This window comes from Flavobacterium hydatis (assembly GCF_000737695.1).
Classification (GTDB): domain Bacteria; phylum Bacteroidota; class Bacteroidia; order Flavobacteriales; family Flavobacteriaceae; genus Flavobacterium; species Flavobacterium hydatis.
In genome coordinates this window covers 57,672-173,014 of the sequence record NZ_JPRM01000002.1, presented here as the reverse complement: position 1 = coordinate 173,014, position 115,343 = coordinate 57,672, and the positions used below count along the sequence as shown (strand labels likewise).

Sequence of the window (115,343 nt, the reverse complement as noted above, 5' to 3'; positions counted from 1 at the left end):
TTTCATCATATACCACCTTACTATCTTTAGAGAAATGAAACATTAAATTAAGCGGTATCTGGTCGTAGGTATTGTATAAATCACGAGTACCCACGATGCCCTGATATAATGTCATATTTTGAAGCGATTCGGGATTTGCTCTGGCCTTTAGGTTAAAATCGAGTTCTCGCAATTGTCCTGTTTTAAGCTGCTTATCCTTATACCAGCCCTCGTTAATCAATATTTTTTTAAATTTTTTAGATTCCTTCTCAGTATCGTACATCATATTATAATATGGCGCATCGTTTTTATAATACAATAACTAAATTTCTGTGGCATTGTTTGGATACGAACCGCCAATATCTGAGTGCACCCCAGGTAAGGTAAGCTCTAAACCACGCAAACCAGCACTGGTAATATCAGTAAGATCAAAATTCTCGCGATATTCATCGTCTGCTGATAATTGCAAGGCAAAACGCGCTTTCTTGATAGCAGTAAGATGTAAATCTTTTACATCATTACCATGATAAAACCCATGCGAAGACACGGTATCATACAACCCCACAAAATTGATTTGTATAGATTTTATATTAAACTCATTTTTTAATAAACAGGCTGCAAAATAACCATGTTTGCCCAGTAGTGGGCTTGAAGGAATCGAAAAATAAAAATCTGTCGATTTCATACCCTGATACGTTCCCGGAGCTTTTATTAAAACGGTATCGTCTTGAGTTGCTTCTATTATAGCAGCGCTATTGGCTACATACAGAAAATGTCTTGCAGCCGCTGCACCACGGCTAAAACCATATACGTTTACAAATAAAATATCAATCTCATCATCTTTGTATTTCTCCAGTCTTTCAGGCGCTTTCACACAGGCTTTTATTACTTTAGCAACTACACCACGATCACCCATACCTATTGCAATATCAGGAAAAACATCATCACTTTCCAAATCCTCAGTTCCTATGCCTTCTATGTATAAGGCTTTTTGAAAAGAAGATGTAGGGTCTATAGCATCATACCCACGAGCCACATTTGAGAAATCATTGGTAAAGCTATCGTCTTCGTGATTAGATTTTTTATGATCTTTTCCTTTCTCCGTATTAGTTTTATTGTTTTGTGTACCATCAAAAAAAATATTTAATGTAATCGTAATACTTTTTTTTAATGAATCTACAGGATGTAATGGCTCATAATCATGATGTATAATACCTCCCTCTTCGCCATGCCAGTTATTATGTTCTGCTGCAATAAAATTTACATCTCCTTTGGTTGCTCGTATATCTATATTTCCCTTAGCAGTTTTGGTTAATGTGCCGCCTATAATTCTTGTAATTCCCATAATTATGCGTTTCTAGAAGTTTCTCCACTGTGGTTATTTACATTTTTAGCTCCTCGTACATCTATACCTTTCTCGGTACTACTTAAAAATACTTCCTGAGCCGTTTCTTTAATATCATCGCTTTCGATTTCTTTTTTTCCTCCTACCCATTCGAACATATTTCCTATAACATTTAAGATATAATTGGTTCCTATAGATAGGTTATGATATAAACCAACCGTAGTTTCTTTATACCCTCCAGCACTTTCACTAATATTCATTCCTGCATTGGTAACAATATTTTGTCCTGCACTCATAATGATATCTTCCCCAGCTTCAATATCTATATTTTTTGGGGCGACAAGTTTAATACTTCCATTACCATCCATGAAATATTTATTTCCGCTTGGGTCTTCTATCAAAAGGCTTCTCTCGGCATCGTTATACATAATCATAATTCCAGAACGGGTACGCATTACTTTCATATCATTATTAGGCGTGGCATATCCGCTTTTTTCTTTTGTACTAGATATTGCTCCTGTAACAATTGGCATTTCGGGATTACCTCCTTGAAAATCGACAAAAACTTTTTCGCCTACCTCGGGAATCCAATATATACCTTTACCATCTCCGCCATGTTGTTGCAACATTGGGATAAACGGTGTGGTTTCGCCTTTGGCTTCTTGCCATGGCATTTGTACGGTTACACCTCCAAGTCCGTCGGGATCATCATTAGAAATTACTATTGCCGACTGACTCTCACAACGTGGGACTAAATCGGGATTTGTTTTTGGCGAAAATACTGCTCCGTTAAAGTTTACTGCCGTAAAATGGTTTTCGTATCCTCCGCCATCATCGCAAGTATGGGTTATCTTGGTTACTCTATAAGTACTTTCTAGTTGTATATCGACTCCAGTTATCCTTACTGTATTACCAAGAGTGACTCCTGGAACTTCGCTAGAAGCTTTTATTTGCATTAACTTGCTTGCTATTGCACGCATTTTATTCTTAGCATATTCTTCGGTCGCTGTTTTTCCGTTTCCTCCTATTGCATTCTGATTAAGTTGTATTACGGTTTCTCTATTAAATAAGGAATCCGATTTATTGATGAAATTTTGGTGAAATCCGTCGGCTTCTTTTTTATATTTTGCAGTATCATCCAGAAAATATTCTCCTTTTCGATTATCATTCTCTATCGTTTTAAATAAAGTTGGAGCTAATTTTATTTTATAACTAAAATCACGCATATTAATTCCATAAACAAGATTTGGGTCTGTTCCTGAACTTCCCGGACTTCCGAAAACCATCGCACGTCCTGTATCATAAAACCACTGTCCGTGGCGCATTGCCAAACGATTCAGAAAATTAAAATCGCTCTCGTTGTACTGTACGGTGTAAGCCAGATTATCTTTATAATAAGGAGTTACATTCATGTCGATTTCATAACCTGATTTAATTTTATTTACAATGTCACTTAACGGCATCATAGTAAATGAGTTTGAATCTGGACCATTATCAAGAATTATCGATGTACTATATCCTTTAATTAATATGGTTTCTTCCATACTATTGCTAATCGATTTTTGCAAGTTTACCTTGGTAATAATCCCATAAAACTGCATGATGTAATCTTTTGGGTTTGTAATAATCATAAGATCATCCAGATCCGGAATTGGTTTTATCTCAATGCTTATTTTTTCGCCCATTAGCTGCTGCGAAACTGGCATAACGCTTTTAAATTCGTCTACCAATGTGTCTTGTCTTATTTGCAGAGTGAAAGTATGATGGTCGTGAATTTTTTGGACAATTTTTAGCCCACTAAAATTCCTGATTAATTTTTCGCCTATTTTTATTGTAGTGTGGGTTTGTAATGCCATAATTGTAGTTGGTTAAATTATTTTGCAGGAAGCCTTGGTTGTTAAGAATTTTTCCAATTATTCTCGAATATGGTATTACCTATTTTTACTTCGTTGGAACTAATAAGGATTTCGGTTATCATGGGAACATTGCCTTCACTACGAAAACTTTTGCGAAATGAGATACAGAATGCTTTCTTGAAAGTCACATTTTTCATGGTACTCATTGCGTCTCTGCGATAAAAAATAATTTTTCCGTTTTTGGTACTTGTGTGCGATACCATCCAATCCGAAAACAAATCGGTTTGGGTGCTTTCTACAACCAATCTTATTTGTCCTCCTTTGGTTTTATTAGAAGGTTTACCATTGTTGTCGGTATTTTGATCTAGGTTTATATCAAATTCTAAAACATTAAATATCTCGTTATCTAATTCTAACTTTGCTAAAAAACTCATCTGCTTATTTTTTAATTGGTTTGTTGTATAATGACTTGTTCGCTTTTGAGTGATTTAATATTGTCTGAAAGCGATTATTTAAAAAAGGTTTTCACAAAAAAGGCTTTCGTAAAGTAAGTCTTGATTTTCTATTTGAACAGACTACATAAATCATATAAGCATCAGAATAAGACTTTATTTTCAGGGTAAAAGCGCAGACGAGCTCTTCTTATAAATCTTAAAAAACAAATACGGGGTTCTAGTTTTTTTTAGCCCTGATGGGAACGGCATCCTTTTATGGCAGCGTTTGCCATAAAAGATATAGTGTACAGCAGGAGATTGCTCCATAAAAAAAACGCTATAAAACCTAAGTCTTATAGCGTTTTTCCAAATAAATGGTATTAATATAAATCGATTACGATTTTTTCAATTCTAGCTTTTCAGCAAAATAATCACAGAAATCTTTCATTGTGTCCGACATTTTTTCATCGTCTGTTGCACGTTTAAAAGTATCTGCCATAGCTACTAAAGTTTGATGAAAGAAAATTTTCATTTCATCTACAGGCATATCTTTTGTCCATAAATCAATACGCATAGTTTCCTGTACTTTACTATCCCAGATAGAAAGCATAATTGCTTTTGCATCTTGAGCCTCGACTCCACCGTCTTTTGCCGACCATTTTAATTTTTCTGGCACGCGGTTTTCGTCTAATTCTATAAGGAAATTAATTTCCGAGGTTTGTTTATTATCTGACATTACTTCTTAGGTTTATATTTTGACTTTTCAAAAATTTCTTTTGCGTTGGTTTTTAATAATTGCTCTATCGACACCTCATTGTTCTTCATATAAGAACGTACAATTTGCCAACCAATCCAGGTTCCAACGCGCCCTGGAGATTCGTTATCTATTTCTAGGTAAAATTTAGAAAATGGTGCTGTATTTATAAATCGTGTTGTAAGTTTTGCATCATCGCTATACAACATTTCTTTTTCTATAAAATAACGCCACATATATCCTTCATTCTCTTCACACCATTTTATTTGTTCTGGTGTATATCCTATTTTGTCTGCATCGGTATAATCTGGCAAAAGCATATCTTTTAAATACAACTGCTTTCCATAATATACCATTTTGCTAATTAAGTTCTTATCGGTAACAGGCGAGATTTTCTTTTGCGAAAAACTAGAAACTACATCTGGCATAATTTGTTTCTCTTCAAAATTCTCTTTTATATAATTAGGAAATTGATAAAACTTATGCTCTTTTCCTAAATACAGTTCAAGCGCTACTACAACCAAACTATCGGCATAAATTGCTTTATTATTATAATCCATTTCAGAGATTATTGTAATAACCTTTGGCGTTTTAGTTTTAGGAAAATAATATTCTATATGCTGGAATAGTTTATTAAACTCTTCTCGAACTGGCTCAAAATTGCCATACTTTTTCTGAACTTCGGCATACAGTTCTCTCCAAAGCGGATTTTGCATTTTTTCTAACCAAACTGCATCATCATTTCCTGCTGGAAAAAAATATGGATATTCTTTTTTTACTTTACCCAGATCTTTTGGCTGGCTCTCAAAAAACACTTTATCAAAGCGTTCTACTTTAATATCAACAGGAATTTCTTCTACCGCTTTTTCAATTTTGCTTTTTTGGTCGCAAGACAAAAAAAAGACAGATAGAGCGATAGCAAACCGATATATTTTCATTTTATTTTAATTAAGTTTGTGTTGCAAAATTCTTTAAGTAAAGACTACTTAAATATAATTGTGCAAATATACATTCCTGTATTTTAAAACTTAAACTATTATGGCTAAAAAAAGCACTATTCAGACAGAAAAAGTAAATACCTACATTGTAGAGTGGTTAAAAGATTACGCTAACAATGCTAAAGTGAATGGTTTTATTATAGGAATTTCTGGTGGTGTCGATTCGGCTGTAACCTCAACATTATGTGCTCAAACCGGATTAAAGGTTTTATGTGTAGAAATGCCAATACACCAAGCTCCAAATCAAGTTTCTAGAGGACGAGAACACATCGAACAATTAAAAAAACGGTTCCCAAATGTCTCTAATATCGAAACTGACTTAACAAGTACTTTTGAAGCTTTTAAGGACTCAATTCCTAATGATGCTGATCTTGCAAAAGTAAATTTATCGCTTGCTAATACTCGTGCTCGTTTGCGCATGACAAGCTTATATTATCTGGCTGGAATTTACGGATTATTGGTTGCCGGAACAGGAAACAAAGTCGAAGATTTTGGCGTAGGTTTTTACACAAAATACGGAGATGGTGGCGTAGATTTGAGCCCAATAGCCGATTTAATGAAATCTGACGTGTACGCATTAGGCGTATTTCTTAAAATTCCTGACTCAATTTTAACAGCTGCACCAACTGATGGTTTGTTTGGAGATAACAGAACAGATGAGGATCAATTGGGGGCAAGTTACGACGAACTAGAAGAGGCAATGTTAGCCGATGAACTAGGAAAATCAGCTGCTGACTTTGTAGGAAGAGAAAAAATAGTTTTCGAAATATACAAGAAATTAAACACAGCCAATCAACACAAAATGAATCCTATACCTGTGTGTTCGATACCTAAAAAGTTAAAATAATCATTTTTATACTGATTTGCAATAAATTACAGAATTTATTTATTAATTTTACAGTTCCAAAAAAAATGAACAATTCTTAAAAAGGTAAAACTATGATTAAAGTATGTTTAGCAGACAACCACCCTGTGACGCACTTTGGCGTTAAGTCGTATTTTAAAGACCATGATGACATTTCAATTGTTGCAAATGTAGGCAACTTTACGATGGTAAAAGACATCCTTCAAACAAAAGACATCGACATTCTTATTTTAGATTTAGAATTAGAAGGTCTAGCTAGTATTTTTGAAGTTAAGTCTATTCTGAAAAACTTTCCAAAAACAAAAATCATCATCTTCAGTAATCTTTCTGAACAAATGTATGCTCCAAATGCCATAAAAGCTGGTGTTTCGGGATACATTCACAAAACAGAAAAACTAGAAACTCTGGGGATTTCGATTATCAAAGTTCACGAAGGTAAAATTATCATCAATGAAACTGTACGCAAGAACATGGCATTGATCGCAAAACAAAGCAAAAGCGAACGTTTGTATCGAAAACTTTCTAACAGAGAGATCGAAGTATTACGTTACTTAAGCGATGGTAAGAAAAACAACGAAATTTCTAAAATTCTAAATCTTAACGAAAAAACAATTAGTACTTACAAACTAAGATTACTAACAAAATTAAACGTTACTAATTTAGTAGATTTGGTTAATAAAGCCAAAACACTAGAAATTATTTAATTATGATAACGGGACATTACCCTCCCGAGTTTTCTCGAAAACGAATTAATTAATTTAGAGTAATCTACCACCATTAACAAGAGCTCCATATTATCTTCCTTAGGGTCTGATACTATGGAGCTTTTTAATTCCTCTATAAGCTTATCGACCAAAAACCAACGCATAGACAAAATTGTCTCTGTTACATATTGACTTATTGATTCTGATTTCCCTTTCGAAAAAATATTTTGACCTTCCCAATCATGTAGTGTAACTTTTTCATCTTCCATCAAAATATCTGTAACTTCCTGAGCAAAATCAGGCTGTAAGCGCATTAAATATTGCTCTAAACTAAATTTTTCATTCTGATGATAGAAAGCAATTAAATCTGTAAAAATATCTCGAAACAGATTATTAGAAAGCTCTACTTCATCTTCCTGCAAACTCAAATAAATTCGCTGAAAAACTTTGTATTCCTTCATTTCCGTTACAGTTTCTATTTCGCCTTCTCCATTACTTCTCAAGAAAACATCTTCAAACTCTTCTGTCTTATCTCCATAAAGCAATAAAATCTCAATTACTTTACGTTCTAAATAATATAAAATATCAACTTTTTCTGCCTGTTGCTCTACCGGATATCCTGGCTCTCCCGGATAATCATCTGGCGGCCCGTTTCTTGGATCTTCTGGATCACCTCCTGAATATCCTGTTTGTTTTGGCTTTTGGTTTCTATGAACCTCAAAAGGCTTTTGCTCCTGCTTTTGCTTTTTACCAACTTCTGCAATATCCTTTTGAATCAACTGCGCCAAAGTACTCACAAGTACCTGCTCTGAGATATCCATAATTCTGGCACATTCCTGAACATAAACTTCACGCTGAATCCTGTCTGGAATTTTAGAAATACTCGTAACCATATCCCGAATCAAATCGGCTTTCTTTATAGGATCATTTTTTGCTTCATTCATTAACAACGAAGCCTTAAACTGTATAAAGTCTTTAGCATTGTTCTCTAAGTATGCAACCAAATCATCATGCGAAGTTTTTCTGGCAAAACTATCTGGATCATCTCCATCAGGAAAAGTACAAACTCTTACATTCATACCTTCTTCCAGAATCAAATCGATTCCTCTAATAGACGCTCGTAATCCCGCAGCATCACCATCAAAAAGTACAGTAATATTTTTTGTTAATCTGTTTACCAGCCTAATCTGATCTGGTGTTAATGCAGTTCCCGAAGAAGCAACTACATTTTCTATCCCGGCTTGATTAAACTGAATTACATCTGTATAACCTTCAACTAAAAAACAATTATTTTGTTTAGCAATAGCTTGTTTGGCCTGAAAAATACCATACAATACTTTACTCTTATGGTAAATATCACTCTCTGGTGAATTTAAATATTTTGCAGCTTTTTTGTCATTGGTTAAAATACGTCCTCCAAATCCAAGAACACGCCCCGACATACTTTGTATCGGGAACATAACACGTCCTTTAAACCTATCAAATGGGCGATCTTCTTTACCAATTGTTAGCCCTGTACTTTCAAGAAATTCAAGTTTATATCCCTGACCAAGTGCTTCTTTAGTAAAAGCATCCCAAGTTTCTGGAGAATATCCCAGTTCGAATTTTTTAATTGTTTCATTGGTAAATCCTCTTTCTTTAAAATAAGAGTAACCAATTGCCTGACCTTCATCTGTTTTTAAAAGTACATTATGAAAATATTTTTTAGCAAACTCAGAAACTAGATACATACTTTCACGAACATCTGTAATGGCTCTTTCAGCATCCGTTTGTTCGGTTTCTTCAATTTCGATATTATATTTTCTTGCCAAATATCGAATGGCTTCCGGATACGTGAAATGTTCATGTTCTATTAAGAAAGCAACTGAGTTCCCCCCTTTTCCAGAACTAAAATCTTTCCAGATTCCTTTTGCAGGCGATACCATAAACGATGGTGAGCGCTCATCCGAGAATGGGCTCAATCCTTTAAAGTTACTTCCTGCGCGTTTTAAATGTACAAAATCGCCAATTACCTCCTCTACTCGAGCAGTTTCAAAAACGGTATTTATAGTATTTTGTGAAATCAAAACGTATTATTTTTTTAAAGTTTGAAGCTTGCAAAATTACACAAATCAAACTTGATATTCTGAATTATATGAAACAAAAAAAGCACTTCTCCCGAAGTGCTTCATTACTATAAAACTAACTTAACTTTTTTAATTTAAATCTAAACGTAATCCTAATGAAACATTGTTTTGTTTTATGTCATTATCAGCAAATAAAGGGTTAAGATCATATTTTACATACAAACTTATATCTCTGTATCCCATATAACCACTTAATCCGTAAATGAAATTATTTACATTATAATCGCCTTTAGACACTACTTTTTCTTTTATATCACCTTGATCATATTTCAGGATTTGTTTGGACTTAACATTGATTCCTGCATATCCTCCTAACCCGAAACGAAAACTTCTATGAGTTCTAAAATAAGTCTTTCCGTTACTATCGTGTTTACTTCCCGAAAAATCAAACTCTAAATGGGCTGGCAAAACTAAATAAACATTTCTAAAACGAGATTCATCCAGATTTACAGGATTAACTTCCAAAACGGTCTTATCGCCGTCTACAACAAAATTACGATTCTCTGTAGGTCGGATGTTATTATACATTAACGACAATCCGTATTTAGCGTGAAGCAAATTATGATTTTTTAAAATTCTAGAGTTAAATGTAAATCCCCATTCGTAAAAATGCGACCCCATAAATTCATAATCCGAATTTTTTAATCTTCCATCGGTTACTAAGTTATTTATTCCTCCTGCAAATACAAATTGCGAAGTAGTTCTTTTTTCTCTGTAAATAGAATCTTTTCCTTTTCCACATCTTATGCAGTCAATCCTAAGCGTATATTTTTTTACAGAATCACTTTCTTTTATCTTTCCATCTACTTTTTGCTGTACTAAATCATTTAATTCATTTTGTGCAACTGTAATTTTTTCTTCTATTATAATTGCTCTAGCTTCTGCCAATTGTTTTTTCTTTTTATCGGCTTCTTCTCTGGTTATTTTCCCCTCAGAAAGTTGAACATTCACAATTTCTACTTCTTCTTTTAGAGCATTTTTTTCTTCTCTGGTTATTTTTTCGATTTTGTCTCCAATAGCTTTTGCTCTGGATTCAAATGTTTCCTGTCCTATCATTTTACTAACAAATAAAAATAGGATGAGGACTAAATAAATGGTAAAATTTCTCATGATGATTTTTTTAAAAAAATTGATTGATGATTTGATTGATAATTTCTGTGTCAGACTAAGACCATTAGACTCCGCTGTTCAGGGAAACATTGTCTAAGCTTTTTTTTTGCAATAGCTATTCTTCGGCATTCCGGTTTGCCAAAGCAACTTTTACGGTTTGGTAATTTTTATTGACTTTATTGATTACTTTTTCTCTAAATGAAAGTTCTAACTCTCCATCGACTTGAGAAAGTAAATCGTTTGCATTTATTTTAACTTTAGCTTTTTGCTGATCAGGCTTTCCTATTACTAAAGTTTTTTCTGCCGAAGTCAATAATTGATCCACCGTTGCACTTTTTGAATTGTCTGCAATTACTGTTTGATTATTTTTTGTTTCTGTGTTTTGATTATTTTTCCAATTCTCGTTATTGGCTTCTTTGATGATTGAACGCTCCGCTACTTGATTTTGATTTATTTTATTTTGATTTATTTTTTCGTTTCTCTCTTCAGTATTTTTCTTTGCATCCTTTATTACAACTGCATCTGTACTTAAAGATTTTAAGATTATCTTATCTTCTACCTTATTTGGTTTAACAACTGTATCTTTTGCTTGTTCTTCTTTAACAACTACAGTGTCATTCAGGTTATTAATTGGTGTTTCTCTTTGACTAAAATAAATCGTGCTTATCAGCAAAAATCCTACGAAACCTGCCGCAACATACATCCAGGTATATTTTCTTTTTGGCTTAGTCTCTTCGGCAACATTTAGCATTGCATCTAATCTATCCCAAGCATCATTGCTAGGATTGATTTCTCTTTCATTTAGTTTTTCACGAAACTCTTTTTCAAATTTATTCGGTTCCATTTTCTTGTTTTTTTAATGTAGTAATTTGCTTTTGCAACATTTTGCGAGCATGTGATAATTGCGATTTTGATGTTCCTTCATTAATCCCCAACATTGTTGCAATTTCATTGTGCTTATATCCCTCGATTGCATAAAGGTTAAAAACCATCTTATAACCATCTGGTAAGCTATCTATTAAAAACTGAATTTGATCTGTTGATAATTGGCTTTCGATTCCATTAAAACTCTCTTCGGTATAATTCTCATCTTCAATAAACTTTACCTTTTTATGAACCCGGAGGTATGAGATGCATTCGTTTACCATTATCCTTCGAATCCATCCTTCAAAACTTCCTTTATTTTCAAATCTATTAAGGTTTACAAAGACTTTCATAAACGATGTTATCATTACATCTTCTGCTTGTTGAATGTCCTTAATATACTGTCGGCAAACACTTAACATTTTCGAAGAAAACTTACTGTATATCTGCTGCTGCGCCTGTCGATTATTATCGATAGCCAACTGAATGATTTCAGTTTCTTCTTGATGTAAATAGATTACTTTCATAAAACGTAATAGAAAATTTCAAAAAATTGATTCGGTAAAAATTAACTCAAATACTACTATTATTAATCGTCAGTTTAAAATCAAACAGACTTCTATTAGCATAGACGCTTTAAGATTTAAAAAGGTTGCATGGGAATAAAAAAATATTTTTTTTATTCACTTTACACCACAAACTTAAAGAGCCAAATAAAAGAACAAATCTCAATTAAAACTGATCTTACATTTGGATTTTTTTTCTCAATATAATAATTTTGAATAATCCGTTTGTATACGCTTCACATCGACAGCGAAAATTTAGTAAACAGATTATAACAAAACATTGCAATGGAAAAACATATTGAACTCTATCCTAGTATTGAAAAAGTATTCAAGGATAAAACATTAGGCTTTTATTTTAGACCACTTTTAACTGTAAAAACTTCAATTGCAAACAAAGCATATAATATTCATTTAGTTGCAACAGATGGACTCTATTGTAAAGAACAACATAAATATTCTGAAAATAATTTTTTTGGGTTTAAATATAATAATGGCCTATACGAATTTTTAGGAGACTTATCTGTTTTTGAAGAATATGACAAAATACCTGAATTATCTAATTTCTTACAAGAAGATTTTATTCAAAATAGAGATTCATATTTAAAAGAAAAAACGACTTTCGAAAAATATTTAGAAAAAAAATCTCCTGAATTAAAAAATATCGTAAAATCTGATTTTTTTTCAAATGCAGCATATTATGCTGAGGCTCTTTATAGTTACAATTTCACAAAATACTATTATGAAAAATATGGTATCCACAAACATATCTCTGTCATAACTGAAAATTATAGCAAAAATACAGACCCATTCCTTTTAGAAGAAGCAGATGCTTCATCAATTCTCGAAGATTTTTTTATCAATCTGAATTATAATTTAAATCATGACTACGAAATAAAGAAAGAAATGTTTGTTTCTGGAACAGAAAGATACCGATTTATGTCCATTATAGGAGGCGGCTGTGTATTGTCATTAGTAGATCCAACAAAGGATATTGTTTATATACTTGAATATTTTTCCTGAGAAAATTCAAGTAAATAATTTATCGTTTATATAGAAATAGTTTATTTTTTTCTTTCGATAACGTAGTTCACCATCAAAGTCAAGGCTGCTTTGAATTCTGAATCTGAATAATTGTTGAGTAGTGAGAGTGCTTCTTGCTGAAACTCGATCATTTTATTTTCGGCGTAAGCCAAACCATTATTATTTTTCACAAAAGCAATAACTTCTTTTACTCGCTTTTTGTCTTTGTTATGGTTTTTGATAGAATTTATAAGCCAGCTTTTTTCTTTAGAAGTACAATTGTTTAAAACATGAATTAAGGGCAAAGTCATTTTTTGCTCTTTAATATCTATTCCGGTAGGTTTACCAATAGCTTCTTCGCTATAATCGAATAAATCGTCCTTGATCTGAAAAGCCATTCCTATTAGCTCTCCAAATTTACGCATGTTTTCTACCTGAACATCATCTTCTATAACCGATTTTGCGCCAAGTGCACAACAAGCAGCAATAAGAGTAGCTGTCTTTTTTCGGATAATTTCATAATAAACATCCTCGGTAATATCTAATCTTCTTGCTTTTTCTATCTGAAGTAATTCGCCTTCGCTCATTTCGCGTACAGCGACAGAAATTATTTTAAGTAAATCAAAATCGCCATTATCTATAGATAGTAACAATCCTTTTGATAGTAAATAATCTCCAACTAAAACGGCTATTTTATTTTTCCAAAGTGCATTGATAGAGAAAAAACCACGACGGCGGTTACTATCATCTACAACATCATCATGAACTAAAGTTGCGGTATGAATTAGCTCGATAACCGAAGCTCCACGATAAGTACGTTCGTTTACAATTCCCTCTGAAACCATTTTAGCCGTCAAGAAAACAAACATAGGTCGCATTTGTTTTCCTTTACGATTTACGATGTAATAGGTAATTCTGTTAAGTAAAGCTACCTTGGAAGTCATCGATTCATGGAACTTTTTTTCAAAAAGTTCCATTTCGTTAAAAATGGGCTGTTTTATTTGAGAAGTAATATTCATTTAGATTCCAAATATACTACTTTGAAAATTGAATTCCATATATAAATTATTTTTTGAAACCTTAATGCTATTATTTTAAAGTTAGAATAACCTTTTATTTATTTTTAAGACACTTCTGCCTCTTTATTTGCCAATTGTCCACAAGCAGCATCTATGTCTTTTCCTCTGCTTCGGCGTACTTTTACAACAACTCCTATATTTTCGAGTGCTTTTATATACGCATTAATAGATTCTTCTGAAGCTTGCTGAAACTCTCCATCATCAATCGGGTTATACTCAATCAGGTTTACTTTACAAGGCACATATTTACAAAACTTCACCAAGGCATCAACCGATGCTTTATCATCGTTAATTCCTTTCCAAACTACATACTCGTAAGAAACTTTGCATTTGGTCTTTTTGTACCAATATTCTAAAGATTCTCGTAAATCTGCCAAAGGGAAGTTTTTACTAAAAGGCATAATTCGAGAACGAATTTCGTCGATCGCCGAGTGTAATGAAACTGCTAATTTGAATTTAACATCATCATCGGCCATTTTTTTAATCATCTTAGGGATTCCAGATGTCGATACCATAATACGCTTTGGTGACATTCCTAATCCTTCTGTAGAGGTAATCATATCAATCGCTTTCATAACATTGTTATAATTCATGAGCGGTTCTCCCATACCCATAAAAACAATATTCGATAGTGGATGATTATAATACAAACGACTTTCTTTATCTATAGCTATTACCTGATCATAAATTTCAGCAGGTTCTAGATTTCGCATTCTTTTTAATCTTGCTGTTGCGCAAAAATTACAATCTAAACTACAACCTACCTGGCTAGAAACACAAGCCGTAGTTCTTGTTTCGGTTGGTATTAAAACTGACTCTACAACCAATCCGTCATGCAATCGTACAGCGTTCTTTACTGTACCATCATTACTGCGTTGCATTGTATCGACCTTGATATGATTGATAACAAAATTATCTTCGAGCATAGCGCGTGTTGCCTTAGCAACATTTGTCATATCATCAAAACTATGTGCTCCCTTGCTCCATAACCATTCGTAAACTTGATTTCCGCGAAAAGCTTTATCGTTGTTAGCGACAAAAAAATTGCGCAATTCTTCTTTTGATAAGGCTCGTATATCTTTTTTCTCCATTTGCATGCTGCAAAGTTACTAAAGTATTTGCTGATTTTTATTCGACCATAAAATATAATATCAAAGCAATAATAGAATCCGGAATAGAGGCACTTTTCTCGATAAAAAAACGCCTGTTTTCTTACTAAAAAAAACACTCACTTTACTACATCGTTGTAGCTATATATAGGGCTTTAATAAAATTTTAACAATGATTTATGTCATGCGAATCAATATATATACAAGCTAGATTTGACCTAAGTAAATACCACGATTAGTTGTTGATAAACATAATTTAAAAGCTACTAATCAAACTTCATTAATAACTTTTAAATACACAGAAAATGAAATCTCCAAAATTCAAATTATTTCTTTCAACAGTATTTCTCTTCGGAATAGTATTTTCCTCAAACGCTCAAAAAAATTATACGCTAGACGCGAAAACTAATTTCTCGGTTTCAGGAACATCAACAATGCATGATTGGGAAATGAAATCAGATTCTAAAACTGGAACGGCAAATTTCACAATTGCAGATTCGAAATTAATAAGCATCAACAGCATAGACATTACTCTGCCTGCAGAGACTATTAAGAGCGAAAAAACAAGTATGGATAAAGTAGCATACAAAACTTTAAAAACGGACAAATTCAAAAACATTAAATATGTTTTAAAATCTGCCGAAAAAGTTAACGAAACGACATGGGAACTTACAGGAACTTATACCATAGCCGGAGTAAGTAAAGTATTAAAAACACAAGTAAAAGCTACAGTTACCAAAGATGCAGTATCACTACAAGGCTCTAACAAAATCACTTTTACAGATTTTGGAATGAAATCTCCAACTGCATTATTAGGAACAATTAAAACTGGAGAAAACTTAACAATCAAATTCAATTTAAACTTTAATTAAAACGACTATGAAATCAATATACATTTTAGCAATTACGATACTAAGTATTACCACTGCGACGGCACAAGTAAGTTTTGGTCATATCCAAAACCAAATTCCCAGGAATCAAAAAGGGATTAATCAATTTGATGTAAAAAAAGATACGGTTGCTTACAAAGGAATCAGCATTGATTTGGGAGCTGCTTTTGCTTTACAATTTCAAGGGTTAAATTCTTTTAATGATCAAAAAAATCTGGCTACTGCTCCAGACTACAGATTAAATAATCTGCAAAACAATTTTAATTTACCAAATGCAAATTTTACAATTGGAGCCCAATTATATGATGGGGTTCGCGTAAACTTAGATGTATATCTTGCTTCTAGACACCACAACGAAACTTGGGTAAAAGGTGGTTACTTACAAATAGACAAGTTAGACTTTGTAAAAAAAGATTTCTTGGCCGACGTAATGAAATATACGACCATCAAGATTGGACAAATGGAGAACAATTATGGTGATGCTCACTTTAGAAGATCAGACAACGGAAATGCGTTAATGAACCCTTTTGTTGGTAATAATATTATGGATGCTTTTATTACCGAAATGGGGGCTGAAATATACTATAATAGATCAGGATTTGTAAGTATGATTGGGGTTACAAACTCAAAATTAAACCAAAGTGTTGAAGAAATTAAACCCGGTGCTCCTACTACAACAAAACCAGATGTAAACACAACCGTAAGTCCGTCTATCATTGCCAAATTAGGATGGGACAAACAAATTGATCAGGATTTAAGAATCAGACTTACAGGGTCATTGTACCATACCTCAAACTCTAGTGGTAACTTATACTCATCAGACAGAGCTGGTAGCCGTTTTTATGGAGTTATGACTCACTCTGCTTATGATGTTCTTGATGCAAATGGAGTTCCAATTCCATCGCCTATAGCTGGTCAAAAAACTACTGTAGCTGATAATTTTGATCCTATGGCAAACAAAGATACTGGTCGATTTAATCCTGGGTACGGAAACTGGGCTACATCATACATGATAAACCCATTTATAAAGTATAAAGGTCTTGAGTTTTTTGGAACATTAGAGTTTACTTCTGGTGGTGATTATAAAGGAACTGATGCTACTCGTAAAGTAAATCAATATGTTGGGGATTTAGTATACCGTTTTGGAGAAGGAGAAAAATTTTATGTAGGTGGGAAATATAACCTGGTAGATGGAAAACTTGCCAATGCTAATGCCGAAGCAATTCAGATAAACAGATTTGAAGCCGCTGCTGGTTGGTTCATGACAAAAAACATCTTAGCAAAAATCGATTATGTAAATCAAAACTATAAAAACTATTCTCAATTTAATGGAGCAATACCTAACGATTTCTTTGGAGGAAAATTTGAAGGAATAATGTTTGAAGCAGTAATTACATTCTAAATGCGATGAAAATCACAATAACAATACCTATATTAGGTTTAGCACTTCTCTTTTTTTTGGGAAGTGCTAAACCTCCTTTTCCAAATGATGAAGGCATATTAAAAATCAATAAAATAGAAATACAAATTGATGGAATCTCTACTGTAGGCAAGTACAATTGTGCCAATCTATTCTCTAAAAAAGACACGGTTTTTTTACATCTAAATAAAAGAAACTGTGTAACGGTAGAAATCCCAATGTCTAACTTTGATTGTGGAAATAAAATCATGACCAAGGATTTACTAAAAACAGTAAAATCTAACGAATTCCCAAATAGCTTCGTCACTTTTTCTAACATTAAAGCATTTTCAAAAAATTACAAATGTGACCTTACATTTGTAATAGCAAATAAAACTTTAAAATTTAAAGATTTCGTGTTATTAAACAAAACAAGTAATAAAATCGAAGGAAATATTAATTTAACTTTTACAGACCTTGGCCTTAAACCTCCAGTAAAAATGGCGGGACTCATAAAGGTGAAAGACGAAATAAACATAAGCTTTAGTTTATACAAAAACTAAACAATCCAAAAGCACTCATTTTTTTAAAGCTATCTTTAATTAGGATTACTTTTTATTCTAAAAAAAACTTTATACGGAATATGTTAAAATCATAAAATTTGGCACGAGAATTGTTTTTCGTTCTAAAGAAAAATAATCTTACAAAGAGCTCAATCATTTAAATTTTGTAACTTTATTTTTTCAGCGTTTCAACCATTATATTTTTCCAACCTTAAAAAATTATTTTATTATGAAAAAACAAATCTTAAGTTTAGCCGTTATCGCCTTATTAGCATTCGCTGTACAATCTTGCGAAAAGAAAGAACCAAAACCTACAGAAGAGGAATTAACACTTGGTAACAAGGTAGACTCTCTAACAACTGATATTAAAGAAGTAAAAGATACTGCTGTAACTAAAGTTGAGGATGCTGCTAAAGATGTAAAAGACGCTACTAAAAAAGCTGCCGAAGATGTAAAAACTGCTACAGAAAAAGGTGCTAAAAAAGTAGAAGATGCTGCAAAAGCTGCAAAAGACGGAACGGTAAAAACAGCCAAAGAAGTTAATGATGCTTTAAAAAAATAATTTTCATTGTCATGAAAGTTTAAAACCATTCGTTACGACGAATGGTTTTTTTTATGCTAAAAAGTGTAGTAGATATTTTTGTATTTTTGTGTTTCAAAAATTTAGACTTTACTTACCATGCATTTTATATCTCAAGACTTAGAGGATTATATCGAACAACACTCAGAAAAAGAACCTGAATTACTAGCTCGTTTAAACAAAGAAACTTACCAAAAAATATTATTGCCACGCATGTTAAGTGGGCATTTTCAGGGTCGTGTTTTAAGTATGCTATCTAAGTTAATACGTCCTGTAAACATTCTTGAAATTGGTACTTATACTGGTTATGCAGCTTTATGCTTATGCGAAGGCATGCAAGAAAATGGACAATTGCACACTATCGATATTAAAGAAGAATTAATCGATTTTCAGCGAAAATATTTTGACCAATCGCCTTGGGGAAAACAAATTTTTCAGCATTTGGGCGAAGCAACATCTATTATTCCTAAGATTGATGTAAAATTTGATTTGGTTTTTATCGATGCCGATAAAGAAAACTATCTTAACTATTACGAAATGATAGTTCCTAAAATGAATAAAGGCGGAATTATTTTATCTGATAATGTTTTATGGAGTGGTAAAGTTTTAGAACCATTACAACCAAACGATATTAGCACAAAAATACTTTTAGAATACAATTTACTTTTAAAGAATGATCCAAGGGTAGAAACTGTTTTATTACCTATTCGTGATGGCTTAACGGTAAGTCGGGTGCTTTAACATTTCATTATCTGAATTCCCTCCAGCTTTACTCAATGACATCAAGTTAAGCTTTTTAGAAAGCAGCATTAATCTTATAAAGATATAAAAAAACACAAAGCTTAAACACAATCTTGTCATTTCGACGAAGGAGAAATCTTAGCGAGTAACTCTACAAAGCTAGGACTCTAGTTGCGGAGTTTCTTGTGGAGATTTCTCCTTCGTCGAAATGACAAACAGTGTGGATAATTGATGTTTATAAAAAAATTGCGTCTTTGTGAGAGATTTATTCAGCAAAGCATTGCAACTTTTCTCTTAATTAAATAACACAATGTTTTAGCTCGAGGTCAATATAAATACAAAAAGGCTTTAGCCGGAATAATTAAATTCTTTCGGCTAAAGCCTTTTCTCTATATCTAAATTGCATTCTTCCAGCCAAAGCAGGAGGTAAATCAAATTAATTATAAAGCTTTATTTTTTTTAAGCGCAATTCTAGCCCAGATGGAAACGGCATCCTTTTTCTGGCTCCTTTAGCCAGGAAAAGATAGAGTGTACAGCTGGAAAAAGCTCCTAAATTTTATACTGGAAAATACCTTGCTCTTACTTTTTGGTATATTTTGAAGATTAAGAATCCCATTGTTGCTCCTGCTAAATATCCGCAAAGAATATCTAACGGATAATGCAATCCTAAATAAATACGGCTGTAAGCAAAAACTAATGGCCATAGGAACAATAATCCAAAATATTTAAAGTGTTTATTAAGTAACAAATACAAAAAGGTAGCTACTGCCATTGTATTTGCAGCGTGTCCTGAGAAAAAACTGAATGATTGTCTCGATTGTACAATTCGAATAAACGAATTAATATCGGGGTTGTTACAAGGTCTTAAACGCTGTACGCTATACTTAACCGCATTGGTTAACTGATCTGTACAGGTTATTAAAATAGCTATAAAAAGTAGTAAAAACAGGGTTTGTCTTTTACCTATTTTTTTATAGATGAAATAAAATAATAACAAAAAAAGAGGAATCCAATTTACCTGATTTGTAATGATTAACCAAAGTTTGTCGTAAGTTTCCGAACCTAAGCCATTAAGATAAACAAATAAATTAGTATCTAGTTTTAGTATTTTTTCAAGCATTATATCTGACGTTTTATAGGACCTGTAATTGTATCAATATCTTCTTTTGTTTTTTCGAGTTGCGTTGTAGCATCTCCCAACAAATTAGTTTTGGCCTTTTCTATTTCAGAATTAATATTGCCTGTTATGTTGTCTAATGCTTTCGCATCAAAACCGTTAGCTTCTGCGCCTTTTTGGATTTCGCTTTTAATGTCATTGGTCGCATTTTTAAGTTGCGCCATTGCTTTTCCCATTGTACGAGCTATTTCTGGCACTTTGTCTGAACCAAAAAGCATAAGTACTACAAATAGTATAAAAACTAATTCTCCTCCTCCTATACCAAACATATCTTTTTTATTTTATGTGCCACAAAGATATTAAATTTTGTAGCTGAGTCTTTTAAAATTTACTTAAAAAAAGAGACTCTTGCGAGTCTCTTATCTTTTTATGCTTAATCAAATTTTGATTTCGCTTCTACTTTTGGCCATGCATTATTAGTTACATCAATATCTGCAGTAAGTAATTTTGGGTCAATTTGAATGCTTTTTATCGCTTTCTCTGTCGCATATACTTTTTTGGCTGTATCATTATTTTTTCTCCAGATTTGTGCTGGATATTTAAACTCTTCTTTTGTTCCATCCTCATAAGTAATCTCCACAAGAATAGGCATAATCATTCCTCCTGGTTTCTCGAACTCTACTTCGTAAAAATATTTAGGCGATTTTAAATTTGCTTTTTCTTCAGCTGTAAATGTTTGCGCAACATAATCTGATAATAATTTTACATCATCAACTTTTAATGCTTTTTTATCTGATCCTTTTAATTCTTTATTATCACTTGCAATTAGATACACAAAAGGTCCTTTTTCGAAACCAAAACGTCCTTTTCTAATCTTAGTATCTTTTAGCTCTGTAGTTGCTGTCTCGCTTACATAATATTGTTTTACATCTTTAATTCCGATGTCTACAAAATCTGTTGAGTAAAACCATCCTCTAAAAAACCAATCTAAATCGACTGCCGAAGCATCTTCCATCGTTCTAAAGAAATCCTCTGGCGTTGGGTGTTTAAATTTCCATCTGTTTGCGTATGTTTTAAAAGCATAATCAAACAATTCTCTTCCCATAACTACTTCTCTTAAAATATTAAGTCCTGTAGCTGGTTTTCCGTATGCATTATTACCAAATTGGTGAATAGTTTCTGAGTTTGACATAATTGGCTCTAAAAACTTTTGATCTCCACTCATGTAAGGAACAATATTTTTTGCAGGACCTCGTCTTGAAGGGAAATTAGGATCTAATTCCTGCTCTGCCAAATACTCTAAAAAGGAATTTAAACCTTCGTCCATCCAGCTCCATTGGCGCTCATCAGAGTTTACAATCATAGGAAAAAAGTTATGCCCTACTTCGTGTATTACTACACCAATCATTCCGTTTTTTATTTCTTTGCTCGTTACTCCGTTTTCATCAGGACGACCAAAATTCCAACAAATCATTGGATATTCCATTCCCTGATCTTCTGCCGAAACTGAAACTGCTTTTGGGTAAGGATAATCGAATGTGTGCGATGAATAACTTTTTAATGTGTGTGCAACTGTCATTGTAGACGTTTCTCCCCAAAGCGGGTTTGCTTCTTTTGGATATACTGAAGCCGCCATAACTGTTTTACCTCCTAGCTTTACAGCCATTGCATCATAAATGAATTTTCTAGATGTTGCAATCCCGAAATCACGTACGTTTTTAGCACTGAATTTCCATGTTTTTTTCTTTTCAGAAAATCCTTTTTCAGTTGCTTCCGCTTCTGCCTGAGTAACAATTACAACTGGTTTATCGTATGATTTTTGAGCTAGCTCATATCTTTTTACTTGTTCAGGAGTAAATACTTCACTTCTGTTTACTAATTCTCCTGTAGCTTCCATCACGTGATCTGCAGGAACAGTAATGTTTACATCAAAATTTCCGAAAGGCAAAGCAAATTCTCCACCTCCCCAAAACTGCATATTCTGCCATCCTTCTACATCATTATAAACTGCCATTCTTGGGTAGAATTGTGCAATTACATATAATCTGTTTCCGTCTTTTTCGAATAATTCATATCCTGAACGACCTCCGTCTTGTCTGTAATTATTGATATTATACCACCATTTAATCGAAAACGAAATTTTTTCGCCCGCTTTTAATGGTGTAGTCAGATTAATTCTCATCATGGTCTCATTAACGGTATAAGACATCGGATTTCCCTTTGCGTCTTTTACATACTCAATATTAAAACCACGATCTAGTCCGTCTTTTAAGTATTTTTTTGAAAACCCATCAACAGCCAGTACCTGACTAATTTTATCGCTCTCGGCTAATGTTGTTTGTGTATTTTTTTTAGCTTGATTCTGATCTAGTTGCAACCATAAGTACTCCAGATTATCCGGAGAATTATTAGAATAAGTAATGGTTTCTGATCCGCTTAATTTTGCATTTTTATCATCTAACTCAACATCAATTTTATAATCGGCTTGTTGCTGATAATAAGCTGGACCTGGCGCTCCAGATGCTGTACGAAACATATTAGGAGTCGCTAATAGGTCATACATTTGACTAAATTTATTAGTATCGTACTTCCCTTGCTGTCTTATTGGTGTGGTATTTTTTTCCTGAGCAAACATTATTGCAGGAAAAAACAATAAAAGTGATATTCTTCTCATAAACTGGTTTTTTTGGAGTTTTTGTCAGGGTGTGAAAATAGCAATTAAAAAAATATTCATCTCCATTTATTCATACTTTAACAATTCTTTCCTTGAAGATTCTGTAAAAAGCACACTCTTTTTACTTCCTAATACCGAAACATGTGTAATATTTTGTTGCTCTGTATTCCAGTCTACCAGAATTGTATTCGAGATTTCTAAGCTTTTAATTTTGTCAACATCTTTTATCCTGGAATAACAAACTAAAACATCATTTGATTCAACTTCTTTAGACAAAAATGTGATTGGTCGTAACTGACCGTTTACTTTAATAGTAAAGTTTTCAGCAAGGTATCTTTTTAAAAGAGCAACATCGGCTTCAGTTTCTTTTTCTGTGCCGATGTTTGATTTTATTTTATATTTTTTCTCCACTCCATTATTTAAGTCGTCGATAAAAATTCGAGACGTAATTTGAAGCATTTTCTTTTCGGGAGCATAGTTTATCTGATACACACCAACATAAAACTTATGAAATGCAAATGATGATAATGATAAGAACAACATCCCTATTAAGGAGTAAACTACAATTTTTCTCATTTCTTAATATCATTCACTTTTTTGAATTCCTTACTTTTATTAATTAAAAAATCCATTAACTGAAATCTATCTTCTGGTTTAAGATATTGTTTTGAAACAGGATCATTAGAAGTATACATTAAGAATAAATCAATCTCATCATCTTTTAATTCTAAAGTCTTAGTAAAGAAAGTCGGACTGAAATTAGCTCTTACATATTGAGTAAAAGCTACATCATCTACAGGAACTTCTTTTTCGCCTGATTTATTCAAGAGTTTTTTAACATCTTTAAATATTCTCACGAAATCTGTACCGTACTTTATTGTTTGATCTGAATAAGAAACACTGTTTTCTGGGGTAGACTGTTTGTCATCCTCAAATTGCATATCAACATATTTCTGAGTATTCTTATCCAGTGATTTTACTTTTAATCCTTTTGGAATAACCACTTCTTTTAACTGATTGTTTTTAAGCCCCAATCGCACTACTAAAAGACGCTCAGCAAATTCTTTTTCTGTCAGTACCATTTTTCTTGTTTGAAAGGTCAAACTCGAAAACAATAAAGTATCTTTTGGTTGCGCCAGTATATCAAACAATCCGTTTGAAGAAATAAAGGTTCTTGTTTTTGTATTAACATTCAAAACATAACCGCTTTCCAAGGCAACAGAGTCATTTACCACTCTTCCGTGTAAAGACATTCTTGTACCATTTTGTGCTATACACAACTGACAAAACAAACTCAAGATCAGTATTCCAATTTTATTTCTCATTTTCGATAATTGTTAAATATTTTTGCGCCAAACCTGTTATTAAAAACATACTCATTGTTTTGTTTTTGGCATTCAACGAAGTTACAAACTCTGGATCATCTATGCAATACAACTGGAAGCCTTTTATATGTTCTAACGGAATCTTTAATCTATCTGTATAATAATTCTCTTCAAAAAGGTATTCAATTTTCAAATACAACATCTCTTTTTTCTCTACAGCTACTTCTTTTTTCAACATAGCAGTTCGGCCAGATATCTTATTTAAAAGCGCATCTGTCATAGTAGACTTAGCCGTATATAATTTTCGTTCTGCGGGTGTGTATTTCTTTTGCCCATAAGGTATGATTCCTAAATTTTCGGCATTTATATTAGAAAATTCATTTATAACTACCTCTTTTAATTCTATGTTTTTAGGAACCATTTTCACCACCAACAAGTCTAATTTCAAATCATTAGCTGTAATTCTTTTTCGGAGTGGTTCTAAATTCACTGCCGAAAAAACTAGCACATCTCCTTCTTTGATAACGATAGAAAACTGTCCTTTATTATCTGAAATAGTAGTTTCCTGAGTTGCATTATTAACTATTGTTATAACTTCAACCGAACTTGAATCGGCGGTAATTCTCCCAGAAATTTCTTTTGAAACAATAGTTTGCCCAAAACTAATTTGAAAGAATAAAGATACAATAAATAAAAGTAGAGTATTAATTATTTTCACGTGCTATTATTTCTTTGTACTTCTCTGCTAGTTCTCCCAGCAAAAATTCGGTAGTTGTTTTGTTTTTAGAGCTCAAAATCTTTGTGAAACTTTCATTTTCTACGGCAAAATATTCAAATCCTTTTACATAATCTAAAGGAATACTAAGCTTTCGTACAAAGTGATCCGTATCAAACATCTTTTCCAAAAGTTGCATAAAAATTTCTTTTTTCTCTACAGCTAGTTCTTTTTTTAGCATTTTTGACCTACCTGAGAACATGTTTAATAAAGGATCCAAAGCAACTGAACCTCCTAATCCTACTGAAGCATCCAGGTCGGTTGCTCCTTTTAGTTTTCGCTCTGCAGCTGTATAAGAACGTTGCCCAGCAGGGATTATACCTAAGGCAACAGCATTAATATTATCGTATCTTTTTATAATGACTTCTCGCAATTGATTCATTAATGTTTCCATTTTCACCACAAACCTTTCCGATGCCAAATCTTCATCCGTCAAAACTATTCGACGTTCTTTAAGCTGTACTGACGAAAAAATAAGCGTATCGCCTATTTGCGCTGGTATCGAAAACGACCCTTCAGTATTTGTAACCACCGAAGCTTCTGTTCTTAAATTAACCACATAAATACCCTCCAAATCCATTGTATTAGCATCTATTTTTCCTTTTAAAATAGGAGAAACAGCAACTTGAGCCATTAGATTATTAGCTAGAAAAACAAAAAAAACACATACAACCTTGTTCATCAAAACATTATAAGGATAAGCTGTAAAAGTATCTTAATGTCATCTAAATTTAATATTAACGACTTGGTAAAAATATGTTAATTAAACCTTTATTTTACAGCTTTAAAACACACTATTTAATATCTTTAACTTAAACAAAAACATTACAAATCCCATGAAAAATATTATCATTGCCAGCACCTCTACTCTTCACGGAGGCAGCTATTTAGATTATTTATTACCTGAACTACAAGTACATTTTAAGAACTGTAAAACTCTTCTTTTTATTCCTTTTGCAAGACCTGGAGGAATCTCGCACGAACAATATACCAATACTGTTTCGCAAGCTTTTGAAAAAATAGATATTAAAGTAAAAGGAATTCACGAATTTGAAGATGCTACAGCTGCAATTAATAATGCTGAAGGAATTTTTACTGGTGGCGGAAACACCTTTTTGCTAGTAACACAACTTTACAAAAATAATATTATGACTGTTCTGGCAGAAGCTGTAAAAAACGGAACTCCATATTTAGGAACTAGTGCAGGAAGTAACATTTGTGGATTATCAATGCAAACTACTAATGATATGCCAATAATTTATCCGCCAAGTTTCCAGACTTTAGGATTAATTCCATTTAACTTAAACCCTCATTATTTAGATCCAGATTCTCAATCTAAACATATGGGCGAAACACGCGAAACAAGAATAAAAGAATTTCATGCTTTTAATACTCTTCCTGTTTTAGGATTACGTGAAGGAAGCTGGCTAGATGTAAAAGGAGACAAAATTGTTTTAAAAGGGAATTTATCTGCTCGTCTTTTTAGACAAAATCAAGAACCAGAAGAATTAGCTCCTCAAACAGATTTGAGTTATGTGCAATAAAAAAGCCGAAACTATTAAGTTTCGGCTTTTTAAAGAGCGAAAGACGAGGCTCGAACTCGCGACAACCAGCTTGGAAGGCTGGAGCTCTACCAACTGAGCTACTTTCGCATTAACAGGGTGCAAATGTAAAAAATTTAAATCAATTTAAAAAATAAAAATCAAAAAACTTTTTCTTTTTAAAAGAAACCGAAACATTTGCAATTTCGGTTTCTTAGAGCGAAAGACGAGGCTCGAACTCGCGACAACCAGCTTGGAAGGCTGGAGCTCTACCAACTGAGCTACTTTCGCATTACTGTGGTGCAAATATAGATAATAACTTCAGTTAAAAACAAGTTTTTTTTACAAAAATTTCGCAAAATCTTAAACAAATTCTTTAATATATTTAAAACTAAAAAGTTATAACTTTACTATTCTTTAAAAATTATGTCAAACATACAAGAAATATCTGCCCAAGAAACCTATTTAGTACGCAATCCTGTTCTACGAAAAGGAAAACCTATAGAAAGTTGCCACTTTGATGGTGATGATTTACCTACTACGCATCACTTTGGTTTATTTGATGATAAAAATTTAGTAGGAATTATTTCGCTATTCCAAAAATCTAATATTACCTTTGCGGAAAATTTCCAATCGCAGATTCGAGGAATGGCCGTTTTGGACGATTTCAGAAAGAAAGGATTCGGCGAAGCTTTAGTTAATTACTGTGAAAAATATTGTATTAGCAATAATTGTAAACTAATATGGTTTAACGCCAGAACCGAAGCTGTTGGATTTTATGAGAAAATGGGCTACCAAAAAACTGGTGCAATTTTTGAAATAAAAGATGTTGGGAAACACCTGTTAATGTTTAAAAAACTTTAAAATGAATAAACTTTACTTTTTAATATTATTATCAATCCTTGTAAGTTGCAAAAAAGAAGAAAAAATAGTTCCTGTAAAAAAAGCAGAACCTCTTCCTGCAATTGTTCAAACCGACGAACGAAAAATTCAGTTGGACACATCGGTAATAGGATCTTTTAAAAGTGAAGACCTTAAAAAGTTTTACATCGCATCTAATAACGAAACCGTTTGGGGAAATCTTGAAAAAAGAACTTTCATTATTGATGAATTAAAAAAATCTGAATCTCTTGGTTTAGAACCAAACGACTATAGTATAAAAAGAATAGAAAATTTTGAAAGTAAAATAAGTAAGTTAAACGACGGCGACTTGGCTCTTTATGACGTTTTGCTTACTTATAATTTTCAGAAATACTTAACGCATTTACATAAAGGAAAACTAAATCCAAAGAAACTATATAATGATTGGGATTTAAATGACAAACCTTTTAATGTAAATACCATTCTTATAAAAGCTTTTAATGATAATGAATTAACGCTTGCTATTGAAAATAGTCAGCCAAAAACATATACATATAAAAGGTTACTAAAAGCATTAGAATTACTAAATGAATTTCCAGACGATAACATTAAAACCATCTCGGTTGAAGATAAAGTAACCCTGCACGATACTAATAATGCAATGATTACAATTAAAAAACGTCTTTTGTACTGGAAAGATTTAACAGGTAGAGACAGCTTAACATCTACTTACGACGACAAAACTTTCGAAGCTATTAAGAAATTTCAAACCCGCCACGGTTTAGCCGCCGATGGTGTTATTGGTAGAGGAACGGTTAATGCTTTGAATTTTTCTAAAATCAGAAGAAAGCATCAAATCATTAGCAACATTGAACGCTGGAGATGGTTTGCAGATACGCTTGCCGAAAATTATTTTATAATAAACATTCCTGATTATAGCCTTCATGTTGTTGAGAACAAAGACACTACTATTGTTAGAAAAATTGTTGTAGGTACTAATAGTCGCAAAACCCCTATCCTAACCTCAACACTTAAAACTGTAGTTTTTAACCCTACTTGGACTGTTCCGCCAACTATATTAAAAGAAGATATTGTTCCTGCAATGAAACGAAATCGAAATTATTTAAAAAATAAAAATATTACTATTTACAGCAAAGACAACTCTGTTGTAGAACCAAGTAATTGGAATGAAAATTCTCCTGGTAGTTATCGCTATGTACAAAGTCCAGGAAGTAGTAACTCTTTGGGATTAATGAAAATTTTATTCCCAAATAATCATAGTGTTTATTTGCATGACACTAATCATCGTAACTTATTTGGGCGAAACAACCGCTCCTTGAGTTCTGGTTGTGTTCGTGTAGAAAACCCTCTGGAATTAGCACAACATATATTAGACTCTAATAACTGGTCTAAAGAAAAAATAGATTCTATTATTGTTACTAAAAAAACGACCAATGTAAAAATTGCCAAAAAATACGCTATGTATCAATGGTATTGGACTGCATGGAGCGAAGATAACTCTTTACAATTTAGAGATGATATCTACAATCTAGATACAGATTTATATACTAAACTAAGAAATTAACTTTTCTTCCATCATAAAAGTTCTTGATGGATGATAGATATATAAACACGATTTATCTTTTATAGCTTCGATAATTGCATTTGTTAATCCTACAGGAATAGCTGGACAACCTTGGCTACGTCCTAACCTTTTGTTGTTTCTAATAAATGATTCCGAAACATAATCGGCACCATGAATTACAACTGCTCTTTCGCGTGCATTATCATTAACTCCTTTTTCTAAACCATCTAAACGTAAAGAGATTCCGTGTTTTCCTTTATACACCTCACCTGTTGCATAAAAACCGAGGCTACTTTTATAAGAAGAATTTGTATTTGAAAAATCTGATGCAAATTCCTCACCTGTATTTCTTCCGTGAGCTACTAAAGATTGAAATAAAACTGTATTGGTAGAAAGGTCGATAACCCAAAGACGTTTAAGATTAGATGATAAACTAAAATCGACTAAGGTTAAAAGGTCTTTTTGAATAAGTCCTTTTTCTTTTAATAAATAAAAGCCTTTTAAAGCTTCTGTAAAACTCTTAAGTTCAGGTAAATCAAAATTATTTGCGTTAAGTGTGCTATAAACTGCCTTGATTCTTAAATCCAAGCTTGCAGTTACTGTACTAGCGATATTTTTCTTCTCAACTTTTTTAACTTCTGTAGTCGTTTTTGTATCCGTAGTAAATGACAAAAACATCAATAATAACATGGGGCAAATCTTATAAATCATTGAATGCGTTTAGGTTATAATTTGTTTCGTGGTTCGCAAATATATAAAAAATATGTAGCTCCCAAAATTTTACAGCAGAAACGAAGTACTTTTTAATCATTTTTTAACGAATTTAACCTAATACTTATTGTATTCTCTTAATGAAATTATAACAAAACTTATTGAAATACAGTAAATTATAAACCAAAACCTACATCTTACAAAAACAAATTATCTATTTCACCCGCATTATACTACTCTAATTGACTACATCATTTTTAACTAAATAACCCAATAATAATTTTAAAATATTCAAAATACATATCTAAAAAAAAGATACACATTTGAACATAATTAGTAATTCACTTATCGATCTTATTCTTAAACCTGCTTTACAATCTTAATTAACCATTTTATTGACTCTAATAGCATCAAAAATAAAATCTAATCTGCATTTATTTTAAAAAATTACACCTTCTACAATTAAATTATTATTTTTTCATACGGTTCACTTTATAAAGTATAATTGTATCTCAGTCATTCTTAAACAGTTTATAAATGGCTTATCTTTGTGCAAAATAAATTCTGATGAACAAGAAAGTAATCCTTATGATTTTAGATGGTTGGGGAAAATCTCCTGACCCTAAAGTATCTGCAATAGACAATGCAAATGTTCCATTTATAAATAGTCTTTACCAAAACTACCCAAGCGCACAACTTCGTACCGATGGTTTAAATGTAGGTTTACCAGAAGGGCAAATGGGAAATAGTGAAGTTGGACACATGAACCTTGGTGCGGGAAGAATCGTTTACCAAGATTTAGCAAAAATCAACCTTGCTGTAGCTCACAATACTTTAGCCAAAGAGCAAGTACTTGTAGACGCTTTTACTTACGCAAAAGAAAATAACAAAAAAGTGCATTTTTTAGGTCTTGTTTCTGATGGTGGTGTTCACTCACACACTTCTCACTTACGAGGATTAATTGATGCTACTCAAGAATATGGCTTAGACAAAGTATATGTTCATGCCTTTACTGATGGTCGTGATGTTGACCCTAAATCTGGAGCAAATTACATTCAGGATTTAGAAAATCATATCGCAAATACTCCTGTAAAAATTGCATCGATTATAGGTCGTTACTATGCAATGGATCGTGACAAACGCTGGGAAAGAATAAAACTAGCTTACGATTTAATTGTTAACGGACTAGGAACTCCTTCTAGAGATGCTGTAGCCTCTATTAAAGAAAGCTACGAAAATAATATTACCGATGAGTTTATTGCTCCAGTAATAATGGTTGATGAACACGGAAAACCATTGGCAACTATCGAAGAAGACGATGTTGTTATTTTCTTCAATTTTAGAACAGATAGAGGTCGCGAACTTACTGAAGCATTATCGCAACAGGATTTTCACGAAGAAAACATGCACAAACTAAACTTGTACTATGTTACCTTAACTAATTACGACGAAACTTACCAAAATGTAAAAGTTGTTTATAATAAAGATAATATAACCGAAACATTAGGCGAAGTTTTAGAAAAAGCTAACAAAACGCAAATTCGTATTGCCGAAACGGAGAAATACCCTCACGTAACTTTTTTCTTTTCTGGCGGGAGAGAAATTCCTTTTGTTGGAGAAACAAGAATTTTAAGAAATTCTCCAAAAGTAGCTACTTATGATTTACAACCAGAAATGAGTGCCTTTGAATTAAAAGATGCACTTGTTCCTGAATTAAATAAAGGCGAAGTAGATTTTGTATGTTTAAATTTTGCCAATGGAGATATGGTAGGACATACCGGAATTATGAGTGCCGCAATATTAGCTTGCGAAGCTGTTGATGCTTGCGTAAAAGAAGTTATCGAAGCTGCTCTTGCAAATGACTATACAACAATCGTAATTGCTGATCATGGAAATTGTGAAACTATGATTAATCCTGACGGAAGTCCAAATACTGCACATACAACCAATCCTGTGCCGATTATTTTGGTAGACAAAGACATTAAAACTATTCATGATGGAGTTTTAGGAGATATTGCACCAACTATCCTGGAGTTAATGGGAATTGAGCAACCTGCCGCCATGACTCGTCACTCTTTATTGTAAAATACAACTGTGAAATAAACATTTAAAAAGCTGTTCTTTATCGAGAACAGCTTTTTTTTTCGCACAAATAAAAGTTAAATACCCAAAGTTAAAAGTAATACTATTATATTTGCATTAAAAATAACTTTTATGGAAACTATACTATCAAATTTAAAAATCCAGGTTAACGAAAAGATCTATGTAAAAGATCCAGAAACATCAGCTTTAGGAAAAAAAATTATTGAGCAAAGTATCCTCCTTATTGATGCGATAGGTTTTGATAATTTTACATTTAAAAAACTAGGCGTAGAAATAGGATCAAACGAAAGTTCTATTTATCGTTATTTTGAAAACAAACACAAATTACTAGTCTATTTATCGTCTTGGTACTGGAGCTGGATGGAATATAAACTGGTTTTCTCTACTACCAACATCACTGATAAAAAAGAAAAACTTAATAAAGCCATTACCATTGTTACCGAAAAAGTAGCCGACGATGCCTCTACAGAACATATTAACGAAGCGATTTTAAACAAAATTATAATTGCCGAATTCACTAAAACATTCCATACTAAAGAAGTTGACCAAGAAAACAAAGAAGGTTTTTTCTTGATATACAAAAGAGTCATTAATCGAATTGTTTCTATTGTAAAAGAAGTTAATCCCGAATATCCGTATGCCAAATCTCTAGTATCGACCATTGTAGAAGGAAGTTTGCATCAACATTTCCTGACGGATCATCTAAAAACAATTACAGATTGCAATGAAACCGTTACAACAACACAATTTTACTTAAATCTTGCAGAAAACGTTTTACGCTAAAAATAACCAATATGACTCCACTAAAAAGATTTTACAATTTACTTGAACTAGACAGAAAAGATATTTATCAAATCTTTTTCTATGCTATTTTCGCAGGATTAATAAGTTTATCGCTCCCATTAGGTATCCAGGCAATTATTACTTTTATACAATCTGGTAGAGTAAGTGCGTCTTGGATTGTTCTTATTATATTAGTTGTTACCGGTGTTGCGCTTGTTGGTATTTTATCTTTTATGCAATTGCGAATTACAGAAAACTTACAGCAAAAAATATTTGTTCGTGCTTCGTTTGAATTTGCAGCTCGTTTGCCAAAAATAAAACAAGCAGAATTATATGGCACATATCCCCCAGAATTAACGAATCGTTTTTTTGACACCATGACCATTCAAAAAGGGACTTCAAAATTATTAACTGATTTTTCGGCAGCACTACTCCAAATCACCTTCGGAATCATTCTGTTATCCTTATATCATCCTTATTTTATCGTATTTGGTCTCTTATTGTTTTTACTTTTATACTTCATTTTTAAATTTTCATACAAATCAGGTATAGAAACCAGCTTAAAAGAATCAAAATTTAAATATAAAGTTGCGAGCTGGTTACAAGAAATGGCACGAAATAATTTTAGTTTTAGAAATGAACTTAATTATGATTTTGCACTTCAAAAAAACAACTCTATAGTTGCTGGCTATCTTACTTATCGTGAGAAACATTTTAGCATTATTAAAAGACAATTTACACAATTGATTCTTTTCAAAATTATCATAACAGCTAGTTTACTATCTATTGGAGGGTTTTTAGTTTTGAGCCAGGAAATGAATATTGGACAATTTGTAGCTGCAGAAATCATCATCTTATTAGTCATTAACTCCGTTGAAAAAATCATTCTTGGACTCGAAAGCTTTTATGATGTTTTAACTTCTGTTGAAAAAATAGGACAAGTAACTGATTTAGAATTAGAAGAAAACTCTGATTCACAAAACGCACTTTGCTATAACAATATCACTTTAGAAACAGAAAACTTATGCGTCAAGTTTCCAGACTCTCAAAAGAATGCCTTAGAATCTATAACACTTAAAATAAATCAGGGAGAAAAAATAGTAATTGACGGTCGAAATGGCTCAGGAAAAACTACACTTATTCGAGTGTTATCAGGTATACTTAAACAAAATTCTGGTGCTTTTTACATCAATGATGACACCTTTAAGAAAATAGATCTAAAGCAATATCGCTCGCAGATTGGCAGTATTATCCATAATGAAACACCGTTTGAAGGAACCATTTTAGAAAATATTACTTTTAATGATCCAACAATAAGTTCTGAAGATTTAAAATGGGCAATTGATGGCGTACAACTTAGCCCGTTTATAAAATTATTACCAAAAGGTTTAGATACACACATTTATCCTGAAGGAAGACAATTATCTTCATCTAATGCTCAAAAAATTCTGTTGGCAAGAAGTATTATTCATAAACCAAAAATTCTTTTTTATGAAGACCCAATGGATACAATGGATGATGATGTTGCCAATGAAATTATTGATTTTATAACTTCCGATAAGAATAAATGGACCATTATTGTTTCGTCTAAAAATCCTTATTGGAAAACAAAATCAACTCGAAAATTAACTATGCAAAACGGTCTCCTTATTCTTGATCAAAAAAACTAATATGTTATGCTAAACATTTCCGACAATAAAACAAAACTACAGTCTTTAGACAAGTATAAAACTATAAAAGACCTAAGCAACAGACCACATTATAAAATTTTGAATAAAATAATAATTGGTACAGCGATCTTAGGGATAATTGCACTTTTCTTGCCTTGGACTCAGAATATCTCAGGATCAGGATCTGTAACCACCTTAAAACCTAACCAAAGACCACAATCTATCCAGAGTATTATTTCTGGTCGAATAGAAAAATGGTACGTACAAGAAGGGGATTTTGTAAAAAAAGGCGATACTATCATGTTTATATCTGAGATAAAGGAAGATTACATGGATCCAAATTTAGTTGAGAATACTAAAAACCAAGTAGATGCCAAAAAGCATTCCCTTGAATCTTATGGAGAAAAAGTAAACACACTTTCTAAACAAATAGAATTTATAGAAAATGAGAAAAGATTAAAATTAGAGCAAGCTCGAAATAAAGTAAAACAATCTCTTTTAAAAATAAAAAGCGACAGTATTGATCTTGTAGCTGTAAGAACACAGCTAAAAATTGCTAATACACAATATAATCGTTCTTTACAATTAAACAAAGAAGGATTAAAACCAATGACTGATGTCGAAGAGAAACGCTTAAAACTACAAGATGTTGATGCTAAGATTGTAACTCAGGAAAACAAATACCTGACCAGTAAAAATGAATATATAAATGCTAAAGTTGAGATTAACAGAATCACTGCAGAGTATTCTGAAAAAGCAGCTAAAGCAAAAAGTGATCAATATACTACTTTGAGTAATAAATTTGATACTGAAGCTCAGGTTAATAAGCTAGAGAATCAATATGTAAATTATAGTGTTCGTAATGGCATGTATTACATCAAAGCGGCTCAAAGCGGTTATATAAACAGAGCATTACTGGCTGGTATTGGCGAAACTATAAAAGAAGGAACTCCAATAGTAACGATAATGCCATCTGAATATGATATTGCGGTTGAAACCTTTATAAACCCGATTGATTTGCCTTTGATTAAAAAAGGAGAAAAAGTACGCGTTTGGTTTGATGGTTGGCCTACGATTGTATTTTCGGGCTGGCCTGATATTTCTTATGGAACTTTTGGTGGTCAAGTTGTAGCGATAGAAAACTTTATTAGCGACAATGGTAAATACAGAATTCTAATTGCCCCCGACCCATCCGAAGCTAAATGGCCTAAACAACTAAGTATTGGTTCTGGTGCGCAAACAATTGCTTTGTTAGACACTGTACCTATTTGGTTTGAGATTTGGAGAACTCTTAACGGATTCCCTCCTAATTATTACAAGAGCGATACAAAAACTACAAAAGAAAAGAAATAATGAAACCGATACTTTTTGCCTTTCTCTTTATTGGTTTTACCGTTTTTGGGCAAGAACCAGTTTCTAAGGAATTCACTTATAATGAATTTCTTGGGTATGTAAAAAAATACCATCCATTGGTTAAAAATGCTAATTTGGAAGTAAGTAAAGCTCAAGCCAATTTAATGATGGCTCGAGGTGGTTTTGATCCAAAAATTGAAGTCGATTTTAGTCAAAAACAATTTAAAGACAAAGAATACTACTCCATTTTAAATAGCAGTTTTAAAATCCCAACTTGGTACGGAATCGAACTAAAAGCAGGATTCGACAATAACGAAGGTGTTTATCTTAATCCCGAAAATACAACTCCAAATCAAGGATTAACTTCTTTTGGAATTAGTGTGCCTATCGGGCAAGGGTTATTCATTAATCAAAGAATGGCAGATGTTCGAAAAGCTAAAATTCAGATAAAACTAAGTGAATCCGAAAGGAAACTCCAAGCCATTGCTGTATTGTACGATGCCTCGATTGCTTATTTTAGCTGGAAGAAGAATTTTGACGAAATGAAGCTTTATGAAACATACGATAATAATGCTGAAATACGCTTAGCAGGTATCAAAGCCCTAATAAGTCAAGGTGACAAACCTGCAATTGACAGTATTGAAGCTGGAATTAGTTTAAAAAATAGAGAATTAAGCCTTGAAGATTCTAAATTAAAACTAGCTAAAGCTAAACTAGAACTATCTAATTTTCTTTGGTTAGAAAATAATATTCCGCTAGAAATGTCGGATAGTCTTGTTCCTGAAACTGCATTAGAAAACACATTGCAAGAAACGCTAAAAACCAATGATTTATTACAAAACGACTTTAGCTTAGAATCTCACCCAAAAATAAATGCTTTACAGAACAAAATAGAAATTTTGAATGTAGAAAAAAAGCTAAAAGAGAATATGCTGTTGCCTAAAATAAATGTAGGTTACTCTTATTTATCGGAACCTAGTTACATTGATAATTATAACTTTAAAGATTATAAAGTTGGCTTAGAATTTTATTTCCCATTATTTTTAAGAAAAGAAAGAGGGAATTTAAAACTAGCAAAATTTAAAGTTCAAGAAAATGAATTTGCTTTGGCTTTAGAAAAAATACAATTGACCAATAAAATAAGTGCTCAAAAAATAGAAATTAATTCGCTCTTAAAACAAAAGAAACTAGCAAAAGATTTGGTCGAAAATAATGTTACGATGCTCAACTCCGAAGAGCGTTTGTTTTCGTTTGGAGAAAGTTCCTTATTCTTGATCAATACTCGAGAGAATAATTTAGTAAGTGCCAAACTTGCTGCTATTGCTTTAGAAAACAGATTTTATATTTCTAATTCGGAACTTTTTAAAATCATGGCAAATCCAGATTAAAACGGAATTTACAATATTATAAAAAGAGACAAATCTTACGGTTTGTCTTTTTTTTTTAGGTAATAATATGTTCTACAAAATAAATAAAAAGACCAACAAACCCTCCTACTACAGTTCCGTTAATTCGGATAAACTGTAGATCTTTCCCTATTTCTAATTCTAACTTATTCGAAATTTCTTTCTTGTCCCAGCTTTTAACCGAAGAAGCAATCAAGTCGCCAATCATTTGCTTATTCTTTAAAAGGATTCCCAGCAAATCTATTTTTATAAAATTATTTATTTTGCTCAACATAACTTCATCTCCTTTTATACTGATTCCAAAATTCTGAATCATGCTGATGATTTTATTTTTTATTTTAGAATCATCTTTCTTTTCTAAATCGGCAGAAATAGCCACTTTTATCTGACTCCAAATATCATTGATATATTCTCTAACTTCGCTTTTATGAGCAAACTCAATTACTAAATCATTTACTTTCTGCTGAAGTTCAGGCGAGTTATTTAACTCTGTAATAAAGTCAAGAACATAAGCATTTATTTTTCTCCTAATGCTGCTATTAGAATGTTTTGCTTCATCGATAAACTCATAAAGTCCGTTAAAAATACCATCTGCAATCTTTTTATCGGCTACTCCAAGCGTGTACCAAGGTGTAGATTTATTTACTTTTTCACGAATCACATCTCTGTTATTCTGTAATTCTTCGGTAAGTATTTTTAATACATTCGTAATTAACTGTTCTTGTTTTTCGCTTTTGGTTAAAGACTCTAACCCTACTGCAATCCATTCTCCAAAATTGATTTCCTTTAATTTGGTTTCAAATTTGGCTTGAATAAACCTCTGGACATCTTCATCGACGATAGTTTTTAAAATCCCTGGTATAATATCTTCAATAATTAACGAAGCAATCGTATTTGCATTGGGTTTATCAGACAACCAGTTTGCAGCCTTTTCGGCAAAATTAAACTGTTCGATTTTTACTTCTAATTTCTCTTTGATTAAGAACTCATCAGAAACAAAAGTGCCAAGATTTTGCCCAATAGCATCTTTATTATTAGGTATTAAGGCGGTATGCGGAATTGGTAATCCCAGAGGATGCCTGAATAGTGCTACTATAGCAAACCAATCTGCAATTCCACCAACCATCGCAGCTTCACTAAAGGCTTTTAGCCAACCTATTTTAAAATAAATTGCAATTAAAAAAAGAACTATAGCTACACCCAATACTCCCAAAGCAAATCTCTTCATCTTAATCAAGCCTGCCGATTTACTTTTACCTTCTTGGTTAATACTATTTTTCATAATGTAACGAGTTAATTAATAAGCTAATTTATTCAATTGTTTCTACAACTCTTTTCATTTTAACAAGATAATTTTACAATCTTTCTATATATTTATTGTCTGCTTTTTGTTGTAATTGTAATTGTTATAATTAAATACAAAAGCTATTTAAAAAAAATAATATTAAAATTGTACTTTTGCCAACTGAAAATCCGAAATTATGATTATTGTAAAATCACGTGAAGAAATAGAATTAATGCGCGAAAGTGCCTTAATCGTATCTAAAACATTAGGAATGATTGCTTCTGAAATAAAAGAAGGAGTTACCACATTATATCTTGACAAACTAGCCGAAGAATTTATTCGTGATCACGGTGCTGTACCAAGCTTTTTAGGTTTGTACGACTTCCCGAACTCACTTTGTATGAGTCCAAACTCACAAGTTGTTCACGGTATTCCAAATAATACACCTCTAAAAAGTGGTGATGTTATCTCGGTAGATTGTGGTGCATACAAAAACGGTTATCACGGAGATCACGCTTATAGCTTTGAGATAGGAGAAGTTGCTCCAGAGATTAAAAAATTATTACAAGTTACCAAAGAATCTTTATATGTAGGAATCCGCGAATTTAAAGCTGGAAACCGCGTAGAAGATGTTGGAAGCGCTATACAAAAATATACTGAAGCACACGGATACGGAGTTGTTCGCGAACTAGTTGGTCACGGACTTGGACAAAAAATGCACGAAGATCCTGAAATGCCTAATTATGGTAAAAAAGGAAGAGGAAAACTTTTTGTTGAAGGAATGGTTGTTGCCATTGAGCCAATGATTAATCTTGGAACAAGAAACATAAAACAACATAAAGATGGCTGGACAATTACAACTGCCGACGGTAAAGCAAGTGCACACTTTGAGCATGATGTAGCTTTAATCGATGGTAAACCAGAAATCTTATCAACTTTCCAGTACATCTATAAAGCCCTAGGAATCGAGAGTAACGAAGAAGATGAATTCAGAAAAGTGCCTTTGATCTTGTAGATTCCACAAAGATTAACTGATTACTTTTTTATTTCTATTCATGAAACTCGCGTTCAAATCCATTTAACAGTGAAGAAACTTTTTAAACTAGTTCTTAATACCATTCCACGTCCATTATTAATTCGTTTGAGTTATGTGGCACGTCCTATTTTAGCCTTTACATTAAAAGGAGATAAATTTACCGATCCTATTGATGGTAAAAGTTTCAAAATGTTTTTACCTTATGGTTATGGAACTCAACGTAACAACGTATTATCGCCAAGCACGCTTTCTTTAGAGAGACACCGCTTGTTATGGTTATACCTAAACGATCAGACTGATTTCTTTACAGCGCCAAAAAAAGTATTACACTTTGCTCCGGAACAAGCATTTTATAAACTATTTCGCAAGCAAAAAAATCTTGATTATACAACGACTGATTTATTCTCTCCTTTAGCAGATGTAAAAGCAGATATATGCAATTTACCTTTTAAGGATAATGAATATGATGTTATTTTATGCAATCACGTTCTAGAACATATTCCTGATGATACTAAAGCTATGCAGGAATTATTTCGCGTTTTAAAACCAGGCGGAATGGCTATTTTGCAAATTCCACAAGATTTATCAAGAGAAGTTACTTTTGCCGATGATACTATTACCGACCAAAAAGAACGTGCTAAGATATTCGGACAATATGACCACGTACGTATTTACGGTCGCGATTATTTTGATAAATTAAGAAGTATTGGCTTTATAGTAATCGAAGAAGATTACACTAACAAAATAGCTCCAGAACTGGTAGAGAAATATTGTTTAGCCAAAGGAGAAATCATCCCACTATGCTTTAAACAGGAGAACTAAACACTTTTTTGAACCATATAAGTGATGTAAGTTCATTTAAAAAGCTCTTGACCAATAATACAATCAAGACTGAATTATAAAATATAATAATCATTCAAAACCTAACAGGTTTTAAAAACCTGTTAGGTTTATTAATGGAATAATATTTATTTTTTTGATTCGAATTAATAACTAAAACAAAAAATCCGTTTTTATCAGCGTTTTGCTTTAGCAATCCGTTTTATCAGCGTTGCTTTTTAGTTTTTTTTGAATTAGACAACTTCCCAAATTACAACCAAACCAAATCCCTAATCTTGGAACCTTCGAAATCATTTCAATTTTGTTTTGACATCAGTTTTGAAAAAAATCTGAATACCCATATCCCAACTGCTTATATCGTAGAAGATATTATTGATAATGACATTAAATATTTAAATAAAAAAGCAACTGCAGACGTTCTTGATGGTTTTGGAATTGTCTTCGAAAATTTAGATACTAGCTCAAAAAAAATACTGACGGCTTGTGAATCTTTAAAGCCTGAATTTATTTTCAAAAAATTTAGCGCAAAAATAAAATCGGCAAAAACAATTACTGATTTGCAAAAAGATTCCAAAATTGATTTTGCAATTCGTCAGCATTTACAACTAAATTTAAGTTCCTTTTACACACTAATTGTAAAAGAACAATTTCCTCTATCTATTAATATGGGAATTGAAAAGGATTTTTATCGCTCGAGAGTTGCTATCAATCCTCTAGATTTTGAACCTCAAATTCAATTTGATAAACATTCAGAAGGAATTACCTATACCCTATCTTTAAAAGAAAACAACACTACTTTTTTACCCATGAATAGTAGTGTCGATATACTACTGGATGAACCTGGTTGGTTAATCATTGATAAAAAATTAGGGCAGTTAAAAGAACTGAACTCTAAAAAGCTTTCCCCTTTTTTAAAGAAAAAATCAATAGAAATACCTTCAAGATTAGTTGATGATTATTTTAAGAATTTCATTCCTGAAATAGCTAAAAAAACCGATATTGAAGCAACTGGTTTTGAAATCGAACTTCGTGATAAAATTATTTTCTGCACGATTCAACCTGTTTATGATTTCTTTAAAAATCGTTATTATCTCAACCTTCATTTCGATTATGACGGATATATATTTGACGCAAGCAAACCTAAAAAAATACATACATATCTTGATTTTAGCGTTGCCAATGAACCAAAAATAATTCAGTTTAAACGAAGTCATGACGAAACTTTATATACTGATAAATTACTTGAACTTGGTTTTGTAAAAATCAAAAATGAATTATTTGGATGGAATTCAGACACCGAAATTCCTGATCCTTACACTAATATTCAATTAGTCATTAATCGCAAAGAAGAGCTTGAAAATTTAGGTTTCACAATCCAAAATTTGCAACTAGAAAGCAAAGCAATCATTACAGAAAACCATACTGTTTTATTTTCAAAGGGAGAAACTAAAGAAGATTGGTTTGATATTAAGATAATCATTTCGATTGGGGATTATACAATCAATTTCAGCGAAATTATTCCAAATATAAAAAGCAAGGAAAGACTCTTTTTATTGCCTGACGGAAACTATTTTTTAATTCCTTTAGAATGGCTCAGTAAATATAGTTCGCTGGCAAAATTGGCCAGAACAGAAAATGGAAATCTGCTTTTGCGCAAAAGTAATTTTGCCGCTCTGGATGCAATTCCAGAAATCAAAGACGATGTAAATCCAATTCTAAAAGCTGAATACGTATCGTCTGATTTATTAAAAGCAACTTTGAGACCGTATCAAATTGATGGTGTAAAATGGCTTCTAGGTCATTTTAACTCTAATTTAGGCGCTTGTCTTGCCGATGATATGGGACTTGGTAAGACTTTACAAACCTTAGCTGTATTGGTTGCTGTGCAGGAACAGTTAGGTTTTACAACCAAAACAACGAATTTTGATTTGTTTCAAAACGAAACCATTATTGAAAGAGAACCTTTAAAAACCTTGATTGTTTTACCTTCTTCATTAGTTTTTAACTGGTATAACGAATCTGGGAAATTTACACCACATTTTTCAAAAATGCAGTATGTAGGTAACGACAGGAAATTATTAGTGAATAGATTAGAATCATCCGATTTAATTTTTACCAGTTACAGCATCATTCATCGAGATATTTCAATTTTAGAAAAATATAATTTCCGCTATTTGATTTTGGACGAAAGTCAATACATTAAAAATAAAAACTCTAAAATTTTTAAAGCTATAAATAAAATAAACACGGAACATAAAATAGCTTTAAGTGGTACTCCTATCGAAAACTCTTTGGACGATTTGTGGTCGCAAATGCAATTTATAAATCCTGATATTTTGGGTAGTTATAATTTCTTTGCAGAAAATTTTAAAATTCCGATTGAGAAAAAACAAGACGAAGATAGTTTAGCAGAATTAAAAAATCTTATTCAGCCTTATATCTTAAGGAGAACCAAAGAACAGGTTTTAAAGGATTTACCCGAATTAACAGAGCAGATTTATTATTGCGATATGGATCCTGAACAGGAGAAATTATACGAAAAAGAGAAATCAAAAGCTCGTAATTTTTTACTAAAAACAGATGGTTCCAGCCCAGACAAAATTAGCATTATCAATACATTGATGAAGTTAAGACAACTGAGTAATCATCCGAAAATGGTAGATCAGGAATCTGAAATTGATTCCGGAAAATATATTGCGGTCACTAATTACTTGGAAAGTTTAGTAAAAGGGAAACAAAAAACTATCATTTTTAGTTCATTTGTTACTAATTTGAGCTTTTACACGACTTGGTGTAAAGAAAACAAAATAGCTTTTTGTGAGATTACTGGCGATACTCCTGCTAAGAAAAGAGAACAGCAGGTAAATCTGTTTCAAGAAAATGAAGAGCCTTTACTATTTTTTATTTCGCTCAAAGCTGGTGGTGTTGGTTTAAATATCACCAAAGCTTCTTATGTTTTATTCTTAGATCCTTGGTGGAATCCTTTTGCTGAAAAACAAGGAGTAGGAAGAGCACACAGAATTGGGCAATTAAATAAAGTAAATGTTATTCGATTTATTTCGAAAAATACGGTTGAAGAAAAAATAATTAAACTGCAAGAAAACAAAAAACTGTTATCTGATTCACTTTTGGAAGAAAGCTTTGTTAACGACGAAATCGAAATTAATTTAGAGTACATATTAGGAGCCTAATAAATTGGCACATTTTTCGTTATATAAAATTGTTATATTTACAATCTTACAACGTAATATATTATGCCGAATTCATTCTTCCGAAAATTAATTCTCCTTCTTGCTTTTACTTCTGCTACAGCCCAAGTACAATCAGAAGTCACTCCACCATATAATATCAAAACTGTTTCGTTTGTACAAAGTGGGCAAAATGTTGTTCCGATATTTGAACTAGGAAACAGTTTTCAACTTCAGTTTGATGATCTATTTGGTAATGAAGCTGATTATTATTATGAAATTACACATTGCGATTACAATTGGATTCCATCGGATATTCCGAAAACCGATTATTTACAAGGATTTGACGGTCAGAGAATAACTAATTACACCAATTCATTCAATACTTTACAGATATATTCTCACTATAAACTTTCTTTCCCAAATCAATTCACGCAAATATTGATTACAGGTAATTATATTCTTAAGGTTTTAAATGAAGATAAAGAAGTTGTGTTTTCCAGAAAATTTATCGTGTACGAAAACTTAGTTACTGTTCCTGCTCAGGTAAGAAAAAGTCGAACAGTAAGCGATATCGAATACAAACATAATCTGGACTTTGCTATAAAATCTAACTCTTTTCTTTTTCAGACTCCGTTACAAAGTGTAAAAGTATTTTTGATACAAAATGGTAATTTTAATACCGGAATTAAAAATGTTCCTCCACAATATACGCTTGGAAATGATTTAATATATAAATACAATAATGAAACCCAATTCTGGGCTGGAAATGAATTTTTATATTTTGAGAATAAAGATATTCGTAACGCTGGTAACAATGTAGGAAGAGTAGATTCTAGCAAAGACATTTATAATTCTTATTTATATACCAATAGTGCCAGAGGAAACTTTCCTTACACAAACTACCAAGATATTAATGGGAACTTTGTTGTAAAAAACATGAATGCAACAAATAATGAAGTCGAAGCAGACTATGCATGGGTTTATTTCTCGCTTTCGGCACCTGCTTTCCGCCTCAACAAAGACATTTACATTAACGGTATGTTCAATAATTACGGTTTAACTCCCGAGAATAAAATGGATTACAATACGGAAAAAGGTGTATATGAAAAAGCCATAATGATAAAGCAAGGATTTACTAATTACCAATATCAGGTGGCAGACAAGAAAGGTGTAATTGATTATGAGAATGCAATCGACGGTAATTTTTTCCAAACCGAAAATGAATACACTATATTGGTTTATTATCGAGAGAATAGAGACCGTTATGATCGTGTAATTGGTAAAGGTTATGCAAACTCCCTGAATATCATCAATTAAAAACATTTTAGAAATGGTTTTTTTGAATCATTTTTTTTTGTAAATTTGCTTCTATTACGCACATATATACCACTTTAGTATGGTTTCTCAAATAACAAGAGGCATAAAAATATCCGTTTTAACTAGTTTTGAAGGTACCTACTTCAAGAACTACAAGATTCACTTTGCCTTTAGCTATGTGGTTACTATTGAGAACCATAGCAAGGATTCTGTGCAACTTACTTCTCGCCACTGGGAAATTTTCGATTCATTAAACGATATCGAAATAGTAGATGGTGAAGGTGTAATTGGAAAAAAGCCAGTTTTAAAACCAGGTGAATTTCATACCTACAGTTCAGGCTGTTTATTGTCATCTCCTTATGGTGCAATGAAAGGTTATTTTAACATGGTTAATTTTACTACTACAAAAATCTTTAAAGTTATTGTTCCTACTTTTAGAATGTGTGCTCCATTTGCATTAAACTAATCTCTTTTCCTATAGATTTTTTTTATAGTTATCTTATACTAAAATTATCAAATTATTAGTTTAACCTTTGTACTTTTGTACAGCGTTAGATAATTCGTATAAAATGAATTATCCAACTGTTAATTTGTCTAATTATCTAATTCTAAACAATATGCTAAAAGGATTTTTTCATGTACCTAAAGCGGTAAACGAACCCGTAAAAGGATATGCACCAAACTCACCAGAAAAAGCAGCAGTACAAGCAGCTTATACTACAATGTGGAATTCTAAAATAGATGTTCCGTTATACATTGGAAGTGAAGAAATTAAAACTGGAAATACTAGAAACATTACGGCTCCTCATGATCACAAACATGTAGTAGGAACTTACCACCTAGCCGAAAAAACACATATAGAAAAAGCAATTGCTAATGCGCTTGAAGCAAAAGATGCATGGGCTAATATGGCATGGGAACAACGTGCTGCTATTTTCTTAAAAGCTGCTGAACTTATTGCTGGTCCTTACAGAGCTAGAATAAACGCAGCTACAATGATTGGACAATCAAAAAACATTCACCAAGCTGAGATTGATGCTTCTTGTGAATTGATTGACTTCTTACGCTACAATGTTGAGTTCATGACTCAAATTTACGCAGACCAACCAAAATCTGATTCTACAACTTGGAATCGTCTTGAGTACAGACCTTTAGAAGGTTTTGTATACGCAATTACTCCTTTTAACTTTACTGCTATTGCTGCAAATCTTCCTGCAAGTGCTGCAATGATGGGGAATGTTGTTATCTGGAAACCAAGTGATAGCCAAGTATTCTCTACAAAAATCATCATCGACGTATTTAAAGAAGCTGGAGTTCCAGACGGTGTTATTAACGTAGTTTTTGGTGATGCATTAATGATTACCGATACTGTATTGGCTAGTCGTGATTTTGCTGGAGTACACTTTACAGGTTCAACTCATGTATTTAAAGATATTTGGGCTAAAATTGGTGCAAACATCCACAATTACAAAACTTATCCAAGAATCGTAGGAGAAACTGGTGGTAAAGATTTTATCATTGCTCACCCAAGTGCTAACGCTAAACAAGTATCTACAGGAATTGTACGTGGTGCATTTGAGTTCCAAGGACAAAAATGTTCTGCTGCTTCAAGAGCTTATATTCCACAAAGTTTATGGCCTACAATTAAAGAACAATTAATCACTGATGTGAAATCTATGAAAATGGGTTCACCAGAAGATTTTGGTAACTTTATTACTGCTGTTATTCACGAAGGATCTTTTGATAAATTAGCTAGTTTTATTGATCAGGCTAAAAAAGATGCTGATGCTGAAATAATCGTTGGTGGAAACTACGATAAATCTGTTGGATACTTTATTGAGCCAACAATAATCGTAACTACAAATCCAAAATATACTACAATGGAAACCGAATTATTCGGACCAGTTATTACTATATATGTATATGAAGATGCAAAATGGGAAGAGACTTTAGAATTAGTTGATACTACTTCTGAATATGCTCTTACTGGTGCTGTATTTAGTCAAGACCGTTATGCTATCGAAGTAGCTACAACAAAATTGCAAAATGCTGCAGGTAACTTCTACATTAATGATAAACCAACAGGAGCTGTTGTAGGTATGCAACCATTTGGTGGTGCTAGAGCATCAGGAACAAATGACAAAGCTGGTTCTGCATTAAACTTATTGCGTTGGGCTTCTCCAAGAACAATAAAAGAAACTTTTGTAACTCCAGAAGATTACAGATATCCGTTTTTAGGAGAATAATCTCTACAGGTTAAAAACAATTAAAACCCACAGGTTTCAAAATCATTTGAAGCTTGTGGGTTTTTACTTTCATAAAAGACAAAATCATCCTGTTTGTTAATTGTTTGTAATCATTTTCGTACGATGTTGGTTATCAAAAACATACCTTTTTCAAAAACCTTATAATGTTACTTTAAAAACCTTTCCTGACATAAAAAAAATAAGTCCAAGCGTAAATTTGAACTTTCTTAACCTAGCAAATAAACTCAAGGAAAAAGAATAAAATGTTCGCACATAAATATGGAATTAAATTAAATGACTTATGAAAAGTTTAGAGAAAGTACCCGAAATAATCCGTGAAGCAAAAAGTGTTGGTCACGCTATTGATTTTAAATGGAATGAGAAAATCATGGAGAAACTTATTGATCCTGCTGAGAACCATAATAAACTAGAGAATGCTTTAGCAGGTATTAGTTATAAGGCTTCTTTAGGATTAACAGCAGCTTTACTAGAATGGATTTACTGGCGTTATAAAAGCCACACTGAATCATCTCTAGAAATGAAACTGCGTATCGAAGCGCTTTGGTGTTCTATATCAAATCCTGAATACACAAAACCTCTAGTTTTTGACCTTAATATGGATGCTCCGGCAACTGGTCCTATAGATGGACCATTATGGGTTGCTCTTATGAATGTAAGAATGGTAGATGTGTTACGCAGAAAAGGTTCTTATTATTTACAAAGTGAAATCGTAGGTTTAGCATTACTTGCACGCCACGTTTCCCCAAAGAAAAAAATATTTAATAAATGGCTTAAAAGTACTTTAAAAGAACTTAAACATATCTTTCCTTGTCAATATACGTATGACAATATAAAAGCAACAGATGAAGAAGTTTATAATCCATCGGCAGAACCCGTAATCAGTCGTGATTTTTTCTTCGATCCTTTTTATAAATACAGTGCAAAATCTTCAGAAACTGCCATTAAAGATTTTGTTGCAAGTTTAAACTACGAAACAAATCCTTTTTTATGTTTCCCTAAAGAGGCTAGTTAAATCAATATATTTTTATAGAAATACCCACAAGTTTAAAATATTTTAAAACTTGTGGGGATTCTTTTTTATTACAAACTAAGTCTATTTACTTAACTCAAAACTAGAAATAGTATGAAAAGAATCGATCTCAGTATTCTTCTCCCCTTTAAAAGTATCGTAGTTTACAACCAACAATTTTCCTTTATAAATTATCGTTTCACAAGGATTATCTAATTGTCCATCAGAACCATCTGCATTACCATTCTCCCATATTAAGTGTATTGTATTTGTATTTAAATCTAGCTGGTGAACGCTATTATTATCATAATTGGCAATAAAAATAGAGTTCCTTTTCTCATCATAAAAAAAGCCATCACAACATTTTAATTTATCCGAGTTAAAAACTACTTTTTTAGATTTAAGCTTACCTTCTTTTGTAAATTCAAGTTTTGTAATTACTCCATCTCCAAAATTTCCCGCATACAGATTTCCTTTTTTATCAAAAGCAATACCATCAATACCAATAGTTCGTTTTGTTACTTCGGGTTTAAGAGTAAATGTTGTTACTAAATAATTAGGTTTCGTATTTTTATCCAAAGTTATTTTACCCGAATTTAATTCCTTCAGCGAGAAGCTATAAATTCCACTTTCTCTCCTATTCTCAAAAAGAGCATCGGTTATATAAACTCTATCTTTATACCATCTTACTGCTTCGCCAAAATTGAAACCTTCTGCTAAAACCTCGGCATATTTAGGTTTTCCATTCTCAACAACAACCCTTAACAATCTAGAGAAATTTTCTTTATCAGCAAAAAACTGATTGTCCATTATATATAAATTCCCATCAGGGCCAAATTCCATTCCCATAGGATGTACCTTCTTTGTTTCAGGATGTACTGGCAGTTTATCAAACCATGTTACAGGTTTATCATTTTCGTCAAAAGTCAAAATTTTACTTCCATGCTTTTCAAAAGTCATCGGATTAGTAATAGACAAATACAGATTGCCTTTTTTATCCAGAGCCATTCCATCGGGAGTTTGACACGTTTCGCCTAAATCGGCAAACAAAGTTGGTTTAATTGTTTTTGAAACTTCACTATAAGTAATTTCTTGTTTGCTTTCTTGTGAAAATAAATTTATAGTATTCATGAAAATCAGAATACCTAGTACGTTTTTAATCATTGTCTTCATTTTGTTTAGGTTTAAGTGTTTTTTTGGATTGTTTAAAAAAGAATACTTTTTAGCTCATTTACTAAAAATAATGCGAATAGAAGAATCAGTTTTATCATGATTTATATATTTGAAAGCGAATATAATCACAGAGCCAATCCCCTATTTTATGCGCAATCAAAAACACAACTTTAGCATTCGAATAATAGATTTTAAAAGAATAATGCATTCGTATGCTCAAATACATTTTTTAGATGCAAAAAGCTTTTATTTATATCTGTAAATAAAGCATACTTCGATATTTTATTATCTTGTTCCCTCTTAAACCATTATAATGAGTTTTTTAAAAAACATCGACCTAAAAAGAATCCTTTTCCATTGTATCTATTGGATTTCCTTTTTATTATTATACCTCTCAAGCAAGTCTGATAATACTAGTACTTACGACTTTACTTTTATTTATACCTGGAAAGTTATAGCACAAGCAACTGCTGCTTACGGATTGATTTATTGGATTATTCCTCAAACTCTGGATAAAAAGAAATATTTACTTTTTATCGTTTTTGCGACAAGCTGGCTCTATCTTGTTTTTGCTTTTTTAATGATTTTTAAATACTATTATCTAGAACCTAAATTCCCTGGATTCTTTGATGATTGGCTTGGGCATAAAATGTCTGTTCCAGAAAGATTAACTTCTTTTAAATTAATATTCAGAGAGTTTTCTTTTATCACTTATCCAATAATCATATTGGGTTTTATCAGCTTTAATCGCAAGCAGCAACGCTTTTTAAAATTAGAAGAAGAGAAAAAATCGATGGAATTAAAAGTTCTGAAGAATCAATTAAATCCTCATTTTCTTTTTAATACGCTGAATAATTTATACACTTTAACCCTTAAAAAAGATGATAAAGCACCCGAAGTAATTGCCAAATTATCCGAAATCCTGGACTTTGTATTATACCGTTGTAATGAAGATTATGTTTCTATAGAAAAAGAAATTGCCTTAATTGAGAATTATATTGCTCTGGAAAAACTTCGCTATAGCGAAAGCAGATTAGAAATTTCGTTTGCCAAAGACATACAGGAAAGCAACAAAATTTCGCCTCTTATTATATTAACCTTTATAGAAAATTCTTTTAAACATGGTGTAATTAATGAGACTAAGAAAGCCTCTATCAAGATGAATTTAGAGAGTAAAAAAGGACAAATCATCTTTAGTATCGAGAATACAAAACCTCAAAATGGGATTACAGCAATTACAACTAAATCGAAAATTGGACTAGAAAATGTTCGTAAACAATTGGACTTATTATATCCTAAAAAACATCAATTAGAAATAGAAGAAACACAATCCTTTTATAAGGTTAAACTTTATCTTAATCCTTAAAGATCTATTTTGATTATATTAAAACTGCACAAATAATATTGTTTTCCTTCATTCTAGCTAAAAAATTAAAATTCAAAAACCCTTTATGAAAAAAAAGTCAAATCATTCTTTATTAAAAGGAATCGTTTTAAGCATTATCCTTCAAATGATTACTTTGTGCAATATCGGAGCACAGAATAAATCAGCAGAGCTAGACAAGTTAATGAAACATTACCATGCAAATGGTGTTTTTAACGGAACTATTCTAGTTTCTGAAAATGGAAAAGTGATTTATCGCAATGCTTTTGGTTACGCAAATAATGAAACCAAACAGCTATTAACACCCGAATCATGTTTTGATCTTGCTTCGGTTTCTAAGCAATTTACTGCAATGGGAATTATGATTTTAAAAGAGAAGAACAAACTTTCTTATGATGACAAACTCATAAAGTATTTTCCGGAATTTCCTGCTTATGCAAATGATATTACTATACGAAATTTATTGAACCACACATCGGGTTTACTGAACTATTATGAGTTCTCTGATAAAGACAATTTGACAAATTTTGAGATATTTAAAATATTAATAAATAGAAATCAATTAAATTTTAAGCCAGGCGAAAAATATGCTTACAATAACGGAGGTTATGTAATGTTGGCATTAATTATAGAAAAAGTTTCAGGTGTATCTTTTACTACATTTATGAAAAAAAACATCTTTGATCCGTTGAAGATGAAAAATACATCTGTATGTAATGATCCGGGATTTAAAATAAAAAACAGAGCCATTGGTTATAACAGGATTGGCGAAATAGATGATTATAAAATTTCGCACACAGGTTCTACTAGTATATTTTCAAATGTAGATGATTTATTTTTGTGGGAACAATCACTGTATACTGAAAAGCTCGTATCAAAGAAAACAATGGACGAGGCTTTTACCCCAGCAACTTTAAAGAATGGTTCTGTATCAAATTATGGATTTGGATGGCGAATAAGCAAAGATAAACAACAAAAATCAGTAGAACATTCAGGAAGGCAGTTTGGATACCGTACTTTTATAAAGAGAGATTTAACTAAAAATAATTCTTATATTTTACTTACTAATTATGGTGATGCGATTGCATTTAATGAAATAAATCTTGCTATCGATAACATTTTATCTTCAAGTCCCTATATGCTTCCAAAAATTCCTGTTTTTTCTAAACTTAAAGAAGCCATAGATAATAATTCTGTCGAAACAGCTATAGAAATCACAAGAAAAGCAATAAAAGAAAAACCTAATGAATTTGCTATTAACGGTGATGGTATTAATGAATTAGGATATAAATATTTAAGGGAGAAGAAAACAAACGATGCATTATCTCTTTTTAAATTCAATCTCGAATTAAATCCAAAATCTTCAAATACGTACGATAGTTTAGGTGAAGTTTACCTAGCTATGAACGATACGATAAATGCTGTAGAAAATTATAAAAAATCAGCCGAACTGGATCCAAATAATTCTAATGCCATTAAAGTTCTAACTAAATTAGGAATTGCTACTGATAAACTGACTCGAGAAATCACAGTTCCGTCAGGAATTCTTAAAACTTATGAAGGCAAATATCAGTTGAATAAAAATTATTTCTTCACTGTTACTTCAAAAGAAGAACAACTGTTTATTCAGGGAACTGGAGAAGCTATAACAACAGTATTTCCTATATCAGAAAATAGATTTTATAGTAAAATAATAACAGCTCAATTTACATTTAATAAAAACGCAAACGGAGAAATTGATAGCCTTACATTAAATATGGGAAGTGATGTGGTTGCCCAAAAAGTGAACTAAAATTAACCGTTTATAAAAAATGAACACCTGACTACCGTTGTAATATATAAAGAAAAACAAAAAAATCAATTTTCTACAAAAAACTAACCCTCCCAACTTTTATGAAAAAACACCTCTTAATTAGTCTATTATCTGTTTTCTGCTTTATTACTGCAAATAGCCAATCTAAAACAATCGATACGTTGGTAGATGTTGGTAATCACAAGATTCATTTTAAGATTGTAAAAGGAAAAGGAACGCCAATTCTTTTTGAAGCTGGTGGAGGAAATGATGGTTCGGTTTGGAATTCTATTTTAAAACCAATTTCCGAAATTACAAACGCTACTTTAATAACATACGACAGAGCTGGTTTTGGCACAAGTACAATTGATACTTTACAAACCGATGACTCTAAACACGGAATCATAAGTAATATTGAAGATTTAGAAATAGGCTTAAAAAAACTAGGATTCGATAAAGAAATCATGTTAGTTTCACATTCTTTTGGGGGTTATTTATCAACTCTTTATGCGACCAGACATCCTAAACTTGTAAAAGCGGTTGTATTAATTGATGTTAACCATAGCTATTTTGAAGACGGCTACATCGAAAAAATGTTAGCCACACAAGATAAACTAATACCACAATGGAAAAAAAACAATAAAGGCATTTATTATATGTCGGCAACTATTGCCGAAACTGTAAAAATAATGAGCAAGTTGTCTATTCCGCAAACCATTCCTGTTGTAGATTTTATAAACGGAATCCCTTTTTATAAAGCACCCGAAGAAATAGAACGATGGAAAAATGGTCATAATAAATATGTCGCAAACAATCCCAATGTTACCGATATTACCGCTTATGGTTGTGGTCATGCTATTTGGTTAGACAATCCGCCATTGGTAATTACAGCAATTACCAAAATGTATGCAAATGGTTCTAAACAAAAAACTGAAATTCAAGAACGTGCTTTACAATATACAATGCAAGCATTTAACGAGGATAAAAAAGAACAATTGGCATACAATAATTCCGAAGACGATTTAAACAATTGGGGATATGAATTATTACGCAAAAATGAAAATGAAAAAGCAGCCGAAGTTTTTAAATTAAATATGCTTTTAAATCCAAAAAGCGCAAATGCATATGACAGTTATGGTGAGGCTTTGCTAAAAATTAATAAAAAAGAAGAAGCTATTGCAATGTATAAAAAATCTGTTGCTCTTAATCCTGAGAACAAAAATGCAATAGAAGTTTTAGAACGTATAGCAAAAGAAACTACAAAATAACTAGATTAGATTGCAAACAAACCTCAAAAAGGTTAAAATTGTATCTATTAAATATAAAATTTTCAAATGAAATATAAATGCATTATCGTCGACGATGAACCATTGGCAAGAGAATTAATTGCGTCGCATCTGGCTAATTTTGATAATTTCGAACTAGTCGATTCATTTGAGAATGCATTAAAGGCATATACTTTTTTAGAAACAAATACAGTCGATTTACTATTTCTTGATATAGAAATGCCTTTACTAAAAGGGAATGACTTTTTGAAGAAATTAAAAAATCCTCCTAAAGTAATTTTCACAACCGCTTATCGCGAATATGCCATCGAAGGATATGAACTCAATGTTATAGATTACCTTTTAAAACCAATTACTTTTGATCGTTTTTTTGTTTCAATAGAAAAATTCAAACAATTGCAAGCGCCCAAAAAAGAAGATAAACCAATTCCTGAAAATCATATTTTTGTATCTAGTGGGAATAGAAATATCAAAATAATTTTTGAAGAAATCATATACATCGAAAGTCTAAAAGATTATATCACGATACATCTGGAAAACGGAAAATCTCATCATCTTAAACAGAGTATTTCAAGCTTCGAAAAGTTATTAGATTCAAATTTTGTTCGAGTTCATCGCTCTTTTATTATTCAGACAAAAAAACTGACCGCTTATTCTAAAAATGAAGTCGAAATAAACGCAATAGAAATCCCGATAGGAAGCAGTTATAAAGAAAACTGGCTGGCTTATTTAAAAACAATTAAATAATAAAACCCCACAAACTCAGAATAAATCTGAAACTTGTGGGGTTTGTTTTTTATTCAAACCAATTTTTACCATTCTCTAAACGATCAAAAAAATCAGTAAAAGAATCTCCTATATCAATGTGACAATCTTTATCCAAATCAATAAAAGGAGATAAAACTATTCTATACTTTTCTTTTTCAATAAATTCTATTGCTATAAACTCTGAACTTCCATTTGAACCAATTCCAATTGTATTGTCTAGATTATGTAAAATTTCATAATTATTATTCATTTCTAAAATTTCATCCAAATCCCAAAGTACAACAAAATGTTCCCCTATGAAATTTTCATTTCCCGAATAATTTGAAATATAAAGTTTATAATCCTGTGGTAATTTAAACTGTATAATATTTTCAACTTCATCAATACTATGAATCGAATTTTCAGTTCTTTTTAAAAAATTATGCTTCTCCAACATTTGTTCAATCTTCATCATAATCACGCAAATAACTAATTCTTCACTTAAAATAAATTAAAACTTATTTTCTACTTCAGCAGCTTGTAACATCAAATAGTGCAAATCGGTATTTTTTACAAAAGGTTTTAAAAGTTCACTTCCGGGACCAAACATTGCCAACTCAACATAATCGGCAGAGTGATCCATACTAATCCAACCTACCGAATTTATTTTTCCTTGCATATCAGCAAAAGCTTTATAAGGTAATTTCTTGTAGTTATACAATCCGTCTTCCTTATGCAAACCATCATAATAACTCAAAACCGTTTTAGCATCTTCCTCCGAAACCGAATGTCCGTTGGCTTTTTCGATAATCTCCTTTACCTGAGCAATCGAAGAATCAGGTTTAATCTGATTTAAAATCCACTCGTTAGTCTGCGTGTATTTCTGGATACTATCAAAATTCTCATTAGCATATTTACCATAAATAATCCCAGGATTCGCATTACCGTGATCCGTAGTAATTATTACTAAAGTTTCTTTGTCTTTCTCGGCAAAATCTATGGCAATTTTTACTGCTTCGTCAAACTCAATTTGGTCATTAATTAAACCCGCAATATCATTTCCGTGTGCAGCCCAATCTACTTTCCCACTTTCTATTTGTAAAACAAAACCGTTTTTATGACCTTTCATTCTATCAATAGCTTTCTGTGCCATTTCGGCAAGACTTGGAACCGTTTGCTTTAAATTATCATCACTATTTCTATCTACATAATACGGAAGAGCGTCCTCTGAAAACACTCCTAAAATAGGTTGTGAATTAGATGCTAAATCCATCTCCGAACGTGTTTTTACCACCTGATATCCTTTTGCTTTAAAAGCAGCATACATATCCTTTTTATCTTTTCTTACCTCAGCGTTAAAATAATTTGAACCTCCGCCCATCATAACATCAAAACCAAGATCTAAATATTGTTCGGCAATATCATCCTGAGCATTTCGGCTTTTGCTATTTACACAAAAACCCGCTGGAGTTGCATGAGTAATAGGAACAGTAGTTACGCAACCAGCCATCTTGCCTGATTTCTTGAATTTTTGCCAAATAGGTAAATGTGGTTCCCCTTGAGGACTTACATTTAGCACGCCATTATTTACCCTAAAACCTCCACCCCAAGAAGAACTTGCGGCCGACGAATCGGTTACTATAGAATTTGCCGAAGCCGTATCCATCAATGCTCTCGAAACCCTATTGTCTTTATATAACTGAATCCAATTGGTACCTTTTCCTGTTTTTCTGTTTAGGAACAAATCCGTCATGTTTAGAGTTCCAGTACTCATTCCGTCACTAACTAAAAGAATAATATTCTTAGCTTTCTTATTTTTATTAACCGATTCTAAGTCTAAAATATTTGCAGAACCCTGAAAAGGATTCATTACAGCAGCTCCAATTGTAAATAAAGAGCCATTTCTAAAAAACTTCCTTCTATCCATCATTACTTTGTTTATGTAAGTATTTCAAAGATAAAAAAATACACCAACTAACAAAATTATCTTTCTGTTATGATACTAAACTAAAAGCAAAAACCCCGTCTAATCTAGACAGGGCTTTATAATTTGTATTCGGATATGTTTTAAACCGTAAACTTTAAAGGCAGATGAACCACTTTTTTAGTTTCAAAAAACTCATCATCAAATATCTCTGCTAAATCGTACAACGTAGCTTTAGGAAAATCTTTTAATTCCTCTGCCAAATCTCCACCTTTAAGATATAAGATTCCATTTTTTAAAGTATGCTTGTGTTGTTTCTTGATTTTCTCTTTTACCCACGAAACAAAATCAGGCATATTGGTTACGGCGCGACTTACAATAAAGTCAAAATCACCTTTTACCAATTCGGCACGCTTTTGCTCTGCTTTTACATTCTTTAATTCTAATGCATCAACAACACCTTGAACCACTTTTATTTTCTTGGCAATTACATCAATTAGATAAAATCGTGTTTCCGGAAAAAGAATCGCTAACGGAATTCCAGGAAAACCTCCTCCGGTTCCAACATCCAAAACAGTTGCTCCAGGTTCAAATTTCATGATTTTTGCAATTCCTAACGAATGTAAAATATGTTTTGTGTATAAGGAATCAATGTCTTTTCTAGAAATAACATTAATTTTTTCGTTCCAATCGTGGTATAAAAAGTCTAATTTTTGAAATTGTTCGATTTGAAGATCGGTCAAATCAGGAAAATATTTCAATATCTCATCCATTGCTCTAAATTTTTAACAAAAGTACTACTTTACGATTGAAATATTTAACTCAATTTTGCAAATTGAAAATTTATAATAATTACCTTTGAAAACTATTTAAATTAATTATGAATAACACTGCTCCCACATTTGCAAGGCAAGACAATCTGAAGTTTTTCAGAACACTTAACTCTCGAGTAAACAATTACTTTAAAGAAAATAATATTCAGAAAACCGGAAACTGGAAGTTACACTTAAAAGCCGTTATTCTTTTTGCAGTTTTTCTAACCCCATATTTTTTAATCCTTACACTTAATATGCCTTTTTGGGTAATGTTACTTTTATCAATCGTAATTGGTATTGGTATGGCAGGTGTTGGAATGAATGTAATGCACGATGGAAATCATGGTTCATATTCGACTAAAAACTGGATTAACAAATTCATGGGAGGAACTATTTATGTTCTGGCAGGAAACGTTTACAACTGGCAAGTACAACATAATGTTTTACACCATACTTATACTAATATTCCTGGACATGATGAAGATCTTGATGCAGGAAGAATTATTCGTTTTACAAAACATGCAGAATGGCATAGTTTTCACCGTTTTCAGCATTATTATTCTGTATTCTTATACGGATTATTAACTTTCAATTGGGCTATTACAACCGATTTTAAGCAAATGCGAAACTACCTAAAAAGAAAATTATCTTATGGTGAACCAAAAAGCCCAAAAATTCTTTGGACAACACTTATCATAACAAAAATTATATACGTTTCTATCTGGATTGTTTTACCAATCGTAATAGGAATTGCATGGTGGAAAGTATTAATCGGATTCTTCGTAATGCACTACACAGCAGGATTAATCCTAAGCGTTGTGTTTCAGTTAGCGCACGTTGTAGAAGAAACTACAAATCCATCTCCTAACGAATTAGGCGAAATGGACAATACATGGGCTATTCACCAATTATTTACTACAACTAATTTTGCACCAAAAAATGCAATTGTAAACTGGTATACTGGAGGATTAAATCACCAAATCGAACACCATATTTTCCCAAACATAAGCCACATTCATTATGGTAAAATTGCAAAAATCGTAAAAGAAACTGCAAGAGAGTGTAATTTGCCATATTACGAATACAAAACAATGGGAAGTGCAATTATTGCTCACTTCAAACATTTACGTGAATTAGGGATGAAACCTGGATTATCAGTTTAAACTAAAAAAAATCTATTAATAATTAACCATCCTTAATTAAAGTTGAAATTAAGGACATTCAAAAATTTTATAATGAACCATATTCTTTCAGACAGAATCAACAACCTTGCGACATCACAAACTCTAGCAATGGCTGCTTTGGCACGCGAACTAAAAGCACAAGGAAAAGACATTATCAGTTTAAGTTTAGGGGAGCCTGATTTTAACACGCCAGACTTTATTAAAGAAGCAGTTAAAAAAGCAGTAGACGAAAATTACAGCACATATTCTCCAGTAGAAGGTTATTTAGAATTGAGAGAAGCAATTTGCAGAAAATTCAAAAGAGATAACGGATTAGACTACAAACCAACACAAATCGTAGTTTCTACAGGAGCAAAACAATCATTATACAACATTGCACAAGTAATGTTAAACGATGGTGACGAGGTTATTTTACCAGCACCATACTGGGTTTCTTATTTCGAAATCGTAAAACTTTCAGGTGGAGTTCCAGTTGAAGTTCCTACATCTGTAGATACAGATTTTAAAATTACACCAGCACAATTAGAAGCTGCTATCACACCAAAAACAAAAATGATGTGGTTCAGTTCACCTTGTAACCCTTCAGGTTCAGTTTACAGCAGAGAAGAGTTAACTGCACTTGCAAAAGTGTTAGAAAAACACCCAAATATATACGTAGTTGCCGATGAGATTTATGAGCACATCAATTTCTCAGGAACATTCTGCAGTATCGGTTCAATCCCAGGAATGTTAGAAAAAACAATCACTGTAAACGGAGTTGCAAAAGCATTTGCAATGACAGGATACAGAGTTGGTTACATCGGAGCTCCAGAATTTATCGCAAAAGCGTGTACAAAAATTCAAGGACAAGTAACATCAGGAGCAAATTCTGTAGCACAACGCGCTACAATTACAGCTGTAGATGCTGATCCAAGTGTATTAAACCACATGGTAAAAGCTTTCCACACACGTAGAGATTTAGTAGTTGGATTATTAAAAGAAATCCCAGGAGTAAAAATCAACATTCCAGAAGGAGCTTTTTACGTATTCCCAGACGTTTCATCTTTCTTCGGAAAAACATTAAGAGGAACAGAAATAAAAGATGCAAACGATTTATCAATGTACCTTTTGGCAGAAGCAAATGTTGCAACAGTAACAGGAGATGCATTCGGAAACCCAAATTGTATCCGTTTCTCTTACGCTACAAGCGACGATATCTTAAAAGAAGCATTACGCAGAATCAAAGAAGCTTTGGCTGCATAATTACATAAAACAATATCTAAAAGGGTGTTTTCTTCCGAAAACACCCTTTTTTTTATCTAGTTCATTAAAAGTGAAGCAATATCTCTAGTAATAGAAGTTGGAGAATTACAATCGCAATTACTCAAACCAATTACATAAATCTGCTCACTTGGCTCATAAACTCCCATCGATTTAAAGCCAAAAATACTTCCGCCATGTTCACGAACAATTTTATCTTTTACTTTCTCTAAATGCCAACCATACCCATAATCTATTTTTATTCCATTATCTAACTGATAATTAGTAAAAGCTTTTTCTGTAAAAGCAGCATTTAATAGTACATTCTCATTTATTGCATTTTGCCATTTCAGCATATCATCTACATTAGACATTATCGAACCAGAAGCATACGGAATAGAAAAACTTATATAATTTGCATTTATATAGCCCCCTTTATCGCGATAACCAGAAACCCTGTTTTTAATAATTTTTTCATGATTTGCATAATAGGTATTTTCCATTCCTATTTTCTTAAAAATATTTTTGGTTATAAATTCTTCATACGACTGCCCCGATACCGTTTCTATAATATAACCCAAAAGCACATATCCAGAATTGCAATACTTATATTGTTCCCCAGGTAATAAATCAATTGGTTCATTCTTAAAAAAGTCAACTAATTCTTTTGGTGATAAATCTCGTCGGGCAATATCTTTTATCTCTTTCATACTCGTAAAATCTTTAATTCCCGAAGTGTGCGTTAACAAATGATGAATTGTAATCCTATTTCCATTAGTCGGATAATCAGGAATAAACTTTGTAATATCATCATTAAGCTTAAGCTTTCCTTGTTCAGCCAGCATCAATATAGAAACAGCTGTAAATTGTTTAGTCATCGACCCAATTTCAAAAACAAATTCAGGTTTCATTTTAATATCAAATTCCAGATTTGCCATTCCAAAAGCCTTCCGATATATCACTTTCCCTTTTTTAACGGCCATAAAAACTGCTCCGGGATTTTCAGGTTTAAATTTTGAAGTTATCAAACTATCTATTTTCCTTTCTAGATTTTGAGCAGACAATGCCGAATTCCAAATTAAAAATAGTGTAACAAGAGATTTTAAGATTGTTTTCATTTTGTGATTAATTAATGATTGATAAAAGCTTGGACGGCATCGACAACCTTTAGGTTACAAAACAAAAAACAACATACTAAAACGGCTTAGAGTTTAAAATTTCATCACCTTAACTTTTAAACTGTTTTTATGGGGTTCCCTCTGGTCGGGCTATCCGACTATATCTTTTATTTTTTAAAGAAAAAAATAAAAGGATATCGCTCCTATCCCTAACCCAAAAGCTAATTACTATCAACTTTACTAATAAACAACGGATTACAAACACAAATAACATATTGCAAACATAGCCAACGGTTTCAACCGTTGGAGCACAATGTATAATCGCAATCCGTATCACACGGTTAAAACCGTGAGCTATAATTAAAACAGGATAGAATTTAAAAAATGAGCTTTATTTTCTATTACTACTCCTGTCTACATGCAGATATTAAATACACGAAACCAACTTTCTTACCCCTTTTTATTACTCTACAAACAAACCTTGTTTTACAAATCATTTTATTAGTATTTTTAGCCCGCAAATAAAAACCCTTTTATAGCATCTAAACTTTTGTGACATTCCCATAAAACGACAACTATGAAAAATACAATTTCTACAATTTTACTAATACTAACAATAGGAATAGTAGCAATACCATGTAATGCCCAAAAAAGCACAACAATAACCGAATCAAAACCCTACACACCAGTATCAAAGGAATTATTTGATACAATTGTAAAAATGGACAGAGTCGTTTTTGATGCCGCCAATAAAGGTGATTTAGAAAAATTAAAAACGTTGTTTGCCGAAGACCTTGAATTCTTTCATGATACAGGAGGACTAGACAATTACGCAAAGACAATGGAAAACTTTCAGCGGATTTTCACCAATTACGGATACACCAAAAGAGTTCTTGTAGAAGGAAGTATCGAAGTTTACCCAATTAAAGATTATGGAGCAATACAAACAGGAGTGCATAAATTCTGCCGACTAGAAAATGGAGAACTTATAAATTGCGGCACCTATAAATTTACTCATATCTGGAAAAACACACCTACAGGCTGGAAAATTTCAAGAGTAATTAGTTACGGACATTAAATTTAAATAAAACTATAAAAACCATTACAAACCAAATAACCAACTAATTATGAATTCTGTATTTCGGAAAATTTTTATCATTACTATTTTTGCACTATTCTCATCCCATCTGGCAAAAGCCCAAACAGAAGGGAATTTTATTAAAGTTTCAATAGGCTATGGATCAAGCTCTTCAAATTACGAAGAAGAAAATCCGGAAATTATAGATGGTACTGGCTTTTTTGCCCAAGGAGAATATATAATAGGAGTTACCAAATGGTTTAGCGTAAGACCTTATGCCGGCGTTATTTTTACCTCAACCAGCGAAGATCCCGTTAAAAACCCAAAAGACTACAAAGTAGAAACTAATGCGTTTTTGCTAGGAGGTAAAGTTCGTCTTTGCGCACCAATACCTTGGGTTGCTCCTTTTATAGAAGCTGGTGTTGGAGCTGCTATCGGTTCATTTGAAACCTACACAAATCAAGTCAATGAGAAAAAAAGTGGCATAGTTCCACATATTCCAATTAGCTTAGGACTTGCATTGGGGCCAAAAAATAACATAGAAATTGGAGTTACCTTTTACGGAAATTTATCTGGCGAACAAGGTTTCGGTGCATTTACAGCAGGATATACATTTCCTATAGATTAATAAACTTTCATGCTAAACAAAAATTCAAAACTACTTAGTAATAAACCAAGTAGTTTTTTTTATTTATATAACTTGAAAAACGATATTTTTATATCCGAAAACCAAAGCAAGACAAACATTAAATATTTTACAGATGAAGAAAGTAATTTTAGATTTAGCCGTAACCTTAGATGGCTTTATCGAAGGACCAAACGGAGAAGTTGATTGGTGTATAATGGACGATGACATGGACTTTGATGGTTTTTTATCAAGCATAGATACTATTTTTTACGGTAGAGTAAGTTATGATATGTGGGGGAATTATCAACCAGAAACAAACGCTACTCCAACTGAACAAGCGCTATGGGACGCAGTACATTCAAAAGAAAAATTTGTTTTTTCAAGCCAAAACAAACACGATGATAAAGCAACTTTTGTAAGTACAGACATCACTAATAAGGTAACAGAAATAAAAAAACAAGGCGGAAAAGATATTTGGTTATATGGTGGAGCAAGTCTTATTAAAACATTTATTCAATTAGGTCTTATTGATACTTACAGAATATCAGTACATCCAATAGCCTTAGGTAGCGGAAAACCATTGTTTGAAAACTTACTAGAACGAATAGAACTAAAACTAATTAAAACCAATGTTTTCAAATCTGGGGTAGTACAACTTACTTACGAATCAAACAAATAAAAAACAACTCCAAACCTTATCAACCCCTAATAGTTAACTATTTCAAAAAAAGTCACTTCTGTATTAGCAAACTCGAATTATTTATAAGAACTTTGCAAACTTTTTTCCGTGAATACCACAGAATGTTAAAGTCTTAAAAATGAAGAAGAAAATCGAAATTTTAGCTCCAGCTAAAGATTTAATCGGAGGAATGGCAGCTATAAATAGTGGAGCCGATGCAGTTTATATTGGTGCACCACAATTTGGAGCACGTTCTAATGCAAATAACTCTCTTGAAGATGTTGCAGCATTAGTAAAATATGCTCACTTATTTAACGCTCAGGTTTTTGTGGTAATGAATACCATTTTGTACGATAACGAACTTGAGACTTGTCGCAAAATGATTTATGAGTTATACGATATTGGTATAGATGCATTAATTATTCAGGACATGGCTATCATGGAGATGGAGCTACCTCCTATCGTACTTCATGCCAGCACACAAGCCAACAATCGTGATGCTGATAAAATTAAATTCCTAAAAGATGCCGGAATAAAACGTGTGGTATTAGCACGCGAATTAAACTTGCACCAAATTAAAACGATTTACGACGAAGCCGATGTTGAACTAGAGTTTTTCGTAACCGGAGCTTTATGTGTATCCTTCAGCGGAAACTGTTATATGAGTGTAGCAAACGGAGAACGTAGTGCTAATCGTGGTTCATGCGCACAAAACTGTCGTTTGCCTTATAACTTAATCGACGGAAACGGAGAAACATTAATCAAAAACAGTCACTTACTGTCTATTAAAGATTTAGATATATCAGATCAAATTCCGAATTTAATTGAAGCGGGAATTGTTTCTTTTAAAATCGAAGGAAGGTTAAAAGATGTCGTTTACGTAAAAAACAACGTGTCTTTTTTACGCCAAAAACTAGATAGTTTTCTAGAAGCAGAAGGAAGTGATAAATACATGAAAGCTTCTTCTGGAACTTGTACCTATACTTTTGATTCTTCTCTAAACAGAACATTTAATCGTGGTTACACTGACTATTTTGTAAACGATAGAAATCATAGTATTGGATCTTGGGAAAGCCCAAAATCAAAAGGACAATATATTGGTAAACTAATCCGAACTGTCGGAAACGCTTACGAAATAGAAAATGGCGAATTATTAAACAACGGAGACGGACTTTGCTTCATCAACGAGAATAACGAAGCCGACGGTATTTATGTAAACAAAGCCGAAAACGGAAAAATATATCCAAACGTTTTAAAAGAGGTAAAAGACGGAACTTTTATTTACCGTAATAACGACGCAGCTTTCATCAAAATTGTAGAAAGAGAAGATAGCGCCGTTCGTAAACTAAGCACCACTTTATTACTTACTGAAAACGAAACTGGTTTTGAACTAATCGCAACCGACGAAGATGGAAACGTAAGCACCGTTAGTTTAGATCATGCTAAGGAACAAACTAAAACTGGCGAATCTATAGAAGAAAATATCAAAACACAATTGGCAAAAACTGGTTTTACACCTTATACAGCCGATGAAATTAATGTGATGTTTACACAAAACTGGTTTCTTCCTATTTCAAAAATCAACGAAATGCGAAGAACTGTTTATGATCAATTAACCGAGATTCGTTTAGCAAATTACAAACGCGAAGAACACCAATTGGTAAAAACATCGCATCCGTATCCTGAAACCAAATTAGATTTCATGTACAACGTTTCGAACAAAACGGCACGTAAATTCTACGAACGTCATGGCGTAACAGAAATCGAAAAAGCATTTGAATTGCAATGGGATCCAGGAAAATCGCGTGTAATGACAACCAAATATTGCATTAAATACGAATTGAAAAAATGCCCAATACATCAAAAAGACATAATGGGTGTTAAAGTAAAAGAACCATTGGTATTAAAACAAGGCGAACTAGAATACAAACTAAAATTCAACTGTAAACCTTGCGAAATGGAAATTTGGGAGAAAGATGCCGAATTTGAAATCGAAGAAGATCAATTTCATTAAAAATACAAAAGCGATACTTTTTTAAATAAAGTATCGCTTTTTTTATTGCTTATTTTTTCTTGGTAGTTTTTTTAGTTGTCTTTGGTTTCGTAGTTTTTTGCTCCGGTTTTGGTTCAACTTTTGGCTCAACTTTCGGCTCTCTTTTTTTGTTATACAAATTCACAACTACCTCAATATCATAATATTTATATTCTTTATCTTCTATTTTTTTAGCAATTTCAGAATCATCACTAAAATAATACACTCCGTACTCTTTAAAAAAAGCATTGTATCCTGCAGAAAGAGCATTTGAACTCAGAGAAACCAACACAGGATAATCTTCTTTACTCCTTTTCATATAATGATTAACATCTTTAGAGACAACTTTCATTTTATTTTCTTTTATCTTCTCTTTTGTTTTTTCATCTTCTATCTTAACTTCTTTTATACCATATTCCTCACCACCTAAATATAAAGATACCTTACCACTTATTGTTTTACATATCCAGCTTTCATCAATAATCTTAAATTCGGTACCCTTTTTTTTGTACACTTTAGTTTTTGTCCATACAAAAGTATAAGACAGTTTTTTATTTTGGTCAAAAATCTGAATTGAATCTATGTCTTTACTTGCATATTTTTCATTGTCTTCACCTACTTTAATTTTCACCTTTTTATCAGCAGAACTAGGGAACTTAACTACTCCACTAATTTTTTGTTTGTCTTTTTTAAAAACAATTGCGTCAGCTTTTTGCTCACCCATTCCTAAGTTAAATGTAATCCCCCCAGACTGAGAATGTACTAATGCCGTCATTAATAAGGCACTTACTATTAAGTAAAATTTTACTTTCATTATTTTAAATTATTATTTGTAAGCCGACAAATATATAAATATAGTATCGCTTTAAAACAAGTTTTAAATCAGTTACAAATATAATTATTAACAAAAAATTACACCATAAAAACTTTTAATTTGGGCGTGACCACAAGGGTCGGGCTATTCGCTACAAGTCCTCGCACTTCCTTCGTCAGGCTGTGGGCTATCCGCTCCTATCTCTCACGCAAACCAGTAAACAAGAAATTTCACGTTTACAATTCCCTACAATCCCAAAAACAGATTATAGATGCAGATTACGTAGACGCACTGCGGTGCGTCTCTACAGCGATCGATTGTCAATAATTAAAACATATCTACCTACACGTCCCAATTGTAGAGACGCACCGCAGTGCGTCTACACACAGTATTACAATACAGTCAACAACCGAATCTGCAACATCTGCGTGAAACCTTTGCGATTAAATCAACACAACCTAAAAAATAAATTATAGATGCAGATTGCGTAGACGCACTGCGGTGCATCTCTACAGCGATCGATTGTCAATAATTAAAACACATACAAAACAAATCTATCTACATACAGTATTACGACACAACCAACAATTAAATCTGCCGAATCTGCAAAATCTACATGAGAATAAATTTCATTTTTTTATCTTTACTCTCAAAACTAAATCCAAATGGCATTAAATAATAGCATAACAAAACATTCAATCATTGCGGGATTTTTTGTGTGTGCCATATTTCCGTTACTAATATTTTCGGAAAGCTATTTTGTTGATCTCTGTATCAAAATATCAGATTTTGGTGTTTTTTGGAATCCTATCTTTTGGGGAGTATTATTTCCGTTATTCCAAGTTTTTCTATTTTGGAATTCTGGTAAAAAAATTAGCCATTCATTAAATCAAATAACATATTTTCAGGCTTGCTCACAATTCTCATTTGCTGTAAGCTCAAAAATTATAATAGCACTTTTTACACTTTACATAATCGGACAGTTTGTTAATGGAATTTCGGTTGTATTACAATCCCAGATCTATGATCAAATTGTTTTTTCGATACTAATGATATTATTTTTATCCTTTTTATTAATGATAATGACTTTTATTAGTAGTTTGATAATTATAAAACTGAGTCAAGACCCTCAAACATTAAATAAAACACAATGAAAATACTACTTCTAGGTTCAGGCGAATTAGGCAAAGAATTTACCATCGCTGCACAACGAATCGGACAAACCATAATTGCTGTAGATAGTTACGAGAATGCTCCTGCAATGCAAGTTGCACATGATTTTGAAGTAATCAATATGCTCGATGGCGAAGCTCTTGACCGAATCGTTGCCAAACACAAACCCGATTTTATAGTTCCAGAAATAGAAGCCATTCGTACCGAACGATTTTACGATTACGAAAAACAAGGTATTACTGTAGTTCCATCTGCTAAAGCTGCAAACTACACAATGAACCGCAAAGCAATTCGTGATTTGGCAGCCAAAGAACTTGGCCTTAAAACTGCCAAATACCAATATGCAACCTCAGCCGAAGAGCTACAAAAAGCCGTTCAGGAGGTAGGGATGCCATGCGTTGTAAAACCATTAATGTCCTCTTCAGGAAAAGGACAATCGACTATAAAAACTCAAGAGGATATCCTAAAAGCTTGGGATTATGCCGTAGCAGGTTCGCGCGGAGATGTTATCGAAGTAATTGTAGAAGCATTTGTAAACTTCCATTCTGAGATTACACTTTTAACAATTACTCAAAATAATAATCCAACCTTATTTTGCGCACCAATAGGTCACCGACAAGAACGTGGCGATTATCAAGAAAGTTGGCAACCTGCAAGAGTATCCGACAAAGATTTATACGAAGCCCAAGATATGGCCGAAAAAATAACTGAAGCTTTGGGAGGCGCAGGACTTTTTGGAGTAGAATTTTTCCTAACCAACGAGGGTGTTTATTTCTCAGAACTTTCTCCTCGCCCACACGATACCGGAATGGTAACTTTAGCAGGAACGCAAAATTTTAACGAATTTGAATTGCATTTACGCGCTATTTTAAGCTTACCGATTTTCGAAATAACCCTAGAAAAAGCCGGAGCAAGTGCCGTAATTCTAGCTTCAGGAGAATCTAATAATCCAACTTATACCGGAATCGAAAAAGTTGCTGCATTACCTAAAACCGACTTCCGTATCTTTGGGAAACCAACCTCTAGACCTTACCGTCGTATGGGAGTTGTTTTATCAAATGATATTCTGGAAACTCCTATTGAAGAAGTAGTTGAAAGAGCAAAAAAAACCGCACAATTAATAACCGTAAAATTATAAAAGATGAAAAAATTAGTATTCATAGCATTTCTATTCTTGAGCATCACAATGAATGCACAAGACAAAAAAACTACCGAAAAACCTCAAATTGTAGAAACAGCTTGTGGAGAATGTCAATTTGGGATGAAGGGCAATAGCTGTGATTTAGCCGTTCGTATAGACGGAAAATCTTATTTTGTAGACGGAACTACTATAGACGAACATGGCGATGCACATGCCAAAGATGGTTTTTGCAATACTATTCGTAAAGCAGCAGTAACTGGAAAAATAGAAAATAATCGTTATAAAGTAACTACGTTTACATTGGTAAAAGAAAAATAATGGATTTAATTCTAGAAAACATTGCCAAACACGTTTCGTTAACTCCCGAAGAGCAAGCTCATTTTTTATCCAAAACCGAAACCCGTTTCTATAAAGCCAAAACAATTTTATTAAACGCAGGAAATGTTTGCAAAGAATCTTATTTTATAAACTCAGGTATTATTCGAAGCTTTAATATCAATGATAATATTGTAGAGCATGTATTGAGTTTTTCTTGTCAAGGATGGTGGATAAGCGACATGTACAGTCTTATTACCCAAAAACCAGGGCAACTATTTATCGAAGTTTTAGAAGATTCAGAAGTTGTTGTTCTTAGCAAAGAAAACCAAGAACAATTGTATTTTGATATTCCAAAATTAGAACGTTTTTTCAGGATTTTAACCGAGAATTCATTGGTTGCGAATCAGCAACGTTTAATGGATAATCTAAGTTTATCTGCCGAAGAACGCTTCGAGAAATTTTGTGCCAAATATCCAACACTAATCCAGAAAGTACCACAAAAACAAATTGCATCTTTCATTGGCGTTACACCCGAGTTTTTTAGCAAAATGAAAGCAAGACTTTTGAAAAGTAAATAATATTTAGCCACCGATTTCACAGATTAAAATGATTTTTTTTCGCCACGAATTTCACAAATTTTCACAAATTAAATTGGTCCAAACATTGAATTAAAATTCGCGTGAATTTGTGAAATTTGTGGCAACCTTTTTTTTAAAATCACTTTAATCTGTGAAATCTGTGGCAAAAAAAAAAACACGGCTTAACTAAAAACCGTGTTTCTATTTGAATTAAAAATTAAAATTGCTCAACCTCAGTAGAATGTTTCATTGCTGTAGTTGTTGATTTTCCTATTGTTACAGTATTTTGCACCGCATCAAAATAAGAAGTTCCAACAAAAGCCTGGTGTTTTACAGCACGGAATCCGCTATTTTGTAACGCAAATTCTTTTTCCTGCAATTCAGAATATCCAGCCATTCCTCTTTCTTTATATGCTTTAGACAATTCGAACATACTTGTATTTAAAGCATGGAAACCAGCCAAAGTAATAAATTGGAATTTATATCCCATTGCAGCCAAGTCTTCTCTAAAAGTTTCCATTTCGGCAACAGATAATTTAGCTGCCCAATTAAAAGATGGAGAACAATTATAAGCAAGCATTTTATCAGGAAATTGTTCGCGCATAGCATCCGCAAACTTTTTAGCATATACCAAATCTGGATTACTGGTTTCCATCCAGATTAAATCAGCATAAGGTGCATAACTTAATCCCCTTGCAATTCCTTGATCAATTCCGCTATTTACATAAAAGAAACCTTCGTTAGTTTTTTCGCCAGTAATAAACGGAGCGTCTCTAGGATCTACATCACTCGTTAATAAATTTGCTGCATCAGCATCAGTTCTTGCTACAATAAGCGTTGGTGTTCCCATAACATCTGCTGCTAATCTTGCTGCTACCAATTTATTAATAGCTTCTTGAGTTGGCACTAAAACTTTTCCTCCAAGATGTCCACATTTTTTAGCAGAACTCAACTGATCTTCAAAGTGAACTCCAGAAGCTCCAGATTCAATCATAGATTTCATTAGTTCGAATGCATTTAAATTTCCTCCAAAACCAGCTTCGGCATCAGCAACAATTGGAACTAAATAATCTTTTTTATCCTGAACTCCATTAACAACCTGAATTTGATCTGCTCTTAATAAAGCATTGTTTATTTTCTTCACCACCATAGGTACACTATTTACAGGATAAAGAGATTGATCAGGATACATTTCGCCAGCCAAATTTGCATCTGCAGCGACTTGCCATCCACTCAAATAAATAGCTTCTAAGCCAGCATCAACTTCTTGTATCGCCTGATTACCGGTTAAAGCACCTAATCCTGCTACAAAATCCTGACTTTTAAGTTTTCTCCATAATTTTTGAGCCCCCATTTTAGCAATAGAATGTTCTATTTCGTAAGACCCTTGTAACGTAACCACCTCGGTTGCTGTGTAAGGTCGTTCTACTCCTGCCCATCTTGGGTTTGTTAACCAATCGTTGATCAATTCCTGAATTCTGTCTTCTGTTGTTTTCATAGTATAGTTATTTGGGTTGTTAGTAAGCAATTGTTATGTTAATTTTAAATTAAAAATTGAGAATGTTTTTTTCACGCAGATATAGCAGATAATACAGATTTTTAATTTTTAATTCTCAATTTTTAATTGTTAAGTCTTTATAAATATTTATAGCACGGTATAGTAAGAAAGTTTTCAAAGTCGAGCGTTACAACCAATCTTTCTAATACTTTTTCAGCCAATGGAAACCAGCGTTTTTCATAGTCTTCTTCGCCCAATTCCTTTTTGATTTTACCGAATTCATCTAAAGCTAATTTGTGATAATATGCCAGATTCAACTGCTTTCCATTATCCAAAATCACTTTATTATATAACCATTGCCACAATTGAGATCTCGAAATCTCTGCTGTTGCCGCATCTTCCATTAAATTATGTATAGCCGCTGCACCTTGTCCGTTAAGCCAGGAAGCTAGATACAAAACCCCTACATTAATATTTTTTCGAACTCCTTCTTCCGTTATAGTACCTTGTGGCACTTCTAGCAAATCTTGTTCGGTAATTATAAGATGTGGTCTTGGTACGTGAATCTGATTTGGAGTTGGCATTCCTGCATCAAATATTTCTTTTGCTAACGAAACCAAATCCGGATGTGCTACCCATGTTCCGTCATGTCCATTGCGCACTTCACGCTCTTTATCTGCTTTTACTTTCGCGAAAGCGATAGCATTTGCCTCATCATTATTCTTAATCGGAATTTGAGCAGCCATTCCTCCAATTGCATGGATCCCTCTTTTATGACATCTCTGAATTACCAGACTAGAATAAGCTTTCATAAAAGGCGAAGTCATATTTACCTGATCTCTATCTGGAACTAAAAACGCAGGATGTTTGTGGAATTTTTTTATGTATGAAAAAATATAATCCCAACGACCACAGTTTAATCCAACAATGTGATTTTTTAATTCGAATATAATTTCGTCCAAATGAAAACTTGCCGTTATCGTTTCTATAAGAACCGTAACTTTAATCGTTCCCTGTGGAATTCTTAAATAGTTTTGAGTAAACTCGATAACGTTATTCCACCAGCGCGCTTCTAGATAATGTTCTAATTTTGGAATATAGAAATAAGGAGCAGTTCCGTTTTCAAGTAATTTTTTATGATTATGAAAAACATACAAACCAAAATCTACTAAAGAACCCGAAATTTCCTGACCTTCTACAAGAACATGTTTCTCCTTAAGATGCAATCCTCTTGGGCGAACAATTAATGTCGCTATATTTTCATTTAACTGATATGTTTTATTTTTTACCTCATCTGTTAAGCTGATCGTTTTATTTACTGCATCAATTAAGTTTACTTGCCCATTCATTAAATTCTCCCATGTTGGAGATGTACTATCCTCAAAATCGGCCATAAATGTTTTCGCACCAGAATTAAGAGCATTGATAATCATCTTTCTATCAACTGGCCCTGTAATCTCTACTCTTCTATCCAATAAATCTTTAGGAATAGAACCTGCTGTCCAATTATCTTCTCTGACCAATTTAGTTTCAACTGGAAAAGTTGGCATGACGCCTTGATCAAATAAAACTTGTTTCTGCTCTCTTTGTAACAATAATAGTTTTCGTTGAGAATCAAATTTTCGATGCAATTCTGTTATAAAAGTAACTGCTTCATCTGTCCAAATAGCAGTATAAGAATTGTTTTTTTCGGCTAAAAATTCCATTGCCGACTCTGTAATTTCCAATTGGTTTTTCATAGCTAATACATTTTATACTACAATGTTATAAAAAAGATTATTACAAAACAAGCGAACGTTCGCTAAATGTTAAAAATATTTTTTTGGCGATTATTTTTATAATGCGTATTTTTGAGTTATGGACATTGAAAAAGACTATATCAAGCTAATTTTCGGACTTAAATTAAGACAGGTTCGCACGCAAAAAAACCTTTCGTTATTTGGCTTAGCCAAACTCACGAACCTTTCTAAATCCTATTTGAACGAAATAGAAAAAGGAAAAAAATATCCGAAGACTGATAAGATTTTACTCTTGTGCGAAAATCTTGACATAAGTTATGATCAAATGGTTTCTTTGAAACTAGATAACAACTTGGCACCGATAGGCGAAATCTTAAAATCTGGTATTCTGAAAGAAATTCCGTTAGAGCTTTTTGGAATCCACGAAACTGATTTAATTGATATTATTGCTAATGCTCCTGCAAAAGTCAATGCCTTTATTAGTACCATAATAGAAATTGCTCAGCATTATAATTTAAGCCGAGAAAGTTTTTTCTTAGCGTCATTGCGTTCGTATCAAGAAGCACATACCAATTACTTTGAAGATCTAGAAAATAAAGTAGTCTCTTTTTCAAAATCATTTCAGATTAATCTAGAAAATCAAATTTCTACTCTTGAGTTAAGTGCTATCCTAAAAGAAGAATACGGTTATACGATTAAAGAACTTCTTTTTAAAGATCAAGAAGCTTTGGGAGATTTACGTTCTATTTATGTTCCTAAAAGCAAAACATTATTACTGTCTAAAGAAATAGATGATCCACAAAGAGCTTTTATATTAGCCAAAGAAATAGCATATAACTACTTAGAAATAACCGACAGATTACTAACTTTCAGCTGGATAAAGTTTGATAATTTTGATCAAGTCTTGCATAATTTCTATGCTTCTTATTTTGCTGGAGCATTATTATTACCTCGAAAATTATTAATAGACGACATTAATCTTTTCTTGACCAAAGAGCAACCAAGACCAGAAGAGTTTGTTGCTTTAATCGAAAAATTTAATGTTTCGCCAGAATCATTTTATCAAAGATTAACCAATCTTTTACCAAAAGATTTTCATTTAAAGAATTTATTTTTTCTGAGAATGTCCCACCACATAGGCTCGGGAACGTACCAAATAAAAAAAGAGCTTCATATTACCAATCAGCAAGAACCTCATGCCAATGAAATGAATGAGCATTATTGCCGCCGATGGGTTTCGATTAAAACTATCGACGAAGCAATTAAACAAAACAAAGCTCATTTTTTTGACGCTCAGATTTCAAGTTATGAGAATAGTGGAAACGAATATCTTGTTTTTTCATCGGCAACCAAAGATCCTTTTGTAGAAAACTGCATCCGAAGTATTTCGGTTGGAATCCTGATTACTCCAGCCATGAAAAAGAAATTCAAGTTTATAGAAGCCAAACCAGTAGTAAAACAAATAGTTGGTGTTACTTGCGAAACATGCGCTGTAAAAAACTGCATGGAAAGAGCCTCACCTCCAACGCAACTAGAAAACAAAAAACGCCACGAGAATACGGATTTAGTTGTACAGCAATATATCGCGAAGTATAGTTAATTTTTTTTTGAATTACTAGATTATTCAAAATTAGACAGCTAAAATACAATGCAGCGCTTTTCTATCGTTGCAGAATTATATCATGAAGACGCACTGCGGTGCGCCTCTACAAACATGACGCAATAACTTGTTAGGTTATTATTTTTTAAAATAAATTATATCTCTAAACAACAATTTTGTAGTTATGTTATCTATAAAATAGAGTAAATACTCTATTTATTTCCTAATACAAAATCTTCCTACATTGTTGAGTTACAGACGGTGATTCTTCGACTCCGCTCAGAAGGACAAGATTGTGGTTACGCTATGATTATCTCAAAACACAACCTTAGGAACTTAGAACCTCAGCAACTCAGAACCTATTCTCCTTTGTACCTTTGCCTCTCTATCCCTCTGAACCTATAAAAAAACATTTCTTAATCTAGGTTAAGTGCTCTCCCTTTCCTTTGGTTGTAAATTTGCCCTATCAAATAACAATTAACACAAACAATCATGGAAAATATAGTAATTCATAAAGCCGAAACTCGTGGAAATGCAAACCACGGCTGGCTTAACGCATATCACAGTTTTAGTTTCGCAACCTATTACGATTCAGAACGTATACAATTTGGAGCACTTCGTGTTTTAAACGACGATACTATTGCTGCAGGAATGGGTTTTGGTACACATCCTCACGATAATATGGAAATTATTACCATTCCACTTGAAGGTGATTTGGCCCATAAAGACAGCATGGGAAATACCGAAATTATCAAACATGGAGATATTCAGGTAATGAGTGCCGGAACAGGAATCCAACATAGTGAGTTTAATCCAAATGCGGATCAGCAAACTAAGTTATTACAAATTTGGTTATTCCCAAACAAACGTAATGTGACTCCTCGTTACCAACAAATTTCGTTAAAAACTGAGGACAGACATAACAAATTACAACAAGTATTATCTCCAAATCCTGATGATGCTGGAGTTTGGATTCATCAAGATGCTTGGTTTCATATGGGGAATTTTGATGCTGGTACTACAACCGAATATTCAATTAAAAAAGAAGGAAATGGTTTGTATGTTTTTATCCTAAAAGGAAACGTAACTATCAACGGACAAGAATTAAATACTCGTGATGCGATTGGAATCAGAGATTTTAAAACAGCAACTATTACAGCAAATACTGACGCTGAGTTTCTAATAATGGAGATTCCGATGCAAGTAAATTATTAATTCAACATTATATAACAATATTAACTATTATAATAAAACAAAAAATTATGGCAACTACAAAATGGGCTATTGACCCAACACACTCAGAAATTGGATTTAAAGTAAAACACATGATGTTTACTAATGTTTCAGGTAAGTTTAACAACTACGAAGCAACGATTACAAGTAATGAAAACAACTTTGAGAATGCAGCAATTGAATTTTCTGCAGACATCAAATCTATCGACACAGGAAATCTAGATAGAGACAATCACTTAAGAAGTGCCGATTTCTTTGATGTAGAAAATAGTCCAAAAATGACTTTTAAATCTACCTCTTTCACAAAAATAGACGATGGTAATTATGAACTTATTGGTAATTTAAACATCAGAGGCGTTGAAAAACAAGTTAAACTTCCGGTAGAATTTAGCGGAATCATGACTGATCCATGGGGAAACACAAAAGTGGGTTTAAACATTTCTGGTAAAATCAACCGTAAAGATTGGGGATTAAATTGGAATTCTGCTTTAGAAGCTGGAGGTGTTTTAGTAAGCGACGATGTTCGCTTAAACATCGAATTGCAATTTGCAAAACAATAATTATCCCTTATAAATTTTAGTATTTAATTTGGTTAAAACCCTATGCTTTGTAAAAAGTATGGGGTTTTGTTTTTTCCATTATAAGGATCATAAATCATATTATGAAGACGCACTGCGGTGCGTCTCTACAAACAACACGTTAATAACTATTGTTTATCATTGTTTGAAAAATCCGTTTTTATCTGCGTCTTCACTTTTGTGAATCCGTTTAATCTGCGTTCTATTTAGCATGAGATTTACGATTACAATTCCGTTAATTACTCACATTGCGAGGCTTCGACTCCGCTCAGCCTGACAACCTCTTTTCATCTCCAATTTTGTTTCTCTCATCTCGCCTCTCACTTCTCACAAAAAAATCACTTCTTCAAATTCCTAAACTCAGTTGGCGATAAATTGGTATATTTTTTAAAGACCCGAGAAAAGTATGAATAATCATCGTATCCAACTTCTTCTGCAATTTCATTAACCGCTAATTGCTTATCGATTAGCATTCTTTTTATTTCCAGAACAACTCGATCTGTAATTACTTCTGTCGCAGTTTTTTTCAAAATATCATTACATATTCTATTGAGATGTTTTAAGGTAATATGTAATTGTTCAGCATAAAACGAAGGTGATTTATTTGTCTTAAAATGAAGTTCAAGAAGCTCTTCAAATTTCTTTATTTTTATATTGTACGGATGAACTTCATGAACCTCAGAATCATCATATTTTCTTGCAATTTCTATATGAATTGAATCTAATAGGTTAAGCATTTTATCTAATTGATATTTATTCTTCTGCTTACTTTCCCGCATTAACAACTCAAAATAAGGCTCAATTCCTTTTATAGAATCAGCTTCAAAATTAACCTGTGGTTTATTATTTATTGAACTGTAAAAAGCATAATCATTGATTTTTTTTTGGCCAAAATACAGGTTGTACATTTCCTGAGAAAAGATTACAACGTACCCTTCAACATCTTGTGATAAATTCCAAAAATGTATTTGTCCAGGCTGAAGCAAAAACAAACTTCCTTTCTTTATATCAAATCTATCAAAATCAATCTCATGAATTCCAGAACCATCTGTAAACAAAACCATTAAATAGGAATCATGACGATGTGGTTTCTCGACAAAACTGTGCGTTTTTAAATGTTCTGTAAAAGAATTTACATAAAAATCACTTCTTGTATCATTGCAACTAAAATTGGCAACACTATAAATTGGGTATTTTTTCATGGCTACAAATGTCTTTATTGTGCTATAATAAGCGAAGATATAAAAACAGAATTGAAAACGAGCGAAGTATCTTTGTATATAATAAAAAATGAACCAATTATGTCATATATGATCACCCATGTTTTAAGAAATGAATGTCCTAATTGTCACAAAGGAAAAATTCTAGATGAGAAAAATATATTTCTTACCTTCAAATTTCCAAAAATGCACAAAGAATGTAGTGAATGTGGTTTTAAATTCGAGAAAGAACCTGGTTTCTTTTTTGGTGCCATGTACATGAGTTACGGACTAACTGTAGCACAAGGTATTGCTACTTATTGTATTGCTCAATTTTTCTTCGAAAAAAATTTCGATTTAAGGATTATCCCTATTATTGCCGTAGTGATAGTTTTATTTTCTTTCTTTAACATCCGTCTATCGAGATTGTTATGGATTTATATGTTTAAGAATTATTCAAGCTAAAAAAATAGTATTTTTGCCTTTCAATTGAAACTAATTTTTCAATTTTAGAATCACTAAATTTTTAAATTAAAAGAAATGAAAGCATACGTATTTCCAGGTCAAGGTGCGCAATTTACAGGAATGGGCAAAGACTTATATGAAAATTCGGCTTTAGCCAAAGAATTATTCGAGAAAGCTAACGAAATATTAGGTTTTAGAATTACTGATATCATGTTTGAAGGTACTGCCGAAGAACTAAAAGAAACTAAAGTAACCCAACCAGCAGTATTCTTGCATTCGGTTATTTTAGCCAAAACTTTGGGAGAAGATTTTAAACCAGAAATGGTAGCAGGTCACTCTTTAGGAGAATTTTCTGCTCTGGTTGCAAACGGCACTTTGTCTTTTGAAGACGGATTAAAATTAGTTTCTCAACGTGCTTTGGCAATGCAAAAAGCTTGCGAAATTACTCCATCTACAATGGCTGCAGTTTTAGGATTAGCAGATAATGTTGTAGAAGAAGTTTGTGCTTCGATAGACGGAATTGTAGTTGCTGCAAATTACAACTGTCCTGGGCAATTAGTAATTTCTGGAGAAACAACTGCTGTTGAAAAAGCTTGTGAAGCAATGAAAGCTGCTGGTGCAAAACGTGCTTTGATATTACCTGTTGGTGGCGCTTTTCACTCACCAATGATGGAACCTGCAAGAGAAGAATTAGCTGCTGCGATTGAAGCAACAACTTTCTCTACTCCTATTTGTCCTGTATATCAAAACGTAACTGCAAGTGCGGTTTCTGATCCAAATGAAATAAAAAAGAATTTAATCATTCAGCTTACAGCTCCTGTAAAATGGACTCAATCTGTACAACAAATGATTGCTGATGGCGCTACTTTATTTACAGAAGTAGGTCCTGGAAAAGTTTTAGCTGGATTAATCGGTAAAATTGATAAAGAAGCTGTTACTGCAAATGCATAATTTTTCGGTATTCAGTTACAGTTTTAAGAAGTCAGTCTAAAAATTGTCAACAAAAATAGAATCCTCACAAGCATATGTTTGTGGGGATTTTTTTAATATTTCAAACTCTACATAAGTAATATTTATGTAATTTCGAAAAACCACACAAACTAAAAACCAGCAATGACATCTGAAAAATTCACCTTCATAAAAACCGATAAAAAGATAATCAAATTATACTTTGATACTATCGCTGTCATTACTGGTTTAGGTAATTATGTACAAATAATAACTATAGACAATACAAAATACACTTATTACAAATCCCTAAAAGATTTAATTGATGTATTGCCCAATGAATTTATGAGAGTTCACAATTCTTCAATTGTTAATTTAACCAATATAGATAGTATCGAAGACAATCATATTATAGCCAAAGGAAATAAAATCACCATTGGTAAAACCTACAAAGAATGCCTTACTACCGCTCTCGATAAGTTTATGCTATAATCGTCCACATAAAAAAACAAGCAGTGTGTATAGTATTTACACACGTTTGTATAAAATAGTTCCATGTGCTTTATACTTTGTTTTCATTTGCCTGAACATTAAACAATTCAGCAATGATAAAAGCAATTTTAAAAATCTTATTAACTATTATTATGTCTACACAAATTTCGAATGCACAAAAATATCCTCTAAAGGAAGATGTCGCTACTATTAACGGAATTATAAAAGCTACTTACGAAGCCGTTTCGGGAGAAGCCGGAGAAAAACGACAATGGGAACGCGACCTTTCGCTTCATGACCCAAATGCTATTTATTCTTTTCCGGTGGAAAATGCCAATGGAAAAACACAACAAACTACAATGTCCCTTAAAGATTTTCATAAAGAAACCGATACTATGGTTGCAAAAACAGCCTTTTATGAAAAAGAAATAAACCGTGAAGTTCGTATATTTGGGAATATCGCACACGTTTGGAGCACTTATGAAACTCGATTAGTAAAAAATGGCCCTGTTGCCCGAAGAGGAATTAATAGTATACAGCTCTATTACAACGAAGGGAGATGGTGGATTATATCTTGGACTTTTGACAAAGAGAAAGAGGACAGAAAAATCCCTCAATCTTTCGACCCACAATAACAAAAGCTTTAAAACAAAAAAAATCCCATATTATCGGATTTGATAGTATGGGATTTTTATTGCTTAAAGCAAAATTATCTCGCTTGAACTGCTGTATCTGTAAAATCAGAAAACACACCATCTAAACCTAATTTATAAAAAGCCTGATATTCTAAAGTTGGGTTATTTTTATAATTACTCAACAATCGTTTCCCTTCATTTCTGAACGTGTAAGCATGCACTTGTAATCCTTTTTTATGCGCATCAGAAATTAAAGTTGTTGGTGGTAGCGCAACTTTATCAGCATCATCTACTTTACCGTCTGCATTAATATCGTCTGCTTTGCCATCATTATTTGCATCTACTCCTTTATACGAAATGATAAAAGGTTTCCACGGACCAATTCCTGTTGCGTAAGTTTTTACAAAATCTAAACCTTCCTGTGTTCTAAAAAATCCATAATCTCTAGTATCACCTTTTAAATACCAATCGTATGGTTTTCCATCAGAAATAATTTCTCCTTGAGGAACTGTAAAAATCAAATCTCCATTTAGAGCTACATCGTAACAGCTCAATAACTGTATTGTTTTCACTGTTGATTTAGTTCTTATGTATTGCAAATTAGAAACCTCAAACGACTGAACATAAACTGGAGACGAAGCATTATTCCATCCCTCGGCAGTTAACATTTCTAATAATTTATCGGTAATCTTTAAATTTAACGCCTCATGAAAAGAAGGATGTTTTGTTTCTGGATAAATCCCGATAACACGTCCTAATTGTGCTGATTTTTGTTTTGCCAAAGCAATAACTTCTGCAAATGTTGGAATCGCATACAGATTATTATATTGTTGTGAACGCTCCGCAAAAGCTTGTTTTGCTTTTAATTGTTTAATTTCTGCTAAAGTAAAATCAGAAACAAACCAATCGGATACCATTGCACCATCAATATTTTTGGTTGTTTTTTTAGAAGCAAAAGCTGGAATTTCTGATACGTTTGTCGTTCCAGACAGCATTGGTTCATGGCGTACTACAAGTTGTCCATCTTTTGTCATTACTAAATCTGGCTCTATAAAATCAGCTCCCATTTCGATAGCTTTAGTATATCCCTCAATAGTATGCTCTGGCAAATAACCTGATGCACCTCGGTGAGCGACTACAATAGGATTTGCTCCAGTTAAAGTTGGATATTTTCCAGTTTCAGGCGTTTGATTATCATCGTCATTCATATCACAAGCCAATAACAAAATTACAGCACTTAAGAAAATTGTGCTTTTTAAAATTTGAAATGAATTCATAGTTTATATTTTTAGCAAATAAATGCCATTTTCATTCAATAAACGTTAGCACTGAGTTAAGTATCAGTTATACTTTATTTGTTTTTCCCTTTTTAGCATTCATGATGATTTTATTTAATATCCGAATTTACAACATTTTACACCAAACAAAAAATCCCAAACTATCAACATGACAATTTGAGATTTCTACACAATTAGAAACAAGATTTTAGGCAATCTTTTTTTCTTTCTTTTTATAATTGATAATAAAAACTCCTGATATAATAAGTGCTGTCGCGATAATAAAATCTACAGTAATTACTTCGTCTAACAATAACCACCCAAGAAAAACTGCAATTATAGTATTGAAGTAAGACAAAATAGAAACCTGTATTGCCGTTACTCGCTTCAAAGCATAATGATAAGAGAAAAAAGCTAGTATAGATCCAAAAATAGACAAATATAAAGCTGCAAAAATACTTCTCGTACTCCACAAGCTTACATCTGGATTTGGAGAAAAAATAAATGCCAAAACCAACTGAACCAAAGTAGCAATAGTAAACTGATAAAATAAATTCAGTGTAATATTATTCGATTTATGTGCATGAGTTTTTGTATAAATTGTTCCCGCTGCCCAACCTAAAATTGCTAAACTCATAAATATAAGTCCGTGTTGATAATTAGAATCTAAAAATAAACCTAGTCCATCTTTAAAAATAAAAACAACTCCCGTAAAACCAATTATAACTCCTATAATACCTTTTAAACTTGGTTTTTGCAATCCAAACAAAACACTACCTATAAAGATAAGTACAGGCGACAAAGCACTCATTATAGATGCTAGTCCACTTGGCAAAGTTTGCTCAGCAACGGTGGTAAAACCATTTGCAATAACAATCATTAATAAAGCTGGAATTAATTGGTGTTTAAAATTCTCCCAACCAATCCATTTTAATTCTTTTTTAAACAGTAAAATAGTCATTGCTATTAATCCTGCTAAACCCTGACGAATAGAAGTTACAAACCATGGCGGAATTGTTTCTACCGCAACCCTGATTCCTAAAAAAGTTGTCCCCCACACGATCCCTACTGTTGCCATGCAGAGATATAATTTATAATCTGGTTTTTGTTGCATCGCTAATACTATATCTTTTTAAATAAAAAAGCCCCAAATTATAATACTATAATTTGGGACTTTTAAAATACTATCTATTTTAAACTAAGAAACTTTGTTTCTTATCTTTTCTTCCCATTTCCAAGCGCTCTTCATCGCTTCATCAAGCGTTGATTGGGCTTTCCACCCCAGCACATCATTAGCTTTTGCTGTATTTGCATAAGCCTCGGTAATATCACCTTCTCTTCGTGCTACAATTTTATATGGTAATTTTTTATCACTTACCTTTTCAAAACTCGTAATCACTTCAAGAACAGAACTTCCTTTTCCTGTACCCAGATTAAATGTTTCTACTTTTTCCAGATTCTTTTTATTCAATAATCTCTGTAGTGCCACGACATGCGCTTTTGCTAAATCGACCACATGAATATAATCCCGAACGCAAGTACCATCGGTTGTAGGATAATCATCTCCGTAAACTGATAATTCCTGACGCAATCCGATTCCGGTTTGTGTAATAAAAGGAACTAAATTCTGAGGAACTCCAATTGGCAATTCACCAATTTCTGTAGATGGATGCGCTCCAATCGGGTTAAAATAACGCAATAAAATAGCGTTGATATTAGTAGCTTTTGCAGTATCTCTAATAATTTCTTCACCTATTTTCTTAGTATTTCCGTAAGGAGATATTGGTTGCTGCACAGGAGCATCTTCTGTAATCGGCATTTTTTCGGCTTGACCGTAAACCGTACAAGATGAACTAAAAATAAAACTAGCCTCTGGCTTTTGCTGTAGTTCCTGCAAAAGATACACTAAACTACTAATGTTGTTTTCGTAGTATAAAAGTGGATTTTCAACACTTTCTCCAACCGCTTTTGATGCCGCAAAATGAATTACCCCAGTAACATCATTATGCTTCTTAAAAAAGTTTTGCACTGCAGCCTTTTCTCTTAAATCTAATTTTTCGAACAAAGGCGTTTTACCTGTAATGGCTACAATTCCTTTTAAAACATCTTCTGAAGAATTAGAAAGATTATCAATTATTACAACTTCAAAGCCTTCATTTTGCAATTCGACTACGGTATGCGAACCGATAAATCCTAATCCCCCTGTTACTAATACTTTCATTTCTTGGTTGTTTTTTGGCTATTTACTTGTTTTGGTTTATTTCAAAAATTCAATTACACTATCGGTAATAAATTTAATTTGCTCATCATCAAGCTCAGTATGCATAGGCAAAGACAATACTTCTTGTACCAATTGATTGGTCACTGGGAAATATTCTTCTTTATAACGTACATCAAGATATGCTTTTTGAGAATGCAACGGAATTGGATAATAAATCGCACAAGGAATTCCTTTATCTTGTAAATGTTGCAACAATCCGTTTCTATCAGCATTTATAATTCGTAAAGTATATTGATGAAAAACGTGATCATTTTCTTTAGGATTAAATGAAGGCGTAATAATATTAGCATGTCCTGCTAATGCAGCATTATATTTAGTTGCAGCCTCACGACGTGCTTTATTATACTCATCTAATAACGGAAGTTTTACATTTAAAACTCCTGCCTGAATACTATCTAAACGTGAATTTACACCTACAACATCATGATGATAACGCTCGTACATTCCGTGATTTACAATTCCGCGAATAATATGTGCCAAAGCATCATCATTAGTAAAAATAGCTCCACCATCTCCATAACAACCTAAGTTTTTAGATGGAAAGAAAGAAGTTGCAGCTACATGTCCCATAACCCCTACTTTGGTTTTTGCACCAGATTTAGAAACATAATCAGCTCCAATTGCTTGCGCATTATCTTCGATTACATATAAATTATGTGCTGCAGCAAGCTCCATAATTGCATCCATATTAGCAGCACGTCCGAATAAATGTACTGGAACAATTGCTTTAGTTTTTGGCGTAATTGCTTTTTTAATAGCATCGATAGAAATATTCATACTATCCATCTCAACATCTACTAAAACAGGAGTTAATTGCAACAAAGCGATTACCTCTACAGTTGCTGCAAAAGTAAAATCGGCAGTAATAACCTCATCTCCTGGTTTTAAATCCAGACCCATCATTGCAATTTGCAACGCATCTGTTCCGTTTGCACAAGGAATAACATGTTTTGCCCCTAAATAAGTTTCGAGATTTTTTTGGAATTGATGAACCAATGGTCCATTAATATATGTATTTGTATCTAAAACGTCTTGAATCGAAGCATTTACAGCTACTTTTATTTTATCATATTGACTTTTTAAGTCAACCATTTGAATTTTTTTCATTTCGATATTCTAATTTAAAGTTTGCGCTCCCGAATGGACTAAGCCACATTTCTATTGACTTTCAAAATAATACTTCCGAAAACGAGCAACAAAAATAGTTATTTAATGAGTTTAAACCAATGAAAATAATTGAAAGAAACGTATTTTAGCCCCAAATATTCAACTATGCTTTTTCTATACAATCTAATCGTTTTTATTGTAGCCTTTTTATTAAAAATAGTAGCCCTTTTTAGTCCTAAAATCAGACTATTTGTAAACGGAAGAAAAGATGTTTTTGCCATCCTTAAAGAAAAGATAAAACCCTCTGACAAAACGATTTGGTTTCACGCAGCTTCTCTAGGCGAGTACGAGCAAGGATTACCAGTTATCGAAAAAATAAAAGAAAAATATCCCTCTCACAAAATCATTGTTACTTTCTTTTCTCCTTCTGGTTATGAAGTTCGAAAAAACAATACCGTTGCAGATGCAACACTTTATCTTCCTCTGGATACTAAACAAAATGCTAAGCAATTTTTAAAACTTGCTCATCCAGAAATGGTCTTTTTTATCAAATATGAGTTTTGGCTAAACTACCTTAATGAATTAAAGAAAAACAATACACCTACTTATTTAGTTTCGGGAATTTTTAGAGACAATCAGATATTCTTTAAATGGTATGGTGGTTTTTACAAAAAAGCACTTGATGCTTTTACTTACTTTTTTGTTCAAAACGAAAGTTCCAAAAACAAAATCGAATCTATTGGATATAAGAACGTAATCATTTCGGGAGACACTAGATTTGATCGTGTTGTTGCTATTTTGGAACGTGATAATACTTTAGATTTTATTGCTGAATTTAAAAACAACACCACTACTATTGTTATTGGTAGTTCATGGCCTAAGGACGAAGTTTTATTAACCGAATATATTAACACTACTCAAGAGCGTGTAAAGTTTATTATCGCTCCTCATAATATCAAACCCGAACAAATTACAGCGCTACAACAATCTATTACTAAAAAGACAATTCTGTTTTCTGAGAAAGAGGGCAAGAACCTAGCTGATTACGATGTTTTTATCATTGATACTGTGGGGATATTAACCAAGATATACAGTTACGCAACGATTGCTTATGTAGGTGGTGGCTTCGGAAATCCTGGCGTTCATAATATACTAGAACCAGCAACTTTTGGTCTTCCTATTATAATTGGACCGAATTATTCTCATTTTGCCGAAGCCACAGAACTTGTTCATTTGGGAGGTTGCATATCTATTACCGACGCAAAGCAACTAGAAACCGAATTCAACCATCTTATCACAGATAAAGACTATCTTAATGAGAAAGGCTTAATTTGCAAGTCGTACGTTCAAAATAAGAAGGGAGCCACCAATAAAATCATGAGCATTATTTAATCTCTCTCCCTAATTTATCATAAAACATGTTATCCAAATCATAATTTTTTGGCCGTTTTCAGATAAAATGAATTAGTAATTCAAACTTTCATAGCTAATACTGATTCATTTTTTATTACAATTAGCCTAATTAAGAACGGAGAAACAACGTGTTTACTAGCCTTAGCGAGTGCATTTGACTAAAAAACACTCCATTAAACATTAATTGATTACTTCTAAAAGCTTTTTAACGTTTTTGGCACGTTAATTGATAATAAGATAAACGTGAGCAACGAAGAATATTTTAAAAAAAAATAAAAAAATATTTTACATATTAAAAAATTTATATCTTTGCCACGAATTAATAATTAACCTTTTATAATAAAGTAAGATGAAAAAAGTATTTTTAAGTTTAGCTGTTGTTGCTGTTTTAACTGTTGTATCTTGTAAAAAAGCTGACGCTGCTCCTGCTGACGACGCTGCTGCTGTAGTTGATTCTGCTGCTGTTGTTGTTGATTCTGCTGCTGCTGTAGTTGATTCTGCTGCTGTTGTAGTTGATTCTGCTGCTGCTACTGCTACTGATGCTGCTAAAACTGCAACTGAAGCTGCAAAAAAATAATTAGAACCTAGATTCTAAAATTTTTAAAGCCATCCGCTAAGAGCGAGATGGCTTTTTTATTGGAATAAAGTTTAGCATTATTTTTTAAGCCAAAAAAAAGAGAGCGCGTTTTGATAAATTATCAAAACGCGCTCTCTTTTTTATTTCAACCTTATAAGCTAATCCTCAAAAACAAAATCATTAACCGAGAAATCTAAAATTTCAGATCTAGATCCATAAGTAACAATTTCCTTTATTCCTTTTTGAAGAAGCAACTCGGTCGTATATTTTCTACTTGTTGCAAAATGATTATCATCAAAAACCAACTTAAAGAAATACTTCCCACCAGACGATTTAAACTTCAAAAACTTAGCCGTATCTATACTTCCCTTAAATTTCTCAATCTCTTCCTCACATTCAAATTTAAGCTCATAACTAAGACTTGTAAAGATGACCTTCCCTTTTCTGGAAGTAAACACAAATTTATACTCATCATTAAACCTCTTACTTATCACGAAAGCACCCATTTATATTTTAAATTTTTAGATTATCGATTTCAAAACCCTAAACTCCTCAGATAACTGATTTAAAAACCAACGAAGATTTATTCAAAGCCTGAAATCAAGTATCATTAAGTCTACTTTTAAGATTACAAACTTTTGTAAAATAAAAAAACCTCTTCAAAAGAAGAGGTTTTTAGTACTCAGAGCGGGACTTGAACCCGCACGAACATTGCTGTTCACTGGATTTTAAGTCCAGCGTGTCTACCAATTTCACCATCCGAGCATTATGTAGTGTTGAGCGAAAAACGGGGCTCGAACCCGCGACCTCGACCTTGGCAAGGTCGCGCTCTACCAACTGAGCTATTTTCGCATTTCATTTTTATTAAAGAACCGCAACACTTGATTTGTTCTGTATTGCGAGTGCAAATTTAGGACATTTATTGAATTAAACAAGCCTTTTTTCAAAAAAAATCACACAAAAAACATAACATTCTGATAACGTATTCTTTAAAAATTGAAATTATTTCCTAGTAATCATTCTTTTTATTTCATTAAGCTTCATCAGCGCTTCTACTGGGGTTATCGCATTTATATCAAGATTTAAAATCTCTTCTTTAATCTCTTCTAATAATGGATCATCTAGATTAAAGAAACTCATTTGCATTTCGTCATTATCAGATTTAACTCCGTTTAATGCATCGCTTGAATGGTCTTTCTCTAATTTCTTTAAAAGCTTCTGTGCTTTCAAGATTACAATTTGAGGCATTCCCGCCATTTTTGCTACATGAATACCAAAACTATGTGCGCTACCTCCTTTTACCAGTTTTCGGATAAAAAGAACAGTATCTTTTAATTCTTTTACAGCAACGTTATAATTCTGGATTCTCGGTAACGAATCGGTCATTTCATTTAACTCATGATAATGCGTTGCAAATAATGTCTTAGGTCTTGATGGATGTTCGTGTAAAAACTCTGCAATTGCCCACGCAATCGAAATTCCATCATAGGTACTCGTTCCTCTTCCTATTTCATCTAGTAATACTAAACTTCTGTCTGAGATATTATTCAAGATAGACGCCGTTTCGTTCATCTCGACCATAAAAGTCGATTCTCCCATCGAAATATTATCCGAAGCTCCCACTCTGGTAAATATCTTATCTACCATTCCCATCCTAACGCTATCTGCAGGAACAAAACTTCCCATTTGAGCCAGCAATACAATTAAAGCTGTTTGACGCAAAATAGCCGACTTACCCGACATATTGGGACCAGTAATCATTATTATCTGCTGTGTTTCTCTATCTAAGAAAACATCATTGGCAATATAAGGCACTCCAACTGGTAATTGTTTTTCGATAACAGGGTGTCTTCCGTTTTTAATTTCTAATTCGAAAGTATCATCTATTTCCGGGCAAACGTATTTATTCTCGATTGCTAGCTGCGTAAACGAGCACAAACAATCTAATTGTGCCACCAAGCTTGCATTCATTTGCACAGGCTTGATATATGTTGTAATCCAAGAAACCAATTGTTCAAAAAGCTCCAACTCTATTTTATGAATCTTTTCTTCGGCTCCTAGAATTTTAGTTTCGTATTCTTTTAATTCCTCAGTAATATAACGTTCCGCATTAACCAAGGTTTGCTTACGAATCCATTCCGCAGGCACTTTATCTTTATGCGTATTTCGAACTTCTATATAATATCCAAAAACATTATTGAATGATATCTTCAAGGAGGTGATTCCTGTTCTTTGTGATTCTCTGGTTTCAATTCCTTCTAAATATTCTTTCCCTGAAGTCGATATTGCTCTTAAATCATCTAGTTCTTCGCTAATTCCTTTCGCAATAGCGTTACCTTTATTAATAGATACTGGTGCTGAATCCTGATTTAAAGTCGTTTTAATTTTCTCACGCAATAAATCACAACTATGCAAGCTATCTCCTATTACTTTTACAGCTTCTTGCGGACTTTTAAGCGCAAGTTCTTTTATCGGAATTATAGCATCCAGAGATTCTTTTAAATAAACAATTTCACGAGGAGAAACTTTCCCAGCGGCAATTTTAGAAATTAAACGTTCTAAATCGGATATTTGTTTAATTTGATACTGAATATCGTGTAGTACTTCTTGATTTTCTTTCAGATATGTTACTACTTCATGACGGCTTTTTATCTTATTACTATCCTTAAGAGGTAATGCCAACCAACGTTTTAATAAACGCCCTCCCATTGGCGAAAGCGTTCTATCGATAACATCAAGAAGCGTAACTGCATTTGGGTTATAACTATGGTACAATTCCAGATTACGAATTGTAAAACGATCCATCCACACATAAGCATCTTCGGCAATACGCTGAATGGCGGTTATATGTTGTACTCTATTATGTTGTGTTTCGGACAAATAATATAAGATTGCTCCCGAAGCAATAATTCCTTCTTTTAACTCTTCTATCCCAAAACCTTTTAAGGAAGCGGTCTGGAAATGTTTTGTCAAAATTTCAAAAGCGTAGTCTTCTTTATATATCCAATCTTCTAAATAAAAACTATGAAAATCTTCTCCAAAAGCATCTTTAAAATCATTCTTATTATGCTTTGGAACCAAAACTTCACTTGGATTGAAGTTTTGCAATAACTTATCTATATATTCTGCATTTCCTTGCGCAGTAAGAAATTCTCCTGTAGAAACATCTAGAAACGAAACACCGATATTTTTATTCGTAAAATAAACCGATGCCAAAAAGTTATTTGTTTTTGACTGCAAAACCTCATCGTTAAGAGAAACTCCCGGAGTTACTAGTTCTGTTACCCCTCTTTTTACGATAGTTTTCGTCATTTTAGGATCTTCTAACTGATCGCAAATCGCTACACGAAGTCCTGCTTTTACCAGTTTTGGTAAATATGTATTAATAGAATGATGCGGAAAACCAGCCAAAGCCGTTTCGGTTTCTGAACCTGCACCACGTTTTGTTAATGTTATTCCTAGAATTTTAGAAGCTCTAATGGCGTCTTCTCCAAAGGTTTCGTAAAAATCACCAACTCTAAAAAGCAGACATGCATCAGGATATTTTCTCTTGATTTCGTTGTACTGTTTCATTAAGGGTGTTTCTTTCACCACTTTCTCTTTCGCTGCCAAATTACTATGTTTTTAAATGAAATTTTATGACAGCGAATTTATAAAATTTTAAAGCGAATAAAGAATCCCTGAAAAATTAAAATATTTTTAAGCCAATTTTAAGTTTCGTTTTCATTATTTTACATAGATTTGTTAATAATTAAAAAATTAAACTGAAAATGAAAAAAATAATCTTATTTGTAATGTTTACAGTACTAAGCGTTGCAACATCAAATGCACAGGCTAAAGCTAAAGCTGCTAAAGTTGACGGTGCTGGAATGGTTTTCGTGAATGAAGTTATAGATTACGGTACAATTGCACACAATGCAGATGGAAAACGTGAATTTGTATTTACTAACAACGGTAACAAACCATTAATCATTACTAACACACAAGGTTCTTGTGGTTGTACAGTACCAACTTCTCCAAAAGAGCCAATCGCTCCAGGAGCTAAAGGTATTATTGGTGTAAAATATGCTACTGACAGAGTTGGTGCTTTTACAAAAACCGTAACAGTTACATCTAATGCAGCTGGACAACCTACAAAAATACTTACTATTAAAGGTACTGTTTTAGCAGATGAAGCTCCAAAAAGCTAAATCGTAAAACAACAACAAAATAAACGAAAAGCTTCCTTATATTTGGAAGCTTTTTTTATTACTAGAATTTAAAACAATTATGAGAAAACTCGAAAACAGCGAACTCGAAAGAAAAACTATTGCCGACTTTAAAAATTCAGACAAAACACCTCTTATATTAGTCTTAGACGATATTCGCAGCTTACACAATATAGGTTCTGTTTTTCGTACTGCAGATGCTTTTTTGATAGAAAAAATAATCTTGTGTGGTATTACTGCTACTCCACCAAACAAAGAAATTCATAAAACTGCACTTGGAGCTACAGAAACTGTTACTTGGGAGCATCATGAAAATGTATTGGAAGTAATTGAAAATCTTAAAAAAGAAAGCGTTACAACTCTGGCTATCGAACAGGTAGAAAGTGCTATTTTTCTACAAGATTTTGAAGTCGAAAAAGGCAAAAAGTATGCACTGGTTTTTGGAAACGAAGTATATGGCGTAGCTCAGGAAGCTGTTGCTATTTGCGATGGCTGTATCGAAATTCCGCAATTAGGAACTAAACATTCCCTTAATATATCTGTAAGTGCCGGGATTGTTGTTTGGGATTTATTCCAGAAAATGAATTGGCCTAAATAAAAATATCTTTATTGCTATTACAATGAAATTCAAACGCGGGACTTATATCTTAATTGGGCTATCTATATTTCTTTTCTCAGGAATATGGACTTTTAAAAAATTCAATTTTAATACAGAACATACCATAGGGCAACCTCTGGACAGCTTAAATGGTGTTCTCGTTTACTACAATGGTGGAGTAAACAATGTTACTAATAGAAATCTTACGGCAGACAATTATAATCTTGGTTTAAAATATCAGTGTGTAGAATTTGTAAAAAGATATTACTACGAACATTTTAATCATAAAATGCCTGATAGTTATGGTCATGCCAAAGACTTTTTTAACGCTGATCTTAAAGATGGTCAGAGAAACGAAAAAAGGGATTTAGTACAATATACCAATCCTAGTGTGAGCAAACCAAAAGCTGATGATTTATTAATTTATAGCGGAACCATTTTTAACCGATTTGGGCACGTTGCCATTGTTTCAAATGTGACCGATAATGAAATTGAAATAATTCAGCAAAATCCTGGTCCGTTTAGCAAATCGAGAGAAGTTTTTTCTTTAATCGAAAAAGAAGGCAAATGGATAATTGGCAATGACCGAATTTTGGGCTGGTTAAGAAAAGAATAACTATCCTATTTTTTTCTGGATTTCCTCTAAAACAAAAAGGTAGTCTTCATGTTTTTTCACAAAATCACGATCTGAAACATCAATAATAAGAACATTCAGATCTGGTTGTGATTTGATATACTCTAAATATCCATTGTTGATTTTATCCAAATACTCTGCCTCAATATTTTGCTCGTAGCTTCTGCCACGCTTTTTTATGTTCTGCAATAACCGTTCTGTATTTTGATATAAATAAACATACAAATCTGGTTTTGGCATTTCCTTATAGATAATATCAAACAAGTTACGATACAAGCGATATTCATCTTCTGCAAGTGTGATTTTGGCAAAAATCAATGATTTAAAGATATGATAATCGGCTACGATAAAATCCTTAAACAAATCAAACTGAGCTAAATCATCTGATAATTGCTGGTAACGATCGGCAAGAAAAGACATTTCGAGCGGGAAAGCATATCGGTTTTGATCTTTATAAAATTTAGGCAAAAAAGGATTATCTGCAAAACGTTCTAATACTGTTTTTGCATTAAAATCGTCGGCTATTTTATGAACCAAAGTTGTTTTTCCAGCACCAATATTTCCTTCAAAAGCAATATAATTAAATCGCTGCATCGGGATTTCCTGCAACGGATTTTTTAAATGCTGAACAACTGTACAAACACTATCATCTGGCGTTATTGCGATTAATTCTGATATTGTTTTTTGAAAAATCGGGTGTTTCCAATTTAAGTTTAAATCCTGAATAGGTAACAAAACAAAATTCCGGTTTTGCATCAAAGGATGAGGAATCTGAAGTTTATCGGTATCGATAATTTCATCTTCATAAATAATCACATCAACATCTATAAGCCTGGATTGGTATCCTTCTTGTTCAGAACGGATACGTCCTAATTGTTTTTCGACTTTTAAAACTTGATTTAATATTTTTTGTGCCGATGCATTGGTATGCAAAATCAAGGCACAATTATAGAACGCATCACTCTCAAACCCCCAGGCAGGTGTTTCATATAATCTCGAAACCTGAACAACAGTTCCAATTTCCTGATGTATCAAATTAATGCAGTTTTCGATATTTTCTAACCTGTTTCCTTGGTTACTTCCTAGTGATAAAACGACCTGATGCTGTGATTTCATAATTAGATGCAAATTAACTAAAAGTATTTTAGAAAATAAGAATCTTTTAAAACTGTTATTCCTATTTCGCTTTAATTAATATGATTCTCAACCATTTAAAAACTAAATAAAAAAACAATAGTGGTAGGAAAAGTTTTCCAACCTGTGCTACTGAAAATTGAGAATCAGGTTCCATAATCGTTGTGATAAAACGCCACAGATTTTGAGGAAAATATATAATAGAATCAGGGTTTTTAATTAAAACGATATAGACAAAAAATGATATAAAGCTATAATTTACTAAACCATAAAATAACAGAAAATAATCTATTGCTTTCCATGTTTTGATAGTATTGCCAGATGTGAAAATTTGTTTTATTTTTTGAAATCCATGGTGCATTAAATTTGGCTTTTCAATCGCGTCAGAAAGTACCCAATACCCATCGCTTCTTGCAAACGGATTTAGGTTTCTTAAAATTGACAACGAATAAATACAAGCTAATAAAATCAGTAAATTATATTGAAAAATAACCCCAATAGTTATTAGAAAAATAGCATACACAAATTCAAAATATATTCCTGCTAAATTGACCACAATTCTTTGCGTCTTTGGCAATTTCCAGATATCAGTTACATCTGCAAAATACACAGGTACAACCAGATAAAATCCTCCTCCAATTCCTCCGTGTTTTGCTCCGTAATAATGTGCTGCAGATGCATGTCCGAATTCATGAAAAGTAACTCCAACAAAGCTCATGAGAAAGAAAATCAACCACTCTGATTTTGCAATATTGGTATAAAAAATTTGATTATAAAACACGTAAAAACAAATACTTAAAATTAAAAAAATTATTGCCAAATTGATTTTAAGCACATTATTCAGGAATAAATACTTCAGGTATTTTGTAAACTTTGAAACGATCTTTACATCTATTAAAATAAAACTTAGCTTTAAATAATCAGGCTTTTGATTTGGTTTTACCTCAATTTCATCACTTTGAATTATACCATATTTGGCTAATTTGGTAAACAAAAAATCATTTGCAAAATCGATTGTCAAAATCGATTCAAACTTCAAATTATACTCGTCTACCAGAATCTGAAGGCTTTTCTTTCCGTCGATTAACTCTAGAAAACGATACAAATCAGAAGAAATTTTTATCCTGTGATCAAAAGTTAGTTGATGAATAAAAAAATCAGTTTTACCAAACGGATGATAACTAATGTCTTCAGACAGTTGCGGTACTATATTTTTGTTCATATATACTAAGTGCTTGTAAAATTACAGTAGTTGTAAATAAACGGTTAAACTCTTTGGCTCTCACATTCATACCAAAAGTAGCAACAGGATAAGGAGTATTTTCAGGTTTTATTTTGGAAGAGTCCGGAACCTGCAGAGCGTGTGAGTTATCCCACGAACCATCCTGATACTGATTTTTAAATAAATATTCGATTGTTTTTTCTATCTCGGCTTCATTTTCATTATTTTCTAAAAGCAAAATTTCAAGTGCTAATCCGGTATAAAATAAATTTTCTCCATATTTATCACCAAAACTTCCATTTTCAGCTTGTTCCCTTTTTACCTTATCTATAATTAATGATAATTGTTGTTTCTCACCCAGTAAATGATATGTCTTTGCCAGATAGTAAAAAACATAAATATTACTAGTCCACCAATATGAATTTAATTCCTGCTCTGTTTTTGCTTCAAAATATTTTTTCAGTTTAATAAAAGCTTCTGGTTGTTGATTTGTTTTTGCCAAAAAGTAAAAACTTACCGCACTCACACAATCATGCGAATGTATCCATCCGGAAACTTTTGAGATAACCCTATCGTCTAATGAAGTCAATAATTTATTCTCATCATAATAGGTGGAGAAACCTCCATCACTATTCTGAAAATTAAGCCAGTATTCCTGAATATCAGTATCAATTTCTTTATTGTTTAGAAAATAAGAAAGTAATGCAAAATTGGCCGAATCAGAATCTTCAATCCAAGTACCGTTGTAACTCCATAAAACATCTTTATGATTGTTTTCTAAAAAAGAAATCGCTTTTGGAATTTCATTTTCAAAAGAGCGCTGAAGAATTTTATTTTCTGAAATTTTAGAAAGGATAAAAGCACTTGCCCAAGTAGTACTAATTCCACCCTGATTTACATATTCTCTCCAACTTCCGTTTTCTTGTTGTTTGTTCTTTATATACGTTATGGCCGACGATATACTATTCTGATTATTATTTTCTGCAATCTTTTGACTAATTAGAGTAATATCTGCTGTCAAAATTTCCAGATAATTATCTATTTCAATAATAAAAGTTACAAAAGCCTTTTTCGTATCATACAGAACCTTTTTCCATTCGGGAACATCTATGTCCTTAACCAATTCTAATGCTTTGTCGCAATAGGAAATTCCAAGTTGATACATTTGTTTAGAAATGCCTCGAATATGAATGTATTTTTCCAGTTTTTCAGGTGCATGATCAGACATCTTATTTTGTTTCAATAAATAAAAAGCCCAGTTAAACTGTCCTTTCTTTACGTCTGCTTTTAAATCCTGGATATCATCATTTAATTGAAATGCAACCGAAAAATATTTATGTGAAAGTAATAATTGCTCGTATAAATCATTGTCTTTAGAGTTGTCGATGCTAAACAAACAATCGATAGCAACTTTACCAAATGCCGATTTTTTGTCTGCTAGTATTTCATACTCTTCAATGGCAATAACCTCTTTTTCAAGAAAAGATTTTTCTAAATAAATGGCTTCAAAATATTCGTTTCTACGAGTATTCCATAGTTGCCAAAAACTATTTTCTAAACCATAAATACTGGTTAGAATTTTAATGCTTTCCTCCTGACAAACGGTGACTAAAGGAAATTTCGATAAATCTTTTTCATCTATCAAAGTATCTGTAAATAATGTTGCCTGATAATATAAATAGCCCGCAATATTAAGCAGTTCCAAATTTTTACTCTCTACAAGGAAAACCTGTGCAAAAAGTTCAGGATATTTTTGATAATAAATCGGATTACCAGCGGTGAAATTGGCATCTAAAACTACCGATTTGAAATTATCCGGTATAGACAGATTTTGAATATAACTCGTAAACTTCAATCTCATACTTGATCTTTTTTTAAACTAAACATCTTATAAAAAACAGAAGTATGCATTAAAAATGCATACTTCTAAGAAAAGCAAATAATAATATTAGATATTATTTAAATGCATCAATGATATCAGTACCCCAACCAAATTCGTATCTTTTTTCTAGTTCTTCAACTTGAAATTTTTCAACTAATTGGTTCTCTAATACTAAAATTTCTTCTGTTAATTGATTTTGTAAATTCATGATAATTTTTTTTAAAAATTTTTAATACTACATTTTTTTTAAAACACTCTTAAATCCGAATACATTCTTCGTACGCAAAAACACACTTAAATTGTAAGACTAATTCTATGTTTCAAAAGTATTTTTTATCCTTATTGCTGCTTATTCAAAAACCGAATAATATTTGCATAATAAAAATATCCACTCACTTTAAAAAAAAGAAATATGCAATAAATGTATACTTCTAAGAAAAGCAGATAATTTACTTACAATTATTTTAATGCATCAATAACAGAAGTAACCCAACCAAATTCGTATCTTTTTTCTAGTTCTTCAACTTGAAATTTTTCAACTAATTGATTTTCTACTAATACTTCTACTGGTAATTGATTTTCTTGATTCATGGTGAATTTTTTTAAAATTTTTAATACTACAATTTTTTTTAAAACACTCTTAAATCCGAATACATTCTTCGTACGCAAAAAAATACTTAAATTGTAAGATTAGTTTTATATTTCAAAAGTATCACTTATCCTTATTGCTGCTTATTCAAAAACCGAATAATATTTGAATAATAAAATATTGTTGTCATAATCCTCAAATTACACCAACCCCCATTGCCTTTTATCTTAGGATATGTAAAAAAAAAGAAGCACACAATAATGCATGCTTCTAAGAAAAGCAGATAATTTACTTACTACTATATTACTGCATCAAGAATACTTAGCATCCAACCGAATTCATATCGTTTTTCTAATTCTTCAACTTGAAATTTTTCTAATAATTGATTTTCTATTACTAAAACTTCTTCTGGCAATTGATTTCCTACATTCATAATAATTGACTTTAATTTTTTTTATCCTACATTTTTTAAAGACACCCTTACTTGTATATATCCTTCGTACGCGAAAACATATTTAATTGTAAGAATAATTCTATTTTTTCAAAAATATTATTTATCCTGATAACTGCTTATTCAAAAGCTGAATAATATTTGAATAATAAAATGATTTAAGAAAAAAGCTTTCCTTTTTAATCTCAAATGATTTTCGTCATAAAATACAACAAATTTTTTTGTAAGATTTTTATTATTATGAGAATCGTTTTAGTACCTTAGTCTTAACACTAAATTATGAAGTAGTCTAAGTAATAATGATTTTAATGGAATAAGTATGGAAATAAAATTAAGACAAATAAGAGAAGGTAAAGGCTTCTCGCAAGAGCAAATGGCTGAGTATTTAAACATATCTCAACCTCAGTATTATCGAAAGGAACGTGGTACAAGTCAGATCAAAGAATCTGAATGGGAAATTATTGCTAAAGTACTGGATGTGGAGAAAGACGAATTAAAAAATGAGAACTCTTTATTTAATAACAAGCCCGATGAGGCGCTTAAAAATCAATTTGTACAAGTGTTACATTTTTCTGAACAATTAATTTTTGAACTGAAAGAACATGTAAGTACTTTAAAAGAAAAAATTATCTTTGTGAGAGAAAATTATGAATCACGTCTTAAGGACAAGGAAGATCTTATTCTGTTTTTAAAACAAAACAAAAATAAATCATCTTAATCAGGCTAGAGCTATACAATTATTGGCTATTTCATCTTAAGATTTGTAACAATTCAGCACTTTAAGCTACTTATTAAAAAAATGTAATTATGAAATTTTTAGGGAATGTACTAGCTACCGTAATCGGTATTTTTGTTTTTTTCATGCTATCCTTTTTTGGAATAATGTTATTAGCCGCTGTTTTTGGTAGCGACAGTAGTGCTGTTACAGTAGAAAGTGACTCAGTAATTGAGCTCGATTTAAGAAAAATACAAAATGATTATGCAGGAAAATATAAAGACCCTTGGGTTACTATCTTTTCAGAGCAAAAAAGCATTGGCTTAACAGATATTATTAACGCTATAGAAGTTGCTAAAACGGATGATAACATTAAAGGAATCTCTATCCTTAATGATGCATCATCTTTAGGAATGGCTCAAAGTAAAGAATTACGAAATGCTCTTGAAAGCTTTAAAAAATCAGGAAAATTTGTAATGGCTTATTCTAATGGTTATTCGCAAAAAGAATACTATTTAAACTCGGTTGCGAATACTATCTATTTAAATCCTGTTGGAGATTTAGATTTTAAAGGACTATCATCTGAGATTATGTTCTTTAAAGATTTTCAGGATAAATCAGGTATCCACATGGAAGTAATTCGTCATGGAAAATACAAAAGTGCAGTTGAACCATTTCTTGAAAATAAAATGAGTGATGCAAACAGAGAACAAACTGGTGCCTTATTAAACTCAATATGGGCTTCTGTTGTCGCTGATATCTCTAAAAGCAGAAACATTCCTGTTACACGATTAAATGAAATCGCTAACGGACTTTTAGCAAGAACTCCAGAAATGGCAAAAGCAGAACGTCTTGTAGATGTTATTGCTTACGAAGATGTATATCATAATGCTATCAAAAAAGCACTAAAAGTAACTGGTGATGATGATTATAATAAAATCTCCATTTCTGACTATACTCAAAACATTATTACTACTGCAATGAGTTCTGATACTTCTGGTGATCAAATTGCGATTATTTATGCACAAGGAGAAATACAAAGTGGCGAAGGTGATGTTACCGTTATTGGTGAAGGATCTATGCGTCGTTCTTTGCAAGAAGCTCGCAAAAATAAAGATGTAAAAGCAATTGTATTAAGAATCGACAGTCCGGGAGGAAGTGCTTTAACTTCTGATTTGATTTGGAGAGAAATAGAATTAACCAAAAAAGTAAAACCTGTGGTTGTATCTATGGGTAATTATGCAGCATCTGGAGGATATTATATTGCATGTAATGCCAATAAAATATTTGCAGAAAGTAATACCATAACAGGTTCTATCGGAGTTTTTGGTGTGTTACCAAACTTCACTCCTTTGGCAACTAAACTAGGAATTAATACTGAACAAGTTAAAACTCATGAAAACTCAGCTAGATACAGTCCGTTTGTACCTATGGATGAAAACTTTAAAGCTGTAACCCTGGAAAGTGTTGAACATATTTACAAAACATTTGTATCTCATGTTGCCGAAGGAAGAAAAATGACTTTTGACCAAGTTGACGCTATTGCACAAGGAAGAGTTTGGGCAGGCTCTGAGGCTGTAAAAATTGGTCTTGTAGATAAAATTGGTGGCTTAAATGATGCAATTACCGAAGCAGCTAGTCTTGCCAAAATAAAAAGCTTCACCACACAAAACTATCCTGAATACGATAAGAAGTTTAATGATATGTTGCAAAATTTACCTTTTGCAAAATCAAAAGAAGCTTTCCTTAAAGAAGAAATAGGCGAAGACAATTATGTTATTATTGAACAAATAAAAAGGTTACAAAATAAAAAAGGGGTGCAAGCCATGATTCCTTTTCAAATTAATATTCAATAAACACAACTTCATTATAAATATAATCCGTTTGAGTCTTAACTTAAACGGATTTTTTATTTTACAAAATTCATTAAAGTTAACTCAGGTTTAATTTACTGGTAACACATGTAACTATATGTTGTAGCTACTTTAGCGAAATATTAGAAGGATAGTTATACCCGTATTTAAGACACTTTACACATGTAAAGTTTTCAACAAATACAACCCTGTTTATTTTTTTGAATAGCTTACTCATAGTCGCCCCTCGATATGCAGTAAGCTATTTTTTTGTATTTAAAAAACAGATAAATCTCACAAATATTTATACTGAAATTTCTTTTTATGAAAAAATTACAAAAGGAATCACGCATAAAAGTCTATTTTTGCAAGTAGCAGGCATAAGAATAACCTGAAATATCGAACGTAAACAACTCAGTATATGAATGTAAAGAAAATTTTAAAAATCGCAGGAATAGTAATTGTTTTACTGATTGCAACATTATTTGCCATTCCGTATTTTTTTAAAGATCAGATAAAAGCCAAAATATCTGAAGCTATCAACGAAAGTGTTGATGCTAAAGTTAGTTTTGTAGATGCTGATTTGAGCTTATTTAAAAACTTCCCGAATGCCAACGTTTCTATAGAAAAATTGGTGATTATAAACAAAGCTCCTTTTGAGGGAGATACATTAGTTTCTTTAGGCGAATTGAATTTAAAAATGAGCATCAAAGAACTTTTTAAAGGAAAAGATGAACCTTTGAGTATTCAGGGAATTGATACTAAAAACGGATTAATCAATATTATATTCGACAAAAACGGTGTTGGAAATTTTGACATTGCTATTAAAGACAATTCTAAAAAAGAAGACACATCAGCTAGCAAACCTCTTTCTTTAAAAATTCAAGGGTATAAAATCGAAAACTTTACTTTTAGATATTTTGACCAAAGATCTAAAATCAAAATGGTTATCGATAGTTTAAACCATGAAGGTAAAGGAGACTTTACTGCTTCGCAATTAGACTTAACTACAAAATCGACTGCCAAAGTATCTTTGGATATGGACAAGTTAAATTACATGAAAAATGTATCCTTAACTCTTGATGCAGTTTTAGGTATCGATTTAGAAAAAAGCAAATATACCTTTAAAGAAAACAAAGCACTTATTAATCAATTACCATTAGAGTTTGATGGTTTTATCCAAATGGTTAAAGATGGTCAACAATATGACTTGAAATTTAAAACTCCAACCTCATCATTTACAAACTTCTTGGGTTTAATTCCTTCTGCTTATGCATCTGGATTAGATGGTGTAAAAACTACAGGAGATTTTACTGTTGCTGGATTTGCCAAAGGGTTATATTCAGACAATTCAGTTCCTAAATTTAATATCGAAATTGCATCTAACAATGCTTCGTTTAAATATCCGAACTTACCAAAATCGGTTCAAAACATTGTAATCGATACTAAGATTATAAATGAAACAGGAGTATTAAATGATACTTATGTAAATTTAGATAAACTTTCGTTTAAGATTGATCAGGATGTTTTTAATGCTAAAGCAAATATCAAAAACATTACTGTTAACCCTATTATAGATGCAGCATTGAAAGGAACTATTAACTTAGCTAACCTTTCTAAAGCTTATCCTATAAAAATGGACAAACCATTGGCTGGAATTTTAAAAGCCGATGTAACTACCAATTTTGACATGGCTTCGGTTGAAAAAAGTCAATATCAAAACATAAAAAATGCTGGTACAATGAGCTTATCTGGATTTAAATATACAGATGAGAACAACAAATCGATGAATATTAGCACTGCATTGGTTCAATTTAATCCAAGTACGATCAACTTAAAACAATTTGATGCTACAACCGGAAAAAGTGATATTAGCATTAATGGAGTTCTCGAAAACTTCTATGGTTTTATGTTTAAGAAACAAGAGCTAAGAGGAAACTTCAACATGAGTTCGAACCAACTTGCTGTAGATGATTTTATGACTACAGGAGAACCTGCACCAGCTAAAACAGAAACAGATTCTAAAGCTAAGGGTAAACCAGCTGAAGCAATGAAAATTCCAGCTTTCTTAAATTGTACATTAACTGCAAAAGCAAATACGGTTCTGTATGATAATTTAAAACTAACAAATGTTGCTGGAAAGATCATTGTAAAAGACGAAAAAGCAACTTTAGAGAACTTTAAAACATCTATTTTCGGAGGTACAATTGGCGTAAACGGAACAGTTTCTACAAAAGAAAAAGTACCTACTTTTAATATGGATTTAGGTTTTAATCAAGTTGATATTGCGCAAACTTTTACGCAATTAGACATGATGAAAAAAATTGCTCCGATAGCAGGGATTATCAATGGTAAATTAAATTCGACTATTAAACTTAACGGAAATCTTAATGCTACTGAGTTAACTCCAGATTTAAAATCAATTTCGGGAGATTTAATAGGACAATTACTTTCGACTACTGTAAATGCTAAAAATTCGACGGTATTAAATGCTTTAACTTCAAACATTAAATTCATTGATATGAATAAAGTAAATTTGAATGATATTAAAGCAGCCTTGACTTTTGACAACGGAAAAGTAAACGTGAAACCGTTTGATATTAAATATCAAGATATTAAAATTACTGTTGGAGGAACTCACGGTTTTGACCAAACGATGAATTATAACTTAAAATTAGATGTTCCTGCTAAATATCTTGGATCTGAAGCTAATGCTTTTATTGCAAAAATGTCTCCTGCTGATGCAGCTAAATTAGAGAACATCCCAATTAACGCATTAATTAGCGGAAATTTCTCTAACCCAAAAGTTTCTACAGATATGAAAAGTGCCATTACGAGTTTAACTACGCAATTAGTAAATCAGCAAAAAGATAAACTTACGAAACAAGGAACAAGTGCTTTAACCGATTTGATTAATAAAAACACCAAATCAAAAGATACGACTAAAGCGGGTGCTGCAAATAAAGAAAAAACCACTCAGGAAGTAACTAATAAAGCGAGCGAATTATTAAACGGTTTGTTTAAGAAAAAGAAAAAAGAGGAGCCTGCAACGACTCCATAAAATCGCATCATACATAAAAAAAAGCCTAAGCAATTTAAACTGCTTAGGCTTTTTCATTTACAAATCGTTGAATAATCTGTTTAGGATAATTAATCAATTTTTAATTCAACATATAAGAATATATCTTTTTTAAGAATTACACATTTATTGTTACTACATATCCTTCAGAACCACGGATATTAAAAACTGTTCCGTCTTCAAACAATAAATATTGTCCTTTAATTCCTGTAAGCTTTCCTTGAAAAGTTGGTGTTTTATCAAGACTTAAACTCGCTACTTTTTTTGGATATTCGAGAACTGGATAATGTAATTCGTACAAATCATTTTTTTCTGGGTAAAAATATTCGCGTACCTCATCTGGAATCAAGTTTTCGACTTTAGATTTCTCTAGAATCAAATCAACGCTTTCGATATTATTCTGAAGCATCTTTCTCCAATTTGTTTTATCGGCGTAATGACTTTTTAACGCTACCTCAGTAATTCCTGCTAAGTAACGATTCGGAACTTCTACAATCGATAAAGCTTGTGTTGCTCCTTGATCTATCCATCTTGTAGGTACTTGTGTCTTTCTGGTTACTCCTACTTTTACTTCGCTAGATAAAGCTAGATATACTATATGTGGTTGTAATTGTACTTTTTCTTCGTAAGCCAAATCTCGATCCTGAATTCCTAAATGTGCCGTACTTAATTCTGGTTTCATAATCCAATCTCCAACTGCTGGACTTGAGTAGAAACAATCATAGCAAAATCCCTGACGGAATATTTTTTTCTTTTTACCACAATTCAAACATTGATACCCCACAAAATTAAGCTCAATTTCTTTATTCAATAATTGATTAACGTTGATAAAACTGTCCTCAAAAACCAAATAATATTGAATTGGATTCCCCATTTCGGTTTGCATCTTTGTAAGTACACCTTGATATTGCATTATATTTTATTTTTTAGTCCCGATAGCTATTCGGAGTTGTTTTTAGATTTTAGATTCGTTCCTAAGAATTCAAATCCCGATACTGTTAAAACTCCATTTTTGAAGTGGAATCTTTGCCATAAATAGAATTGTCGTTTATAAAAAAACACTATTTTTGATACAACGACAAAGTTAGTATTTGTCTATCGATATTCAAATCTTAAATTCCTGACTTTTTGCGTTACTAGGAAAATCAGCAATCTAAAATCTAAATTCATTCATGCCTCTATCAATAATCAATTCATTTGCCTCTTGGGTTCTTAAACAAAGAATTCATCAAATAGAGCTTTTTCTTAAATATCCAAATGAAGTTCAGGAAGAGCTTCTTCATAATTTATTACTCGCTGCCGAAAATACAATTGTTGGAAAACAATACGATTTTGCCTCGATAAATTCTTATAAAACTTTTTCTGAAAGATTACCTATTGCAACTTATGAAGAATTGCAACCTTTGATTGAGCGTACTCGCCAAGGTGAACAAAATGTTTTTTGGGAAACTCCGATAAAATGGTTTGCAAAATCTAGCGGAACTACAAATGCTAAAAGTAAATTTATCCCTGTAAGTAATGAAGCTTTAGAGGATTGCCATTATAAAGGAAGTAAAGATTTATTGTGTTTATACTTGAATAATAATGAAGATTCTGAATTGTTTCTAGGCAAGAGTCTTCGCTTAGGCGGAAGTTCTCAGATTTACGAAAACAACAATACTTTCTTCGGAGATTTGTCGGCTATCTTGATTGAGAATATGCCTATTTGGGCAGAATTTAGTAGCACACCTAGTAATAAAACTTCGCTTATGAGCGAATGGGAAACAAAAATTGCTGCTATTATTAATGAAACAAAAAATGAAAATGTAACCAGTTTTGCTGGTGTTCCTTCATGGATGTTGGTTTTAATGAATCGTGTTCTGGAAGATTCTGGAAAAAGGAATTTATTTGAAATATGGCCAAACCTGGAAGTTTATTTTCATGGTGGTGTAAGTTTTTCTCCTTACAGAGAACAATACAAAAACATATTACCTAAAAAAGATTTTAAATACTACGAGATATATAATGCTTCTGAAGGTTTCTTTGCCATTCAGGATTTAAATAATTCTAGTGATTTATTACTAATGCTAGATTACGGAATTTTCTACGAGTTTATTCCGATGGAGACTTTTGGGAAACCAGAACAAAAAGTTATCCGATTGGCTGATGTCGAATTGGATAAAAATTATGCAATCGTTATTACGACCAATTCTGGTTTATGGCGTTATTTAATTGGTGATACGGTTCGTTTTACTTCTTTGAACCCATACAGAATTAGAGTTACCGGAAGAACAAAACACCATATTAATGTTTTTGGTGAAGAGCTTATGGTCGAAAATACAGATCAGGCTATAGCCAAAGCGTGTCAGCTAACAAATACTGAAGTTATAGATTATACTGTAGCTCCGATATTTATGCAAGACAAGGAAAAAGGTGCTCACGAATGGATGATTGAGTTTAAGAAAAAACCTGCTGATGTGGGACTTTTCCAAAAAGCTCTTGACGAAACCTTACAATCTCTAAACTCCGATTACGAAGCCAAACGTTATAATAATATGACGCTAAATCCTTTGGTAATTAATGTTGCCAGAGAGAATTTATTCTATGATTGGTTAAAAGAAAAAGACAAATTAGGCGGTCAGCATAAAATACCTAGACTTTCAAACCAAAGAGATTATTTGGAGCAATTGAAGGCTATGTAGGTTTAAATACGAATTAGTTAGTAATACTTCCTGAAAAATGAATAATCAAGACAAAATATCGAATGAAAATAAGAATTGGTATATCGTCGAAATAATTGAAAAATGCGAACCCGTTAAACGAAATGAAGAACAAGAGTTACGAAGAGTAACAACTTGGGGGAATTTCCATTTGATAAAAGCTGAAAACTCAAAAATCGCATATGAAAAAGCCATTAGAATTGGTAAATCTGGAGAATACAAATTTGTAAATTCTGAGAATTTAGAAATGGAATGGATTTTTGTTGGTATAGCAGATTTAATTCCAATATATGATGAAAACATTGAAGATGGTTGCGAGATAATGTTTGAAGATTATGGACTTATTAGTAACAAAAGAGCAATGAAATTTGCTTTAACTGAAGATGAGCTTTTAGAAAAAATAAAACGTTCAAAAGAAATTTCAAAATAAAAAACCCGTTGCTGGCGCGAGCGTCCCGCTCGTGAACACAATCAATTTTAAAATATATTCTTTGCGGGTACGAGCGAGACGCTCGCACTAGCGCTGTGAATTTAGAAACCTCAAATTCTAAATTGCTTAAAATCCACTGAGTCGCATGAGGGATAGCAATGGAAATCCTTTTTATTTTTTCTTTAAAAAATAAAAAGATTGGAATGTATAGCCCGACCCGCTTTTTCTGCGGGGCATGCCCATAAAAAAACCTCAGCTTAAATTAAAGCTAAGGTTTCTATTTTGATTGTCGAGCTACTTGCGGAGATTCTTCGTTCCTCAGAATGACAAACTTTATGTTATTTGATGTTCTACATCATGTCGATATATCGGTCATGATATCCTAATAGGTATAAAACACCATCGAGTCCTAAGCTGGAAATAGAGGTTGATGCGCTTTCTTTTACGGTCGGTTTTGCGTGAAAAGCAATTCCTAGTCCTGCTAAGTTTAGCATTGGTAAATCATTTGCTCCATCTCCTACTGCTATGGTTTGATTAATGTGGATTCCTTCTTTTTCGGCAATTGCTTTTAAGTATTCGGCTTTCTTCTGGCCATCTACAATTTCGCCTAAATATTTACCGGTTAATTTACCGTCTTTTATTTCTAATCGGTTGGCATGAACGTAATCAATTCCTAATTCTTTTTGTAAATAATCTCCAAAATAGGTGAATCCTCCCGATAATATTGCGGTTTTGTATCCGTAATATTTTAAGGCTTTCATTAAGCGATGTGCTCCTTTGGTTATAGGTAATTTTTCGGCAACTGATTGTAAAACGTCTTCGCTTAAACCTTCTAACAATGCCATGCGTTGCTTGAAGCTTTCGTTGAAATCTATTTCGCCATTCATAGCCGACTCTGTAATTGCTCTTACTTGCTCGCCTACTCCATTAAGCTCTGCCAATTCGTCGATTACTTCGGTTTGGATTAGTGTTGAGTCCATATCGAAACAAACCAAACGTCGGTTTCTTCTATAGATATTATCTTCCTGAAATGAGATATCTACATTTAGGGTTCTGGAAATTTCCATAAAACTTGCCGTCATTGCAATCTTGTCGACAACATCTCCTGTTAGGGATAATTGTATACATGAACGAGGGTAATCTTCTTGCTCTACAACAGATGTTCTTCCTGTTAATCGTATTATGGAAACTATATTTAAATTTTGGTCGGATAGTAATTTGGCAACTGCAGCTAGTTGTGATGCAGCTAATTTTTCGCCTAGAATATTAACTATATAGCGTTGCTTGGATTGTGTTTTTACCCATTTTTCGTAATCTTCTATAGAGATTGGGATAAACTTTACCTTAACTTCTAATTCATAAGCTTTAAACAACAAGTCTTTTAATACTGGTCCTGAAGTGGAACCTGCTTCGATTTCGAATAAAATTCCCAGAGAGAGTGTATCATGAATATCGGCTTGTCCTATGTCTAGAATAATGGCATCGTAGGTAGCCAATACTGCTGTTAATCCTGCTGTAACTCCTGGTTTATCATGACCTGAAACTTTTAATAAAATAATCTCTTTATCTTCTGTTGTCATTTTATCTTTATTGATTTAGAAGTGACAAAAATCGACAATCTATTGTTGATAAAAAAGAATATGCTTTGTTTTCTTGTAAAGAAAAAACACAAATCGATATGATTTATTTAAATAATTTAATGTTCTGTTCTAATGCTTAAAACTACTTGTATGAAAGTCTCTTTTAACAAAAAAAGATTATTTAAAACAACCTGAAGAAACATCTAATTTCTGCTCTTAAATTGTTCTAAATAATCTCCTGAATTAATTACCTATTGGTAATTATTAGTTTAGCTGCTTGGCATATTTTCATCAAAATTCACCATCCAGTTTACTCCAAACTTATCGGTAAACATTCCGAAATAAGCCCCCCAAAAGGTTTTACCCATTGGCATAAATGGATTTCCTCCTGCCGAAAGTCCGTTAAAGATTCTATCGCCTTCTTCTGTACTTTCGACATTAATTGAAACCGAAAAATTACTTCCAAAAGTTACTTTACCTGATTGTTCGGTACTATCACTTCCCATTAAAATAGTTTGTCCGATAGGCAAACTAACGTGCATAATTTTTTCAGCTTCTTCGCTGTCGCTTGATACTTGTGAACAATTTTCGTCTGCTGGCATATCTTTGAATTTTCCAATGTATGCAAATTCGCCTCCAAAAACTGACTTGTAAAATAGAAATGCTTCTTCGCAATTTCCATTAAAAATTAAATAGGGATTTACTGCTGCCATGATGTTTGATATTTTTTTTGTTATTGTCTATTATTTTTTTTCTGATAATTCTTTTACTATTTCTAATCCTTTCGGAAAAACATCTTTAAAATAATCTATATATTTCTCGACTACATCAACTCGAGCTTCCACTATAACAAGCTCTCCATCTGGCGTTAGTCGATAGGTTTCCATTGCTCCGCTCCACTTTTGTGTTTCTTCATCGATGGGCAATTCTTTAAAATCTTTTATTTCTCCGATATGCTTAAAAGCCATGTATTCATTTGGAATTTTATTTGCTATAATACTATTCATCCCTTCTCCATTTGGAGCCATGAAATGTATTTTATCTCCTTCATTCCAATTACTTATCGCGTATGAACCTTCGCCAAAAGCTGCTGTCCATTTTCTGTAGGTTTCATCGTCCCATAAAACTGACCAGATTTTTTCTACAGGAGCTTTGATTCTGATGGTAAACTCAAGCGCTTCCATGAGGTTTTATTTTGGTATTTTGCTAAAATCCATAAATAAAGAATTCCAACGGTGTCCATCTAAATCTGCAAAACCACAACCGTACATCCAACCTCGACTCTCTGCAGGCGCAGCAAAAACAGTTCCTCCAGCTTCTTGAACATTTTGCGCAAGTGCATCTACTTCTTCTTTACTTTCGGCATCTATCGAAAATAAAACCTCTGAACTTGTTTTGGTATCTGTTAATTTATTTTGAGAAAAATCTGTAAACATATTCTCTTCAAAAAGCATTATTACAAATTTACCTTCTCCAACTAGCATGCAAGTTGAGTTTGGCGTGTCGTGTTCTTCATTAAATGAAAATCCTATTTTCGAGAAAAAGACTTTCGATTTTGCTACATCTTTTACTGGTAGATTAAGCCATATTTGTTTTGCCATTCTTTATATTTTAAATTATTATTTTTAAATCATATTTTAGAAAACACTTAGAATCTTTGCTTATCTGAACCTTTGTGCCTTTAAACCTTCCTTAATTCTTCTCTACATAACTTTTAAAGTTATCCAATATTGCTTGCCATCCTTGTTGTTGGAAGTCTTCTGGATTTTGTGTTTCTGGGTCAAAACTTTCTATTACTTCTACTCCATTTGGAGTTTCTTTAAAACTAATCTCGACTTTTCTTCCATCGCCCATTACATATTTAATGGCTTCCTTTTCTTTTACCAAGGTGTATTCTCCTTCAAAATCAAAACTCATACTTCCGTCTCTGGCAGCCATTGTCGATTTAAACTTTCCTCCTGTTTTTAAATCATTTTCGGCGTATGGTGTATGCCATTCTGGCGATGCATTATTCCATTCTTGTATGTGTTTTGGCGTTGTCCATATTTCCCAAACTTTTGCTATTGGAGCTTTTACTGTACTTTGAACTGTTATCATATTTGATTGATTAAAATTATACTTTATAAATTGTTCTTTATTTTTTTGGTGCTTGACTCTCATCCATGAAAAATATTTCCCAATGGTGTCCGTCTATATCTAAAAAAGCTTTTTGATACATCCAACCGTAATCTTTGGCTTCCATGTACTCGGTTCCGCCAGCTTTTACTACTGCTGTAATTATTTCATCTACTTTTTCTCGGCTATCTACAGATAATGCCATTAAGATTTCGGTCGTGGTTGCTGTATTGCAAATTTGTTTTTGTGTGAATGTTTTAAAAAACTCTTCTACCAAAAGCATTGCATAAATATTTTCTCCGATTTCTAAACAAGCTGCTTTATCATCTGTGAAATTTAAATTGAATGTAAACCCTAATTCTGTAAAAAAAGCCATACTGCGTTTTAAATCTTTTACTGGAAGATTTAAGAAAATTTCTGTTTTCATTTTTATATAAATTTACAAATTATTTATAGCAAATTTAAAGTAATCATCTAGCCTTTAGACCACAATAAACGTCATTTTTGGGGTCATTTAAGACAAAAAAACTATTTTTGTATAGGTCATTTTCATTAAAAAAGAGAAATAATGAGTAAAAAAGTTGGGTTAATCGTTCCGCATGACTATAAATTATTGAGTATTGCAGCTATTCTAGAAGTTTTTGAAACTGCTAATAAATTACATCCTGACGGCGAAAAACCGTTTGAAATATTTATTTTTCAGTCTTCTGAACAAATGGAGCAAGAAAAATTATTTAATTATACCGTTAATTCGATTCAAGCGTCTGAAGAAAAACTGGGATTAGTTTTAATTCCTGCATTTACCACAGATGATATGAGGGGAATGATTGCAAAAAACAACCATTTTATTCCTTGGCTAAAAAAACAACATTTGTTTGGAGCCGAAATAGCTAGTTTTTGTACGGGTGCTTTCTTGCTTGGTGCTTCGGGATTACTGGATGAAAAATCGGCCACGACGCATGTTGATGCCTGTAGCGCTTTTAACCAATCGTTTCCTTTGGTAAATTTAAAACCCGAAGAAACATTAACTGCAGACGGAACGCTTTATACTAGTGGCGGATCTACTTCTTCTTTTCATTTACTGATTCTTTTGGTTCAGAAGTATTGCGGAAATGAGGTTGCTGTGCAAATTGCTAAGATTTTTGCCATTGATTTAAATCGTCATAAACAAAGTTATTTTAGCACTTTTCGCCCTAATCATTTACATAATGATACTCTCGTTGCTCAATTGCAACACAAGATAGAAAACGAATACAGTACGATAGAAAAACTAGAAGAGGTTACTAAAGATATCCCTACTAGTAATCGTAATATGACTCGAAGGTTTAAGCAAGTTGTTGGAATTCCTCCTATAGAGTATTTGCAGAACATTCGTGTAGAGAGTTCTAAGAAGTATCTTGAGCAAACGCAACTTTCTATATCTGAAATTATTGAAAAAACTGGTTATAATGACCCTAAATCTTTTAGAAAAGTTTTTTATAAAATGGTCGGAATGAAACCGATAGAATATCGGGAGAAGTTTAGAGTGAGATAAAAAAAATCCCAGCATTGCTGGGATTTTTAATTTTTAATCTTAGACAAAGTTTAAATTTTGTCAAAGATATTTCAAGATTTATGAAGCGATTTCTAATCGTTTCAATAAATTTTTATTCAATGTCTCTTTAGCGTAATCTTTATCAATTTCTAATGTTTTTACATCTGAACTTGGTAAATCGTACATGGCATCGGTTAAGATTGCTTCGCATAACGAACGTAATCCACGTGCTCCTAATTTATACTCTAACGCTTTATCTACAATAAAATCTAAAGCTTCATCAGTAATTGTAAACTCTACCTCATCCATTAAAAACAATTTTTGATATTGCTTGATTAATGCATTTTTAGGCTGAGTAAGAATTGCACGCAATGTTTCTCTATCTAAAGGATCCATATGCGTTAAAACTGGTAAACGACCAATGATTTCAGGAATCAATCCAAAGTCTTTAATATCTTTTGGAATGATATATTGCAATAAATTGTCTTTGTCGATATTATCCACATTTTTTGATGTACTATAACCAACTGCCTGACGGTTTAAACGTTTTGAAATAATACGTTCTACTCCATCAAAAGCTCCTCCGGCTATAAACAAAATGTTTTGTGTGTTTACCTCAACAAATTTTTGGTCTGGGTGCTTACGTCCTCCTTTTGGTGGTACGTTTACAACTGTTCCTTCTAAAAGTTTTAGTAATGCTTGTTGCACTCCTTCTCCCGAAACATCACGTGTTATTGATGGATTATCGCTCTTACGGGCAATTTTGTCTATCTCATCGATAAATACGATTCCTCTTTCGGCTTTAGCCACATCATAATCGGCAGCTTGAAGCAAACGTGTCAATATACTTTCTACATCTTCTCCAACATATCCTGCTTCGGTTAAAACGGTAGCATCAACAATTGCCAATGGAACGTCTAACATTTTTGCAATAGTTTTTGCTACTAATGTTTTTCCTGTTCCGGTTTGACCAACCATAATGATGTTACTTTTTTCAATCTCTACTTCGTCATCCAACTGTTGTTGCATTAAACGTTTGTAGTGATTATAAACCGCAACAGACATTACTTTTTTGGTTTGATCCTGACCTATTACATATTGATCTAAGAATGCTCTAATTTCTTTTGGTTTCTTTAATATTAAATCACCAACTAGTTTAGCGCTTCCGCTTGATTTTAATTCTTCTAAAACAATTCCGTGTGCTTGTTCGATACACTTATCACAAATATGTGCATTTATACCAGCAATTAATAAATTGGTCTCTGGCTTTTTTCTCCCACAAAATGAACACTCTAATACTACTTTTGCCATCTATATTTAGTTGCAAAGTTACAAAGGCTCTAAGGTTCTGAGTTTCCTGTATCGAAAACTCAGAACTAAGATAACTTATAACTTCATTTTATTTAACCTAAATTTTCATCTTCAAATTCACAAAACAATGCACTTTGTTACTTAGTGCCTTTGCAACTTTGAACCTTTAAAAATTTATCCTCTTCTCAAAACTTCATCAATCATTCCGTACTCTTTAGCTTCATCAGCAATCATCCAGTAATCGCGCTCGCTATCTTTATGTACTTTATCAAAAGTTTGTCCTGAATGCTGAGAAATGATGTTGTATAACTCATCTTTCAGTTTCAACATTTCACGTAAATTGATTTCCATATCTGTAGCAACTCCTTGAGCTCCTCCTGATGGTTGGTGAATCATTACTCTTGAATGTGGCAAAGCCGAACGTTTTCCTGCTGCTCCTGCACATAATAAAACAGCTCCCATAGAAGCAGCCATTCCTGTACAAATTGTAGCTACATCTGGCTTGATGTATTGCATTGTATCATAAATTCCTAATCCTGCATAAACGCTTCCTCCTGGAGAGTTTAGGTAAATCTGAATATCTTTAGATGCATCTGCACTTTCTAAAAATAACAATTGTGCCTGAACGATATTTGCAATTTGATCATCGATTCCTGTTCCAAGGAAAATGATTCTGTCCATCATTAATCTTGAAAAAACGTCCAACTGAGAAATATTCAACTGTCTTTCTTCGATAATATATGGAGTCATATTAGTTGGAGTCATTGCACTTACGATTTTATCGTAATACATAGCATTCACTCCTTGGTGCTTTGTAGCAAATTTCTTAAATTCTTTACCGTAGTTCATATTTTTTTGTTCTAAGTTGTACGTTACTATATTGTATATTTTATTTCATCAAAGGTCATACCTCTTTATAAACAATGCCAATATGTCTTATTTTAAATTTAAAATCTAAAAAAAGAGAGCGTCAAAGAAAAATATTCTTTTGACGCTCAAATATACTTATTTTTTTTAGAAATTATTCTCCGTAAGAAGCTGCAATAAATTCTTCGTAAGTTACTTCTTTAGTTGTTGGATTTGCTTTTTCTTTAAACAATACCAATAACTTCTCTGCAACAACTTGCTCAGAAAGTCTTTTTACTTCTTCTTGGTTAGATAATACTCTTGCAACAATTGCTTGAACTTCTTCGTCTGTTGGATTAGTTTGTCCAAATTGAGCCATTTGTTGTTTGATAGCGTTTGTTGTAAATGCTTTCAAGTCTTCAAATGTAATTTGGATATTACTTTGTGCCATTGCTTTTCCTTCAATTAATTGAAAACGTAATCCTTTTTCAGATCTTGCGTATTCAACTTCTGCTTCTTCTGGAGATAATTTTTTCTCTCCTACAGTTTGCAACCATTTTTTAAGGAATTCAGCTGGCAATTCAAATTTAGTGCTCTCGATTAAGAAATCCTGAACATCTAATAATAATTTTTGATCTGCTTGTTGTGCAAATTGAAGCTCTGCATCTTCTTTAATTTTTGCTTTCAAATCTTCTAATGAAGCTACTTTACCTTCACCAAAAAGTTTATCAAACAATTCTTGGTTTAATTCTGCCAATTCTGCACCGTTGATAGCTTCGATAGTAAAGTTTGCATCTACTTCAAGACCGTGAACGTCATCATGACTTACTTTTAAGTAATCCATTAATTGGTGATCATCTTCAAATAAACCTTTAGTGTTTACTGTTACAACATCTCCAACTTTTTTCCCGATGAATTTATCAGCAGTTTTTTTGTCTTTAAAGATAGAAAGTGAGATTGTTGTAGTATTGTTGATTCCTTTTTCTTCGTTTGTAAAAGTTCCTGTAATATCAGAATCTGCTACAACTACGTCTTGAGGAATTGCTTTTCCAAATTGTTTTTGGATACGCTCTACTTGACCATCGATTAATTTATCATCTGCAGTAACGATATATTTAACGATATCATTTTTACCTTCAAGATTAATTTCGAAGTTTGGTACTAAACCAATTTCGTATTCGAATACTAATTCTTCAGCATCCCAATCAAAATTTTCGTTTTCTTTAGCAAGTGGAGTTCCAAGAAGATTTAATCTTTCAGATTGAATATAACGCTCCAAAGCCAAATCAACTACTTTTTTAACTTCTTCTTGCTTAATTGCTTTCCCGTATTGTTTTTCAACAAGGTCTTTCGGTACTTGCCCTTTTCTAAAACCTTTTACAGTTGCCAAAGGCATTTTTTCGTTTATTCTTTTTGCTACTTGACCTTTGTAATCCATATGAACAACGTTCAATACAATTGTCTCATTTACTGCGTTTATTGCTACTCTTTTAATATCCATCTTCTTCTTTAATTTACATAATAAAATTGGGTTGCAAAATTATAAAATTTTTGCAACCCAACCAAGCTTTTTAATATATTGATAAGAAGTGCTTTTTAATACACTTTCTTCTTTCTCATTTATTTATCTTCTCCAAGCACTTTATATGTAATAGACTGTAGTATAGATAGTAGGATACTAAAAATTAATGCTGTCCAAAAGGAGTCGACTGTAAATCCGCCGACAATTTTAGTACATAGCAAAATAATTAGCGCATTGATAACCAATAAAAACAACCCAAACGTAAGTAATGTAACTGGTAACGTGAACAATACCAACAATGGTTTAATAAAAACGTTAAGCAATCCTAGTACCACAGCAACAATTAAAGCAATAGTAAAACTAGCTACGTGTACGCCTGGCATAAAATGAGCAATTAGCAATACTAAACCTGCGGTAATCAATATTCTGAGTAGTAATTTCATATTTTTTCGTTTTAAAATTCATTTAAAAGTAATGATTTTTTCATCAAAAGAATAATTATTTCTTCAAAAACTCAAGTGATAGTTCGTAAAACATCTTAGGATTTTCGGCATGTAGCCAATGCCCAACGTTAGGAATTGTCTCGATACTTGAGTCTGGAAAATGTTGTTTGATATTCTCAAAATCAGAATCTAAAATATATCTCGAAGCACCTCCTCTAATAAATAATGTAGGATTATTAAAAACCAAATCAGCATCTAATTCTTTACCAATAGCTTCTAAGTTAGTATTAAAAACTGGTAAATTAAATCGGAACGCTAATTGCCCCGGTTCAATCCAATAAAGATTTTTCATTAAGAATTGTCTTGTTCCAAAATCAGATATATATTCTGCCAGAATAGCTTCGACATCATTACGACTTGGTTTTACCGAAAAATCGACTGCATTTAATCCTGCCAAAATATCCTGATGGTGTTGCGGGTAATATTTAGGAGCAATATCGGCAACAATTAATCTATTTACTT

General features: G+C 32.4%; 108 protein-coding genes and 4 tRNA genes (2 of these 112 cut by a window edge). 54 read left to right on the top strand and 58 right to left on the bottom strand.

Features of this window, described 5'->3' with window-relative positions:
* The 6 genes from IW20_RS02155 to gldB all read right to left on the bottom strand — a co-directional run.
* Positions 1-265, bottom strand: the 5' end (the start) of a protein-coding gene (locus tag IW20_RS02155; RefSeq protein WP_035618109.1) for a hypothetical protein. It extends 350 nt beyond the left edge of the window; 265 of the gene's 615 nt are visible here — the first part of the coding sequence; it begins with the start codon at positions 263-265; its stop codon lies beyond the left edge, outside the window.
* A gap of 36 nt (positions 266-301) precedes the next feature.
* Complete coding sequence (locus tag IW20_RS02150) at positions 302-1,324, bottom strand: T6SS phospholipase effector Tle1-like catalytic domain-containing protein (RefSeq protein WP_035618106.1); 1,023 nt, start codon at positions 1,322-1,324, stop codon at positions 302-304.
* A 2-nt stretch (positions 1,325-1,326) separates the two neighbouring features.
* Positions 1,327-3,180 (bottom strand): phage baseplate assembly protein V, encoded by a 1,854-nt coding sequence (locus tag IW20_RS02145; protein ID WP_035618104.1) that lies wholly within the window; start codon positions 3,178-3,180, stop codon positions 1,327-1,329.
* Between the two features lie 41 nt (positions 3,181-3,221).
* Positions 3,222-3,614 carry a type VI secretion system tube protein TssD gene (tssD, locus tag IW20_RS02140; RefSeq protein ID WP_035618101.1) on the bottom strand — a complete coding sequence of 131 codons (393 nt, stop codon included), beginning with the start codon at positions 3,612-3,614 and terminating at the stop codon, positions 3,222-3,224.
* A gap of 394 nt (positions 3,615-4,008) precedes the next feature.
* On the bottom strand, positions 4,009-4,350 hold the full coding sequence (gene gldC, locus IW20_RS02135; protein ID WP_035618099.1) for a gliding motility protein GldC: 342 nt from the start codon (positions 4,348-4,350) through the stop codon (positions 4,009-4,011).
* Positions 4,350-5,306 carry a gliding motility lipoprotein GldB gene (gene gldB / locus IW20_RS02130; RefSeq protein ID WP_035618096.1) on the bottom strand — a complete coding sequence of 319 codons (957 nt, stop codon included), beginning with the start codon at positions 5,304-5,306 and terminating at the stop codon, positions 4,350-4,352. The genes gldC and gldB overlap by 1 nt, the downstream gene beginning before the upstream one ends.
* 100 nt (positions 5,307-5,406) lie before the next feature.
* On the opposite strand from gldB, the gene nadE reads away from it, so the two are divergent.
* Both nadE and IW20_RS02120 read left to right on the top strand, forming a co-directional pair.
* A complete protein-coding gene (gene nadE, locus IW20_RS02125; RefSeq protein ID WP_035618093.1) occupies positions 5,407-6,213 on the top strand; it encodes an NAD(+) synthase in 807 nt (268 codons plus the stop codon).
* A 92-nt stretch (positions 6,214-6,305) separates the two neighbouring features.
* Positions 6,306-6,935, top strand: coding sequence for a LuxR C-terminal-related transcriptional regulator (locus IW20_RS02120; RefSeq protein ID WP_035618090.1), 630 nt, complete (start codon positions 6,306-6,308; stop codon positions 6,933-6,935).
* Here IW20_RS02120 and dnaG read toward each other — a convergent pair.
* From dnaG to IW20_RS02100, 4 genes are all read right to left on the bottom strand, one after another.
* A complete protein-coding gene (dnaG, locus tag IW20_RS02115) occupies positions 6,932-9,001 on the bottom strand; it encodes a DNA primase (protein WP_035618088.1) in 2,070 nt (689 codons plus the stop codon). The genes IW20_RS02120 and dnaG overlap by 4 nt on opposite strands.
* A 129-nt stretch (positions 9,002-9,130) precedes the next feature.
* Positions 9,131-10,171 carry an ATP synthase subunit B family protein gene (locus IW20_RS02110; RefSeq protein WP_035618085.1) on the bottom strand — a complete coding sequence of 347 codons (1,041 nt, stop codon included), beginning with the start codon at positions 10,169-10,171 and terminating at the stop codon, positions 9,131-9,133.
* A gap of 115 nt (positions 10,172-10,286) precedes the next feature.
* On the bottom strand, positions 10,287-11,015 hold the full coding sequence (locus IW20_RS02105; protein ID WP_035618083.1) for a hypothetical protein: 729 nt from the start codon (positions 11,013-11,015) through the stop codon (positions 10,287-10,289).
* Complete coding sequence (locus IW20_RS02100) at positions 11,002-11,562, bottom strand: RNA polymerase sigma factor (protein ID WP_035618081.1); 561 nt, start codon at positions 11,560-11,562, stop codon at positions 11,002-11,004. Before IW20_RS02100 ends, IW20_RS02105 begins: the two co-directional genes overlap by 14 nt.
* A gap of 324 nt (positions 11,563-11,886) precedes the next feature.
* On the opposite strand from IW20_RS02100, the gene IW20_RS02095 reads away from it, so the two are divergent.
* Positions 11,887-12,621, top strand: a complete 735-nt coding sequence (locus IW20_RS02095) for a hypothetical protein (RefSeq protein WP_051885494.1) — start codon at positions 11,887-11,889, stop codon at positions 12,619-12,621.
* Positions 12,622-12,662: 41 nt separating this feature from the next.
* Here the strand turns inward: IW20_RS02095 and IW20_RS02090 are convergent, their stop codons facing one another.
* Together IW20_RS02090 and rlmN are read right to left on the bottom strand one after the other, a co-directional pair.
* Positions 12,663-13,640, bottom strand: coding sequence for a polyprenyl synthetase family protein (locus IW20_RS02090; RefSeq protein ID WP_035618078.1), 978 nt, complete (start codon positions 13,638-13,640; stop codon positions 12,663-12,665).
* Between the two features lie 104 nt (positions 13,641-13,744).
* A complete protein-coding gene (gene rlmN / locus IW20_RS02085) occupies positions 13,745-14,797 on the bottom strand; it encodes a 23S rRNA (adenine(2503)-C(2))-methyltransferase RlmN (protein WP_035618076.1) in 1,053 nt (350 codons plus the stop codon).
* A 317-nt stretch (positions 14,798-15,114) separates the two neighbouring features.
* On the opposite strand from rlmN, the gene IW20_RS02080 reads away from it, so the two are divergent.
* From IW20_RS02080 to IW20_RS02060, 5 genes are all read left to right on the top strand, one after another.
* Positions 15,115-15,681 (top strand): YceI family protein, encoded by a 567-nt coding sequence (locus IW20_RS02080; protein ID WP_035618074.1) that lies wholly within the window; start codon positions 15,115-15,117, stop codon positions 15,679-15,681.
* Between the two features lie 7 nt (positions 15,682-15,688).
* Positions 15,689-17,101, top strand: coding sequence for a hypothetical protein (locus tag IW20_RS02075; protein ID WP_035618072.1), 1,413 nt, complete (start codon positions 15,689-15,691; stop codon positions 17,099-17,101).
* Between the two features lie 5 nt (positions 17,102-17,106).
* Positions 17,107-17,661, top strand: coding sequence for a hypothetical protein (locus IW20_RS02070; RefSeq protein ID WP_035618071.1), 555 nt, complete (start codon positions 17,107-17,109; stop codon positions 17,659-17,661).
* A 229-nt stretch (positions 17,662-17,890) separates the two neighbouring features.
* Positions 17,891-18,223 (top strand): hypothetical protein, encoded by a 333-nt coding sequence (locus IW20_RS02065; protein ID WP_035618069.1) that lies wholly within the window; start codon positions 17,891-17,893, stop codon positions 18,221-18,223.
* Between the two features lie 117 nt (positions 18,224-18,340).
* Positions 18,341-18,982: an O-methyltransferase gene (locus IW20_RS02060; RefSeq protein WP_035618067.1), complete on the top strand. Its 642-nt coding sequence runs from the start codon at positions 18,341-18,343 to the stop codon at positions 18,980-18,982.
* Between the two features lie 556 nt (positions 18,983-19,538).
* Here IW20_RS02060 and IW20_RS02055 read toward each other — a convergent pair.
* The 7 genes from IW20_RS02055 to IW20_RS02025 form a co-directional block, all read right to left on the bottom strand.
* Positions 19,539-20,102: a phosphatase PAP2 family protein gene (locus tag IW20_RS02055; protein ID WP_035618065.1), complete on the bottom strand. Its 564-nt coding sequence runs from the start codon at positions 20,100-20,102 to the stop codon at positions 19,539-19,541.
* A complete protein-coding gene (locus tag IW20_RS02050; RefSeq protein WP_035618063.1) occupies positions 20,102-20,428 on the bottom strand; it encodes a Sec-independent protein translocase subunit TatA/TatB in 327 nt (108 codons plus the stop codon). The genes IW20_RS02055 and IW20_RS02050 overlap by 1 nt, the downstream gene beginning before the upstream one ends.
* A 104-nt stretch (positions 20,429-20,532) precedes the next feature.
* Positions 20,533-22,773 (bottom strand): M1 family metallopeptidase, encoded by a 2,241-nt coding sequence (locus IW20_RS02045; protein WP_035618057.1) that lies wholly within the window; start codon positions 22,771-22,773, stop codon positions 20,533-20,535.
* Positions 22,774-22,839: 66 nt separating this feature from the next.
* Positions 22,840-23,349: a DUF6702 family protein gene (locus IW20_RS02040; protein WP_035618050.1), complete on the bottom strand. Its 510-nt coding sequence runs from the start codon at positions 23,347-23,349 to the stop codon at positions 22,840-22,842.
* Positions 23,346-24,098 (bottom strand): hypothetical protein, encoded by a 753-nt coding sequence (locus IW20_RS02035; RefSeq protein WP_035618048.1) that lies wholly within the window; start codon positions 24,096-24,098, stop codon positions 23,346-23,348. Before IW20_RS02035 ends, IW20_RS02040 begins: the two co-directional genes overlap by 4 nt.
* Entirely contained in the window at positions 24,088-24,816 is a 729-nt protein-coding gene (locus IW20_RS02030; protein ID WP_035618046.1) for a carboxypeptidase-like regulatory domain-containing protein, read from the bottom strand. The genes IW20_RS02035 and IW20_RS02030 overlap by 11 nt, the downstream gene beginning before the upstream one ends.
* A complete protein-coding gene (locus IW20_RS02025; protein WP_035618044.1) occupies positions 24,803-25,555 on the bottom strand; it encodes a hypothetical protein in 753 nt (250 codons plus the stop codon). Before IW20_RS02025 ends, IW20_RS02030 begins: the two co-directional genes overlap by 14 nt.
* A gap of 154 nt (positions 25,556-25,709) precedes the next feature.
* Here IW20_RS02025 and pepE point away from each other — a divergent pair, with 154 nt between their 5' ends.
* On the top strand, positions 25,710-26,417 hold the full coding sequence (gene pepE / locus IW20_RS02020; protein ID WP_089052190.1) for a dipeptidase PepE: 708 nt from the start codon (positions 25,710-25,712) through the stop codon (positions 26,415-26,417).
* Positions 26,418-26,452: 35 nt separating this feature from the next.
* On the opposite strand, the gene IW20_RS02015 is transcribed toward pepE, so the two are convergent.
* Positions 26,453-26,525: transfer RNA gene (locus IW20_RS02015), tRNA-Gly, on the bottom strand.
* 107 nt (positions 26,526-26,632) lie between these two features.
* Positions 26,633-26,705 (bottom strand) — tRNA-Gly (locus IW20_RS02010).
* A 135-nt stretch (positions 26,706-26,840) separates the two neighbouring features.
* Between IW20_RS02010 and IW20_RS02005 the strand changes: the two genes are divergently transcribed.
* Positions 26,841-27,278, top strand: a complete 438-nt coding sequence (locus IW20_RS02005) for a GNAT family N-acetyltransferase (protein WP_035618040.1) — start codon at positions 26,841-26,843, stop codon at positions 27,276-27,278.
* 1 nt (position 27,279) lies between these two features.
* Positions 27,280-28,860 (top strand): L,D-transpeptidase family protein, encoded by a 1,581-nt coding sequence (locus tag IW20_RS02000; protein WP_035618038.1) that lies wholly within the window; start codon positions 27,280-27,282, stop codon positions 28,858-28,860.
* Here IW20_RS02000 and IW20_RS01995 read toward each other — a convergent pair.
* Positions 28,849-29,571: a murein L,D-transpeptidase catalytic domain family protein gene (locus IW20_RS01995; protein WP_035618036.1), complete on the bottom strand. Its 723-nt coding sequence runs from the start codon at positions 29,569-29,571 to the stop codon at positions 28,849-28,851. The two genes, IW20_RS02000 and IW20_RS01995, sit on opposite strands and share 12 nt — an antisense overlap.
* A gap of 567 nt (positions 29,572-30,138) precedes the next feature.
* Between IW20_RS01995 and gpmI the strand changes: the two genes are divergently transcribed.
* The 5 genes from gpmI to IW20_RS01970 all read left to right on the top strand — a co-directional run bounded on the left by gpmI (position 30,139) and on the right by IW20_RS01970 (position 36,868).
* Entirely contained in the window at positions 30,139-31,656 is a 1,518-nt protein-coding gene (gene gpmI, locus IW20_RS01990; RefSeq protein WP_035618034.1) for a 2,3-bisphosphoglycerate-independent phosphoglycerate mutase, read from the top strand.
* 129 nt (positions 31,657-31,785) lie between these two features.
* Positions 31,786-32,457: a TetR/AcrR family transcriptional regulator gene (locus IW20_RS01985; RefSeq protein WP_035618032.1), complete on the top strand. Its 672-nt coding sequence runs from the start codon at positions 31,786-31,788 to the stop codon at positions 32,455-32,457.
* An 11-nt stretch (positions 32,458-32,468) separates the two neighbouring features.
* Positions 32,469-34,127, top strand: coding sequence for a peptidase domain-containing ABC transporter (locus tag IW20_RS01980; protein WP_035618030.1), 1,659 nt, complete (start codon positions 32,469-32,471; stop codon positions 34,125-34,127).
* A 6-nt stretch (positions 34,128-34,133) separates the two neighbouring features.
* Entirely contained in the window at positions 34,134-35,480 is a 1,347-nt protein-coding gene (locus IW20_RS01975; protein ID WP_035618028.1) for an HlyD family secretion protein, read from the top strand.
* Positions 35,480-36,868: a TolC family protein gene (locus IW20_RS01970; RefSeq protein WP_035618026.1), complete on the top strand. Its 1,389-nt coding sequence runs from the start codon at positions 35,480-35,482 to the stop codon at positions 36,866-36,868. Before IW20_RS01975 ends, IW20_RS01970 begins: the two co-directional genes overlap by 1 nt.
* Positions 36,869-36,923: 55 nt before the next feature.
* On the opposite strand, the gene IW20_RS01965 is transcribed toward IW20_RS01970, so the two are convergent.
* On the bottom strand, positions 36,924-38,168 hold the full coding sequence (locus IW20_RS01965; RefSeq protein WP_035618025.1) for a DUF445 domain-containing protein: 1,245 nt from the start codon (positions 38,166-38,168) through the stop codon (positions 36,924-36,926).
* A 199-nt stretch (positions 38,169-38,367) separates the two neighbouring features.
* Here IW20_RS01965 and map point away from each other — a divergent pair, with 199 nt between their 5' ends.
* The 7 genes from map to IW20_RS01930 all read left to right on the top strand — a co-directional run bounded on the left by map (position 38,368) and on the right by IW20_RS01930 (position 47,834).
* Positions 38,368-39,186 (top strand): type I methionyl aminopeptidase, encoded by an 819-nt coding sequence (gene map / locus IW20_RS01960; RefSeq protein WP_035618023.1) that lies wholly within the window; start codon positions 38,368-38,370, stop codon positions 39,184-39,186.
* 69 nt (positions 39,187-39,255) lie between these two features.
* Complete coding sequence (locus tag IW20_RS01955; RefSeq protein WP_035618021.1) at positions 39,256-40,029, top strand: class I SAM-dependent methyltransferase; 774 nt, start codon at positions 39,256-39,258, stop codon at positions 40,027-40,029.
* Between the two features lie 293 nt (positions 40,030-40,322).
* Positions 40,323-43,238 (top strand): DEAD/DEAH box helicase, encoded by a 2,916-nt coding sequence (locus tag IW20_RS01950; protein WP_035618019.1) that lies wholly within the window; start codon positions 40,323-40,325, stop codon positions 43,236-43,238.
* Between the two features lie 63 nt (positions 43,239-43,301).
* Complete coding sequence (locus tag IW20_RS01945) at positions 43,302-44,555, top strand: type IX secretion system plug protein (protein ID WP_035618016.1); 1,254 nt, start codon at positions 43,302-43,304, stop codon at positions 44,553-44,555.
* Between the two features lie 79 nt (positions 44,556-44,634).
* Positions 44,635-45,021, top strand: coding sequence for a Co2+/Mg2+ efflux protein ApaG (apaG, locus tag IW20_RS01940; RefSeq protein WP_035618015.1), 387 nt, complete (start codon positions 44,635-44,637; stop codon positions 45,019-45,021).
* Positions 45,022-45,172: 151 nt separating this feature from the next.
* Complete coding sequence (gene pruA / locus IW20_RS01935; RefSeq protein ID WP_035618140.1) at positions 45,173-46,801, top strand: L-glutamate gamma-semialdehyde dehydrogenase; 1,629 nt, start codon at positions 45,173-45,175, stop codon at positions 46,799-46,801.
* A 301-nt stretch (positions 46,802-47,102) separates the two neighbouring features.
* Entirely contained in the window at positions 47,103-47,834 is a 732-nt protein-coding gene (locus tag IW20_RS01930; protein WP_035618013.1) for a hypothetical protein, read from the top strand.
* Between the two features lie 81 nt (positions 47,835-47,915).
* Here IW20_RS01930 and IW20_RS01925 read toward each other — a convergent pair whose 3' ends face one another.
* Positions 47,916-49,004 (bottom strand): NHL repeat-containing protein, encoded by a 1,089-nt coding sequence (locus tag IW20_RS01925; RefSeq protein WP_035618011.1) that lies wholly within the window; start codon positions 49,002-49,004, stop codon positions 47,916-47,918.
* Between the two features lie 313 nt (positions 49,005-49,317).
* Between IW20_RS01925 and IW20_RS25245 the strand changes: the two genes are divergently transcribed.
* From IW20_RS25245 to IW20_RS01905, 4 genes are all read left to right on the top strand, one after another.
* Complete coding sequence (locus IW20_RS25245) at positions 49,318-50,370, top strand: sensor histidine kinase (RefSeq protein ID WP_051885493.1); 1,053 nt, start codon at positions 49,318-49,320, stop codon at positions 50,368-50,370.
* A gap of 85 nt (positions 50,371-50,455) precedes the next feature.
* Positions 50,456-52,180, top strand: a complete 1,725-nt coding sequence (locus IW20_RS01915) for a serine hydrolase (RefSeq protein WP_035618009.1) — start codon at positions 50,456-50,458, stop codon at positions 52,178-52,180.
* A gap of 101 nt (positions 52,181-52,281) precedes the next feature.
* Positions 52,282-53,448: an alpha/beta fold hydrolase gene (locus IW20_RS01910; RefSeq protein WP_035618007.1), complete on the top strand. Its 1,167-nt coding sequence runs from the start codon at positions 52,282-52,284 to the stop codon at positions 53,446-53,448.
* Positions 53,449-53,514: 66 nt separating this feature from the next.
* Complete coding sequence (locus IW20_RS01905; protein ID WP_035618006.1) at positions 53,515-54,213, top strand: LytR/AlgR family response regulator transcription factor; 699 nt, start codon at positions 53,515-53,517, stop codon at positions 54,211-54,213.
* A gap of 49 nt (positions 54,214-54,262) precedes the next feature.
* Here the strand turns inward: IW20_RS01905 and IW20_RS01900 are convergent, their stop codons facing one another.
* From IW20_RS01900 to rsmG, 3 genes are all read right to left on the bottom strand, one after another.
* A complete protein-coding gene (locus tag IW20_RS01900) occupies positions 54,263-54,688 on the bottom strand; it encodes an SMI1/KNR4 family protein (RefSeq protein ID WP_035618004.1) in 426 nt (141 codons plus the stop codon).
* Between the two features lie 36 nt (positions 54,689-54,724).
* Positions 54,725-56,140 (bottom strand): alkaline phosphatase, encoded by a 1,416-nt coding sequence (locus IW20_RS01895; RefSeq protein ID WP_035618003.1) that lies wholly within the window; start codon positions 56,138-56,140, stop codon positions 54,725-54,727.
* Between the two features lie 140 nt (positions 56,141-56,280).
* A complete protein-coding gene (gene rsmG, locus IW20_RS01890; RefSeq protein WP_035618001.1) occupies positions 56,281-56,910 on the bottom strand; it encodes a 16S rRNA (guanine(527)-N(7))-methyltransferase RsmG in 630 nt (209 codons plus the stop codon).
* 107 nt (positions 56,911-57,017) lie between these two features.
* On the opposite strand from rsmG, the gene IW20_RS01885 reads away from it, so the two are divergent.
* On the top strand, positions 57,018-58,115 hold the full coding sequence (locus IW20_RS01885; RefSeq protein WP_035617999.1) for a fatty acid desaturase family protein: 1,098 nt from the start codon (positions 57,018-57,020) through the stop codon (positions 58,113-58,115).
* 72 nt (positions 58,116-58,187) lie between these two features.
* Positions 58,188-59,378, top strand: coding sequence for a pyridoxal phosphate-dependent aminotransferase (locus IW20_RS01880; protein ID WP_035617997.1), 1,191 nt, complete (start codon positions 58,188-58,190; stop codon positions 59,376-59,378).
* A gap of 56 nt (positions 59,379-59,434) precedes the next feature.
* Here the strand turns inward: IW20_RS01880 and IW20_RS01875 are convergent, their stop codons facing one another.
* A complete protein-coding gene (locus IW20_RS01875; RefSeq protein WP_035617995.1) occupies positions 59,435-60,493 on the bottom strand; it encodes a serine hydrolase domain-containing protein in 1,059 nt (352 codons plus the stop codon).
* Positions 60,494-61,070: 577 nt separating this feature from the next.
* Here IW20_RS01875 and IW20_RS01870 point away from each other — a divergent pair.
* The 4 genes from IW20_RS01870 to IW20_RS01855 all read left to right on the top strand — a co-directional run bounded on the left by IW20_RS01870 (position 61,071) and on the right by IW20_RS01855 (position 64,892).
* Complete coding sequence (locus tag IW20_RS01870) at positions 61,071-61,571, top strand: nuclear transport factor 2 family protein (protein WP_035617993.1); 501 nt, start codon at positions 61,071-61,073, stop codon at positions 61,569-61,571.
* Positions 61,572-61,620: 49 nt separating this feature from the next.
* Positions 61,621-62,199, top strand: a complete 579-nt coding sequence (locus IW20_RS01865; RefSeq protein ID WP_035617991.1) for an outer membrane beta-barrel protein — start codon at positions 61,621-61,623, stop codon at positions 62,197-62,199.
* 133 nt (positions 62,200-62,332) lie between these two features.
* On the top strand, positions 62,333-62,878 hold the full coding sequence (locus IW20_RS01860; protein ID WP_035617989.1) for a dihydrofolate reductase family protein: 546 nt from the start codon (positions 62,333-62,335) through the stop codon (positions 62,876-62,878).
* A 139-nt stretch (positions 62,879-63,017) separates the two neighbouring features.
* Complete coding sequence (locus IW20_RS01855) at positions 63,018-64,892, top strand: peptidase U32 family protein (RefSeq protein ID WP_035617987.1); 1,875 nt, start codon at positions 63,018-63,020, stop codon at positions 64,890-64,892.
* A 49-nt stretch (positions 64,893-64,941) separates the two neighbouring features.
* Here IW20_RS01855 and IW20_RS01850 read toward each other — a convergent pair whose 3' ends face one another.
* Entirely contained in the window at positions 64,942-65,724 is a 783-nt protein-coding gene (locus IW20_RS01850; protein ID WP_035617985.1) for a hypothetical protein, read from the bottom strand.
* Between the two features lie 1,150 nt (positions 65,725-66,874).
* On the opposite strand from IW20_RS01850, the gene purT reads away from it, so the two are divergent.
* From purT to IW20_RS01830, 3 genes are read left to right on the top strand one after another with little or no spacing between them, the layout of a single operon-like run.
* Complete coding sequence (purT, locus tag IW20_RS01840) at positions 66,875-68,035, top strand: formate-dependent phosphoribosylglycinamide formyltransferase (protein WP_035617981.1); 1,161 nt, start codon at positions 66,875-66,877, stop codon at positions 68,033-68,035.
* A gap of 3 nt (positions 68,036-68,038) precedes the next feature.
* Positions 68,039-68,356: a DUF6370 family protein gene (locus IW20_RS01835; RefSeq protein WP_035617979.1), complete on the top strand. Its 318-nt coding sequence runs from the start codon at positions 68,039-68,041 to the stop codon at positions 68,354-68,356.
* Positions 68,356-68,934, top strand: a complete 579-nt coding sequence (locus tag IW20_RS01830) for a Crp/Fnr family transcriptional regulator (protein ID WP_035617977.1) — start codon at positions 68,356-68,358, stop codon at positions 68,932-68,934. The genes IW20_RS01835 and IW20_RS01830 overlap by 1 nt, the downstream gene beginning before the upstream one ends.
* A gap of 217 nt (positions 68,935-69,151) precedes the next feature.
* Here IW20_RS01830 and aceA read toward each other — a convergent pair whose 3' ends face one another.
* Positions 69,152-70,432, bottom strand: a complete 1,281-nt coding sequence (aceA, locus tag IW20_RS01825) for an isocitrate lyase (RefSeq protein WP_035617975.1) — start codon at positions 70,430-70,432, stop codon at positions 69,152-69,154.
* Positions 70,433-70,569: 137 nt separating this feature from the next.
* A complete protein-coding gene (gene aceB, locus IW20_RS01820) occupies positions 70,570-72,171 on the bottom strand; it encodes a malate synthase A (RefSeq protein WP_035617972.1) in 1,602 nt (533 codons plus the stop codon).
* Between the two features lie 118 nt (positions 72,172-72,289).
* Here aceB and IW20_RS01815 point away from each other — a divergent pair, with 118 nt between their 5' ends.
* The 3 genes from IW20_RS01815 to IW20_RS01805 all read left to right on the top strand — a co-directional run bounded on the left by IW20_RS01815 (position 72,290) and on the right by IW20_RS01805 (position 75,564).
* Positions 72,290-73,771 carry a helix-turn-helix domain-containing protein gene (locus IW20_RS01815; protein WP_035617970.1) on the top strand — a complete coding sequence of 494 codons (1,482 nt, stop codon included), beginning with the start codon at positions 72,290-72,292 and terminating at the stop codon, positions 73,769-73,771.
* A 492-nt stretch (positions 73,772-74,263) separates the two neighbouring features.
* Positions 74,264-74,986, top strand: coding sequence for a pirin family protein (locus IW20_RS01810; RefSeq protein ID WP_035617968.1), 723 nt, complete (start codon positions 74,264-74,266; stop codon positions 74,984-74,986).
* A gap of 47 nt (positions 74,987-75,033) precedes the next feature.
* Entirely contained in the window at positions 75,034-75,564 is a 531-nt protein-coding gene (locus IW20_RS01805) for a YceI family protein (protein ID WP_035617966.1), read from the top strand.
* A gap of 356 nt (positions 75,565-75,920) precedes the next feature.
* On the opposite strand, the gene IW20_RS01800 is transcribed toward IW20_RS01805, so the two are convergent.
* Positions 75,921-76,784 (bottom strand): AraC family transcriptional regulator, encoded by an 864-nt coding sequence (locus tag IW20_RS01800; protein WP_035617964.1) that lies wholly within the window; start codon positions 76,782-76,784, stop codon positions 75,921-75,923.
* Between the two features lie 99 nt (positions 76,785-76,883).
* Here IW20_RS01800 and IW20_RS01795 point away from each other — a divergent pair, with 99 nt between their 5' ends.
* The 4 genes from IW20_RS01795 (at position 76,884) to IW20_RS01780 (ending at position 79,321) form a co-directional block, all read left to right on the top strand.
* On the top strand, positions 76,884-77,246 hold the full coding sequence (locus IW20_RS01795) for a DUF983 domain-containing protein (protein WP_035617962.1): 363 nt from the start codon (positions 76,884-76,886) through the stop codon (positions 77,244-77,246).
* Between the two features lie 75 nt (positions 77,247-77,321).
* The gene (fabD, locus tag IW20_RS01790) at positions 77,322-78,197 is read left to right on the top strand and encodes an ACP S-malonyltransferase (protein WP_035617960.1); all 876 of its coding nucleotides are present in this window, start codon (positions 77,322-77,324) and stop codon (positions 78,195-78,197) included.
* 162 nt (positions 78,198-78,359) lie between these two features.
* Positions 78,360-78,686, top strand: coding sequence for a LytR/AlgR family response regulator transcription factor (locus IW20_RS01785; RefSeq protein ID WP_035617958.1), 327 nt, complete (start codon positions 78,360-78,362; stop codon positions 78,684-78,686).
* A gap of 113 nt (positions 78,687-78,799) precedes the next feature.
* Positions 78,800-79,321, top strand: coding sequence for a hypothetical protein (locus IW20_RS01780; protein ID WP_240478446.1), 522 nt, complete (start codon positions 78,800-78,802; stop codon positions 79,319-79,321).
* Positions 79,322-79,395: 74 nt separating this feature from the next.
* On the opposite strand, the gene IW20_RS01775 is transcribed toward IW20_RS01780, so the two are convergent.
* The 4 genes from IW20_RS01775 to IW20_RS01760 all read right to left on the bottom strand — a co-directional run bounded on the left by IW20_RS01775 (position 79,396) and on the right by IW20_RS01760 (position 83,986).
* On the bottom strand, positions 79,396-80,598 hold the full coding sequence (locus tag IW20_RS01775) for a glycerophosphodiester phosphodiesterase (RefSeq protein WP_051885492.1): 1,203 nt from the start codon (positions 80,596-80,598) through the stop codon (positions 79,396-79,398).
* A gap of 208 nt (positions 80,599-80,806) precedes the next feature.
* Positions 80,807-81,712: a DMT family transporter gene (locus IW20_RS01770; protein WP_035617955.1), complete on the bottom strand. Its 906-nt coding sequence runs from the start codon at positions 81,710-81,712 to the stop codon at positions 80,807-80,809.
* Between the two features lie 84 nt (positions 81,713-81,796).
* Positions 81,797-82,819, bottom strand: coding sequence for a UDP-glucose 4-epimerase GalE (gene galE / locus IW20_RS01765; RefSeq protein WP_035617953.1), 1,023 nt, complete (start codon positions 82,817-82,819; stop codon positions 81,797-81,799).
* 36 nt (positions 82,820-82,855) lie between these two features.
* The gene (locus IW20_RS01760) at positions 82,856-83,986 is read right to left on the bottom strand and encodes a DegT/DnrJ/EryC1/StrS family aminotransferase (RefSeq protein ID WP_035617951.1); all 1,131 of its coding nucleotides are present in this window, start codon (positions 83,984-83,986) and stop codon (positions 82,856-82,858) included.
* A 165-nt stretch (positions 83,987-84,151) separates the two neighbouring features.
* Between IW20_RS01760 and IW20_RS01755 the strand changes: the two genes are divergently transcribed.
* The gene (locus tag IW20_RS01755; protein ID WP_035617949.1) at positions 84,152-85,378 is read left to right on the top strand and encodes a 3-deoxy-D-manno-octulosonic acid transferase; all 1,227 of its coding nucleotides are present in this window, start codon (positions 84,152-84,154) and stop codon (positions 85,376-85,378) included.
* A 370-nt stretch (positions 85,379-85,748) separates the two neighbouring features.
* Positions 85,749-85,976 (top strand): hypothetical protein, encoded by a 228-nt coding sequence (locus IW20_RS01750; protein WP_035617948.1) that lies wholly within the window; start codon positions 85,749-85,751, stop codon positions 85,974-85,976.
* A 158-nt stretch (positions 85,977-86,134) separates the two neighbouring features.
* On the opposite strand, the gene IW20_RS01745 is transcribed toward IW20_RS01750, so the two are convergent.
* The 4 genes from IW20_RS01745 to mutS all read right to left on the bottom strand — a co-directional run bounded on the left by IW20_RS01745 (position 86,135) and on the right by mutS (position 89,588).
* Positions 86,135-86,482 carry a YegP family protein gene (locus tag IW20_RS01745; RefSeq protein ID WP_035617945.1) on the bottom strand — a complete coding sequence of 116 codons (348 nt, stop codon included), beginning with the start codon at positions 86,480-86,482 and terminating at the stop codon, positions 86,135-86,137.
* 173 nt (positions 86,483-86,655) lie between these two features.
* Positions 86,656-86,741 (bottom strand) — tRNA-Leu (locus IW20_RS01740).
* Between the two features lie 14 nt (positions 86,742-86,755).
* Positions 86,756-86,828 (bottom strand) — tRNA-Gly (locus tag IW20_RS01735).
* Between the two features lie 150 nt (positions 86,829-86,978).
* The gene (gene mutS, locus IW20_RS01730; RefSeq protein ID WP_035617943.1) at positions 86,979-89,588 is read right to left on the bottom strand and encodes a DNA mismatch repair protein MutS; all 2,610 of its coding nucleotides are present in this window, start codon (positions 89,586-89,588) and stop codon (positions 86,979-86,981) included.
* A gap of 158 nt (positions 89,589-89,746) precedes the next feature.
* Here mutS and IW20_RS01725 point away from each other — a divergent pair, with 158 nt between their 5' ends.
* The 3 genes from IW20_RS01725 (at position 89,747) to IW20_RS01715 (ending at position 91,398) form a co-directional block, all read left to right on the top strand.
* Positions 89,747-90,166, top strand: coding sequence for a DUF1573 domain-containing protein (locus IW20_RS01725; RefSeq protein WP_035617941.1), 420 nt, complete (start codon positions 89,747-89,749; stop codon positions 90,164-90,166).
* A 79-nt stretch (positions 90,167-90,245) separates the two neighbouring features.
* On the top strand, positions 90,246-90,782 hold the full coding sequence (locus IW20_RS01720) for an RNA methyltransferase (protein ID WP_035617939.1): 537 nt from the start codon (positions 90,246-90,248) through the stop codon (positions 90,780-90,782).
* 22 nt (positions 90,783-90,804) lie between these two features.
* Entirely contained in the window at positions 90,805-91,398 is a 594-nt protein-coding gene (locus IW20_RS01715; RefSeq protein ID WP_035617937.1) for a CHAP domain-containing protein, read from the top strand.
* Here the strand turns inward: IW20_RS01715 and folK are convergent, their stop codons facing one another.
* From folK to IW20_RS26825, 6 genes are all read right to left on the bottom strand, one after another.
* Positions 91,399-92,532, bottom strand: a complete 1,134-nt coding sequence (gene folK, locus IW20_RS01710; RefSeq protein ID WP_035617935.1) for a 2-amino-4-hydroxy-6-hydroxymethyldihydropteridine diphosphokinase — start codon at positions 92,530-92,532, stop codon at positions 91,399-91,401.
* 61 nt (positions 92,533-92,593) lie between these two features.
* On the bottom strand, positions 92,594-93,772 hold the full coding sequence (locus IW20_RS01705; protein ID WP_035617933.1) for a zinc metalloprotease: 1,179 nt from the start codon (positions 93,770-93,772) through the stop codon (positions 92,594-92,596).
* Positions 93,741-95,633 (bottom strand): prenyltransferase/squalene oxidase repeat-containing protein, encoded by a 1,893-nt coding sequence (locus IW20_RS26560; RefSeq protein WP_051885491.1) that lies wholly within the window; start codon positions 95,631-95,633, stop codon positions 93,741-93,743. The genes IW20_RS01705 and IW20_RS26560 overlap by 32 nt, the downstream gene beginning before the upstream one ends.
* A gap of 94 nt (positions 95,634-95,727) precedes the next feature.
* Positions 95,728-95,862, bottom strand: a complete 135-nt coding sequence (locus IW20_RS26835) for a hypothetical protein (RefSeq protein ID WP_262488099.1) — start codon at positions 95,860-95,862, stop codon at positions 95,728-95,730.
* 251 nt (positions 95,863-96,113) lie between these two features.
* Positions 96,114-96,245: a hypothetical protein gene (locus IW20_RS26830; RefSeq protein ID WP_262488098.1), complete on the bottom strand. Its 132-nt coding sequence runs from the start codon at positions 96,243-96,245 to the stop codon at positions 96,114-96,116.
* A 296-nt stretch (positions 96,246-96,541) separates the two neighbouring features.
* Positions 96,542-96,676 carry a hypothetical protein gene (locus IW20_RS26825; protein WP_262488097.1) on the bottom strand — a complete coding sequence of 45 codons (135 nt, stop codon included), beginning with the start codon at positions 96,674-96,676 and terminating at the stop codon, positions 96,542-96,544.
* Positions 96,677-97,013: 337 nt separating this feature from the next.
* Here IW20_RS26825 and IW20_RS25235 point away from each other — a divergent pair, with 337 nt between their 5' ends.
* The 3 genes from IW20_RS25235 (at position 97,014) to IW20_RS01680 (ending at position 102,323) form a co-directional block, all read left to right on the top strand.
* A complete protein-coding gene (locus tag IW20_RS25235; protein ID WP_051885490.1) occupies positions 97,014-97,412 on the top strand; it encodes a helix-turn-helix domain-containing protein in 399 nt (132 codons plus the stop codon).
* Between the two features lie 89 nt (positions 97,413-97,501).
* Positions 97,502-99,265, top strand: coding sequence for a signal peptide peptidase SppA (sppA, locus tag IW20_RS01685; RefSeq protein WP_035617930.1), 1,764 nt, complete (start codon positions 97,502-97,504; stop codon positions 99,263-99,265).
* 418 nt (positions 99,266-99,683) lie between these two features.
* Positions 99,684-102,323 carry an AsmA-like C-terminal region-containing protein gene (locus IW20_RS01680; RefSeq protein WP_035617928.1) on the top strand — a complete coding sequence of 880 codons (2,640 nt, stop codon included), beginning with the start codon at positions 99,684-99,686 and terminating at the stop codon, positions 102,321-102,323.
* 136 nt (positions 102,324-102,459) lie between these two features.
* On the opposite strand, the gene IW20_RS01675 is transcribed toward IW20_RS01680, so the two are convergent.
* Positions 102,460-103,254, bottom strand: a complete 795-nt coding sequence (locus tag IW20_RS01675) for a DUF2797 domain-containing protein (protein ID WP_035617926.1) — start codon at positions 103,252-103,254, stop codon at positions 102,460-102,462.
* 259 nt (positions 103,255-103,513) lie between these two features.
* On the opposite strand from IW20_RS01675, the gene IW20_RS01670 reads away from it, so the two are divergent.
* Complete coding sequence (locus IW20_RS01670; RefSeq protein WP_035617924.1) at positions 103,514-105,022, top strand: GH3 auxin-responsive promoter family protein; 1,509 nt, start codon at positions 103,514-103,516, stop codon at positions 105,020-105,022.
* A 37-nt stretch (positions 105,023-105,059) separates the two neighbouring features.
* Positions 105,060-105,470 carry a DUF4288 domain-containing protein gene (locus tag IW20_RS01665; RefSeq protein WP_035617922.1) on the top strand — a complete coding sequence of 137 codons (411 nt, stop codon included), beginning with the start codon at positions 105,060-105,062 and terminating at the stop codon, positions 105,468-105,470.
* A 350-nt stretch (positions 105,471-105,820) separates the two neighbouring features.
* Here IW20_RS01665 and serB read toward each other — a convergent pair whose 3' ends face one another.
* The 6 genes from serB to IW20_RS01635 form a co-directional block, all read right to left on the bottom strand.
* Positions 105,821-107,050, bottom strand: a complete 1,230-nt coding sequence (serB, locus tag IW20_RS01660) for a phosphoserine phosphatase SerB (protein ID WP_035617920.1) — start codon at positions 107,048-107,050, stop codon at positions 105,821-105,823.
* Positions 107,051-107,319: 269 nt separating this feature from the next.
* A complete protein-coding gene (locus IW20_RS01655; protein WP_035617918.1) occupies positions 107,320-107,763 on the bottom strand; it encodes a VOC family protein in 444 nt (147 codons plus the stop codon).
* A gap of 30 nt (positions 107,764-107,793) precedes the next feature.
* Positions 107,794-108,234, bottom strand: coding sequence for an SRPBCC family protein (locus IW20_RS01650; protein ID WP_035617916.1), 441 nt, complete (start codon positions 108,232-108,234; stop codon positions 107,794-107,796).
* 6 nt (positions 108,235-108,240) lie between these two features.
* Positions 108,241-108,651 carry a VOC family protein gene (locus IW20_RS01645; protein ID WP_035617914.1) on the bottom strand — a complete coding sequence of 137 codons (411 nt, stop codon included), beginning with the start codon at positions 108,649-108,651 and terminating at the stop codon, positions 108,241-108,243.
* A gap of 91 nt (positions 108,652-108,742) precedes the next feature.
* Positions 108,743-109,147, bottom strand: coding sequence for an SRPBCC family protein (locus tag IW20_RS01640; protein WP_035618124.1), 405 nt, complete (start codon positions 109,145-109,147; stop codon positions 108,743-108,745).
* A 37-nt stretch (positions 109,148-109,184) separates the two neighbouring features.
* Positions 109,185-109,592 (bottom strand): VOC family protein, encoded by a 408-nt coding sequence (locus IW20_RS01635; protein ID WP_035617912.1) that lies wholly within the window; start codon positions 109,590-109,592, stop codon positions 109,185-109,187.
* A 141-nt stretch (positions 109,593-109,733) separates the two neighbouring features.
* Here IW20_RS01635 and IW20_RS01630 point away from each other — a divergent pair, with 141 nt between their 5' ends.
* Positions 109,734-110,699: a GlxA family transcriptional regulator gene (locus tag IW20_RS01630; RefSeq protein WP_035617910.1), complete on the top strand. Its 966-nt coding sequence runs from the start codon at positions 109,734-109,736 to the stop codon at positions 110,697-110,699.
* Positions 110,700-110,777: 78 nt separating this feature from the next.
* Here the strand turns inward: IW20_RS01630 and clpX are convergent, their stop codons facing one another.
* From clpX to IW20_RS01605, 5 genes are all read right to left on the bottom strand, one after another.
* Entirely contained in the window at positions 110,778-112,010 is a 1,233-nt protein-coding gene (clpX, locus tag IW20_RS01625; RefSeq protein WP_035617908.1) for an ATP-dependent Clp protease ATP-binding subunit ClpX, read from the bottom strand.
* A 174-nt stretch (positions 112,011-112,184) separates the two neighbouring features.
* On the bottom strand, positions 112,185-112,859 hold the full coding sequence (clpP, locus tag IW20_RS01620) for an ATP-dependent Clp endopeptidase proteolytic subunit ClpP (protein ID WP_035617906.1): 675 nt from the start codon (positions 112,857-112,859) through the stop codon (positions 112,185-112,187).
* Between the two features lie 172 nt (positions 112,860-113,031).
* A complete protein-coding gene (locus IW20_RS01615; protein ID WP_035617903.1) occupies positions 113,032-114,357 on the bottom strand; it encodes a trigger factor in 1,326 nt (441 codons plus the stop codon).
* A 119-nt stretch (positions 114,358-114,476) separates the two neighbouring features.
* Positions 114,477-114,821 (bottom strand): phage holin family protein, encoded by a 345-nt coding sequence (locus tag IW20_RS01610; RefSeq protein WP_035617901.1) that lies wholly within the window; start codon positions 114,819-114,821, stop codon positions 114,477-114,479.
* Between the two features lie 55 nt (positions 114,822-114,876).
* A protein-coding gene (locus IW20_RS01605; RefSeq protein ID WP_035617899.1) for an alpha/beta fold hydrolase crosses the window boundary here: on the bottom strand, positions 114,877-115,343 show its 3' portion. It continues 298 nt past the right edge of the window; the window shows 467 of its 765 coding nt (coding positions 299-765); its start codon lies off the right edge, out of view; it ends in the stop codon at positions 114,877-114,879.

Coding starts and splice junctions, on each gene's coding strand:
- pruA (WP_035618140.1), top strand. CDS start 45,173: ATGCTAAAAGGATTTTTTCATGTACCTAAAGCGGTAAACGAACCCGTA.
- gpmI (WP_035618034.1), top strand. CDS start 30,139: ATGAACAAGAAAGTAATCCTTATGATTTTAGATGGTTGGGGAAAATCT.
- IW20_RS01650 (WP_035617916.1), bottom strand. CDS start 108,234: ATGGAAGCGCTTGAGTTTACCATCAGAATCAAAGCTCCTGTAGAAAAA.
- IW20_RS01860 (WP_035617989.1), top strand. CDS start 62,333: ATGAAGAAAGTAATTTTAGATTTAGCCGTAACCTTAGATGGCTTTATC.
- IW20_RS26825 (WP_262488097.1), bottom strand. CDS start 96,676: ATGAATGTAGGAAATCAATTGCCAGAAGAAGTTTTAGTAATAGAAAAT.
- IW20_RS01815 (WP_035617970.1), top strand. CDS start 72,290: ATGGACATTGAAAAAGACTATATCAAGCTAATTTTCGGACTTAAATTA.
- IW20_RS01930 (WP_035618013.1), top strand. CDS start 47,103: ATGAAAAGTTTAGAGAAAGTACCCGAAATAATCCGTGAAGCAAAAAGT.
- IW20_RS01800 (WP_035617964.1), bottom strand. CDS start 76,784: ATGAAAAAATACCCAATTTATAGTGTTGCCAATTTTAGTTGCAATGAT.
- IW20_RS01910 (WP_035618007.1), top strand. CDS start 52,282: ATGAAAAAACACCTCTTAATTAGTCTATTATCTGTTTTCTGCTTTATT.
- IW20_RS01805 (WP_035617966.1), top strand. CDS start 75,034: ATGGCAACTACAAAATGGGCTATTGACCCAACACACTCAGAAATTGGA.
- IW20_RS01785 (WP_035617958.1), top strand. CDS start 78,360: ATGACATCTGAAAAATTCACCTTCATAAAAACCGATAAAAAGATAATC.
- IW20_RS02000 (WP_035618038.1), top strand. CDS start 27,280: ATGAATAAACTTTACTTTTTAATATTATTATCAATCCTTGTAAGTTGC.
- IW20_RS01975 (WP_035618028.1), top strand. CDS start 34,134: ATGCTAAACATTTCCGACAATAAAACAAAACTACAGTCTTTAGACAAG.
- IW20_RS01795 (WP_035617962.1), top strand. CDS start 76,884: ATGTCATATATGATCACCCATGTTTTAAGAAATGAATGTCCTAATTGT.
- IW20_RS02055 (WP_035618065.1), bottom strand. CDS start 20,102: ATGCTTGAAAAAATACTAAAACTAGATACTAATTTATTTGTTTATCTT.
- IW20_RS01995 (WP_035618036.1), bottom strand. CDS start 29,571: ATGATTTATAAGATTTGCCCCATGTTATTATTGATGTTTTTGTCATTT.
- IW20_RS01760 (WP_035617951.1), bottom strand. CDS start 83,986: ATGAAAAAAATTCAAATGGTTGACTTAAAAAGTCAATATGATAAAATA.
- tssD (WP_035618101.1), bottom strand. CDS start 3,614: ATGAGTTTTTTAGCAAAGTTAGAATTAGATAACGAGATATTTAATGTT.
- IW20_RS01900 (WP_035618004.1), bottom strand. CDS start 54,688: ATGATGAAGATTGAACAAATGTTGGAGAAGCATAATTTTTTAAAAAGA.
- IW20_RS01830 (WP_035617977.1), top strand. CDS start 68,356: ATGGATTTAATTCTAGAAAACATTGCCAAACACGTTTCGTTAACTCCC.
- IW20_RS26560 (WP_051885491.1), bottom strand. CDS start 95,633: ATGAGATTGAAGTTTACGAGTTATATTCAAAATCTGTCTATACCGGAT.
- IW20_RS01720 (WP_035617939.1), top strand. CDS start 90,246: ATGAGAAAACTCGAAAACAGCGAACTCGAAAGAAAAACTATTGCCGAC.
- IW20_RS01780 (WP_240478446.1), top strand. CDS start 78,800: ATGATAAAAGCAATTTTAAAAATCTTATTAACTATTATTATGTCTACA.
- rsmG (WP_035618001.1), bottom strand. CDS start 56,910: ATGGATGAGATATTGAAATATTTTCCTGATTTGACCGATCTTCAAATC.
- IW20_RS02045 (WP_035618057.1), bottom strand. CDS start 22,773: ATGAGAAGAATATCACTTTTATTGTTTTTTCCTGCAATAATGTTTGCT.
- IW20_RS01670 (WP_035617924.1), top strand. CDS start 103,514: ATGCCTCTATCAATAATCAATTCATTTGCCTCTTGGGTTCTTAAACAA.
- IW20_RS02145 (WP_035618104.1), bottom strand. CDS start 3,180: ATGGCATTACAAACCCACACTACAATAAAAATAGGCGAAAAATTAATC.
- IW20_RS01680 (WP_035617928.1), top strand. CDS start 99,684: ATGAATGTAAAGAAAATTTTAAAAATCGCAGGAATAGTAATTGTTTTA.
- folK (WP_035617935.1), bottom strand. CDS start 92,532: ATGAAATCACAGCATCAGGTCGTTTTATCACTAGGAAGTAACCAAGGA.
- nadE (WP_035618093.1), top strand. CDS start 5,407: ATGGCTAAAAAAAGCACTATTCAGACAGAAAAAGTAAATACCTACATT.
- IW20_RS01665 (WP_035617922.1), top strand. CDS start 105,060: ATGAATAATCAAGACAAAATATCGAATGAAAATAAGAATTGGTATATC.
- IW20_RS02025 (WP_035618044.1), bottom strand. CDS start 25,555: ATGAACAAGGTTGTATGTGTTTTTTTTGTTTTTCTAGCTAATAATCTA.
- IW20_RS02075 (WP_035618072.1), top strand. CDS start 15,689: ATGAAATCAATATACATTTTAGCAATTACGATACTAAGTATTACCACT.
- pepE (WP_089052190.1), top strand. CDS start 25,710: ATGAAAAATATTATCATTGCCAGCACCTCTACTCTTCACGGAGGCAGC.
- IW20_RS01655 (WP_035617918.1), bottom strand. CDS start 107,763: ATGGCAGCAGTAAATCCCTATTTAATTTTTAATGGAAATTGCGAAGAA.
- IW20_RS01895 (WP_035618003.1), bottom strand. CDS start 56,140: ATGGATAGAAGGAAGTTTTTTAGAAATGGCTCTTTATTTACAATTGGA.
- IW20_RS01915 (WP_035618009.1), top strand. CDS start 50,456: ATGAAAAAAAAGTCAAATCATTCTTTATTAAAAGGAATCGTTTTAAGC.
- IW20_RS01865 (WP_035617991.1), top strand. CDS start 61,621: ATGAATTCTGTATTTCGGAAAATTTTTATCATTACTATTTTTGCACTA.
- IW20_RS01810 (WP_035617968.1), top strand. CDS start 74,264: ATGGAAAATATAGTAATTCATAAAGCCGAAACTCGTGGAAATGCAAAC.
- IW20_RS01755 (WP_035617949.1), top strand. CDS start 84,152: ATGCTTTTTCTATACAATCTAATCGTTTTTATTGTAGCCTTTTTATTA.
- IW20_RS01610 (WP_035617901.1), bottom strand. CDS start 114,821: ATGAAATTACTACTCAGAATATTGATTACCGCAGGTTTAGTATTGCTA.
- IW20_RS01875 (WP_035617995.1), bottom strand. CDS start 60,493: ATGAAAACAATCTTAAAATCTCTTGTTACACTATTTTTAATTTGGAAT.
- IW20_RS02090 (WP_035618078.1), bottom strand. CDS start 13,640: ATGAATATTACTTCTCAAATAAAACAGCCCATTTTTAACGAAATGGAA.
- aceA (WP_035617975.1), bottom strand. CDS start 70,432: ATGAAAACAACAGAAGACAGAATTCAGGAATTGATCAACGATTGGTTA.
- IW20_RS02035 (WP_035618048.1), bottom strand. CDS start 24,098: ATGAGAAATAAAATTGGAATACTGATCTTGAGTTTGTTTTGTCAGTTG.
- IW20_RS01715 (WP_035617937.1), top strand. CDS start 90,805: ATGAAATTCAAACGCGGGACTTATATCTTAATTGGGCTATCTATATTT.
- IW20_RS01945 (WP_035618016.1), top strand. CDS start 43,302: ATGCCGAATTCATTCTTCCGAAAATTAATTCTCCTTCTTGCTTTTACT.
- sppA (WP_035617930.1), top strand. CDS start 97,502: ATGAAATTTTTAGGGAATGTACTAGCTACCGTAATCGGTATTTTTGTT.
- IW20_RS01615 (WP_035617903.1), bottom strand. CDS start 114,357: ATGGATATTAAAAGAGTAGCAATAAACGCAGTAAATGAGACAATTGTA.
- rlmN (WP_035618076.1), bottom strand. CDS start 14,797: ATGCAAATGGAGAAAAAAGATATACGAGCCTTATCAAAAGAAGAATTG.
- IW20_RS01745 (WP_035617945.1), bottom strand. CDS start 86,482: ATGGGTGCTTTCGTGATAAGTAAGAGGTTTAATGATGAGTATAAATTT.
- gldB (WP_035618096.1), bottom strand. CDS start 5,306: ATGAAAATATATCGGTTTGCTATCGCTCTATCTGTCTTTTTTTTGTCT.
- IW20_RS02105 (WP_035618083.1), bottom strand. CDS start 11,015: ATGGAACCGAATAAATTTGAAAAAGAGTTTCGTGAAAAACTAAATGAA.
- IW20_RS02110 (WP_035618085.1), bottom strand. CDS start 10,171: ATGAGAAATTTTACCATTTATTTAGTCCTCATCCTATTTTTATTTGTT.
- IW20_RS01880 (WP_035617997.1), top strand. CDS start 58,188: ATGAACCATATTCTTTCAGACAGAATCAACAACCTTGCGACATCACAA.
- IW20_RS02120 (WP_035618090.1), top strand. CDS start 6,306: ATGATTAAAGTATGTTTAGCAGACAACCACCCTGTGACGCACTTTGGC.
- IW20_RS02100 (WP_035618081.1), bottom strand. CDS start 11,562: ATGAAAGTAATCTATTTACATCAAGAAGAAACTGAAATCATTCAGTTG.
- IW20_RS01885 (WP_035617999.1), top strand. CDS start 57,018: ATGAATAACACTGCTCCCACATTTGCAAGGCAAGACAATCTGAAGTTT.
- IW20_RS01770 (WP_035617955.1), bottom strand. CDS start 81,712: ATGCAACAAAAACCAGATTATAAATTATATCTCTGCATGGCAACAGTA.
- IW20_RS02060 (WP_035618067.1), top strand. CDS start 18,341: ATGCATTTTATATCTCAAGACTTAGAGGATTATATCGAACAACACTCA.
- map (WP_035618023.1), top strand. CDS start 38,368: ATGATTATTGTAAAATCACGTGAAGAAATAGAATTAATGCGCGAAAGT.
- IW20_RS01980 (WP_035618030.1), top strand. CDS start 32,469: ATGACTCCACTAAAAAGATTTTACAATTTACTTGAACTAGACAGAAAA.
- IW20_RS02005 (WP_035618040.1), top strand. CDS start 26,841: ATGTCAAACATACAAGAAATATCTGCCCAAGAAACCTATTTAGTACGC.
- IW20_RS01635 (WP_035617912.1), bottom strand. CDS start 109,592: ATGAAAACAGAAATTTTCTTAAATCTTCCAGTAAAAGATTTAAAACGC.
- serB (WP_035617920.1), bottom strand. CDS start 107,050: ATGACAACAGAAGATAAAGAGATTATTTTATTAAAAGTTTCAGGTCAT.
- IW20_RS01905 (WP_035618006.1), top strand. CDS start 53,515: ATGAAATATAAATGCATTATCGTCGACGATGAACCATTGGCAAGAGAA.
- clpP (WP_035617906.1), bottom strand. CDS start 112,859: ATGAACTACGGTAAAGAATTTAAGAAATTTGCTACAAAGCACCAAGGA.
- IW20_RS02050 (WP_035618063.1), bottom strand. CDS start 20,428: ATGTTTGGTATAGGAGGAGGAGAATTAGTTTTTATACTATTTGTAGTA.
- IW20_RS25235 (WP_051885490.1), top strand. CDS start 97,014: ATGGAAATAAAATTAAGACAAATAAGAGAAGGTAAAGGCTTCTCGCAA.
- IW20_RS01705 (WP_035617933.1), bottom strand. CDS start 93,772: ATGAACAAAAATATAGTACCGCAACTGTCTGAAGACATTAGTTATCAT.
- IW20_RS01835 (WP_035617979.1), top strand. CDS start 68,039: ATGAAAAAATTAGTATTCATAGCATTTCTATTCTTGAGCATCACAATG.
- IW20_RS01970 (WP_035618026.1), top strand. CDS start 35,480: ATGAAACCGATACTTTTTGCCTTTCTCTTTATTGGTTTTACCGTTTTT.
- IW20_RS01750 (WP_035617948.1), top strand. CDS start 85,749: ATGAAAAAAGTATTTTTAAGTTTAGCTGTTGTTGCTGTTTTAACTGTT.
- IW20_RS01640 (WP_035618124.1), bottom strand. CDS start 109,147: ATGATAACAGTTCAAAGTACAGTAAAAGCTCCAATAGCAAAAGTTTGG.
- IW20_RS02065 (WP_035618069.1), top strand. CDS start 17,891: ATGAAAAAACAAATCTTAAGTTTAGCCGTTATCGCCTTATTAGCATTC.
- IW20_RS26830 (WP_262488098.1), bottom strand. CDS start 96,245: ATGAATCAAGAAAATCAATTACCAGTAGAAGTATTAGTAGAAAATCAA.
- IW20_RS01985 (WP_035618032.1), top strand. CDS start 31,786: ATGGAAACTATACTATCAAATTTAAAAATCCAGGTTAACGAAAAGATC.
- IW20_RS01850 (WP_035617985.1), bottom strand. CDS start 65,724: ATGAAAGTAAAATTTTACTTAATAGTAAGTGCCTTATTAATGACGGCA.
- IW20_RS01965 (WP_035618025.1), bottom strand. CDS start 38,168: ATGAAAAATAGTATTAACCAAGAAGGTAAAAGTAAATCGGCAGGCTTG.
- IW20_RS01775 (WP_051885492.1), bottom strand. CDS start 80,598: ATGAATTCATTTCAAATTTTAAAAAGCACAATTTTCTTAAGTGCTGTA.
- IW20_RS02040 (WP_035618050.1), bottom strand. CDS start 23,349: ATGAGAAAAATTGTAGTTTACTCCTTAATAGGGATGTTGTTCTTATCA.
- IW20_RS01855 (WP_035617987.1), top strand. CDS start 63,018: ATGAAGAAGAAAATCGAAATTTTAGCTCCAGCTAAAGATTTAATCGGA.
- IW20_RS02095 (WP_051885494.1), top strand. CDS start 11,887: ATGGAAAAACATATTGAACTCTATCCTAGTATTGAAAAAGTATTCAAG.
- IW20_RS01725 (WP_035617941.1), top strand. CDS start 89,747: ATGAAAAAAATAATCTTATTTGTAATGTTTACAGTACTAAGCGTTGCA.
- purT (WP_035617981.1), top strand. CDS start 66,875: ATGAAAATACTACTTCTAGGTTCAGGCGAATTAGGCAAAGAATTTACC.
- IW20_RS01925 (WP_035618011.1), bottom strand. CDS start 49,004: ATGAAGACAATGATTAAAAACGTACTAGGTATTCTGATTTTCATGAAT.
- gldC (WP_035618099.1), bottom strand. CDS start 4,350: ATGTCAGATAATAAACAAACCTCGGAAATTAATTTCCTTATAGAATTA.
- IW20_RS01630 (WP_035617910.1), top strand. CDS start 109,734: ATGAGTAAAAAAGTTGGGTTAATCGTTCCGCATGACTATAAATTATTG.
- clpX (WP_035617908.1), bottom strand. CDS start 112,010: ATGGCAAAAGTAGTATTAGAGTGTTCATTTTGTGGGAGAAAAAAGCCA.
- IW20_RS01645 (WP_035617914.1), bottom strand. CDS start 108,651: ATGGCAAAACAAATATGGCTTAATCTACCAGTAAAAGATGTAGCAAAA.
- IW20_RS02150 (WP_035618106.1), bottom strand. CDS start 1,324: ATGGGAATTACAAGAATTATAGGCGGCACATTAACCAAAACTGCTAAG.
- aceB (WP_035617972.1), bottom strand. CDS start 72,171: ATGAAAAACCAATTGGAAATTACAGAGTCGGCAATGGAATTTTTAGCC.
- IW20_RS01870 (WP_035617993.1), top strand. CDS start 61,071: ATGAAAAATACAATTTCTACAATTTTACTAATACTAACAATAGGAATA.
- IW20_RS25245 (WP_051885493.1), top strand. CDS start 49,318: ATGAGTTTTTTAAAAAACATCGACCTAAAAAGAATCCTTTTCCATTGT.
- galE (WP_035617953.1), bottom strand. CDS start 82,819: ATGAAAGTATTAGTAACAGGGGGATTAGGATTTATCGGTTCGCATACC.
- IW20_RS02080 (WP_035618074.1), top strand. CDS start 15,115: ATGAAATCTCCAAAATTCAAATTATTTCTTTCAACAGTATTTCTCTTC.
- apaG (WP_035618015.1), top strand. CDS start 44,635: ATGGTTTCTCAAATAACAAGAGGCATAAAAATATCCGTTTTAACTAGT.
- fabD (WP_035617960.1), top strand. CDS start 77,322: ATGAAAGCATACGTATTTCCAGGTCAAGGTGCGCAATTTACAGGAATG.
- IW20_RS26835 (WP_262488099.1), bottom strand. CDS start 95,862: ATGAATTTACAAAATCAATTAACAGAAGAAATTTTAGTATTAGAGAAC.
- IW20_RS01675 (WP_035617926.1), bottom strand. CDS start 103,254: ATGCAATATCAAGGTGTACTTACAAAGATGCAAACCGAAATGGGGAAT.
- IW20_RS02070 (WP_035618071.1), top strand. CDS start 17,107: ATGAAAATCACAATAACAATACCTATATTAGGTTTAGCACTTCTCTTT.